Source organism: Ruegeria sp. CL7 (assembly GCF_056536445.1).
Window position 1 is genome coordinate 112,317 of record NZ_JBQFPQ010000005.1, and the last position, 110,978, is coordinate 223,294.

At 58.7% G+C, this 110,978-nt stretch carries 115 protein-coding genes (2 of these 115 cut by a window edge); 55 read left to right on the top strand and 60 right to left on the bottom strand.

Annotated elements, in window-relative coordinates; translation table 11 throughout:
* Together ACR0LI_RS13900 and ACR0LI_RS13905 are read left to right on the top strand one after the other, a co-directional pair.
* A protein-coding gene (locus ACR0LI_RS13900) for a molybdenum cofactor synthesis domain-containing protein (RefSeq protein ID WP_480718745.1) crosses the window boundary here: on the top strand, positions 1 to 944 show its end. 1,102 nt of this gene lie to the left of the window's left edge; only the last 944 of its 2,046 coding nucleotides appear in the window; the start codon falls outside the window, past its left edge; its stop codon occupies positions 942 to 944.
* A complete protein-coding gene (locus tag ACR0LI_RS13905) occupies positions 941 to 1,534 on the top strand; it encodes a GNAT family N-acetyltransferase (protein ID WP_480718701.1) in 594 nt (197 codons plus the stop codon). Before ACR0LI_RS13900 ends, ACR0LI_RS13905 begins: the two co-directional genes overlap by 4 nt.
* Here ACR0LI_RS13905 and ACR0LI_RS13910 read toward each other — a convergent pair.
* From ACR0LI_RS13910 to ACR0LI_RS13920, 3 genes are all read right to left on the bottom strand, one after another.
* Complete coding sequence (locus ACR0LI_RS13910) at positions 1,531 to 2,526, bottom strand: hypothetical protein (protein ID WP_171634986.1); 996 nt, start codon at positions 2,524 to 2,526, stop codon at positions 1,531 to 1,533. The two genes, ACR0LI_RS13905 and ACR0LI_RS13910, sit on opposite strands and share 4 nt — an antisense overlap.
* A 14-nt stretch (positions 2,527 to 2,540) precedes the next feature.
* On the bottom strand, positions 2,541 to 3,011 hold the full coding sequence (gene greA, locus ACR0LI_RS13915) for a transcription elongation factor GreA (RefSeq protein WP_170346321.1): 471 nt from the start codon (positions 3,009 to 3,011) through the stop codon (positions 2,541 to 2,543).
* Positions 3,012 to 3,242: 231 nt separating this feature from the next.
* On the bottom strand, positions 3,243 to 3,623 hold the full coding sequence (locus ACR0LI_RS13920; RefSeq protein WP_171206067.1) for a VOC family protein: 381 nt from the start codon (positions 3,621 to 3,623) through the stop codon (positions 3,243 to 3,245).
* Positions 3,624 to 3,709: 86 nt separating this feature from the next.
* Between ACR0LI_RS13920 and soxR the strand changes: the two genes are divergently transcribed.
* The 4 genes from soxR (at position 3,710) to ACR0LI_RS13940 (ending at position 8,575) form a co-directional block, all read left to right on the top strand.
* Positions 3,710 to 4,165, top strand: coding sequence for a redox-sensitive transcriptional activator SoxR (soxR, locus tag ACR0LI_RS13925; RefSeq protein WP_480718702.1), 456 nt, complete (start codon positions 3,710 to 3,712; stop codon positions 4,163 to 4,165).
* 136 nt (positions 4,166 to 4,301) lie between these two features.
* Entirely contained in the window at positions 4,302 to 5,948 is a 1,647-nt protein-coding gene (locus tag ACR0LI_RS13930) for an electron transfer flavoprotein-ubiquinone oxidoreductase (protein ID WP_480718703.1), read from the top strand.
* Positions 5,949 to 6,093: 145 nt separating this feature from the next.
* Entirely contained in the window at positions 6,094 to 7,764 is a 1,671-nt protein-coding gene (locus tag ACR0LI_RS13935) for a tetratricopeptide repeat protein (RefSeq protein WP_171724352.1), read from the top strand.
* The gene (locus tag ACR0LI_RS13940; protein ID WP_171634980.1) at positions 7,754 to 8,575 is read left to right on the top strand and encodes a 4-(cytidine 5'-diphospho)-2-C-methyl-D-erythritol kinase; all 822 of its coding nucleotides are present in this window, start codon (positions 7,754 to 7,756) and stop codon (positions 8,573 to 8,575) included. The genes ACR0LI_RS13935 and ACR0LI_RS13940 overlap by 11 nt, the downstream gene beginning before the upstream one ends.
* Here the strand turns inward: ACR0LI_RS13940 and ACR0LI_RS13945 are convergent.
* Positions 8,568 to 9,566: a polyprenyl synthetase family protein gene (locus tag ACR0LI_RS13945; RefSeq protein ID WP_480621367.1), complete on the bottom strand. Its 999-nt coding sequence runs from the start codon at positions 9,564 to 9,566 to the stop codon at positions 8,568 to 8,570. The genes ACR0LI_RS13940 and ACR0LI_RS13945 overlap by 8 nt on opposite strands.
* Before the next feature lie 56 nt (positions 9,567 to 9,622).
* Here ACR0LI_RS13945 and ACR0LI_RS13950 point away from each other — a divergent pair, with 56 nt between their 5' ends.
* The 3 genes from ACR0LI_RS13950 (at position 9,623) to ACR0LI_RS13960 (ending at position 10,894) form a co-directional block, all read left to right on the top strand.
* Positions 9,623 to 9,838 carry a putative signal transducing protein gene (locus ACR0LI_RS13950; RefSeq protein ID WP_152456800.1) on the top strand — a complete coding sequence of 72 codons (216 nt, stop codon included), beginning with the start codon at positions 9,623 to 9,625 and terminating at the stop codon, positions 9,836 to 9,838.
* Entirely contained in the window at positions 9,835 to 10,614 is a 780-nt protein-coding gene (locus tag ACR0LI_RS13955; RefSeq protein WP_171634976.1) for a tRNA1(Val) (adenine(37)-N6)-methyltransferase, read from the top strand. Before ACR0LI_RS13950 ends, ACR0LI_RS13955 begins: the two co-directional genes overlap by 4 nt.
* A gap of 115 nt (positions 10,615 to 10,729) precedes the next feature.
* Positions 10,730 to 10,894: a YdcH family protein gene (locus tag ACR0LI_RS13960; protein WP_083445267.1), complete on the top strand. Its 165-nt coding sequence runs from the start codon at positions 10,730 to 10,732 to the stop codon at positions 10,892 to 10,894.
* On the opposite strand, the gene yddG is transcribed toward ACR0LI_RS13960, so the two are convergent.
* The 10 genes from yddG to ACR0LI_RS14010 form a co-directional block, all read right to left on the bottom strand.
* Positions 10,891 to 11,757, bottom strand: coding sequence for an aromatic amino acid exporter YddG (yddG, locus tag ACR0LI_RS13965; RefSeq protein WP_480718704.1), 867 nt, complete (start codon positions 11,755 to 11,757; stop codon positions 10,891 to 10,893). The genes ACR0LI_RS13960 and yddG overlap by 4 nt on opposite strands.
* On the bottom strand, positions 11,754 to 12,701 hold the full coding sequence (locus ACR0LI_RS13970; RefSeq protein ID WP_480718705.1) for a transcriptional regulator GcvA: 948 nt from the start codon (positions 12,699 to 12,701) through the stop codon (positions 11,754 to 11,756). The genes yddG and ACR0LI_RS13970 overlap by 4 nt, the downstream gene beginning before the upstream one ends.
* A gap of 298 nt (positions 12,702 to 12,999) precedes the next feature.
* Positions 13,000 to 13,722 (bottom strand): acetoacetyl-CoA reductase, encoded by a 723-nt coding sequence (phbB, locus tag ACR0LI_RS13975; RefSeq protein ID WP_171634971.1) that lies wholly within the window; start codon positions 13,720 to 13,722, stop codon positions 13,000 to 13,002.
* A 186-nt stretch (positions 13,723 to 13,908) separates the two neighbouring features.
* Positions 13,909 to 15,084: an acetyl-CoA C-acetyltransferase gene (locus tag ACR0LI_RS13980; protein ID WP_170346332.1), complete on the bottom strand. Its 1,176-nt coding sequence runs from the start codon at positions 15,082 to 15,084 to the stop codon at positions 13,909 to 13,911.
* A gap of 190 nt (positions 15,085 to 15,274) precedes the next feature.
* Positions 15,275 to 16,108, bottom strand: coding sequence for an EAL domain-containing protein (locus tag ACR0LI_RS13985; RefSeq protein ID WP_480621363.1), 834 nt, complete (start codon positions 16,106 to 16,108; stop codon positions 15,275 to 15,277).
* A 103-nt stretch (positions 16,109 to 16,211) separates the two neighbouring features.
* The gene (locus tag ACR0LI_RS13990; RefSeq protein ID WP_480718706.1) at positions 16,212 to 16,400 is read right to left on the bottom strand and encodes a hypothetical protein; all 189 of its coding nucleotides are present in this window, start codon (positions 16,398 to 16,400) and stop codon (positions 16,212 to 16,214) included.
* A gap of 93 nt (positions 16,401 to 16,493) precedes the next feature.
* Positions 16,494 to 17,465: a sterol desaturase family protein gene (locus ACR0LI_RS13995; protein ID WP_170346335.1), complete on the bottom strand. Its 972-nt coding sequence runs from the start codon at positions 17,463 to 17,465 to the stop codon at positions 16,494 to 16,496.
* Entirely contained in the window at positions 17,462 to 17,848 is a 387-nt protein-coding gene (locus ACR0LI_RS14000; protein WP_171724278.1) for a hypothetical protein, read from the bottom strand. Before ACR0LI_RS14000 ends, ACR0LI_RS13995 begins: the two co-directional genes overlap by 4 nt.
* A gap of 59 nt (positions 17,849 to 17,907) precedes the next feature.
* Positions 17,908 to 18,237 carry a hypothetical protein gene (locus ACR0LI_RS14005; protein WP_480718707.1) on the bottom strand — a complete coding sequence of 110 codons (330 nt, stop codon included), beginning with the start codon at positions 18,235 to 18,237 and terminating at the stop codon, positions 17,908 to 17,910.
* Between the two features lie 91 nt (positions 18,238 to 18,328).
* Positions 18,329 to 18,895, bottom strand: a complete 567-nt coding sequence (locus tag ACR0LI_RS14010; RefSeq protein WP_171634966.1) for a TlpA disulfide reductase family protein — start codon at positions 18,893 to 18,895, stop codon at positions 18,329 to 18,331.
* Between the two features lie 21 nt (positions 18,896 to 18,916).
* Here ACR0LI_RS14010 and argH point away from each other — a divergent pair, with 21 nt between their 5' ends.
* The 5 genes from argH (at position 18,917) to ACR0LI_RS14035 (ending at position 24,654) form a co-directional block, all read left to right on the top strand.
* Entirely contained in the window at positions 18,917 to 20,305 is a 1,389-nt protein-coding gene (gene argH, locus ACR0LI_RS14015; protein ID WP_209834677.1) for an argininosuccinate lyase, read from the top strand.
* A complete protein-coding gene (locus tag ACR0LI_RS14020) occupies positions 20,287 to 20,502 on the top strand; it encodes a hypothetical protein (protein WP_224854660.1) in 216 nt (71 codons plus the stop codon). Before argH ends, ACR0LI_RS14020 begins: the two co-directional genes overlap by 19 nt.
* A gap of 87 nt (positions 20,503 to 20,589) precedes the next feature.
* On the top strand, positions 20,590 to 20,745 hold the full coding sequence (locus tag ACR0LI_RS14025; RefSeq protein WP_171229797.1) for a hypothetical protein: 156 nt from the start codon (positions 20,590 to 20,592) through the stop codon (positions 20,743 to 20,745).
* A 62-nt stretch (positions 20,746 to 20,807) separates the two neighbouring features.
* On the top strand, positions 20,808 to 22,073 hold the full coding sequence (lysA, locus tag ACR0LI_RS14030; RefSeq protein ID WP_480491877.1) for a diaminopimelate decarboxylase: 1,266 nt from the start codon (positions 20,808 to 20,810) through the stop codon (positions 22,071 to 22,073).
* Positions 22,074 to 22,110: 37 nt separating this feature from the next.
* Complete coding sequence (locus ACR0LI_RS14035; protein WP_480718708.1) at positions 22,111 to 24,654, top strand: TIGR02302 family protein; 2,544 nt, start codon at positions 22,111 to 22,113, stop codon at positions 24,652 to 24,654.
* 2 nt (positions 24,655 to 24,656) lie between these two features.
* On the opposite strand, the gene ACR0LI_RS14040 is transcribed toward ACR0LI_RS14035, so the two are convergent.
* Positions 24,657 to 25,397, bottom strand: a complete 741-nt coding sequence (locus tag ACR0LI_RS14040) for a zinc-ribbon domain-containing protein (RefSeq protein WP_480621355.1) — start codon at positions 25,395 to 25,397, stop codon at positions 24,657 to 24,659.
* Between the two features lie 182 nt (positions 25,398 to 25,579).
* On the opposite strand from ACR0LI_RS14040, the gene ACR0LI_RS14045 reads away from it, so the two are divergent.
* From ACR0LI_RS14045 to ACR0LI_RS14060, 4 genes are read left to right on the top strand one after another with little or no spacing between them, the layout of a single operon-like run.
* Positions 25,580 to 26,257: a cell division ATP-binding protein FtsE gene (locus ACR0LI_RS14045; protein WP_152456816.1), complete on the top strand. Its 678-nt coding sequence runs from the start codon at positions 25,580 to 25,582 to the stop codon at positions 26,255 to 26,257.
* Entirely contained in the window at positions 26,254 to 27,153 is a 900-nt protein-coding gene (locus tag ACR0LI_RS14050; protein WP_171634956.1) for a cell division protein FtsX, read from the top strand. Before ACR0LI_RS14045 ends, ACR0LI_RS14050 begins: the two co-directional genes overlap by 4 nt.
* Positions 27,153 to 27,896, top strand: coding sequence for a lysophospholipid acyltransferase family protein (locus ACR0LI_RS14055; protein ID WP_480718709.1), 744 nt, complete (start codon positions 27,153 to 27,155; stop codon positions 27,894 to 27,896). Before ACR0LI_RS14050 ends, ACR0LI_RS14055 begins: the two co-directional genes overlap by 1 nt.
* Positions 27,880 to 28,485 (top strand): pyridoxamine 5'-phosphate oxidase family protein, encoded by a 606-nt coding sequence (locus ACR0LI_RS14060; protein WP_480718710.1) that lies wholly within the window; start codon positions 27,880 to 27,882, stop codon positions 28,483 to 28,485. The genes ACR0LI_RS14055 and ACR0LI_RS14060 overlap by 17 nt, the downstream gene beginning before the upstream one ends.
* Before the next feature lie 20 nt (positions 28,486 to 28,505).
* Here the strand turns inward: ACR0LI_RS14060 and ACR0LI_RS14065 are convergent, their stop codons facing one another.
* Entirely contained in the window at positions 28,506 to 29,099 is a 594-nt protein-coding gene (locus ACR0LI_RS14065) for an NAD(P)H-dependent oxidoreductase (protein ID WP_170346349.1), read from the bottom strand.
* Positions 29,100 to 29,201: 102 nt separating this feature from the next.
* Between ACR0LI_RS14065 and ACR0LI_RS14070 the strand changes: the two genes are divergently transcribed.
* Positions 29,202 to 29,780 carry a TetR/AcrR family transcriptional regulator gene (locus tag ACR0LI_RS14070; RefSeq protein ID WP_480718711.1) on the top strand — a complete coding sequence of 193 codons (579 nt, stop codon included), beginning with the start codon at positions 29,202 to 29,204 and terminating at the stop codon, positions 29,778 to 29,780.
* A gap of 21 nt (positions 29,781 to 29,801) precedes the next feature.
* Here ACR0LI_RS14070 and lpdA read toward each other — a convergent pair whose 3' ends face one another.
* From lpdA to mdh, 10 genes are all read right to left on the bottom strand, one after another.
* Positions 29,802 to 31,190 carry a dihydrolipoyl dehydrogenase gene (lpdA, locus tag ACR0LI_RS14075; RefSeq protein WP_210093336.1) on the bottom strand — a complete coding sequence of 463 codons (1,389 nt, stop codon included), beginning with the start codon at positions 31,188 to 31,190 and terminating at the stop codon, positions 29,802 to 29,804.
* Between the two features lie 71 nt (positions 31,191 to 31,261).
* Positions 31,262 to 31,531, bottom strand: a complete 270-nt coding sequence (locus tag ACR0LI_RS14080) for a hypothetical protein (protein WP_152456823.1) — start codon at positions 31,529 to 31,531, stop codon at positions 31,262 to 31,264.
* 2 nt (positions 31,532 to 31,533) lie between these two features.
* Positions 31,534 to 33,048 (bottom strand): 2-oxoglutarate dehydrogenase complex dihydrolipoyllysine-residue succinyltransferase, encoded by a 1,515-nt coding sequence (gene odhB, locus ACR0LI_RS14085; protein WP_480491888.1) that lies wholly within the window; start codon positions 33,046 to 33,048, stop codon positions 31,534 to 31,536.
* A 3-nt stretch (positions 33,049 to 33,051) separates the two neighbouring features.
* Positions 33,052 to 36,009: a 2-oxoglutarate dehydrogenase E1 component gene (locus tag ACR0LI_RS14090; RefSeq protein ID WP_480485788.1), complete on the bottom strand. Its 2,958-nt coding sequence runs from the start codon at positions 36,007 to 36,009 to the stop codon at positions 33,052 to 33,054.
* Positions 36,006 to 36,548, bottom strand: a complete 543-nt coding sequence (locus ACR0LI_RS14095; RefSeq protein WP_171724272.1) for a DUF805 domain-containing protein — start codon at positions 36,546 to 36,548, stop codon at positions 36,006 to 36,008. Before ACR0LI_RS14095 ends, ACR0LI_RS14090 begins: the two co-directional genes overlap by 4 nt.
* Positions 36,545 to 37,057, bottom strand: coding sequence for a DUF805 domain-containing protein (locus ACR0LI_RS14100; RefSeq protein WP_480491892.1), 513 nt, complete (start codon positions 37,055 to 37,057; stop codon positions 36,545 to 36,547). The genes ACR0LI_RS14095 and ACR0LI_RS14100 overlap by 4 nt, the downstream gene beginning before the upstream one ends.
* 122 nt (positions 37,058 to 37,179) lie before the next feature.
* On the bottom strand, positions 37,180 to 38,061 hold the full coding sequence (sucD, locus tag ACR0LI_RS14105; RefSeq protein WP_152456828.1) for a succinate--CoA ligase subunit alpha: 882 nt from the start codon (positions 38,059 to 38,061) through the stop codon (positions 37,180 to 37,182).
* A 13-nt stretch (positions 38,062 to 38,074) separates the two neighbouring features.
* Complete coding sequence (locus tag ACR0LI_RS14110) at positions 38,075 to 38,902, bottom strand: glycosyltransferase family 25 protein (protein WP_171724270.1); 828 nt, start codon at positions 38,900 to 38,902, stop codon at positions 38,075 to 38,077.
* Positions 38,903 to 39,611: 709 nt separating this feature from the next.
* Positions 39,612 to 40,805 (bottom strand): ADP-forming succinate--CoA ligase subunit beta, encoded by a 1,194-nt coding sequence (sucC, locus tag ACR0LI_RS14115; RefSeq protein WP_257599952.1) that lies wholly within the window; start codon positions 40,803 to 40,805, stop codon positions 39,612 to 39,614.
* Positions 40,806 to 41,114: 309 nt separating this feature from the next.
* Positions 41,115 to 42,077 carry a malate dehydrogenase gene (gene mdh / locus ACR0LI_RS14120; RefSeq protein WP_117870353.1) on the bottom strand — a complete coding sequence of 321 codons (963 nt, stop codon included), beginning with the start codon at positions 42,075 to 42,077 and terminating at the stop codon, positions 41,115 to 41,117.
* A 167-nt stretch (positions 42,078 to 42,244) separates the two neighbouring features.
* Here mdh and ACR0LI_RS14125 point away from each other — a divergent pair, with 167 nt between their 5' ends.
* Positions 42,245 to 43,000 carry a sulfite exporter TauE/SafE family protein gene (locus ACR0LI_RS14125; protein WP_209834667.1) on the top strand — a complete coding sequence of 252 codons (756 nt, stop codon included), beginning with the start codon at positions 42,245 to 42,247 and terminating at the stop codon, positions 42,998 to 43,000.
* Here the strand turns inward: ACR0LI_RS14125 and ACR0LI_RS14130 are convergent, their stop codons facing one another.
* Entirely contained in the window at positions 43,001 to 43,306 is a 306-nt protein-coding gene (locus tag ACR0LI_RS14130; RefSeq protein WP_480718712.1) for a hypothetical protein, read from the bottom strand.
* Positions 43,307 to 43,476: 170 nt separating this feature from the next.
* On the opposite strand from ACR0LI_RS14130, the gene ACR0LI_RS14135 reads away from it, so the two are divergent.
* From ACR0LI_RS14135 to ACR0LI_RS14200, 14 genes are all read left to right on the top strand, one after another.
* Positions 43,477 to 44,334 (top strand): HpcH/HpaI aldolase/citrate lyase family protein, encoded by an 858-nt coding sequence (locus ACR0LI_RS14135; RefSeq protein WP_480718713.1) that lies wholly within the window; start codon positions 43,477 to 43,479, stop codon positions 44,332 to 44,334.
* Between the two features lie 6 nt (positions 44,335 to 44,340).
* Positions 44,341 to 44,895, top strand: a complete 555-nt coding sequence (locus ACR0LI_RS14140) for an NnrU family protein (RefSeq protein ID WP_171634936.1) — start codon at positions 44,341 to 44,343, stop codon at positions 44,893 to 44,895.
* A gap of 12 nt (positions 44,896 to 44,907) precedes the next feature.
* A complete protein-coding gene (locus ACR0LI_RS14145; protein ID WP_171634933.1) occupies positions 44,908 to 45,114 on the top strand; it encodes a DUF1737 domain-containing protein in 207 nt (68 codons plus the stop codon).
* Entirely contained in the window at positions 45,114 to 46,142 is a 1,029-nt protein-coding gene (locus tag ACR0LI_RS14150; protein ID WP_171634931.1) for a MaoC family dehydratase, read from the top strand. The genes ACR0LI_RS14145 and ACR0LI_RS14150 overlap by 1 nt, the downstream gene beginning before the upstream one ends.
* A gap of 54 nt (positions 46,143 to 46,196) precedes the next feature.
* Positions 46,197 to 46,859: a DUF1194 domain-containing protein gene (locus ACR0LI_RS14155; protein ID WP_480718714.1), complete on the top strand. Its 663-nt coding sequence runs from the start codon at positions 46,197 to 46,199 to the stop codon at positions 46,857 to 46,859.
* A gap of 214 nt (positions 46,860 to 47,073) precedes the next feature.
* Positions 47,074 to 47,460 (top strand): succinate dehydrogenase, cytochrome b556 subunit, encoded by a 387-nt coding sequence (gene sdhC, locus ACR0LI_RS14160; RefSeq protein WP_152456838.1) that lies wholly within the window; start codon positions 47,074 to 47,076, stop codon positions 47,458 to 47,460.
* 13 nt (positions 47,461 to 47,473) lie between these two features.
* The gene (gene sdhD, locus ACR0LI_RS14165; RefSeq protein ID WP_117870336.1) at positions 47,474 to 47,845 is read left to right on the top strand and encodes a succinate dehydrogenase, hydrophobic membrane anchor protein; all 372 of its coding nucleotides are present in this window, start codon (positions 47,474 to 47,476) and stop codon (positions 47,843 to 47,845) included.
* A gap of 18 nt (positions 47,846 to 47,863) precedes the next feature.
* Positions 47,864 to 49,669, top strand: a complete 1,806-nt coding sequence (gene sdhA / locus ACR0LI_RS14170; protein WP_480718715.1) for a succinate dehydrogenase flavoprotein subunit — start codon at positions 47,864 to 47,866, stop codon at positions 49,667 to 49,669.
* A 24-nt stretch (positions 49,670 to 49,693) separates the two neighbouring features.
* Entirely contained in the window at positions 49,694 to 50,293 is a 600-nt protein-coding gene (locus ACR0LI_RS14175; RefSeq protein ID WP_171634926.1) for a class I SAM-dependent methyltransferase, read from the top strand.
* A 147-nt stretch (positions 50,294 to 50,440) separates the two neighbouring features.
* The gene (locus ACR0LI_RS14180) at positions 50,441 to 51,067 is read left to right on the top strand and encodes a sulfotransferase (RefSeq protein ID WP_171634924.1); all 627 of its coding nucleotides are present in this window, start codon (positions 50,441 to 50,443) and stop codon (positions 51,065 to 51,067) included.
* Between the two features lie 31 nt (positions 51,068 to 51,098).
* A complete protein-coding gene (locus ACR0LI_RS14185) occupies positions 51,099 to 51,878 on the top strand; it encodes a succinate dehydrogenase iron-sulfur subunit (protein ID WP_152456842.1) in 780 nt (259 codons plus the stop codon).
* A 121-nt stretch (positions 51,879 to 51,999) separates the two neighbouring features.
* Entirely contained in the window at positions 52,000 to 52,140 is a 141-nt protein-coding gene (locus ACR0LI_RS14190; protein ID WP_210093330.1) for a hypothetical protein, read from the top strand.
* Positions 52,141 to 52,189: 49 nt separating this feature from the next.
* A complete protein-coding gene (locus ACR0LI_RS14195; RefSeq protein WP_171641649.1) occupies positions 52,190 to 52,384 on the top strand; it encodes a hypothetical protein in 195 nt (64 codons plus the stop codon).
* Between the two features lie 46 nt (positions 52,385 to 52,430).
* On the top strand, positions 52,431 to 53,294 hold the full coding sequence (locus ACR0LI_RS14200) for an urea carboxylase-associated family protein (RefSeq protein WP_171634920.1): 864 nt from the start codon (positions 52,431 to 52,433) through the stop codon (positions 53,292 to 53,294).
* 37 nt (positions 53,295 to 53,331) lie between these two features.
* Here the strand turns inward: ACR0LI_RS14200 and deoD are convergent, their stop codons facing one another.
* From deoD to ACR0LI_RS14215, 3 genes are all read right to left on the bottom strand, one after another.
* On the bottom strand, positions 53,332 to 54,042 hold the full coding sequence (gene deoD / locus ACR0LI_RS14205) for a purine-nucleoside phosphorylase (RefSeq protein ID WP_171119690.1): 711 nt from the start codon (positions 54,040 to 54,042) through the stop codon (positions 53,332 to 53,334).
* A gap of 17 nt (positions 54,043 to 54,059) precedes the next feature.
* A complete protein-coding gene (locus tag ACR0LI_RS14210; protein ID WP_171724264.1) occupies positions 54,060 to 54,377 on the bottom strand; it encodes an H-NS histone family protein in 318 nt (105 codons plus the stop codon).
* A gap of 124 nt (positions 54,378 to 54,501) precedes the next feature.
* On the bottom strand, positions 54,502 to 56,691 hold the full coding sequence (locus ACR0LI_RS14215) for a methylmalonyl-CoA mutase family protein (protein ID WP_480718716.1): 2,190 nt from the start codon (positions 56,689 to 56,691) through the stop codon (positions 54,502 to 54,504).
* Between ACR0LI_RS14215 and ACR0LI_RS14220 the strand changes: the two genes are divergently transcribed.
* From ACR0LI_RS14220 to ACR0LI_RS14245, 6 genes are all read left to right on the top strand, one after another.
* Positions 56,614 to 57,978, top strand: a complete 1,365-nt coding sequence (locus tag ACR0LI_RS14220) for a 1-acyl-sn-glycerol-3-phosphate acyltransferase (protein WP_480718717.1) — start codon at positions 56,614 to 56,616, stop codon at positions 57,976 to 57,978. The genes ACR0LI_RS14215 and ACR0LI_RS14220 overlap by 78 nt on opposite strands.
* A gap of 136 nt (positions 57,979 to 58,114) precedes the next feature.
* Entirely contained in the window at positions 58,115 to 59,398 is a 1,284-nt protein-coding gene (gene ccrA / locus ACR0LI_RS14225) for a crotonyl-CoA carboxylase/reductase (RefSeq protein WP_171634911.1), read from the top strand.
* Between the two features lie 368 nt (positions 59,399 to 59,766).
* The gene (locus ACR0LI_RS14230; RefSeq protein ID WP_480718718.1) at positions 59,767 to 60,486 is read left to right on the top strand and encodes a helix-turn-helix transcriptional regulator; all 720 of its coding nucleotides are present in this window, start codon (positions 59,767 to 59,769) and stop codon (positions 60,484 to 60,486) included.
* Between the two features lie 83 nt (positions 60,487 to 60,569).
* Positions 60,570 to 61,208: an acyl-homoserine-lactone synthase gene (locus ACR0LI_RS14235; protein WP_171171131.1), complete on the top strand. Its 639-nt coding sequence runs from the start codon at positions 60,570 to 60,572 to the stop codon at positions 61,206 to 61,208.
* Positions 61,209 to 61,268: 60 nt separating this feature from the next.
* Positions 61,269 to 62,801: an ATP-dependent DNA helicase gene (locus ACR0LI_RS14240; protein WP_480485759.1), complete on the top strand. Its 1,533-nt coding sequence runs from the start codon at positions 61,269 to 61,271 to the stop codon at positions 62,799 to 62,801.
* Positions 62,798 to 63,526, top strand: coding sequence for an SDR family oxidoreductase (locus ACR0LI_RS14245; RefSeq protein WP_210093324.1), 729 nt, complete (start codon positions 62,798 to 62,800; stop codon positions 63,524 to 63,526). The genes ACR0LI_RS14240 and ACR0LI_RS14245 overlap by 4 nt, the downstream gene beginning before the upstream one ends.
* 3 nt (positions 63,527 to 63,529) lie before the next feature.
* On the opposite strand, the gene ACR0LI_RS14250 is transcribed toward ACR0LI_RS14245, so the two are convergent.
* The 14 genes from ACR0LI_RS14250 to trpS all read right to left on the bottom strand — a co-directional run bounded on the left by ACR0LI_RS14250 (position 63,530) and on the right by trpS (position 75,884).
* Positions 63,530 to 64,297, bottom strand: a complete 768-nt coding sequence (locus tag ACR0LI_RS14250) for a TIGR02186 family protein (protein WP_171634903.1) — start codon at positions 64,295 to 64,297, stop codon at positions 63,530 to 63,532.
* A gap of 2 nt (positions 64,298 to 64,299) precedes the next feature.
* Positions 64,300 to 65,220 (bottom strand): sulfite exporter TauE/SafE family protein, encoded by a 921-nt coding sequence (locus ACR0LI_RS14255; RefSeq protein WP_171634900.1) that lies wholly within the window; start codon positions 65,218 to 65,220, stop codon positions 64,300 to 64,302.
* Positions 65,221 to 65,311: 91 nt separating this feature from the next.
* Entirely contained in the window at positions 65,312 to 66,235 is a 924-nt protein-coding gene (locus tag ACR0LI_RS14260; protein WP_171724258.1) for a sulfite exporter TauE/SafE family protein, read from the bottom strand.
* 90 nt (positions 66,236 to 66,325) lie between these two features.
* Positions 66,326 to 67,294 carry an ABC transporter permease gene (locus ACR0LI_RS14265; protein WP_171634895.1) on the bottom strand — a complete coding sequence of 323 codons (969 nt, stop codon included), beginning with the start codon at positions 67,292 to 67,294 and terminating at the stop codon, positions 66,326 to 66,328.
* A complete protein-coding gene (locus ACR0LI_RS14270; protein WP_171634892.1) occupies positions 67,294 to 68,388 on the bottom strand; it encodes an ABC transporter permease in 1,095 nt (364 codons plus the stop codon). Before ACR0LI_RS14270 ends, ACR0LI_RS14265 begins: the two co-directional genes overlap by 1 nt.
* A gap of 1 nt (position 68,389) precedes the next feature.
* Entirely contained in the window at positions 68,390 to 69,919 is a 1,530-nt protein-coding gene (locus tag ACR0LI_RS14275; RefSeq protein ID WP_171634889.1) for an ABC transporter ATP-binding protein, read from the bottom strand.
* Between the two features lie 95 nt (positions 69,920 to 70,014).
* Positions 70,015 to 71,013: a BMP family lipoprotein gene (locus ACR0LI_RS14280; RefSeq protein WP_171634886.1), complete on the bottom strand. Its 999-nt coding sequence runs from the start codon at positions 71,011 to 71,013 to the stop codon at positions 70,015 to 70,017.
* Positions 71,014 to 71,152: 139 nt separating this feature from the next.
* Positions 71,153 to 71,587, bottom strand: coding sequence for a GNAT family N-acetyltransferase (locus ACR0LI_RS14285; RefSeq protein WP_209834646.1), 435 nt, complete (start codon positions 71,585 to 71,587; stop codon positions 71,153 to 71,155).
* Positions 71,584 to 72,174: a tRNA (adenosine(37)-N6)-threonylcarbamoyltransferase complex dimerization subunit type 1 TsaB gene (gene tsaB / locus ACR0LI_RS14290; RefSeq protein WP_480718719.1), complete on the bottom strand. Its 591-nt coding sequence runs from the start codon at positions 72,172 to 72,174 to the stop codon at positions 71,584 to 71,586. The genes ACR0LI_RS14285 and tsaB overlap by 4 nt, the downstream gene beginning before the upstream one ends.
* Positions 72,164 to 72,727, bottom strand: coding sequence for a NifU family protein (locus ACR0LI_RS14295; protein ID WP_152456863.1), 564 nt, complete (start codon positions 72,725 to 72,727; stop codon positions 72,164 to 72,166). The genes tsaB and ACR0LI_RS14295 overlap by 11 nt, the downstream gene beginning before the upstream one ends.
* A 69-nt stretch (positions 72,728 to 72,796) precedes the next feature.
* Entirely contained in the window at positions 72,797 to 73,390 is a 594-nt protein-coding gene (locus ACR0LI_RS14300) for a DsbA family protein (protein WP_480621325.1), read from the bottom strand.
* A 9-nt stretch (positions 73,391 to 73,399) separates the two neighbouring features.
* On the bottom strand, positions 73,400 to 73,855 hold the full coding sequence (locus ACR0LI_RS14305; protein WP_171634880.1) for a universal stress protein: 456 nt from the start codon (positions 73,853 to 73,855) through the stop codon (positions 73,400 to 73,402).
* Between the two features lie 77 nt (positions 73,856 to 73,932).
* Entirely contained in the window at positions 73,933 to 74,796 is an 864-nt protein-coding gene (locus ACR0LI_RS14310; protein ID WP_480718720.1) for a branched-chain amino acid aminotransferase, read from the bottom strand.
* 59 nt (positions 74,797 to 74,855) lie between these two features.
* The gene (gene trpS / locus ACR0LI_RS14315) at positions 74,856 to 75,884 is read right to left on the bottom strand and encodes a tryptophan--tRNA ligase (protein WP_171641678.1); all 1,029 of its coding nucleotides are present in this window, start codon (positions 75,882 to 75,884) and stop codon (positions 74,856 to 74,858) included.
* Positions 75,885 to 75,970: 86 nt separating this feature from the next.
* Between trpS and ACR0LI_RS14320 the strand changes: the two genes are divergently transcribed.
* The gene (locus ACR0LI_RS14320) at positions 75,971 to 76,657 is read left to right on the top strand and encodes a rhomboid family intramembrane serine protease (protein ID WP_171171106.1); all 687 of its coding nucleotides are present in this window, start codon (positions 75,971 to 75,973) and stop codon (positions 76,655 to 76,657) included.
* Here the strand turns inward: ACR0LI_RS14320 and murJ are convergent, their stop codons facing one another.
* Genes murJ through ACR0LI_RS14335 form a run of 3 tightly spaced genes read right to left on the bottom strand, consistent with a single transcriptional unit; the run spans position 76,658 to position 82,135 of the window.
* On the bottom strand, positions 76,658 to 78,199 hold the full coding sequence (gene murJ / locus ACR0LI_RS14325; protein WP_480718721.1) for a murein biosynthesis integral membrane protein MurJ: 1,542 nt from the start codon (positions 78,197 to 78,199) through the stop codon (positions 76,658 to 76,660).
* Positions 78,196 to 81,015 (bottom strand): [protein-PII] uridylyltransferase, encoded by a 2,820-nt coding sequence (locus ACR0LI_RS14330; protein WP_480718722.1) that lies wholly within the window; start codon positions 81,013 to 81,015, stop codon positions 78,196 to 78,198. Before ACR0LI_RS14330 ends, murJ begins: the two co-directional genes overlap by 4 nt.
* Complete coding sequence (locus ACR0LI_RS14335; protein ID WP_480491923.1) at positions 80,975 to 82,135, bottom strand: penicillin-binding protein activator; 1,161 nt, start codon at positions 82,133 to 82,135, stop codon at positions 80,975 to 80,977. Before ACR0LI_RS14335 ends, ACR0LI_RS14330 begins: the two co-directional genes overlap by 41 nt.
* 88 nt (positions 82,136 to 82,223) lie before the next feature.
* Here ACR0LI_RS14335 and rsmI point away from each other — a divergent pair, with 88 nt between their 5' ends.
* The 3 genes from rsmI to gshB all read left to right on the top strand — a co-directional run bounded on the left by rsmI (position 82,224) and on the right by gshB (position 84,448).
* Positions 82,224 to 83,081, top strand: coding sequence for a 16S rRNA (cytidine(1402)-2'-O)-methyltransferase (gene rsmI, locus ACR0LI_RS14340; RefSeq protein WP_171724252.1), 858 nt, complete (start codon positions 82,224 to 82,226; stop codon positions 83,079 to 83,081).
* 1 nt (position 83,082) lies between these two features.
* Complete coding sequence (locus tag ACR0LI_RS14345; RefSeq protein ID WP_152456873.1) at positions 83,083 to 83,454, top strand: YraN family protein; 372 nt, start codon at positions 83,083 to 83,085, stop codon at positions 83,452 to 83,454.
* Positions 83,455 to 83,515: 61 nt separating this feature from the next.
* Positions 83,516 to 84,448: a glutathione synthase gene (gshB, locus tag ACR0LI_RS14350; RefSeq protein WP_480485737.1), complete on the top strand. Its 933-nt coding sequence runs from the start codon at positions 83,516 to 83,518 to the stop codon at positions 84,446 to 84,448.
* Here gshB and ACR0LI_RS14355 read toward each other — a convergent pair.
* From ACR0LI_RS14355 to cobU, 4 genes are read right to left on the bottom strand one after another with little or no spacing between them, the layout of a single operon-like run.
* Positions 84,445 to 85,959, bottom strand: a complete 1,515-nt coding sequence (locus ACR0LI_RS14355) for a YifB family Mg chelatase-like AAA ATPase (RefSeq protein ID WP_480718723.1) — start codon at positions 85,957 to 85,959, stop codon at positions 84,445 to 84,447. The genes gshB and ACR0LI_RS14355 overlap by 4 nt on opposite strands.
* A 47-nt stretch (positions 85,960 to 86,006) precedes the next feature.
* The gene (locus ACR0LI_RS14360; RefSeq protein WP_480718724.1) at positions 86,007 to 86,888 is read right to left on the bottom strand and encodes a glutathione S-transferase; all 882 of its coding nucleotides are present in this window, start codon (positions 86,886 to 86,888) and stop codon (positions 86,007 to 86,009) included.
* Positions 86,889 to 86,946: 58 nt separating this feature from the next.
* Complete coding sequence (locus ACR0LI_RS14365) at positions 86,947 to 87,525, bottom strand: histidine phosphatase family protein (RefSeq protein WP_480718725.1); 579 nt, start codon at positions 87,523 to 87,525, stop codon at positions 86,947 to 86,949.
* On the bottom strand, positions 87,522 to 88,043 hold the full coding sequence (gene cobU / locus ACR0LI_RS14370; protein WP_209834628.1) for a bifunctional adenosylcobinamide kinase/adenosylcobinamide-phosphate guanylyltransferase: 522 nt from the start codon (positions 88,041 to 88,043) through the stop codon (positions 87,522 to 87,524). The genes ACR0LI_RS14365 and cobU overlap by 4 nt, the downstream gene beginning before the upstream one ends.
* A gap of 99 nt (positions 88,044 to 88,142) precedes the next feature.
* On the opposite strand from cobU, the gene ACR0LI_RS14375 reads away from it, so the two are divergent.
* From ACR0LI_RS14375 to ACR0LI_RS14400, 6 genes are all read left to right on the top strand, one after another.
* Positions 88,143 to 89,021 (top strand): RNA polymerase factor sigma-32, encoded by an 879-nt coding sequence (locus ACR0LI_RS14375; RefSeq protein ID WP_480718726.1) that lies wholly within the window; start codon positions 88,143 to 88,145, stop codon positions 89,019 to 89,021.
* Positions 89,018 to 89,842, top strand: a complete 825-nt coding sequence (locus tag ACR0LI_RS14380) for a ChaN family lipoprotein (RefSeq protein ID WP_171634850.1) — start codon at positions 89,018 to 89,020, stop codon at positions 89,840 to 89,842. The genes ACR0LI_RS14375 and ACR0LI_RS14380 overlap by 4 nt, the downstream gene beginning before the upstream one ends.
* Before the next feature lie 63 nt (positions 89,843 to 89,905).
* The gene (gene coaBC / locus ACR0LI_RS14385) at positions 89,906 to 91,102 is read left to right on the top strand and encodes a bifunctional phosphopantothenoylcysteine decarboxylase/phosphopantothenate--cysteine ligase CoaBC (protein ID WP_171634848.1); all 1,197 of its coding nucleotides are present in this window, start codon (positions 89,906 to 89,908) and stop codon (positions 91,100 to 91,102) included.
* Positions 91,103 to 91,117: 15 nt separating this feature from the next.
* Positions 91,118 to 91,573 carry a dUTP diphosphatase gene (gene dut / locus ACR0LI_RS14390; protein WP_171634845.1) on the top strand — a complete coding sequence of 152 codons (456 nt, stop codon included), beginning with the start codon at positions 91,118 to 91,120 and terminating at the stop codon, positions 91,571 to 91,573.
* Positions 91,573 to 92,622, top strand: coding sequence for a HesA/MoeB/ThiF family protein (locus ACR0LI_RS14395; RefSeq protein ID WP_480718727.1), 1,050 nt, complete (start codon positions 91,573 to 91,575; stop codon positions 92,620 to 92,622). Before dut ends, ACR0LI_RS14395 begins: the two co-directional genes overlap by 1 nt.
* 75 nt (positions 92,623 to 92,697) lie before the next feature.
* Positions 92,698 to 94,713 (top strand): M3 family metallopeptidase, encoded by a 2,016-nt coding sequence (locus ACR0LI_RS14400; protein WP_171724245.1) that lies wholly within the window; start codon positions 92,698 to 92,700, stop codon positions 94,711 to 94,713.
* Positions 94,714 to 94,715: 2 nt separating this feature from the next.
* Here ACR0LI_RS14400 and ACR0LI_RS14405 read toward each other — a convergent pair whose 3' ends face one another.
* Genes ACR0LI_RS14405 through ACR0LI_RS14430 form a run of 6 tightly spaced genes read right to left on the bottom strand, consistent with a single transcriptional unit; the run spans position 94,716 to position 101,282 of the window.
* Entirely contained in the window at positions 94,716 to 95,648 is a 933-nt protein-coding gene (locus ACR0LI_RS14405) for a 2-hydroxyacid dehydrogenase (protein ID WP_480718728.1), read from the bottom strand.
* A 15-nt stretch (positions 95,649 to 95,663) separates the two neighbouring features.
* Positions 95,664 to 96,803 carry a rod shape-determining protein RodA gene (gene rodA, locus ACR0LI_RS14410; protein ID WP_171634836.1) on the bottom strand — a complete coding sequence of 380 codons (1,140 nt, stop codon included), beginning with the start codon at positions 96,801 to 96,803 and terminating at the stop codon, positions 95,664 to 95,666.
* Complete coding sequence (gene mrdA, locus ACR0LI_RS14415; RefSeq protein ID WP_171331337.1) at positions 96,800 to 98,749, bottom strand: penicillin-binding protein 2; 1,950 nt, start codon at positions 98,747 to 98,749, stop codon at positions 96,800 to 96,802. The genes rodA and mrdA overlap by 4 nt, the downstream gene beginning before the upstream one ends.
* Positions 98,746 to 99,282, bottom strand: a complete 537-nt coding sequence (locus ACR0LI_RS14420) for a rod shape-determining protein MreD (RefSeq protein WP_171634834.1) — start codon at positions 99,280 to 99,282, stop codon at positions 98,746 to 98,748. The genes mrdA and ACR0LI_RS14420 overlap by 4 nt, the downstream gene beginning before the upstream one ends.
* Positions 99,275 to 100,177, bottom strand: a complete 903-nt coding sequence (mreC, locus tag ACR0LI_RS14425; RefSeq protein WP_170346418.1) for a rod shape-determining protein MreC — start codon at positions 100,175 to 100,177, stop codon at positions 99,275 to 99,277. The genes ACR0LI_RS14420 and mreC overlap by 8 nt, the downstream gene beginning before the upstream one ends.
* A 58-nt stretch (positions 100,178 to 100,235) precedes the next feature.
* Positions 100,236 to 101,282 (bottom strand): rod shape-determining protein, encoded by a 1,047-nt coding sequence (locus ACR0LI_RS14430; RefSeq protein WP_039523195.1) that lies wholly within the window; start codon positions 101,280 to 101,282, stop codon positions 100,236 to 100,238.
* A 155-nt stretch (positions 101,283 to 101,437) separates the two neighbouring features.
* Between ACR0LI_RS14430 and ACR0LI_RS14435 the strand changes: the two genes are divergently transcribed.
* Positions 101,438 to 102,223, top strand: coding sequence for a 23S rRNA (adenine(2030)-N(6))-methyltransferase RlmJ (locus ACR0LI_RS14435; RefSeq protein WP_209834617.1), 786 nt, complete (start codon positions 101,438 to 101,440; stop codon positions 102,221 to 102,223).
* 177 nt (positions 102,224 to 102,400) lie between these two features.
* On the opposite strand, the gene ACR0LI_RS14440 is transcribed toward ACR0LI_RS14435, so the two are convergent.
* Positions 102,401 to 103,969 carry a 2-isopropylmalate synthase gene (locus ACR0LI_RS14440; RefSeq protein WP_171634829.1) on the bottom strand — a complete coding sequence of 523 codons (1,569 nt, stop codon included), beginning with the start codon at positions 103,967 to 103,969 and terminating at the stop codon, positions 102,401 to 102,403.
* A 288-nt stretch (positions 103,970 to 104,257) separates the two neighbouring features.
* On the opposite strand from ACR0LI_RS14440, the gene ACR0LI_RS14445 reads away from it, so the two are divergent.
* Positions 104,258 to 104,923: an SDR family NAD(P)-dependent oxidoreductase gene (locus ACR0LI_RS14445; RefSeq protein ID WP_171634821.1), complete on the top strand. Its 666-nt coding sequence runs from the start codon at positions 104,258 to 104,260 to the stop codon at positions 104,921 to 104,923.
* A 4-nt stretch (positions 104,924 to 104,927) separates the two neighbouring features.
* On the opposite strand, the gene ACR0LI_RS14450 is transcribed toward ACR0LI_RS14445, so the two are convergent.
* On the bottom strand, positions 104,928 to 106,409 hold the full coding sequence (locus ACR0LI_RS14450) for an MORN repeat-containing protein (protein WP_480718729.1): 1,482 nt from the start codon (positions 106,407 to 106,409) through the stop codon (positions 104,928 to 104,930).
* 153 nt (positions 106,410 to 106,562) lie between these two features.
* On the opposite strand from ACR0LI_RS14450, the gene ACR0LI_RS14455 reads away from it, so the two are divergent.
* The 3 genes from ACR0LI_RS14455 (at position 106,563) to ACR0LI_RS14465 (ending at position 110,226) form a co-directional block, all read left to right on the top strand.
* Positions 106,563 to 108,221: an NAD+ synthase gene (locus ACR0LI_RS14455; RefSeq protein WP_480621705.1), complete on the top strand. Its 1,659-nt coding sequence runs from the start codon at positions 106,563 to 106,565 to the stop codon at positions 108,219 to 108,221.
* Positions 108,222 to 108,532: 311 nt separating this feature from the next.
* Positions 108,533 to 108,757: a hypothetical protein gene (locus tag ACR0LI_RS14460; RefSeq protein ID WP_480718730.1), complete on the top strand. Its 225-nt coding sequence runs from the start codon at positions 108,533 to 108,535 to the stop codon at positions 108,755 to 108,757.
* A 137-nt stretch (positions 108,758 to 108,894) separates the two neighbouring features.
* Positions 108,895 to 110,226, top strand: a complete 1,332-nt coding sequence (locus tag ACR0LI_RS14465; protein WP_480718731.1) for an NAD(P)/FAD-dependent oxidoreductase — start codon at positions 108,895 to 108,897, stop codon at positions 110,224 to 110,226.
* Between the two features lie 4 nt (positions 110,227 to 110,230).
* Here the strand turns inward: ACR0LI_RS14465 and ACR0LI_RS14470 are convergent, their stop codons facing one another.
* Positions 110,231 to 110,978: the 3' portion of an MBL fold metallo-hydrolase gene (locus tag ACR0LI_RS14470; RefSeq protein WP_171724236.1), read on the bottom strand. It continues 185 nt past the right edge of the window; the window shows 748 of its 933 coding nt (coding positions 186-933); its start codon lies off the right edge, out of view — the gene reads right to left on this strand; it ends in the stop codon at positions 110,231 to 110,233.

Genomic DNA, 110,978 nt, shown 5'->3' on the forward strand with positions numbered 1-110,978 from the left:
TGCCTGAAGGCCGGGCCTTGCGCGTGCTGACGGGGGCGGCGCTGCCCGCCGGTGTCGACACGGTCATTCTGGAAGAGGATGTCACGGTCAAGGACGGCCACATAGCCTTCCACGGCCCGCTGAAAAAAGGCGCCAACACACGGCGCGCGGGAGAAGATGTGGCCGCAGGCGATATCGCCCTTCCTGCCGGGCGCAGGCTGACCCCTGCCGATCTTGCGCTGCTGTCTGCCGTGGGGATTGCCGAAGTCAACGTGCGCAAACCGCTTCGCGTGGCCGTGGTCTCTACGGGCGATGAATTGGTCGAAGCCGGAGAGAACGCTGGTCCGGGTCAGATTTTCGACGCCAATCGCCCGATGCTGCTGTCCTTGATCGATCATATGGGGTTCGTACCCGTGGATATGGGGCGTGTTTCGGATGATCGGGACGCCTTGCGGGATCGATTGGATCAGGCCGCAGAGCAGGCGGATGTGATTTTGACCAGTGGCGGCGCGTCAGCGGGTGACGAAGACCATGTTTCGGCCCTTTTGCGCCAGGCCGGAGCGATGCAGCACTGGCGCATTGCGTTGAAACCCGGGCGGCCGCTGGCTTTGGGTTTGTGGTCTGGCGTGCCGGTGTTTGGCCTGCCCGGAAATCCGGTTGCCGCCATGGTCTGTACGTTGATCTTCGCGCGTCCGGCCTTGGGGCTGATGTCCGGCGAAGGCTGGGCTGAACCGCAAGGTTTCGAAGTGCCTGCCGCCTTTGAAAAGCGCAAGAAGCCCGGTCGCCGGGAATATCTGCGCGCCCGAATGCGGGACGGGCGGGCCGAGGTCTTCCACTCGGAAGGATCAGGCCGGATCAGTGGCCTCAGCTGGGCTGAAGGGTTGGTTGAAATCGAGGACGGTGCGCGCCATGTCAAACCGGGCGATATGGTCCGGTTCCTTCCTTATGGAAGTTTCGGGTTGTGACGGTCACGATTTCCAGAGGGTTCGCCGATCAGGAACGCGCGCAAGCGGCGGTACTGTTCTGGCAGGCATTTGCGGCAAAGCTGGGCAAAGTCATGGGGCCGGACGAAAAAGGACTGGCTTTCTTTGAAATCGCATTGAACCCGGATTTCGCGCTGGTTGCACGGGATGAAGCGGGCCGGATGCTGGGGCTGGCAGGTTTCAAGACACGCGACGGCTCTTTTGCGGGGGGCAATATGTCTGATCTGGCTCGGGTCTATGGCTGGTTCGGGGCGACCTGGCGCGCCTTGGTTCTGAGCGTGCTGGAGCGCGAACTGAAACCGGGCGTGTTCCAGATGGATGGTATTTTTGTCGCTGCCGAGGCGCGCGGCAAAGGAGTGGGCACGGCATTGCTGAATGCCATCAAGTCCGAGGCCCGCAACCGAGACATCTCAGAGGTTCAGCTTGATGTCATCGACACGAACCCCCGCGCCCGCAGCCTTTACGAGCGCGAGGGATTCCAGCCCCGGGGTCAAGAAAAAACCGGACCGCTAAAGTATCTGTTCAATTTCAGCAGCGCGACCAAAATGTCGTGGATTGTCGGGGCGGATTAATCAAACGTGCCCGCCACGCGACCCAGCAACATGAATGCGCGGGCCGTTCGGGTTTCACCCAGTTCACTCAGTTCCGCATCGCTTGCCGTGGGTTCGAACTCGGCCATCATCTTGTCAAACCGGCGCAGGAAATGGTGCGCGGCGTCGCGGAAAATCGGATCCTGTTTCATCCGGGCTGCCGTCAGCGCAAGTGAGGATCTGTCGCGTACCCCCCCCAGCGCCGCCACGGCGCGCCCGCGTGTGCCCTGGGCGAACTGGCGCCAGATTTCTGGTCGGGCCTTGTCGGGCCGCAGGTCATCCATGTAGATGCCTTCCTGGCTGAGCAGCGTCAGAACATCCTGCGAAGCTTGCACAAGCTGTGCCGTCTTGCGGTCCTTCAATGCAACACGCAGCGCATTGAACCCCTCGGTGTCATCCTGCGTTTCGGGGAAGTTCAGGGCGCGGATGAAAACCTCGGTACTCAGCGGCGGTGTGATCTCTTCCGCAGGTGTGCCCAGCTCCAACGAGGTCTGGTCGCCCTGAGCGGAACTCTGCGCGGCCGTTGCAGAGCGCGCTGTGCGTTTGGTCGAGAACGTTGCCAAGGCGTCTTCGGTTTTCCGTGTGGCCGCAGCGATTTCATCCAGCTTTTTTGTCACCGCAGGTTCATAGGTGCTGGAGGCGCGCTGCTGCTGCGCCACATAGGCCTGCCGGATCGCGTCGATTGCCGTTTGCAACCGCGCACTTTCCTCTCGCATCACACGGCTGGCGCGCATCGCGGTGGCCGCAACCCAGATCATCGCCACGGGCATGAACACGGCCAGAAAGGCGACGACAAAGCCGCCGTTCTGCCCCTGACCGGGCAGCACGAGAAAGACGACCGACACCACCAGCCAGATCAGGCTGAGTACCAGTGCGGCAATCTCGATTTCGGTGACAGCCGGAGTCTTCGGGCGATCATAGATGCCCAGCGACGTCGGCTTTTCGGTTTCCGGGTCAGGTTTTGGCCCCGACATTACATGCGCTCCGGTCAGGCGTACTCGATACTCAGGATTTCGTAAGAGCGCACGCCTCCGGGGGTGCGCACTTCGACACTGTCCCCTTCATCTTTGCCGATCAGGGCGCGGGCGATGGGGGATTTGATGTTCAGCAGGCCGTTTTCGATATTGGCCTCGTATTCACCAACGATCTGCCAGGTCTTTTCTTCATCAGTATCTTCGTCGACCAATGTGACTTTTGCGCCAAACTTGACCGCACCCGACAATTTTGCCGGATCGATGACATCGGCCAGCGACAGAATACCTTCCAGTTCCTTGATGCGACCTTCGATGAAGCCCTGTTTTTCGCGGGCTGAATGATATTCGGCGTTTTCCTTCAGGTCCCCCAGCTCGCGCGCCGAGGCGATGGCTTCGATGATCGCCGGGCGTTCAACGGATTTGAGGTTCTTCAGCTCAGCCTCGAGCGCGGCATTGCCCGCAGGCGTCATCGGGATCTTTTCCATACTCTCTACGTCCACGCATAAATTGAGTCGCCCCGCCGCACAGGAGCGTCGGGGCGAATGTTAGATTGGCAGTTACCTGACCCAAATGCCACGTGAATTGCAAGAGGTGACAGCGTCAGCAGCGGTCAATTCGCGACTTCGCGCCGTTTTGATTTGGGGTGGGGCCTGTGCCGATGATCCGGATGCCGCGACCTGCGCCAACGCTGCGATGGGGTGCAAAGCCAAATCATCTCAATCATATTGCACCACTTCGAACTCGATCCCGTTGTCATCGCGAAAATAGAACCGGCGCCCTGGTTCGTAATCGGCATGGTTGTGGGGCTCGAATCCTGCCTTGCGAACCTTATCTTCGGTGGCATCGATGTCTTCGACCAGAACACCCACGTGGTTCAGCCCGCCGATCACATCATAGCTGCTTTCATCCGACTGTTTCGGGTCATCAGGTTTGTAAAGCGCCAGATACGTATGGGCCGAGCCGACATGCACGGTGTATCCGCCGGCAATTGCGGGGCCTTCCCAACGGGTCTTCCAGCCAAAGACCTTTTGCATCCAATCGGCCGAGGCTTTCGGGTCGCGGACAGTGAAGTTGGTGTGTTCAAGCGTCGCCATCATGGGATCTCCTGTGTTTTTTGGCTTGTCCCGACTCAGCTTAATTTCTAAACCTAACTTTAGGTCAAGGAATTTTTCATGAGGGTTTGATGGCGGTATCAGAGGGGCTGGCGATTGGCGCATTGGCCCGGCGCACAGGTCTGGCCGTGTCGGCCATCCGGTATTACGAAGCGCAGGGTCTGATTTCGCCCTGGCGCAACGCGGGCGGACAGCGACGCTATCAGCGGGCCGATATTCGGCGACTGAGCTTTGTCATGATTGCGCAGCAGTTCGGCCTGACCCTGCCTGAAATCCGTCAGGTGCTGTCGGACCTGCCAGGAAACCGCACGCCGACGCCCCAGGACTGGAAGGCAATCAGCGTACAGCTGAGGGTCCATCTGGATCAGCGAATCGACACCCTGATGCGGTTGCGCGACAATCTGGATGGCTGCATCGGATGCGGGTGTCTGAGCCTGCCGAAATGTGCGCTCTACAACCCCGATGACCGGGCAAAATCGCATGGTAGCGGTCCCAGGTACCTGATGGGTGATGCACCAGAGGGGTGATGTGTCGAATAGCGCCCTTGTTACGCCGTGTTTCGATTGACCAATGTCTTTCCGACCATGTAATCAGCCGTGAAACAAAATTGCGCAGATCATGCGGTGACAGCGCCAATTCGGAAAGTTAGCTAGGGAGCCCGCGATGGCCGAGATTGAACGCGAAGCGATGGAATACGATGTGGTGATCGTGGGTGCAGGACCTGCGGGCCTGTCGGCGGCCATCCGTCTGAAACAGCTGGATGCCGACCTGAACGTTGTCGTTCTGGAAAAGGGTTCCGAGGTTGGCGCGCATATCCTGTCGGGCGCGGTTCTTGATCCCTGTGGTCTGGACGCGCTGATCCCGGATTGGAAGGAAAAAGGCGCGCCGCTGAATGTGCCCGTGAAGGACGACAAGTTCTACATGCTGGGTGAAGCAGGCCAGGTCCGCATCCCGAACTTCCCGATGCCGCCGCTGATGCACAACCACGGCAACTACATCGTTTCGATGGGCAATGTGTGCCGCTGGATGGCGGAACAGGCCGAAGAACTGGGTGTCGAGATCTTTCCGGGCATGGCGTGCTCGGAAATGGTCTATGGCGACAATGGCGAAGTCAAAGGCGTGGTAGCAGGCGTTTTTGGTCTGGAGGCAGACGGTTCCTACGGCCCCAACACCGAACCGGGGATGGAGCTGCACGGCAAATATGTCTTTCTGTCAGAAGGTGTGCGCGGGTCGCTGTCCAAGGAAGTGATCGCCAAATACGACCTGTCTGCGGGCAAAGAGCCGCAGAAATACGGTGTCGGCATGAAAGAGATCTGGGAGATCGACCCTGCCAAGCACAAGGAAGGCAGCGTGACGCACACGATGGGCTGGCCTTTGGGCAGCAACGCAGGCGGCGGATCCTTCATCTATCATCTTGAAAATAATCAGGTCTATGTCGGCTTCGTGGTGCACCTGAATTATAAGAACCCGCATCTGTACCCCTATATGGAGTTCCAGCATTTCAAGCACCATCCGATGGTGGCCGATCTGCTGAAAGGCGGCAAGCGGGTCGCTTACGGCGCCCGTGCGATTACGGAAGGCGGCTATCAGTCGATGCCGAAACTGGTCGCGCCGGGCGTGGCGCTGTTGGGCTGTTCGGCGGGCATGGTCAACGTGCCGCGCATCAAAGGCAACCACAACGCTATGCTGTCGGGCAAAGCTGCGGCCGAGGCTGCTTTCGAAGCGATCAAGGCCGAGCGTTCGGGCGATGAGCTGACGGCTTACGAGACCGAAGTTCGCAATGGTGCGATTGGTTCCGACCTGAAAAAGGTTCGCAATGTCAAGCCGATGTGGTCGAAATGGGGTCTGACCGCCAGCCTGATGTTGGGTGGTCTGGACATGTGGACCAACACGTTTGGCTTTTCGCTGTTCGGCACGTTGGGCCATGGCAAGAACGACGCGGAATCGACCGAGGATGCCAGCAAGCACCAGCCAATCGAATATCCAAAGCCGGATGGAACGCTGTCCTTCGATCGTCTGACGAATGTCTCGTTCGCAGCGACAAACCACGAGGAAAGCCAGCCCTGCCACCTGCGTCTGGCCGATCCCGAGATCCCCGTGAAGGTCAACCTGCCTAAATACGATGAGCCGGCACAGCGGTATTGCCCGGCAGGTGTGTATGAAGTGGTCGAGGATGAGAACGGCCCGCGATTCGTCATCAACTTCCAGAACTGCGTTCACTGCAAAACCTGCGACATCAAGGATCCCAGCCAGAACATCACCTGGACCACACCGCAGGGCGGCGACGGTCCAAACTATCCGAACATGTAAGCAAAAAACGGGCAATGGCTGCGCTGTGAAGGCTCTGCCATTGCCTCTTGCCTGCCGAAGCCCTAGCTTACGCCTCAGTCAACGATAGCAAGGCAGGATTTCGGTGTTTTCCCTGGTTCGTCGCGCGGCTTTGTCCGTGCTGTTCATGTCGTCGGTCGCAGTTCCGGCCTATTCGGAAACGGGCGCCGGGTCTTATCTGGCCGGGCGGCAGGCGATTTACGAAAACGACTATTCTGCCGCTGAAAGATACTACGCTCAGGCTCTCAGGTTTGATCCCCAAAATGCGCTGTTGCAGGAAAGCGTTGTCGTTGCACGCATCGCCTTGGGGGAAGTGGCGCGCGCGCTGCCGATCGCCCAGCAGATCGAGGAAGCAAACCTGCCCAGCCAGGCTGCGCGTATGGTAATTTCGGCCAATCTGATCACCGATGGGAAATTTGACGACCTGCTGGCCCGTGACCCTGAAACACAGGGTGTTGGTCCCCTTGTTGACGGCCTGATGATCGCCTGGGCCCATCTGGGGCAGGGTGAGATGACCAAGGCGATGGAACAGTTCGATTCTGTCGCGACACAGGATGGTCTCAGGGAGTTCGCGCTTTACCACAAGGCGATGGCATTGGCGTCTATCGGTGATTTCGAAGGCGCCGAGGCGATACTTGCCGACAATGATGGAACGGTTGCCCGGTTCTCTCGTCGTGCTGCTTTGGCCCGCACCGAGATTCTTTCGCAGCTGGATCGCAACGAAGACGCCGTTCAGTTTCTGGACGATGTGTTTGTGGCGGGCAGTGACCCGACCATCGAGTCGTATTTGAGCCAGTTGGCGGCGGGTGAAACATTGCCGTTCACCCATGTCCGATCCGCTCAGGACGGCATGGCCGAGATTTTTTTCACCGTCGGTGCCGCATTGAACAGCGAAGCATCAGCCGATTACGTTCTGCTGTACGCACGCCTGGCCAGTTTCCTGCGCCCCGATCATGTGGATGCCATTTTGCTGAGCGCGGATCTGCTGGACAACTTGCAGCAATATGATCTGGCGGTTGAGGCATACCGCCAAGTCCCGGCGGACAGCAACGATCACCATGCGGCCGAATTGGGCCGCGCCGAAGTTCTGGACCGTTCGGGAAAAACCGATGCGGCCGTCGAGGTGTTGCAGAACCTGGCTGCGCAGGATCCTGATTTTCCGGGTGTGCATGTCGCTTTGGCAGATTTGCAGCGCCGACAGGAAAACTATGCCGCTGCCGTGGCCTCTTATGACACTGCGATCGCGCTGACGGATAGCGCGGCGGGTGGGAATTGGTTCCTGCATTACGCACGTGGCATCAGTCATGAAAGGCTGAAGCACTGGGATCAGGCCGAAGCTGATTTCCGCCGGGCGCTGGAACTAAACCCGGATCAACCTCAGGTTCTGAATTACCTTGGGTATTCTCTGGTTGAGCGCAAAGAAAAGCTGGATGAAGCATTGGATATGATCGAGCGCGCAGTAGCTGCGCGTCCGGACAGTGGCTATATTGTGGACAGTCTGGGCTGGGTACTGTTCCGTCTGGGGCGTTACGACGAGGCCGTCGAACACATGGAACGTGCGGTTGAGCTGATGCCGGTGGATCCGGTGGTCAACGATCATCTGGGTGACGTCTATTGGGCTGTCGGGCGCGCGCGCGAGGCCGAGTTCCAGTGGAGCCGCGCCTTGTCCTTCATCGACCCGGAAGACACCGACGGCGAAGCCGATCCGGATCGAATCCGGCGCAAGATCGAAGTCGGGCTGGATGCCGTTCTGGCCGAAGAAGGTTCGGAGCCATTGAAAGTCGCAAATGGAAATTAAGGCGTTTGCGCCCGCCAAGATCAACCTGACCCTTCATGTGACTGGCCGTCGAGACGACGGCTATCACCTGTTGGATTCGCTGGTTGTATTCGCCGATCTGGGTGATCGGCTGACATTCACCCCCGGCCCCGAATTGTCCATGGACGTGCGCGGCGAGTTTGCCGGCGGAGTCCCCACGGACAGCCGAAATCTGGTCTGGAAGGCGGCAGAAGCTGTCGGTTGGACCGGTCATATTCAACTGACCAAGTCCTTGCCCCATGGGGCGGGCATTGGCGGAGGGTCGTCTGATGCCGCGGCCACGCTTGGGGCCCTGGCAGATCAGGGCCACGACCTTCCGCGGGGCCTGCCGTTGTCATTGGGGGCGGATGTCCCCGTCTGCCTGGAAGGTCGGGCGATCAGAATGCAGGGCATTGGCGATCGTTTGACGGCGGTGAACCTTCCGCACCTGCCCGCCCTTTTAGTCAACCCAAATGTCCAGGTGCCCACCGGTGCCGTTTTCAACGCGCTGGCGTCCAGAGACAACCCGCTAATGCCTGAAAGCATGCCTGAGTTTGACAATGCTGATGAGTGCGCCCAGTGGCTGCGCAATCAACGCAACGATCTGCAGGTGCCCGCCATGAACATCGCACCTGAGATCGAGCAGGTGTTGGACGAGTTGCAGATGACCAATCGCGCGCTCATGGTGCGCATGTCAGGGTCAGGATCAACCTGTTTTGCGTTGTATCCGACGATGAAAGACGCGCATTTTGCGGCCTATGAGATCGGCGCAGCCCATCCTGATTGGTGGTGCCGCGCCACGCAGCTCAGTTGAGACGTGAAACCACGTAATCGGCCAATTCGCGCAGCAGACTGCGAATATCGTGGTCAGGCAATACATCCAAAGCGGCTTTGGCCTTGTTTGCCCAACCCAAAGCGTCTTGCCGGGTTTCTTCCAGCGTGGCGTATTTGTTCATCAGACCCAGCGCCTGATCCAGATCCCCGTCCTGTTGGCGGCCCTTTTCGATCGTACGTTCCCAGAAGGCGCGTTCTTCCGGCGTGGATTGCGCCACGGCTTTGATGACGGGCAGGGTCAGTTTCCGTTCACGGAAGTCATCGCCAACATTCTTCCCGGTTGCCTTGCTGTCGCCCTGATAATCCAGCAGGTCATCGGCAATCTGGAACGCGATGCCCAGTGAATCGCCATAGTCGAAAAGCGCTTTGACCTGCGCTTCCGAGGCACCTGCGATCACGCCGCCCACTTCGGTCGCGGCTGAAAACAATGCCGCCGTCTTGCCGCGCACGACCTGAAGGTAAACGCTTTCATCCGTACGCAGATCGGTTGCAGCCGTCATTTGCAGCACTTCGCCTTCGGCAATGGTTGCAGAGGCATTGGCCAGAATATCCAGAACGCGCAGCGAGCCCGTTTCCACCATCAGCTGGAAACTGCGTGAAAACAGGTAATCGCCAACCAGAACACTGGATTTGTTGTCCCAAAGCAGATTGGCGGTCGGGCGGCCCCGTCGCTGTGCGCTTTCATCCACGACGTCGTCATGCAGCAGGGTGGCGGTGTGAATGAACTCGACCGTCGCGGCAAGGCGCACGTGATGGTCGCCGGAATAGCCAAACAGGCGTGCTGCGGCCAGTGTCAGCATCGGGCGCAGGCGTTTTCCACCTGCTTCGACCAGATGCCGCGTCACTTCCGGGATGCGTGGCGCATGGTCCGATGCCATCCGCGTGCGGATCAGCCCGTTCACGGCCTCCATCTCGCCCGCCAGAATTTCAGCGAGACGCTCATGCGGTTTTGAGATCATGTCGACGGTCATCACACTCCTGATACAAGGCTCGACTTTCGCCTCGCCTTGCCCTTACATCCATCCCCATGAAAGAACTGTTGCGCAGTACCGATCCGACAATCCTGGCCTTTGCATCCGCTCTCCTTGAGGGCGAGGATATAGACTGCTTTCAGATGGACGTAAATATGAGCATCCTCGAAGGTGGTATCGGGATTTTCCCTCGTCGGCTGATGGTTCGGTCCGAAGACCTGACCCGGGCCGAGCGTGTGATGCGCGACAACGAGATCCCGCTGGGCCGATGATGCGCTTCGACGACAATGAATTGACGTGCAACGATTTCCTTGGTGGCCGGGTGCGATTGCTGCAACCTGCGTCAGGTTACCGCGCCGGGGTAGACCCTGTTCTGCTTGCCGCATCGGTCCCTGCAAAGGCCGGGCAATCCGTGCTTGAACTGGGATGTGGCGCGGGGGCTGCCATTTTATGCCTGTCCGCGCGGGTGGCGGGGCTGCAAATGGTTGGGATTGAATTGCAACCGGCCTATGCGGATTTGGCCCGCCGCAATTCGGAAATCAACGGCTGTGATCTGGACGTGATCGAGGCTGACCTGAACGCTTTGCCTGATGACCTCCGACAGCGGCACTTTGATCACGTAATCGCGAACCCGCCCTATTACCGTTCTGGGGCGCATAGCCCCGCCAGCGACACAGGGCGAAGCATTGCACTGGGCGAAAATACGCCTCTGATCGACTGGATCACCGTTGCGGCCAAACGCCTTGCCCCTCGGGGGTTCCTGCACGTGATCCAGAAAGCCGACCGTCTTCCCGATATGCTGACGGCTTGTGAGGGGAAACTGGGTTCAATCGAGGTGCTGCCGCTCAGCGCGCGGGTGGGCCGCGAGACCGAACTGGTCATCCTGAGCGCCCGCAAAGGGGGACGCGCGGCATTTCGCCTCCATGCGCCGTTGATTCTGCACGCCGGTGAGCGCCACGAAAAAGACGGTGAAAGCTATACCGAGGCGGTCTCAGCCGTGCTTCGACAGGCCGCTCCGTTGCCTCGGAACTTGTGCCATCGGCAATGACCAGCCGAATTTGTCGGATTTGTTACAGATTCTGTGCGTCTGCAGCGTGACAGGGTGGAAACGATGTGGTCAAATTCTTACGTGACATACAGACACATAAACAAGGAGGATCGCAATGAGCGTGAGCGCACATCTGACGGAACTGAAGAAAAAGCACGAATCTCTCGGTCTAGAAGTGGAACAAGCCCAACGCTCGCCAGGTATCGATGATCTCCATATTGCTCAGTTGAAAAAGCAGAAGCTCAAGCTGAAAGAAGAGATCGAACGCCTGTCCGCTTAAGTTTTCAGGCTGGCGCGGGCCGCTATCAAGGCCCCGCCGGTGATCAGAAAAGCCGCGATCGCAAGCCCCCAGGACGGGGTCGCGATCCCGGCCACCACCAAAGCAAGGGTCGACAGTAACGGGGCCGCATAGGATGAGGTTCCGAGAATTTGGATGTCGCCTTGCTTGACGCCAATGTCCCAGACGTAGAACGCCAGCCCGACGGGCCCAAGGCCGAGTGCCAGCACCGACGCCCAGCCCAGTGCCGTATCGGGCAGTACAGTGTCTTCCACAGCCAGATGCAGCAGACCCGAAGCCAGTGCAGCCGCAAGGCAGAATATTGAGACGGAACTGGTCGGCGTGCCCTCCAGTTTGCGTGATAGAACGGAATAGCCCGACCATGTCAGTGCGCACAGCAAGGCCAATGCGTATCCGGGCAGGTATTGGGCCTGAAAGCCCGCGCCGCCACCCCCGGCAATGATTACAGCGGCCCCTGCGAATCCAAGGCATGCCCCGATCAGGTGGCCGATACGCAGATGCTCACCCGGAAGCAGGCCCGACAGAAGCACAATGAGCAGAGGCCAGAGATAAGCGATCAGCCCGGCCTCGGCAGCCGGCGCCATGCGCAGGGCCGAAAAATACAGCGCGTGATAGCCGAACAGGCCCAATGCGCCAAACAGGTAGGTCGTCCAGGGAACTTGCTTTAGATCGCTCAAACCACCTGTCGCCGTTGCCCAGACAAGCCCAAGCGCACCACCAATCGAAAAGCAGATCGTGTTCAGCAGCAGGGGCGGCGTGGGCGCCGACCCGACAGTGAACAACGCCAGCAAGGCCCATAGCAAGACAGCCACGAAGCCGATGGCCGTTGCGCGCATTTTGGTCATGGGCGGGAAACCTCTTCAATCGGTACAATTTTGAACTCATCCGATATATGCGCGGTTTTTTCAATCTCGGTCAGGAACCAATCGCGAAACGCCGCGATCTGAGGTTTCTTTTCAGCCCCCGGCAGGCACAGAAACCGGAACCGGCCTTGTGTTTCCAGGGCCACCTTGAACGGTGCAACCAGTCGGCCTTCGGTCAGGTCCTTGAGAATCATGGCGCGTCGCCCCAGTGCCACGCCGACACCGGCAACAGCGGCATCAATCGCGTGATCGGCATTGGAAAAATGCGCGCCATGGGTCGGAGTAAAATCCACCCCCACGGCACGGAACCAAGCGGGCCAATCGCAAGGCGGGGTCAGAAAGCTGATCGAATCGTCATGGATCAGCGGGGCGTCGCGCAGGCTGTCTGGCGTGGTGAATTGTTCTGCAAGTTCCGGTGTCATGACCGGGGTCAGCCATTCCTTTCTGACGGGAACGGAATACAGCCCGTCATCGGCCGAATTCCCGAACCGGATGGCGACGTCCACGTCGTCCCGCTCCAGATCCATGTTGCGCAGCGTGGCCGAGAATTTCAGATCGATCTCGGGATACGCCCGAGCAAATTCGTAAAGCCGCGGCGCTAACCACTTGGCGGTCAAAGCTGGGCCCGCGGTGACGGTCAGGCTTGTGTCATCTTCCTGTCTGCGCACCGCACGCCATGCGGCTTGCAAGGTGGCAAACCCTTCTGCCGCACCAGGCGCAAGGGCACGGCCCGCCTCGGTCAGTTCTACGGCGCGGTTCAGACGACGAAACAGCGGCCGCCCAAGGTGTTCTTCAAGCGACTTGATCTGAAAGGACAGGGCGGCTGGCGTCACATGCAGCTCTTCCGCCGCCTTCGAAAAAGACATGTGCCGGGCTGCGGCGTCAAAAGCACGCAACGCGGTCAGCGGAGGCAGATAGTCACTCATAGTGAAGGAAAACTTAACTGAAGTCTCAAGAAAGCTCGTTTGTCGTGTTTGTTTTTAGCCTCCATATTCACATCAGGTCAAATAAAACTGATTTGAAAAGGAGGCTGTCATGATCGAGATGACAACAAATCCCGCCGCCCAGATGGCGATCCTGCGTGCCCACCAAGAGCGCAGCAGGGTGATCTGGCAGTTTTGGGGATGGATATTCGGTTCCCGCTGATCGCAGCGCGCGCGTTCTTACGGGATCAGAAAGGGCCGGCCCAAAGGGACCGGCCCGTTTTTAGTTCACAACTCTGGATCAGACGAAGAACTGCGCACCGTTGGCCGAGATCGTCGAACCGTTGATGAACTGCGAATCGTCCGATGCCAGGAAGACCACGCAGCGCGCGATTTCCTCTGGCTCACCCAGGCGGCCGGCCGGGATTTGGCCAATGATGGACTCGCGCACCTTCTCGGGCACAGCCATGACCATTTCGGTTGCGATATAGCCGGGGCAGATCGCGTTGGCAGTGATCCCCGCCCGCGCGCCTTCCTGCGCCAAGGATTTTACGATGCCCAGGTCACCTGCCTTGGTCGCTGCATAGTTCACCTGAGCGAACTGGCCTTTCTGACCGTTGATCGAGCTGATGACGATGACACGACCGAACTTGCGCTCTCGCATGCCGGGCCAGACAGGGTGCACCGTGTTGAACACGCCGGTCAGGTTGGTGTCGATCACGTCTTTCCACTGATCAGGTGTCATTTTGTGGAATGGTGCATCGCGGGTGATGCCGGCGTTGGCGACGACCACATCGATGGGGCCAACCTCGGCCTCAACCTTTTCAATACCTGCTTTGGATTCGTCATAATCGGCGACGTTCCACTTGTAGGTCTTGATCCCGGTTTCTTCAGTGAAATTTGCGGCGGCTTCGTCATTTCCCGCATAGGTGGCCGCAACGTTGTATCCTTCGGCTTTGAGCGCCTTGGAAATTGCTGCGCCAATGCCGCGGGAACCGCCGGTAACGAGTGCTGTTCGTGCCATTTATGACTCCTTCAATTTTAGTCGTCTTAGTAATGCTGTTACTCTGAGAGATGGTTGTGCGCAATATTGTTTCGTCTTGAATCTTGGTTTCCGGGCGGCAATATCGTCGCATCCAACGGTTGGAACCTCAATGTAACAAAAAAAGGCGCCCACCGGGCGCCTAATTCTATTTGATTGCCAACGCGCTTAGTCGCGCTCCACACAAAGGGCAACGCCCATGCCGCCGCCGATGCACAAGGTCGCCAGACCCTTTTTCGCATCGCGACGCTTCATTTCGAATAGCAGGGTGTTCAAAACACGGCACCCCGAAGCGCCGATCGGGTGGCCGATGGCAATGGCGCCGCCGTTTACGTTCACGATCGACGGATCCCAGCCCATATCCTTGTTCACCGCGCAAGCCTGCGCGGCAAAGGCTTCGTTGGCCTCGACCAGGTCCAGATCGTCTACCGACCAGCCTGCTTTTTCCAGTGCTTTGCGCGATGCATAGATCGGGCCGACGCCCATGATTGACGGGTCCAGACCGGCGGTCGCATAGGACGCGATGCGCGCCAGAGGTTCGATTCCCCGCTTTTCGGCGTTTTCGGCTGACATCAACAGTGTCGCGGCCGCGCCGTCGTTCAATCCCGAGGCGTTGGCAGCGGTGACCGAACCGTCCTTGGTGAAGGCCGGACGCAGTTTGGCCATGGCTTCCATGGTTGCGCCATGACGGATGTATTCGTCCTTGTCCATCACGATGTCGCCCTTGCGGGTCTTGATGGTGAAGGGCACGATTTCGTCTGCGAACTTGCCGGCCTTTTGTGCTGCTTCGGCCTTGTTCTGCGAAGCAACGGCGAATTCATCCTGCATCTCGCGGCTGATCTGCCATTTCTCTGCAACATTCTCGGCAGTCTGACCCATGTGATAGCCGTTGAAAGCATCCCACAAGCCATCGCGGATCATTGTGTCGATATACTTCATGTCGCCCATCTTGTGACCGGCGCGCAGCGCGGCGGCGTGGGGCGACAGCGTCATGTTTTCCTGACCACCAGCAGCGACGATTTCCGCGTCTCCCAGCTGAATATGCTGGGCGCCCAAAGCAACGGCGCGCAGGCCCGAGCCACAAACCTGGTTGATTCCCCAGGCCGCGCTTTCCTGCGGCAGACCGGCGTTGATGTGGGCCTGACGTGCGGGGTTCTGCCCCTGGGCGGCTGTCAGAACCTGCCCCATGATGGTTTCGCTGACTTCGCCTTTTTCCACTCCGGCGCGCTCGACAACTGCTTCCAGAACGGCAGCGCCCAGATCATGGGCAGGTGTGTTCGCAAACGAACCACTGAAGCTGCCAACACCTGTTCGTGCGGCGGATGCGATTACTACGTTGGTCATATGATCAGTCCTTTACCGTCATGGGACAGCGGAATTTCTGACGGCGCAGGTCGAAAGATGTCCTCTCGAAACAAGAGCGCCCCGTGATCCCCCGCTCAAGTACTCTTGCAATAGCGTAACGCTGCACATGCAGCAACGGGCAGCTTGTCTCAGTGTCGGAAATGGTAGGAAAATGTCGATGAACAGGCAATCAACTGCCTGTTTTTGATCTGTTCTCCTGCTTCCAGGGTTCCGCAACACTGGGTGCGCCATACAAGAATCCTTGCAGGCAATCCACGCCAGTTGCCACCAAGAAAGCGGCATCCTCCTGCGTTTCAACCGATTCGGCCGTGACCAGAATTTCGAATTCACGGGCCACCGCGATCAGGGCCCGCACCAAAGTCTGGTTGTCGGGATCGTTGCTGATGCCCCGCACGAACTGGCCATCGATTTTGGCTGCGTCGAACAGAAACTCGCGAAAATGGCGAAAGCTGAAATTGCTGGCGCCAAAGTCATCCAGCGCAAAAGCGATGCCGCGATCCTGCAAGCGGTCCATGAAGTCGACAACCAGCTCAGGCACTTGCATGGCCGAGCTTTCGGAGATTTCGAGGATCAAGCGTTCGCCCAATCCGGCATCTCGTTTCAGGAATCTGTCCAGTATTCTGGACCAGTTGGAATAACCGATCGAGCGCGCAGACATGTTGATCGACAGGCGTATTTCCGGGTTCCTCGCCAATGTGCGCAACCCAAGCTCCAACGCGACGCAGTCCAGATCGCGGCCGATAGGAGTGTTTTCGACCTGAGGCATGAATTCTCGCGCCGGGATGACGCGGCCGGTTTCGTCCAGAACCCGAATGAACCCTTCGTAAAACGCGACTCGGTACGGGGCGTGCGCCTGTATCACCGGCTGAAAAGCCAGTTTGCACTGCTTATGCTTCACTGCATCGGTTGCCATCTGCACAACCGAACGATCCCGCGTCGAAACGGCCGTATTCAACGGACTTTCCGACCCCTCAGGCAGATGTGCCAGTTTTTTATTTCCCATAAGCGCGGATTCCCATGTGTCCGGGACAGGTGTCCGGTCACAGTCTCGGGGCAAAGAGATGAATCTGCGGTTAAGGGTTCGGAAAAATTTCCGTCTCGCGGGCTCAGCGGGTGGATTGCCACGCGCGTGTCAAAGAAGCTGCCGCGCCAAGTATCGCGCCCATCGCACCTAGGGCCATCATTGCAAAACCCAACGCGATCAGGGCTGCAACGGCGCCCCCAAGGGCTGCGAGCATGGCTATCATCAGGCCGAACAGGCCGAAAAAGGTTGAAATGGTTGCCAAACGATTCATACCGACCCTCGCTCACTCACACACGGCGCCTGTCGTCTGATATGGCGCTCAATGGCCGAGATTCAAGGCACAATCAGGGTGCAGCCGGCTGTTTCAAGCCTGTTCTGCTTGTCCGCTGGGCAGCTTTTTGTCCAGATGCTCAAAACCGGGCGTTCCGCGGTCTTCCGGGTGGCGCGCCAGATGCTTGGCCTTGATCTGTTCCGAACTGTCCCGGCTGCCGTCATGGCTGTACCCAGGTGGGGCAAAGCAGTAGGCCAGCCGCTGTTTCAGGGTCAAACCCGGCTGGGTCGCGTCGCGCCAGATGGCCACCCATTCGTGAAAGGCCACCCGCAGGGGATTGAAAGTGCCGATATTGTGCACCAGGCCATAGTCCACCCGGTCGTCCTCCTGCTCGGGGACGAAGGTGCCGAACAGCTTGTCCCAGATGATGAACACCCCGGCATAGTTGCAATCCAGATAGCGTGCGTTGCGGCCGTGATGGGCGCGGTGGTGACTGGGGGTGTTCATTACCGCCTCGAACCAGCGGGGCATCTTGCCGATGGCCTCGGTGTGAATCCAGAACTGATAGATAAGATTGAGGCCACCGACGAACAAAACCATCGCAGGATGGAACCCAAGCAGGATCAGTGGGGCGCGTACGACCATCATGAAAGTAAACGTATAAGTCCAGGTCTGCCGCAGCGCGGTCGTCAGGTTGTAGTGCTGCGAGCTGTGATGGTTTACGTGGCTGGCCCAGACCCAGCGGATGCGATGGCCAAAGCGGTGGACCCAGTAGTAACGCAGATCGTCCAGGACAAAGCACAGGATGATAACCGGAATTGACGTACCCAGGTTCATCGGCGTGATCTGCCAAAGCCACATGAAAAACGCATAGGCGATAAAGCCCAGCAAAAAGCCCGATGCGATGTTTCCGGCCCCCATGATCAAAGAAGTCACCGCGTCGCGTGTTTCATAACGCCCGCCTTTGCCTTTGACTGCGATCCACAGAAACTCGGCCAGAATTGCTGCGATGAAAAAGGGAACGGCCCATTGCACCGCATCGGGAAAACTAATTTGGTCTGTCATGCGGGCTCCATCAGGTCACGCCAGTGATGGCGTTCGAATTCGTCCAGTCGGATGAGTGTTTTGGGCACCGAGAATTCGTGAAACAGAATCTCAAATCCTTCCGGATGATCCAGAAGATCATAGTCCAGCAGATGCCGGGCCACGGTGTCGGCCCCGAAGGACCAAAGCAACCCATTGCCTGAACTGGTGCGCACCATCGCGGCGTGGCCATCATGGGAAACCGTGACGTCGACCACATCATCGTCCGGAAAGTGACGTGCCCATTGTGATCGTGCAATGTCGGGCGTCAGCATCACTTGCTGCGATTTGCCGGTGAGATGCAATAACAGGGTGACACCAGCTATGCCGCCGACGACCAGCGTCAGTAGAATTTCAAGTGGCATTCCATCCTCCTGAGCGCAGAGTGCAAAGGAGTTGAAACTCTGTCAAAGGTGGCGTTGCGTCAGCTGTTTTCCAGCCGTTCCAGTATCTCGTGTTGCACCACACGTTCGACGAAGGGCACCAGCCCCTCGGGGCCGGATGTACGATCCTTCAGATGGATGCAGGTATCCGGGCGCCGGGCGGCAATTATGCCCACCATTTCACCACGGATCGTGTCGTCAAGCCCCGCGCCCAAGATGGCGCAGGCAATTCGGGGCTCGGCATCCAGCTGTTTCCGGACCTCGTCCGTGTCATGTGCGCCCAGCCACTGAATCGGCAGATGATCCAGTTGCCGTGCCACATCACCGATCACATTTGGCAACCGTCCGATCAAAAGAACCACCGGCTTCATCGTCGCCTCCTTCCTATAAGGTCACAAACGAAAACCGGCCCAATTGGGCCGGTTCGAGTGTATCACAAACAGGCGGACGCTGCGCCATTCGTCAGCTATTGGATTCCACAAGCGTCGAGATAATCGCCTTCGCACTGTCCGAGTTCCACTCGGCGTCGCCGATCAGCCGGGCGATTTCCTGCCCTTCGGGGTTCAGGATGACCGTGATCGGCAAGGCGATGACGCCGAACTCACGGGCAGCGGCTGAACTGGGGTCCTGGTGACGGGGCAGGTTGGCGATGCCGTTCTCTTCAAAGAACTTTTTGATGCCGGCAGGCGAGTTGCGGCCCGTGGCCAGTGTCAGAACCTGAAACTTGTCGCCGCCGAACTCTTCCTGAAGTTCAGCGATCTGAGGCATCTCTTTGCGGCAGGGCGCACACCAGGTGGCCCAGAAATTCAGCAGCACATACTTGCCCTCATAATCGGCAAGCGTGCCGACACCGCCGTCATCTTCCAGCTGGAATTCGATTGATTTGGCGGGTTTCGGTTCCTTGTGCAGGATCAGACGTTTCAGGCTCTCTTCCCGCAGAGGGGCCAGCGTCTCGGCATCGGTCGCCAAGGCGGCATTTGCACCCAGCGCAAGGGCCATATAAAGGGGGATCAGACGAAATAGGCGCATATCAACTCCGGGTTTTCTTACATGACCGATCAATCCTCGAACCAGATGTGGGGCGGCCGCTTTGCCGCCGGTCCAGACGCGATCATGGAGGCAATCAACGCCTCGATCGGGTTCGATCAGCGGATGGCAGCCCAGGACATCGCAGGCTCGCGCGCCCATGCGGCCATGCTGGCAGCCACAGGCGTCATAAGTGATAGTGACGCCGAAGCCATTCGGGAAGGGCTGCTCACCGTTTTGTCAGAAATCCAGAACGGAGAGTTCCAGTTCTCGACCGCGCTGGAAGACATTCACATGAATGTCGAGGCACGTCTGAAAGAGATCATCGGAGAGCCCGCAGGCCGTTTGCACACAGGCCGGTCACGCAATGACCAGGTCGCAACCGATTTCAAGCTCTGGGTTCGTGATCAGCTGGACGCTGCTGAGAGCGGCTTGCTGGCCCTGATCCGCGCGCTTTTGGCGCAGGCCGAGGCTGGCGCCGATTGGGTCATGCCGGGCTTTACCCACCTGCAAACGGCGCAGCCGGTGACGTGGGGCCATCACATGATGGCCTATGTCGAGATGTTTGGCCGTGATCTGTCCCGCGTTCGTGACGCCCGTGCCCGGATGAACGAATCGCCACTGGGTGCTGCGGCGCTGGCCGGAACGTCCTTTCCCATCGACCGCCATATGACGGCCGAGGCGCTGGGCTTTGACCGGCCTGCCGCCAACTCGCTGGACGCCGTCAGCGATCGTGACTTCGCGCTGGAGTTCCTGTCCGTGGCCTCGATCTGCGCCGTGCATCTGTCGCGGTTTGCCGAGGAACTGGTGATCTGGTCTTCGGCGCAGTTCCGTTTCGTTACCCTGTCGGATCGGTTCTCAACCGGATCGTCGATCATGCCGCAGAAGAAAAACCCCGATGCGGCAGAGCTGATCCGCGCCAAGGTGGGTCGGATCTTTGGCGCCAACACGGCGCTGATGATGGTGATGAAGGGCCTGCCACTGGCCTATTCCAAAGACATGCAGGAAGACAAGGAACAGGTCTTTGACGCCGCCGACAACTGGATGCTGGCGCTGGCCGCGATGGAAGGCATGGTCAAGGACATGACCGCCAACCGCGATAGCCTGGCCGCCGCCGCCGGCTCGGGCTTTTCAACCGCGACCGATCTGGCCGACTGGCTGGTTCGGGTGCTGGGCCTGCCCTTCCGCGACGCGCATCATGTTACCGGATCGCTGGTGGCCATGGCCGAGAAGAAGGGCTGCGACCTGCCCGATCTGACGCTGGACGACATGCAGTCGGTCCATGCCGAGATCACAAATGACGTCTACTCTGTCCTTGGAGTCGAAAATTCTGTAAACTCACGCCAGTCCTATGGTGGCACAGCTCCTGATCAGGTGCGTGCTCAGGTTGAACGATGGAAGGCAATGGTGTGATGACCGTGCTGCGCGCGATTCTGATTGCAGGGTCCGGCCTGATGCTGGCCGGATGCGGAGCCGATGGTGAGCCCGTTCAGCCAGCGCCCGCTCAGCCAACTGTCAGTGCAACCGTCGGTGTCGGCTCTGGCGGAGCGTATGTAGGCGGTGGCGTAGGTCTGAGCCGTGGCCCGCTGGGGATCTACCTGGGATTCTAAGCCACTTTCATATTGCGCATCGGTTTTATATCCACCAACGTGAGGTGGCATGTCGGTGCGCATGTCATCCAAAGAAAAGATACTGAAATGAGAACACTAGGACTGTTTCTGGTATTTGCGGCTTTGACGGCTTGCGAACCTACATCGGCAAGACGCCCGGAACCTGCGGCAGAGCCCAAACAATCGGGCACCGGAGTTTCGATCTCGGGCTATGGCCGGGTTGGAGTTTCGACCCGAAATTAAACTTGGTCGATGGGTTCGGAATCCATTGATCCGAAGCTATCTTCTGGTCTAAGCGCGCAGACATGGATCATTTTCTCTACCGCGACGGCGCGCTATTCGCCGAGGATGTCCCTGTCTCCGAAATCGCTGCCGCGGTCGGAACGCCGTTCTATGTCTACTCCACAGCAACCTTGCTGCGGCATTTTCAGCTGTTTGACGATGCGCTTGACGGCACGGACCACCTTGTCTGCTATGCGATGAAAGCGGCCAGCAATCAGGCGATCCTGAAAACTCTGGCAAAGGCGGGCGCAGGGATGGACGTGGTTTCGGGCGGGGAATACCTGCGCGCCAAGGCGGCGGGCGTTCCGGGCGACAAAATCGTGTTCTCTGGCGTGGGTAAAACGGCGGATGAGATTCGTACCGCACTGACCGGCGGCATCCGTCAGTTCAACGTCGAATCCGAGCCCGAGATGGAAGTGATCAACGCCGTTGCACTGGAATTGGGTGTGCTTGCGCCGATTACTGTAAGGGTGAACCCGGATGTCGATGCCAAGACCCATGCCAAGATTGCCACGGGCAAGTCCGAGAACAAGTTTGGCATTCCGATTGCCCGTGCCTCGGAAGTTTACGCCCACGCTGCCAGCTTGCCGGGGTTGGAGGTGATCGGCATCGACGTCCATATCGGCTCGCAACTGACCGAACTTGAACCGTATGAGCTGGCCTACACAAAAGTAGCCGAGCTGACCGAACGCCTCCGTTCTGAAGGTCACAACATTCGGCGTCTCGATCTGGGTGGCGGTCTGGGCATTCCTTACACCCGGTCGAACAACGCACCCCCCTTGCCGATTGAATATGGTGCGCTGGTCAAGAAAACATTGGGGCATCTTGGCTGTGAGATCGAGATCGAGCCGGGCCGCCTGATCGCGGGCAACGCCGGGATCATGGTTAGCAAGGTCATCTACGTGAAATCAGGCGAAGGTCGCGATTTTTTGATCCTTGATGGGGCGATGAATGACCTGATCCGCCCGGCAATGTACGAAGCTTACCACGATATCGTCGCGGTGCAGGAACCTGTCGCCGGTGTGGAACAGCGCCCTTATGACATCGTGGGCCCGGTCTGCGAATCCGGTGACACTTTTGCCAAACAACGCAACATGCCGCCGCTCAAATCGGGTGACCTGATCGCCTTCCGCAGCGCGGGTGCCTATGGCGCGGTGATGGCCAGCGAGTACAATACCCGCCCGCTGATCCCCGAGGTTCTGGTCAATGGTGATCAATTTGCAGTCATTCGTGAACGACCAAGCTTTGACGAAATCATAAACCGCGATACCATACCTTCATGGCTTTGACGCGATGACCGCGCGGGCCTAACCCCGGAGGCCCGTCTTGTCCGACCGTTCAAACCTGCCCATTCCGCGCCTGTCCGTGTGGCTGACTCATGTCGGCATGGTGGCAGAACAGGTGTTGCGCGCGTTCTGGCCGGCGTTCTCGATTGTTCTTGTTCTGCTTGCGGCATTGATGCTGGGGCTTCAAGATGTTGTTTCCGTGGAAATTGTCTGGGCGGTCGGCGCGCTGTCCTTGGGGTCGTTTTTGACGGCTGCGGTGCTTGGCCTGAGGGGTCTCAAGTTGCCTTCGCGCGCCGAGGTTTTGATGCGGCTGGATGAGACCTTGCCGGGACGCCCAATTCAGGCCTTAATGGATGATCAGGCTATCGGTGCGGCCGATCGGGATTCCGTGGCGCTGTGGCAAGCCCACAAAGCCCGGATGGCGCAACGGGTCGCGACGGCCGAGGCCGTGAAACCAGACCTTCGGCTGGCATCGCGAGATCCTTATGCACTGCGCTACGCGGCATTGCTGGCTTTTGTCGTAGCGCTGGTTTTCGGCTCTTTGTGGCGCGTGGGGTCTGTGGCGGACATGGCCCCGGGCACTGCCGCCGCCGGGCAAGGGCCGACTTGGGAAGGATGGGTCGAACCCCCGCGCTATACGGGCCTTCCAACGCTGTATCTTGCGGACCAAACGGATGCAGAGCTTGCCGTTCCCAAGGGCAGCCGCGTTACCTTGCGGCTTTATGGTGAGGTTGGCGCACATAGCCTGACGGAAAACAGCTCGGCCCTGGGGGCCGAGGCGGCGACCGACCCCGAGCAGGAGTTCGTGGCAGAACGCTCTGGCCAATTGCGCATCGACGGGCCAGCGGGGCGGGAATGGGCCGTTGAGATCATTGACGACACGGCACCACAGATAGCCGTGGCTGGATCGGCTGAGGCCGAGGCGGGCGGGCAGATGAAGCTGCCATTCGTCGCAGGAGATGACTATGGTGTGGTTGCAGGCTCTGCCCTGATCGAACTGGATCTGGCTGCCGTTGATCGCCGCTATGGTCTGGCGGCAGAGCCCGAACCACGCGAAGCGATCGCAGTTGAACTGCCTATGCCGATCACCGGCGACCGGGTGGATTTTGCAGAAGATCTGATCGAGGATTTCTCGCAACACCCATGGGCGCATTTGCCGGTTCGGATCACCTTGATGGCCACGGACGCGGCGGATCAGCAATCGTCTTCCGAACCTTATGTGACCGATCTTCCGGCCCGTCGGTTCTTTGATCCGCTGGCCGCTGCGGTGATCGAACAACGGCGCGATCTGCTGTGGTCGCGGTCCAATGCGCCTCGGATCGCGCAACTGCTGCGGGCTGTATCTCATCTGCCAGAGGACTTGTTTCGCTCGGAAACTGCCTATTTGCGTCTGAGGGTCGTGCTGCGGCGGCTTGAGACCTTTGATCAATACGGGCTGAAACCCGAACAGCAGGCAGAGATCGCCCAGGCGCTCTGGGATCTTGCCGTGTTGATTGAGGACGGCACGCTTGCGGATGCGCTGGAACGGATGCGGCGCGCGCAGGAACGTCTGACCGAAGCAATGAAGAACGGCGCCAGCGACGAGGAAATCGCGGAACTGATGCAGGAATTGCGCGAAGCGACGCAGGATTACCTCCAACAACTGCAACGGTTGGCCCAGCCGAACGGCGAAGATGGCGAGCGTCAGCAGGGCCAGAACGGCGAGTCCCTGCAAATGACGCAGGATGATCTGCAACGCATGATGGACCGCATTCAGGAGCTCATGGAACAGGGCCGGATGGCCGAAGCCCAGCAGGCACTGGAAGAGTTCCAGCAGATGATGGAAAACATGCGTGTGACTCAGGGCCAGGGCGGAGGGCAGCAGTCCGAAGGTCAGCAGGCCATGGAAGGTCTTGCGGAAACCCTGCGCGAGCAACAAGGTCTGAGCGATCAGGCCTTCCGTGATTTGCAGGAACAGTTTAATCCAGGTGCTCAATCCGGTGAAAGCCAGGGCAATGAGGGACGCAATGGCGGGCAAGGCCGGGGGCAAAGCCACGAAGGTCAGGGCGGTCAGGGGGAAGGCTCGGATCAGGCTGGCGAAGGCCAGCAGGGTCAAGGCTCACTTGCGGATCGGCAGCAAGCGCTAAGAGATGAGCTGAGCCGCCAGCAACAGGGTTTGCCCGGCGCCGGCACGCCCGAAGGTGACGCCGCGCGCGAGGCGCTGGACCGGGCCAGGCGCGCCATGGACGAGGCGGAACAGGCCCTGCGTGGGGATGATCTGGCCGAAGCCATCGACCGGCAATCCGAGGCGATGGAAGCCCTGCGCGAAGGGATGCGTTCGTTGGGTGAGGCGATGGCGCAGAACCAGCAGAATCAGCCGGGTCAGGGAACGCAGGATGGCGACATGCAAGCCAACAATCGCGATCCGCTGGGCCGAAATCCGGGTGCCGCCGGTTCGATTTCAACAGATGAGAATTTGCTGCAAGGCGAAGACGTGTATCGCCGGGCGCGGGAACTGCTGGATGAAATCCGGCGCAGAACCGGGGAATCGGACCGCCCCCAGATCGAACTGGAATACCTGAAACGTTTGTTGGAGAGGTTCTGACCTCAGTTCTGGGCACCGGATCCAGCCTGTGCTTCAAGCCAGATACGCGCCTGATCCACAAGCGACACGTATGAGCTGAGCAACGGGTCGGCCTGAGGGACCGCTTCGCTGATCTGTTGGGCATTTCCATAGATCAGATACAGAACCACGCCGATGATCAGCATCAACGCGAAGCCGCGCAGGAATCCGCCCGATTTGCGGGGTGGCTGCGGGACCTCTTCCGACTCGTCAGATCGCATTGTCGAATTGATGGCTTCAACATCCGGCAGCGCGTCTTTCTGCCCTGCATCGACAGCGGTTTCCGAAGCCGAAGGCCGCTTGGGGCGCACCTTGGGTTCTGGTGGCGTATCCAGCCCCAGATCGGGCTGGCTCTCAAGGCTGCTGCCTTCCTGCGCCCGCAATTCCGCTTCGCGGGCAGCTTCCTCTTTCAGAATGCTGGCAACGGACGGATCGACATTCCCTGTAGGCGCAGCGGGTTTTTCAACTTCTGGCTTGCCTTCGGATACCGCTTCTTCAACAGGGCCCGGTTCGGCGTCCTGCGGAGCGTCGACCACGTCAAGCGATGTGTCATCCTGTTCGGGGGTTTCCGCTTTTTCGTCCGGTGCGCCTGCGGCTTCGGCAGGGTGCTTCGCTTGAAACCAGGTCTGATCACAGTTGGAACACTGTACGTCGCGGCCTTCCTCGGGGATGACCTCGTCAGGAACCTCGTACTGCGCGCTGCAATTCGGACATGTAAGACGCATGCTGCCTCCTCGGCCGGGCGAAGGGCCGATAATAGTTTTTCCAGGAATGATATTCGGTTAAGACCCAACAGCAAAGAGCGTTTTCGGTTTCGCGGGTCAAGTGTCACCAATTGGACCCGGTAGAGCCATTGAAACCATCACCATGCTCGGGCAAGAAGAGCGGCAAAATAACGGGGGCACGTGTGATCGAGCTGGAAAATGTCAGCTACACCTACGGTGGCGGCGAGTTGCTGAGTGATGTCTCGGTACAATTGCAGCCGGGTTCGTTTCACTTTTTGACCGGGCCTTCCGGGGCGGGCAAGACCACGTTGCTCAAGCTGTGCTATGGTGCCCTGCTGCCGAGCTCGGGGCGGTTGAGTGTGTTTGACCAGGATATTTCAACCCTTGATCGCGACCAGCTGGCCGTATTGCGTCGCCGCGTTGGTGTCGTGCATCAGGATTGCCAGTTCCTTGACCACATGACGCTTGCCGAAAACGTCGCGTTGCCGCTGATGGTGTCCGGGCGTTCGGAAACATCCGAGCAGGAAAACCTGACCGAGCTGCTCAGCTGGGTGGGTCTTGGCGCCAGGCTCGAAGCGCTCCCGCCTGAACTGTCCGGCGGCGAGCGGCAAAGGGCCGCTCTGGCGCGTGCCGTCATATTGTCGCCTGACGTGGTTTTGGCGGATGAGCCGACGGGCAATGTTGACTGGGAAATGTCGCAACGGCTGCTGCGTCTTCTGATCGAACTGAACCGGATGGGCAAAACCGTCCTGATCGCCACCCATGATCTGAGCCTGATCCGCGCGGCCAAAAGCCAGGTACAGGCCCGTGTCCTGCGTATTTCGCAGCGCAAGCTGCAACTGGCGGGGGCGGATCTATGATCAGTCCTGATCTCAAAAATCTGTTGCGCGGTGACAAACGGGCAGACCGGGTTGTTCCCCCAACGGGATATACGGCACACCTGACTCTGTTTGTCGCGGGTGCGATGGCGTTTCTTGCAGTATTCGCACTGGCCCTGTCTCTGGCTTCGGGGCGCATTGCGGATCGCTGGGCCTCGGAACTGGCCGGAGCGGCAACCCTGCGCATCAACGCGCCAGCGGAACAGCGTGCGGCCCAGACCGAGGCCGCGCTGACCGTTCTGAGCCAGACGCCTGGTGTGGCCTCGGCCCGTGCTTTGACGCAGGAAGAGCAGGCGGCGTTGCTTGCCCCTTGGTTCGGGCCGGATCTGCCGCTGGATACGCTGCCCGTGCCGCAGCTTATCGAGATCATTGAAACCGAACCGGGCATCGACGTGGCTGGGTTGCGTTTGCGACTGGGGGCCGAGGTGCCGGGCGCCGTGCTGGATGATCATACGCGGTGGCGGGAGCCTTTGGTTGATGCGGCGATGTCCCTGCGTCGTCTGGGGTGGATTTCGATCCTGCTGATCGGTGGTGCGACCGCTGCCATGATTACCCTTGCCGCCAACGCGTCGCTTGCCGCAAATGCCCAGATCATCGAAGTGCTGCGCCTGGTCGGTGCACGCGACGGGTTCATAGCGGGCGCATTCGTAAGGCGGTTTACATATCGCGCATTCTTTGGGGCATCAGTCGGTACATTGCTGGGCATGACCGGTGTTCTGATGCTGCCCGAAGCCTCGGAATCGGGTGGTTTTCTGGCTGGCGTCGGCTTTCAGGGCAAAGACTGGGCGTTGCCGGTTCTTATCCCGATCCTTGGTGCCATGGTCGCGTTTTTTGCCACCTGGGCTGCGGCCCGACGCAAATTGAAGGAGCTTTCCTGATGTTGATGGCTGTTCAATGGGTTCGGTCATTGATCTTCATGATCATGATCTACGCCTGGATGCTGATCCTTGGCATTGTCTTTCTGCCCTATGCACTGTTTTCCAAGGCTGGTGCCCTGAGGGCGTGCAAGACCTACGCGCGCAGCACCATGTGGCTGGCTCGTTGGATGGTTGGCATTCGGTGTGAAGTGCGGGGTACGGTTCCAACGAATGAAGTGGTCATAGCCGCAAAACACCAGTCGTTTCTTGATATCATCATAATTTTTGATGCCATTCCGCACGGCAAGTTCATTATGAAGCGCGAGCTTTTGTTTACACCCGTCATTGGAATGTATGCGCGGCGACTTGGCTGTATTCCGGTCAATCGCGGCAAGCGCGGTGCTGCCGTGACCAAGATGGTCAAGGATGTATCGAAAGAGTTTTCGGAACCCGGGCAGCTTGTGATTTACCCGCAAGGGACACGTGTGGCGCCCGGTGCGAAGAAACCTTACAAGGTTGGAACAGCCGTTCTTTACGAAGGGCTCGGCTTTCCCTGCGTTCCGGTCGCCACGAATGCAGGCGTCTTCTGGCCCCGAACGGGTGTCATGCGCAAACCGGGCCTTGCGATCGTGGAATTCCTCGACCCGATCGAGCCGGGTGTTGGCCGGGACGACTTCCTTGCCCGGCTGGAAGATGTGATAGAAACACGTTCCAACGAGTTGATGCGGGAAGTGGGGTTTGATCCGGATGGAGCACATTCGTGACATTGAAACGCTTGAAGCGTTGTATGGTCGGCCCGGCGCGCCGTCCTTGCGAAAGGTCGTTCATCAGCTGACGCCTCTCTATCGCAAGTGGATCCTCGCATCGCGCCTCTGTGTGCTCAGCACGGTTGGCCCAGAAGGTGTGGATGGCAGCCCGCGGGGCGATGATGGCCCGGTCGTGAAAGAGCTGGATGCGAATACGCTGGCTCTGCCGGACTGGCGCGGCAACAACCGTCTGGACAGTCTGCGCAATATCGAGCGCGACCCACGTGTTTCGCTGATGTTCTTCGTCCCGGGGTCCAATAACGTCGTTCGGGTGAACGGGTTGGCGCGGGTAACGGCGGATGAGACCCTGCGGCATCAATTCGAGAAGGCCGGCAAACGCCCGGCGACTGTTATCGTGATTGAAATTGCTGAGATATACAGCCAATGCGCTCGTGCTCTGATCCGGGCGCGTATCTGGTCCAGCGGTGATGGAAGCGGCAATCTTCCCACGATAGGACAGCTTCTGTCCGAGGCATCAGACGGTGCGGAAGGCGGCGCGCAATATGACGAGGAATGGCCTGCACGCGCCGCAAAAACGATGTGGTAGATGTAGGTGCCAGTTGTGGTTCAAACCGCAGCGGCTCCGATCCTTGATACTTTTTCCAACCAGCGATCGACGCTGCCGGGCTTGGGATAGCTTGCACCGGAAAAATAGGTGAACCGCGTTGGCTTGAAGCCGACGAACCCAAGGATCTGGTCCCGTACCTGACGGATAAGCGCCTGCCTGTATATCAGGCGCATGAACCATCCCGGCGTGTCTGACGTCAGGATGACGCGTGCAGTACGCCCAGTCAGCATGGGCGCCGGAAATCCGATCTTGGTGGTGTTCCGTGTGTCAAACGTTCGCCCCGGAATGAACATTCGGTCGATCAGTCCTTTGAGTTTTGCTGGAAGGCCGCCCCACCACATCGGGGTGGTCAGGACCAGGTGGTCGCTCCACTCAAAGTCTTGCAACACTTGCTCCAGAACCGGCTCAAGCGGTTTGAAGTCGTGATAATTGCCCTGACCGAAATCAAAATCGAATTGCAGATCGCTCAGATGAACCAACCGTACATCGTGCCCGTTTTTGCGGGCCGCGTCTCTGTATGTTTCGGCAAATGTGCGTGACAGGCTGCTTTCTGCGGGGTGTCCGTCAAGAATGAGAATCTTTTTCGGTTGCATCGGGTATCTCCTGAAAAATGACCGTGGTCAGTTTATAGAATCAAAAAATGACCACGGTCAATAAAAATTTGACCACGGTTAGAAATTGTGCGATTGAGCCATATGCAAAAGACGATTCAGAAACGCACGATCAAGACCCGCGCCAAGCTTCTTGCGGCCGCTGAAGAGGTCGTCCGCAATGGCGGATATGAAGCGTTACGGGTGGAAGAGGTCGTGAAGGCCGCAGGGGTCGCGAAGGGCACCTTTTTTGCGCATTTCCACGACAAGGATGCGCTGATGGAAATTCTGATCGCGGACAAGCTGAATGCGTGTCTGGATCAGGCCGAGGCCGGAGCACCACCCAATACTGTTGCAGAAATCGTCGCGTCGCTGGACCCGGTTCACAGTTTCATGACGTCCGAGCGATATGTATTCGATCTGTTGATCAGGTATTCCGGTGCGACGGCTGTCGCCGAAATAGGACCGGTGGCCTATTGTTTTGAGCGATACTTCCGCGTCGTGATGCTGTGGCTCGAAGATGCAGAGGTGCGCAAGGACGTGCCACCCGAGTTGTTGGCCGAAGGTGTGCAGGCCTTTGCCATACAGGCCATGTCATTAAGATTCTGCGCGTTGCATTCAGCGACGACATTTACCGACAGGTTGGAGACCTATCTGAATGCCTGGTTGACCCCGACAGGCTGATCGCTGCCGGGGGCAAGGTTGTCAGCTGTGGATCGGACCGTCGCCGCAGGCCAGTGCGGCCTCGCGCACGGCCTCGGAATAGGTCGGGTGCGCGTGGCAGGTCAGGGCCAGATCTTCGGCGGATGCGCCGAATTCCATCGCCACGCAGACCTCATGGATCAGGTCGCCTGCGCCGGGGCCGATGATGTGGCAGCCCAGGATACGGTCGGTTTCCTTGTCGGCCAGGATCTTGACGAACCCGTCAGAGGCAAAGTTGGCTTTGGCGCGGCCGTTGCCCATGAACATGAACTTGCCGACCTTGTAGGCACGGCCTTGTTCTTTGAGCGTCGCCTCGGTTTCACCAACATTGGCGACCTCGGGCCACGTATAGATCACACCCGGAATGACACCATAGTTCACATGCCCATGCTTGCCCGCAACCTGTTCCGCCGCGGCCATACCTTCATCTTCGGCCTTGTGCGCCAGCATCGGGCCTTCGATCACGTCGCCGATGGCGTAGATGCCCGGTACGTTGGTCTGCCAGTCCGCACCCACCTTGATCTGGCCGCGCGGGGTCATCTCGACGCCCAGAGCGTCCAGCCCCAGACCATCGGAATAAGGCTTGCGCCCGGTGGCCACTAGCACGGTATCGGCGTCGATCACATGCTCGCTGTCGTCCTTGAGCAGCTTGTATGTCACTTTGGCCTTGGTCTTGGTTGCTTCGGTTTTCTGCACCGCTGCACCCATGATGAAGTTCAACCCCTGTTTCTTGAGGATACGCTGGAATGTCTTCTGCACCTCAGGGTCCATGCCCGGCGTAATTTCCTTGAGGAATTCGATCACCGTTACATCTGCGCCCAGGCGGCTGTACACCGAACCCAGTTCGAGCCCGATCACACCCGCGCCGATCACCACCATTTTCTTCGGGATCTTGCCCAGAGACAGCGCTCCGGTTGAGGTCACAACCACCTTCTCATCGACTTCGACACCGGGCAGCGAGGACGGTTCGGAGCCTGACGCAATGATAATGTTCTTGGTTTCATGGATTTCATCGCCAACCTGAACCTTGCCGGCCGCAGGGATCGAGCCCCAGCCTTTCAGCCAGTCGATCTTGTTCTTCTTGAACAGAAACTCGATGCCCTTGGTGTTGCCCTCGATCACCTCATCCTTGTAGGCCTGCATCTGTTTCCAATCGACCGAAGGCGATTTGCCCTTCAGGCCCATCTTGGCAAAGTTGTGTTCGGCTTCATGAAGCTGATGGCTGGCATGCAGCAGAGCTTTTGACGGGATGCAGCCCACGTTCAGACAAGTGCCACCCAGCGTTTCGCGCCCCTCGACCACAGCGGTTTTCAAGCCCAGTTGAGCGCAGCGGATCGCGCAGACATAGCCGCCGGGTCCGGCGCCGATTACGATGACGTCATAGTTTGCCATTACATTCTCCTAAACCGACCGGACGATCCGGCGCTTTCCCGACCCGATCTGGCGGGTCGGGAATATCTTTGTCAAACGGGTTCCAGCAGCTTGATCGAGATATGCGCAATGCCGCCTCGTTCATGGTGCATTGCCAATTCTTCGGATCCGAAAAATGCCTTGGCCTTGTCCAGGTTGATCACCTCGAACATCGCGATCGCATGGTCCTTCTGATCGGGGTCGCGCCAGACATGCAGGTCGCGGATACCCGCGGCCTTGCGCATCGGCTTGTCCTCGCGGAACACTTTCAGCCAGGCGTCGAAATCGGCCACATCGGCCTGCCAGAGTACATGTGTCGCCATGGTTACAGATCCATCAGCAGGCGGCGCGGATCTTCAAGCGCCTCTTTCACGCGAACCAGGAAGGTTACCGCGCCCTTGCCGTCAACAATGCGGTGGTCATAGGACAGGGCCAGATACATCATCGGACGGATCTTGATCTCGCCATTGATGACCATCGGTCGTTCCTGAATCTTGTGCATGCCCAGAATGCCCGACTGCGGGGGGTTCAGGATCGGCGAGGACATCAGCGAGCCGTAGACGCCACCGTTCGAGATTGTGAAGGTACCGCCCTGCATCTCGGCCATCGAAAGCTTGCCATCGCGGGCGCGCTTGCCCTTTTCGGCGATGGCTTTTTCAATGGCTGCAAAGGACATGCTGTCCGCGTCGCGAATGACCGGAACCACCAGACCCTGCGGCGTGCCGGCCGCAACGCCCATGTGAACGAAGTTCTTGTAGACGATGTCGGTGCCATCGATCTCGGCATTGACCTCGGGCACTTCTTTCAGGGCATGGCAGCAGGCCTTGGTGAAGAAGGACATGAAGCCCAGGCGCACACCGTGCTTCTTCTCGAACTGGTCTTTGTACTGATTGCGCAGGGCCATGACTTCGGTCATGTCCACCTCGTTATAGGTGGTCAGGATCGCGGCGGTGTTCTGCGCATCCTTCAGGCGCTTGGCGATGGTCTGACGCAGACGGGTCATCCGTACACGCTCTTCGCGAGCCTCATCTTCGGCAGCAACCGGTGCGCGCGGAACCTGAGCAACGGGCGCCGGCGCAGCCGCCGCAGGTGCGGGGGCCGAAGCAGCCGCGACTGCCTTGGCGACATCTTCCTTCATGATGCGACCATCGCGACCGGTGCCGATGACCTGATCGGCTGACAACCCGGCTTCGGCCATCGCCTTTTCGGCAGACGGCGCATTTGCAACATCCTTGCCGGTGCTTGCCGCAGCAGGAGCCGCAGCAGCAGCTGCCGGTGCAGGGGCTGCGCCTGCGGCCGCGCCCGAGATAACTGCCAGCTTGGCGGTTGCATCAACGGTTGCACCTTCCGGCGCGACGATTTCCGCCAGAACACCCGCAGCCGGGGCGGGTACCTCGACCGAGACTTTGTCGGTTTCCAACTCACACAGCATCTCGTCCTGCGCGACGCTGTCGCCGACTTGCTTGAACCAGGTCGAAACAGTCGCCTCAGTCACAGATTCGCCAAGCGTGGGCACCATCACGTCAACCGACCCGCCCGATGCAGAGGGTGCGGCCTCGGGGGGTGCTGCAGCTGTTGCCGGGGCAGGCGCGGCTGCACCTTCACCGGCAGCAATCGTCGCCAGCAAAGCATCGACACCAACCGTGTCGCCTTCGGCGGCCACAATCTCACCCATCACGCCAGCTGAGGGAGAGGGCACTTCGACCGTCACCTTGTCAGTCTCCAGCTCACACAGCATCTCATCCATGGCGACCGCATCACCGGGCTTTTTGAACCATGTTGCAACAGTGGCTTCGGTGACCGACTCGCCAAGCGTGGGAACACGAACTTCAATCGTCATCGCTTATTTTCCTTCGAGGCTCAGCGCTTCGTTAACCAGCGCTTCTTGTTGGGCTTTGTGTTGGCTGGCCAGGCCCGTCGCGGGCGAGGCCGAGGTTGCGCGACCGACATAAGCCGGACGGGTATGTTTCGCGCCGATCCGGGACAGAACCCATTCGATATTGGGTTCGATAAAGGTCCACGCACCTTGGTTTTTGGGCTCTTCCTGACACCAGACCATTTCGGCATTCTTGAACCGTTCAAGCTCGTTGATCAGAGAATGCGCCGGGAAAGGATAGAACTGTTCGATCCGCATCAGATAAATGTCGTCGATGCCGCGAGCATCGCGTTCCTCCAGCAGGTCGAAATAGACTTTTCCGGAACACATCACCACACGTTTGATCTTGTCATCCGCCACCAGTTTGGTGTCGGAATTGCCCTTCTGTGCATCATCCCACAGTACCCGGTGGAAGCTGGATCCGGTGGTGAAATCATCGGCGGTGCTGACGGCCAGTTTGTGACGCAGCAGTGATTTCGGTGTCACCAGGATCAACGGCTTGCGGAATGTCCGGTGCAGTTGGCGGCGCAGGATGTGGAAATAGTTTGCAGGCGTCGTGCAGTTCGCCACAATCCAGTTGTCCTGACCGCACATTTGCAGGAACCGCTCCAGCCTTGCCGACGAGTGTTCGGGGCCTTGCCCCTCGAACCCGTGCGGCAGCAGACAGACCAGGCCGGACATCCGCAGCCATTTCGATTCACCCGAACTGATGAATTGGTCGAACATGATCTGCGCGCCGTTGGCGAAGTCCCCGAACTGGGCTTCCCACAGGACCAGCGCATTTGGTTCGGCCAACGAGTATCCGTATTCGAAGCCGAGCACTGCATATTCGGACAGCATCGAGTCGATCACTTCGTAATGCGACTGACCTGCGCGAATGTTGTTCAGCGGATAATACCGTTCTTCGGTTTCCTGATGAACGAATCCGGAATGGCGTTGGCTGAAGGTGCCGCGCGTGGCGTCCTGCCCTGCAAGGCGTACCGGGTAGCCCTCGGTCAGCAAGGATCCGAAAGCCAACGCCTCACCAGTGGCCCAGTCAAAGCCTTTACCGGTTTCAAACATCTGTTTCTTGTGCTCAAGCAGACGACCAACCGTCTTGTGCATGGCAAATCCGCTTGGTGCGCGGGTAAGGGCATCCCCGATTTCGGCCATGGTTTCCGGCGTGATCGCCGTCTCGCCGCGCATGTATTCGTCTTTGTTCTTGTCAAGATGCGACCAGCGCCCATCCAGCCAATCGGCCTTGTTGGGTTTATAGTCCTTACCGGCCTCGAATTCGTCGTTCAGATGAGCCTGGAAGGCCGCTTTCATATCTTCGATCTCACCCTCGGGGATCAGGCCATCCTTGACGAGGCGCTCAGTGTACAAAGACAGCGTGGTCTTATGCGTCTTGATCTTCTTGTACATGATCGGGTTGGTGAACATGGGCTCGTCGCCCTCGTTGTGACCAAACCGGCGATAACAGAAGATATCCAGAACCACGTCCTTGTGGAATTTCTGGCGGAATTCGGTCGCCACCTTGGCTGCATGAACAACTGCCTCGGGGTCATCCCCGTTCACGTGGAAGATCGGCGCCTCGACCATCAGCGCGATATCCGTCGGATATGGGCTGGAGCGTGAAAAATGCGGCGCGGTGGTAAAGCCGATCTGGTTGTTCACCACGATATGCATTGTCCCGCCGGTGCGATGCCCGCGCAGACCGCTCAGGCCAAAGCCTTCGGCCACGACGCCCTGACCGGCAAAGGCTGCATCGCCGTGCAGCAGAATGGCCATGACCTTGGTGCGGTCCGTGTCGCCCAACTGATCCTGCTTGGCGCGGACCTTGCCCAGAACCACAGGGTTCACCGCCTCAAGGTGCGACGGGTTCGCCGTCAGCGACAGGTGCACGCTGTTGCCGTCGAACTCGCGATCGCTTGAAGCACCGAGGTGGTATTTCACGTCGCCCGAACCATCCACGTCTTCGGGTTTGAAACTGCCGCCCTGGAATTCGTTGAAAATGGCGCGGTACGGTTTGCCCATCACATTGGCCAGAATGTTCAAACGGCCCCGGTGCGGCATCCCGATCACGATATCACTGAGCCCGAGCGCGCCACCACGTTTGATGATCTGCTCCATCGCCGGAATAAGCGCCTCACCGCCATCGAGACCAAAGCGCTTGGTGCCCATGTACTTGACGTGCAGGAATTTCTCAAAGCCTTCGGCCTCGACCATCTTGTTCAGGATAGCTTTGCGGCCTTCCTTGGTGAACTGGATTTCCTTGCCATAGCCCTCAATGCGCTCTTTCAGCCAGGCGGCCTCTTCCGGGTTCGAGATATGCATGTATTGCAGCGCAAAAGTACCGCAATAGGTCCGTTTCACGATCTCGACGATCTGCCGCATCGAGGCGACCTGAAGTCCCAGAACGTTGTCGATAAAGATCGGGCGATCCATATCGGCATCGGTGAAGCCGTAGGTTTTGGGATCCAGTTCCGGATGATTGCTGGCCGCGCGCATGCCAAGTGGGTCAAGGTTGGCAGCCAGATGACCCCGGATCCGGTAGGCCCGGATCAGCATCAGCGCCCGCAGACTGTCCAGCACCGCGCGCTTGATCTGGTCATCGCTGACTTCGACACCTTTGTCGGCGGCCTTTTCCTTGATCTTCTTGCCTGCGGCCTTGGCGTCAATCTCGGCCCACTCGCCGGTCAACGCACCGGTCAGATCATCCGCTGGCATGGGCGGCCAGTCGGTTCGCGCCCACGAAGGCCCTTCGGCCTCGCGCTGCACATCAGGCGCGGCGTCGCCCATGGCCTTGAAGAACTCGACCCAGGCAGCGTCTACCGCACCGGGGTTCTTGGTGTACTGCGCATAAAGCTGTTCCAGATATTCGGCATTATGCCCCTGCATGAAGCTGGAGGCGTGAAAGGCAGTATTGGGCGAGTGTTCGGTCATTGGGCTACCTCATGTGGGTTGGGACCGTATTGATTGGTGCCTGGCTGGCTGGGGCGGGTCAGCCACCACAGCACCAGGAGGGGCGACACCACCAGAACGATAAGTGTCGGGATGACGATCAGCAATGTTGCGCGGGTAAACAAAATGTCGAGCGTTCCGCCATGCTGGAAACTCGAGGCGATCCCGATACCAAAGATCAGGACGACAAAGGCCCCAAGGATCAGCAGGATCGGCAGCAGAGCATACAGCCCACTGCGCCCGGTGTCGTGCATCCGCCGCCACGCAACGGCCAGATGCGGGAAGAAGACGATCAGGCCGACGATGCTCTGCACCGGAGCCGAGGACGTTGCGGTGACGGATTTCACCTCATCGCTTTCGGTGATCGCGACCTGAGTGAAGAACTGCCAGTCGATGATGCCGGCAATGATGTTCCAGATCACGATGAACAGAAAAAAGAACCAGTACTCGGGCCGCGAGGCACGACCTGAGAAGGTGAAGACATTGGCAAAACAGGTGCGGATGGCGTCGGAGAAGGTCATGGTGTCACTCCTCCCTCGGGCGCTCCGAAGCGATTGCTTTGCGGATCTGATGCTACAAGCATCATGCCAAGAACGTTGGCTGCAACCAGTGCGCTTGTGATAAATCCAATAAGGAGCGCTGCGGCGATAAGCACGATGACGAACAACCCGAGAAAGAGGATGCCGAAACCGCTACCGGCTAGCAGGACTAACCCAAGCCAGTATGTCACCTGATAACCTAACCAGAGAATAATTAAAGGCATGAATGGATAGAATGCCTGACGACCCTCCTCACCAGTATCTTGCAACCGGCGGCTCATGGCCGATAGCAGAGGGACACAGGCTACCATAACGACAAACAGTTGCCAGATGCCCCAAATCTCGGCTTTCTGCCATTTAAGCTGTGTTGCTGTTACGATCGGCAAGACAAGCGCGACCGGTGCAAACCACCAGAATTCTGAGCGTGTGGCTCTGCCGGAGCAAACAAAGGTTTTCCGAAATCCGGTCGATATGGCCTGCATTGGTACCATCAATACCCACCTGCCCGGCGACACCGCCGGGCAGCGCCCGACCGCCCCCATGGGCGGGCGCTTTGCACCCACCCGCGGTCGGGCGCTGCCCTCAGCACATATGCGCTATGGGCAATCACAGCTTACCCAATCGCTTCCAGCACAGCCTCGCCCAGCTGAGCCGGGCTTTCGGCCACGACGATCCCAGCACTGCGCATGGCTTCGATCTTGTCCTCGGCACCGCCCTTGCCGCCAGCGACAATCGCGCCCGCGTGTCCCATGCGGCGGCCCGGAGGGGCTGTGCGGCCCGCGATGAAACCGGCGGTCGGCTTCTTGCGGCCCTTCTTGGCCTCATCCGCCAGGAACTGCGCGGCTTCTTCCTCGGCCGAACCACCGATCTCACCGATCATGATGATCGACTCGGTCTCGTCATCGGCCAGGAACCATTCCAGCACGTCGATATGCTCAGTCCCTTTGATCGGGTCGCCGCCGATGCCCACACAGGTGGACTGGCCCAGACCCACATCGGTGGTTTGCTTGACGGCCTCATAGGTCAGGGTGCCGGAACGCGACACAACACCGACCGAGCCGCGCTTGTGGATATGGCCGGGCATGATGCCGATCTTGCAGGCGTCGGGCGTGATGACACCGGGGCAGTTCGGGCCGATCAGGCGGGATTTGCTGCCTTCCAGCGCGCGCTTCACCTTCATCATGTCCAGCACCGGGATGCCTTCGGTGATGCAGACGATCACCTCCATCTCGGCATCAATCGCTTCGAGGATCGAATCCGCAGCAAACGGCGGCGGCACATAGATCACGCTGGCATTGGCTTCGGTCACGTGCTTGGCCTCGTGGACCGAGTTGAACACGGGCAGGCCCAGATGCTCCATCCCGCCTTTGCCGGGGGTGACGCCGCCGACCATCTTGGTGCCATAGGCAATGGCCTGTTCGCTGTGGAATGTACCCTGCGAGCCGGTAAAGCCCTGACAGATCACTTTGGTGTTTTCGTCAATGAGGACTGCCATTTTGTCCCTTTCTCTAGGCGGTGTTGGATTGATTGGGTTCGGTCGCCGGCAGAACCTGCGGCGCATAGGTAATTTTCTCGAGCGTGGCGCGTCCCAGCGCCAGATTGGCCGTCGTGCGCAGGCCGCTGCTGATTTCAGCGATGCCGCGCCTGACTTTTTGCCGGATCAGGGGCCAGCCTGTTGGCCGCGCGCGCGGTGCACCCATATTGTATTCGCCGGGCGCTTCGTTGCCCTGTTCGACCATGGCCGGGATCACCTGATAGATGTTGATCTGACGCGCCGCCGGCGAGGCGGACGGGTTGAACAACAAACCATCCAGCGTGATGTCAAAGGGTTTCTGCGCCAGAAAGTGCCGGGCCGCTTCGCGTGTCAGCGCATAAGCTGCACCACCGGGATGGCGCGAGCGCATCAGGCGCAATTCCCGCCCCAGATGGGGCAGCCGCTTGCGCCCAAGGGCCACGTAAAGCTTCGTGCTGCGCCAGCGTTCGAACCGCACGATGTCGGCATCCTCTGGCCACCATGATGCATCATTCAACCAGTCTGCCAATTCCGGTGTCAGAAACACATCATCCTCAAGGATCAAGGCCTGTTCCGCCCCCGAGGCGATCAGCGCCTCCCACGCTTTGGCATGGCTGAGGGTGCAGGCCATGTCCTTGGTGTGGAAATAGCCCCAAGGTCCTTCCGCCCGGCAGTCGCGCAGGAAATCCTCACGGGTGGCGGCATCGCAATCAACAGCGTTGACGCGCGTCGCTGACAGGCCTGCTTTGTGCAGCTCCTGCTCCATCAAACGCGCACGCCCTGTGGCGCGTTCTAGGCCTATGAGGAAGATGGGGATGGTCATGGGTTACGTTCAGTTTCCAGAAAGATCAGACAGTCCACACCGAGTGCAATCCGTTATGCGAGCCGGTAAAACCCTGACAGATCACTTTAGTGTTTTCGTCGATGAGGACTGCCATTTGGCGTTCTCCTTTATTGGATTTCTGTGGGCAGCGCCTATCCGTCGAAAATCAGCGACGGGACTCTTCCCTGTGGAACTGGTTGAGAAATCAGAAACACGTTGCTTGTCGTGCTTCCCATGTCTTTTGCGTCGTGTGTAAGAAGGCTGCCGTTTGGAAGCTGGATAGCGTATTCGAACCTTTCGGATGGAAACTCTTTTTCAGTTCCAGAACCTACCGATGAACGAGCTGCATTCAGAATAGCATCTCCAACGACTGACGAGGGCTCAGAACTAACTGCTCTAACACCGCAGACTTCAACGTCAGATGCACCTGGTAGATTCTGAAGCCCGACAAATACCTTGCTGTTCGGCACTACGTATACAGTATGAATATTGCCTAGGTTCTCTGATGTTTTCAGTGATGCGGCGCGAGCGTTAGTCTGAAAGCGATCGAAGCCGGGCAAACTCTCAAGGCATGTGCTTGAGAATGCTTTGGCGGCTTGTTGCGCAACGCTTCCTCCAGAAGAAAGCCTTGAAGGGCTTTCAACACATGCAGAAAGCAAAGCGCTCGCGGCCAATAATCCCGGCAATAGGCTTATACGACGGGCTGTGTTCACCCCTTAACCGCCTTCACGATCTTCTCGGCACCGTCTTTCAGGTTGTCCGCAGCGATCACGTCCAGGCCAGAGGTGTTGATGATCTCTTTGCCCTTTTCGACATTGGTGCCTTCCAGACGCACGACCAGCGGAACTTGCAGGCCGACCTCTTTCACCGCGGCCACAACGCCCTCGGCAATCACATCACAGCGCATGATGCCGCCGAAGATGTTGACCAGAATGCCTTTGACCTGCGGGTCCGAGGTGATGATCTTGAACGCCTCGGTCACTTTCTCTTTGGTGGCACCGCCGCCCACGTCGAGGAAGTTGGCAGGCTCAGCCCCATAAAGCTTGATGATATCCATCGTCGCCATCGCCAGACCGGCACCGTTGACCATGCAGCCGATCTCACCATCCAGTGCGATGTAGTTCAGGTCGTACTTGGAGGCTTCCAGTTCCTTGGGGTCTTCCTCGGTCGTGTCGCGCAGTTCGGCAATATCCGGGTGGCGGTAGACCGCGTTGCCGTCAAAGCCGACCTTGGCGTCCAGCACCTTGAGGTCGCCGCTGTCCGAGACGATCAGCGGGTTGATCTCCAGCATCTCCATGTCCTTCTCGACGAAGGCTTGATAGAGCTGACCCATCAGTTTGACGCATTGCTTGACCTGCGCGCCTTCCAGACCCAGCGAGAAGGCGATGCGGCGGCCGTGATAGGGCATGTAACCGGTGGCCGGGTCGACCGAGAAGGACAGGATTTTCTCGGGCGTCGCGGCGGCCACTTCTTCGATGTCCATGCCGCCCTCGGTCGAACAGACGAAGGAAATGCGGCTGGTCTGGCGATCCACCAGCAGGGCCAGGTACAGTTCACGCTCGATGCCGGACCCGGCTTCGATATAGATGCGGTTGACCTGCTTGCCGGCCGGGCCGGTCTGATGCGTGACCAGTGTACGACCCAGCATCTTTTTGGCTTCTTCGGCCGCTTCTTCAACCGATTTGGTCAGACGAACGCCGCCTTTTTCGCCGGCATCGGCCTCTTTGAACGAACCCTTGCCGCGACCACCCGCGTGGATCTGTGCTTTGACAACCCAAAGCGGGCCGTCCAGCTCACCTGCTGCGGTTTTGGCTTCTTCGGCGCGCAACACGGCGCGACCATCGGACACCGGTGCGCCATAGCTGCGAAGGAGGGCTTTGGCCTGATATTCGTGAATGTTCATCGAAACTGTCCCGTCTGACTGCGTTTAATCGTTATAGGGGCGTCTAGCGGGCAAGTTTAAAGGGTTTTTTGATGCTCGATGGGTTTTTAGCGAAGATTTTCGCTATTTGTGATCACAGTATTTTAGGGTGTGATCACAAACTTTCCGATGTGGCAAAACGATTCGAAAAAACGGCGCAGCATAAGAAAATCACATTCGAAAAAAGGGATTTGCGGCGTTTGCGCCAACATTTGCGACCGGGACAAGCGCGGACCAAAAGAAAACCGGCCCTGAAACGGGCCGGTCTGTTATTCGGACTTCAGAGCTGTTTTACGCCAGCGAGCTGTCGATGCCCTTGCACGCGTCGATCAGACCCTTCACGGCGTTCACCGAGTTGTCGAACCCTGCCTGCTCGTCTTCGTTCAGCTTGATGTCAACGATACGCTCGACGCCGCCTGCGCCGATCACGGTCGGAACACCGACATAGAGCCCGTCTACACCCAGTTCACCGTTGCAGTAGGCCGCGCATGGCAGAACGCGCTTCTGGTCTTTCAGATAGGCTTCGGCCATTTCGATCGCCGACGTTGCAGGCGCGTAGTAGGCCGAACCGGTTTTCAGCAGGCCAACGATTTCGGCGCCGCCGTCACGGGTGCGCTGCACGATGGCGTCCAGTTTCTCTTGCGTGGTCCAGCCCATCTCGACCAGATCAGGCAGCGGAATACCGGCAACGGTCGAGTAACGGACCGACGGCACCATGGTATCGCCGTGGCCGCCCAAAACGAAGGCGGTGACGTCGCGCATCGAGACGTTGAACTCTTCCGACAGGAAATGTGCAAAGCGTGCCGAGTCAAGCACCCCTGCCATGCCACAGACCTTGTTGTGCGGCAGGCCCGAGAATTCGCGCAAAGCCCAGACCATCGCGTCCAGCGGGTTGGTGATGCAGATCACGAACGCATCGGGTGCGTGGGCTGCGATGCCTTCACCGACCGACTTCATGACTTTCAGGTTGATGCCCAGCAGATCATCGCGGCTCATGCCCGGTTTGCGGGCCACGCCTGCGGTCACGATGCACACATCCGCGCCAGCGATATCGGCATAGTCGCTGGTGCCTTTCATCGAGGCGTCGAACCCTTCCGAAGGGCCGGATTCAGCGATGTCGAGCGCCTTGCCCTGAGGCAGCCCGTCTGCGATGTCAAACAGGACAACGTCACCCAGTTCTTTGACAGCTGCGAGATGTGCGAGCGTGCCACCGATGTTCCCCGCGCCGATCAGCGCAATCTTGGGTCTGGCCATTTGGAATTTCTCCATATCCGGTCGGTATTGAAATCGCGGTCGTGCTAGTCGTTAAAACGTCAATAGGCAAGAGTTCTGCGACGTGGCATACAACCGCATACTGTTTGCAGGCCTTGCTTTGATTGCGCTAAACGGCCTTTGAGACAAGCCAAAACCGGGACTGTCACATGTTCGAATTGAACTTGATGTTTTTTGCCGTGGCGATCCCTGCCGTGATCTTTGCCGGTATTTCAAAGGGCGGTTTCGGTTCCGGCGTGGCATTTGCCTCGTCGTCGATTCTGGCCTTGATCCTGACGCCCGGGCAGGCTTTGGCCTTGATGCTGCCAATCTTGATGGTGATCGACGTGGCCACGTTGGGTCCCTATTGGAGGCGGTGGAGCTGGCCGGATTCCCGTCTGCTGATCCTTGGCGCGCTGCCCGGTGTGGCGGTGGGTGCGTGGCTTTACCGTGCAACGGATGATGATCTGTTGCGTCTGCTGATCGGTGGCATCTCGGTCGGGTTCGTAATCTGGCACATCGCGCAGTCGAAAGGGTGGGTGCGCGGGTTTGCCAGGCGATTGCCGCCGTCTTCCGGTTTGTTTGCCGGGCTGGTCGCGGGTTTCACAAGTTTCGTCAGCCATGCCGGCGGTCCTCCGGCAGCGGTCTATCTTTTGTCGCAACGCCTGACGAAAACCGAATTTCAAGCCAGTACGGTACTGGTTTTCTGGGTGATCAATATCGCGAAATTCATACCCTATGCGTATCTGGGTATGTTCACATGGCAGACGTTATGGGCGGATTTGCTGCTGACACCCTTTGCGATCCTGGGGGCATGGCTGGGCGTCCGGGCACACTTCATGTTGTCCGAACGCCTGTTCTTCGGGCTTGCCTATGTGCTGTTGACGCTCACCGGCAGCAAGCTGATCTGGGACGCGCTTACCTGATCAGGCATTGGGTGGCAGCGCCTCGACCACCTCTTCAAAAGCCTGACCCGAAGCCACAAGGCAGGTGATCCCGTTTGGCAAAGTCACCGTGATCGTCCAACTGCCGGTTTCGTCCGAGGCAAAAAGCTCCATGACGGCGCCTTTTCGGGCCAGTCCCAAACCCCTGTGCGTTTCACCATAGGCCTCGTGCAACCGTTCCAGCACAGCCTCTCTGGGCGCACAGTTTTGACCCTGAGCGTGCACATGTTGCGCGGCCAGGACCATGATCCCAAGCCCCATCGTCATCTTGAACACCGTCTTTTGCATGCCGCACCCTTTTTGATTCCAACTGCCGATCAGGGTGCGTGGCAAGGGACGAAATCCGGTTAAGGGAACGCACGTTGCGTCGGGTTTGCTGCGGTGCGGCGATTTTGTGCTTGAACTTTCCTGCAAAAAATGGCCCATTCCGCGCAACTTTATTTCAATGGGAGTGGTCCATGGATCCTCGTCTGCGCCCCTATCGTTCGGTTCTCTACATTCCTGGTTCGAGGGACCGGGCCCTGGACAAGGCCCGATCTTTGCCTGTGGATGCGATCATCTTCGACCTGGAAGATGCAGTTGCAGCGGACGAAAAAGAAAACGCTCGCGAAACGCTGAAAGGGGCCTTGGCCGCTGGGGGCTATGGTGCGCGAGTCAAGATCGTCCGGATCAATGGGCTGGACACCGAATGGGGGCGTGCCGATGCCGAGGCGGTGCGCGACATGGATGCCGATGTAGTCCTGTTGCCCAAGGTGAATTCGGCGGCTGACGTGGATGCTCTGGCGGCGATCACCGGAGAATTGCCGATTTGGGCCATGATGGAAACGCCGCGCGGAATGCTGAACGCTGCCGAGATCGCCGCGCATCCGCTGATTGCCGGATTCGTGATGGGCACAAACGATCTGGCCAAAGAGCTGCAAACCCGCTTTCGCCCCGATCGCCTGCCGATGATGACTTCGCTGGGTCTGTGCCTGTTGGCCGCCAAGGCCGAAGGGCTGATCATCATTGATGGCGTTTACAACGCTTTCAAGGATGCCGAGGGTCTGGCCGCCGAGTGTGCGCAGGGCTGCGACATGGGCTTTGATGGCAAAACACTGATCCATCCGGCCCAGGTCGATGTGGCCAACACGGCCTTCGCACCATCGGATGACGAGATCGATCTGGCCCGCCGCCAAATTTCGGCATTCGAAGAGACCGAAGCGCAAGGGCAGGGTGTTGCCGTCGTGGATGGCAAGATCGTTGAAAACCTGCACGTTGCAACGGCCCGTGAAATTCTGGCAAAAGCAGAGGCGATTTCAGCTTTGCAAGCGGGGTAAGCCAGCATGGGCTTTGTTCTTCTGATCTTGGGCGTGGCACTGTGGTGGGCCGCGCATCTGTTCAAACGTGTGGCGCCTGAACGCCGTGCCGCGATGGGCGACGGGGGCAAGGGTGCAGTAGCCCTGGCGCTGGTAGCGTCGATCCTGCTGATGGTGTTCGGCTATCGCATGACCGACTTCATTTATGTCTGGGCGCCGCCGACCTTCCTGATTCACGTCAATAATCTGTTGGTTCTGATCGCGATCTTCATGATGAGCCCCGCGGGCACCAAAGGCCGGGTGCTGAACAAGTTTCGCCATCCGATGCTGGGTGGTTTCAAGCTGTGGGCCTTTGCGCATTTGCTGGTGAACGGAGATCTGGCCTCGATCATCCTGTTCGGCGGTCTTCTGGCATGGGCCGTGGTCGAAGTTGTTGTGATCAACAAGACCGAACCCGACTGGACGCCCAGTGAGCCGGGAACCTATGGCAAGGATGCCATGTTCTTTGTGGCGTCGATCGTGCTGCTGGGGATTATCGGATATATCCACGGCCTGGTCGGTCCGTCTCCGTTTGGCTCATGAGGACCTGACCCCATGGCGAAACTCTATCGTTTGTTGACCGAAGAAGACACGTCAGCCTTCTGCCACAAAGTGTCAGATGCGCTGGCGAAGGGATGGGAGCTGTACGGCGACCCGTCCTATGCCTTTGACTCAGCCAACAATGTAATGCGGTGTGCGCAGGCTGTGACCAAAGAGGTCGACGCCGACTATTCCCCCGACATGAAACTGGGACAGCAGTAATGGTAAAAACAAATCCGGGCCGTTTCTTCGAGGATTATTCTGTAGGGCAGGTGTTGCATCACGCCGTGCCGCGCACAGTGACCGAGGGCGAACGCGGTTTGTATCACGCGCTTTATCCCGCGCGTCACGCGCTGTATTCTTCGGACGAATTTGCCCGGGATTGCGGTTTGCCGGAAAGTCCGCTTGATGATCTGGCGGCGTTTCATCTGGTGTTCGGCAAAACGGTTCCGGATGTCTCGTTGAACGCGGTTGCCAATCTTGGCTATGGTGAAGGCCGCTGGCTGAAACCCGTCTATGCCGGTGATACCCTGCGATCTGTGTCCGAGGTGATTGGCGTCAAACAGAATTCCAACGGGAAAACAGGTGTCGTCTGGGTCCGCACCCGTGGATTGAACCAATTGGACGAAGTCGTCATCGAATATGTCCGTTGGGTGATGGTGCGCAAGGCAGACGTGAATGCGCCAGCGCCCGAAACGGTTGTTCCCGAATTGAAGAAGGCCTTGACGCCCCAGGATCTGATCGTGCCCGAAGGTCTGGATTTCTCGAATTACGATTTCGCTTTGGCCGGTGAAGCGCATCGATGGGGCGACTATGAAATCGGAGAGAAAATCGACCACGTGGACGGCGTCACCGTGGAAGAGGCCGAACACATGCTGGCCACGCGATTGTGGCAGAACACCGCCAAGGTGCATTTCGACCTGACGTTCCGCCCGGAAGGCAGGTTGATCTATGGCGGGCACGTGATCTCGATGGCGCGGACATTGTCGTTCAATGGGCTTGCGAACGCGCAGATGATTGTCGGCCTGAATGGCGGCGCGCATGCCAACCCATGCTTCGCGGGCGACACGATCAAGGCCTGGTCCGAAGTTCTGGATAAGGCGGAAACCGGTGTTCCCGGCGTGGGTGCGATCCGCCTGCGTCTGGTGGCGACAAAGGGTGGTGATCCGTTCGTGTTGAAGAATGACGAGGGCCGGTATTTGCCGGATGTTCTTCTGGACCTCGATTATTGGGCGCTCATGCCGCAATAGGCCTGCTGACGGTAATGTGAGCCTTTTGCGTGCAAGCCGTGTTAGGCTTGCACCATGCATATTCTGCGCGCGATATTGACCAGCGTTTGTCTGGCGCCGGCGGCTCAGGCCTGCGATCTGGCGCTGGCCTTGGCGGTTGATGTTTCCGGCTCGGTCGACGCCAGCGAGTTTCGTATCCAGATGGACGGGTTGGCCGCTGGTCTGCGCGACCCGATCGTGTCCGAGGTATTGGTTCGTGGTCAGGCTCAGTTGATGCTGGTGCAATGGACCGGGTCGTCGCGCCAGCAGGTCACGATCCCCTGGACTCGAGTCGACAGTTTCGCGGCGCTGGATCGTTTTGCCGATCAGGTTGCCGAAGATCCACGCATCTGGCGGAACTTCTCGACTGCGATTGGCGAGGCGCTGCACACGACGCTGGACGCGTTTGAGTCCGTATCCGATTGCAAACGGAGACTGATCGATCTGTCGGGGGACGGCGTATCCAATGAAGGCGTCGAACCGACGCAAGTTCACGCGGCTTTGCGGGACCGAGGCATTGTCGTCAATGCGTTGGCCATCGAAGAAAGTGAACCGGACCTGACGGCCTATTTCTTCGAAAATGTCATCGTGGGCGAGGGCGCTTTTGTCGTTTCGGCCTCGGGCTTCGCGGACTACCCGGAACGAATTCGCAAGAAACTGCTGCGCGAAGTGACGCAGCAAACGGCGGGCCTGAAATGACAGTCAGGAGATTCGTGATCACATGCCTTTGATCTTGAAATCGCTAACATTGATGAAGGGGAATGTTAAATGTGATCACGACAATATTTTGTGTGATCACATACCGGAATAATCCGTCAAATTGCGCTGAATTTAGTGGTTTTTGCACCCGCAGCACGTGACAGTGTCGCAAAAAACAGTAAAACGTTCGGTAGCCAACCGAAAAGGAGCCGCCATGGCCGATGTAAATCGGGGCAACCGCCCACTTTCGCCGCACCTGTCGATCTATCGTCCACAGCTGACGTCGGTCACATCCATCCTGACACGCATCACCGGAAACGCGCTACTGCTGGCGGCGCTGCTGATCGTCTGGTGGTTTCTGGCCGCAGCAACGTCGCCCGAGGCCTTCGCCGTTGCGAACGGAGTGATTACTTCGGTGCTTGGCGATCTGGTGATGGCTCTGTCCGTATGGGGTCTTTGGTATCACACGCTGGCCGGTGTACGGCACCTGATCTGGGACAATGCGATTGGGCTGGACCTTCCCACAGCGACAAAGCTGGGCTGGGCCGTTGTCATCGGATCGGTCGTGCTGACCCTTCTGACCCTTGTCATCGTCGCGTGATTGGAGGCCTGACATGCGTTATCTGACCGACCGCAAACGCGCCGCTGGCCTTGGCTCGGCGAAATCCGGCACCGCCCATTTCTGGGCGATGAAAGTCAGCTCGGTGGCTCTGCTGATCCTTGTGCCTTTGTTTGTTTTCACCTTCGGCCCGGTTCTGGGTCAGCCGTTTGACGTGGTACTTGAATACTATTCGCGGCCCTTCCCTGCCATCGTGGCAGCACTGACGCTGGCAGTTGGCTTCAAACACTTCGCAGACGGTGCGCAGGTGATGCTTGAGGACTATGTTCACGGCACGCTTGAAAAGGTCCTGATCATTCTGGTGACCTGCCTGTCCTACGGTGCGGCTGCGGCCGGTATCTTCGCCATCGCGCGCATTGCCCTCTAATTCCCGGAGCTGAAAGAAATGGCTGCATACGAATACGAAACGCATGAATATGACGTGGTCGTTGTTGGCGCCGGTGGGGCCGGTCTGCGGGCGACATTGGGCATGGCGGAACAAGGCCTGCGTACGGCCTGCGTGACCAAGGTTTTCCCAACCCGTTCTCATACCGTGGCCGCGCAGGGTGGCATTGCCGCGTCGTTGTCGAATATGGGCCCCGACCATTGGCAATGGCACATGTACGATACCGTCAAGGGCTCGGACTGGTTGGGCGATACCGATGCGATGGAGTACCTTGCCCGCGAGGCGCCAAAGGCGGTCTACGAGCTGGAGCACTATGGCGTTCCGTTCAGCCGTACGGAAGAGGGCAAGATCTATCAGCGCCCCTTCGGTGGACACACCACTGAATTCGGAGAAGGTCCTGCGGTACAGCGCACCTGTGCAGCTGCCGACCGGACCGGCCACGCGATTCTGCATACACTGTATGGGCAGTCGTTGAAGAACAACGCCGAGTTCTACATCGAATATTTCGCCATTGACCTGGTCATGTCCGAAGACGGTCAATGTCAGGGTGTCGTCTGCTGGAAGCTGGACGATGGCACCATGCATGTCTTCAACGCCAAGATGGTGGTATTGGCGACCGGCGGCTATGGCCGTGCCTATTTCAGCGCCACCTCGGCCCATACCTGCACCGGCGATGGCGGCGGCATGGTGGCCCGTGCCGGGCTGGCCTTGCAGGATATGGAATTCGTTCAGTTCCACCCTACCGGCATCTACGGTTCGGGCTGTCTGATCACCGAAGGCGCGCGCGGCGAGGGCGGGTACCTGACAAACTCGGAAGGTGAACGGTTCATGGAGCGCTATGCGCCCCAGTACAAGGACCTCGCACCACGCGATTACGTTTCGCGCTCGATGACCATGGAAATCCGCGAGGGACGTGGCGTAGGGGCCGAAGGGGATCACATTCACCTGAACCTCAGCCACTTGCCTGCCGAAGCTCTGGCGGAGCGCCTGCCCGGTATCTCGGAAAGCGCCAAGATTTTTGCGGGTGTGGATGTCACGAAGGAACCGATCCCGGTTCTGCCCACCGTGCATTACAACATGGGCGGTATCCCCACGAACTATTGGGGTGAGGTTCTGAACCCAACTGCCGAGGATCCGACTGCGGTCGTTCCCGGTTTGATGGCCGTTGGCGAAGCCGGTTGTGCCTCGGTCCACGGTGCGAACCGACTGGGGTCGAACTCGCTGATTGACCTTGTGGTCTTTGGCCGGGCGGCGGCGATCCGGGCTGGTAAGGTTGTCGACGCCGAATCCCCCAACCCGGTTCTGAACCAGGCGTCGGTCGACAAGGCGTTTGACCGTTTTAATGCGGTGCGTAACGCCAGCGGTTCAATCCCAACCGCCGATCTTCGGCTTGAGATGCAAAAGACCATGCAGGCGGATGCGGCCGTGTTCCGAACCGCCAAGACCATGGCCGAAGGCGTCGAGAAGATGACGGCGATTGCCGCAAAGATGGACGACCTGAAGGTCACAGACCGTTCGTTGGTCTGGAACAGCGATCTGATGGAAACCCTTGAACTGACCAACCTGATGCCAAACGCGCTTGCCACCATCGTCGGCGCCGAGGCCCGCAAGGAATCCCGAGGGGCCCACGCGCATGAAGACTTCAGCGAGCGTGATGACGAAAACTGGCGTGTTCACACGGTCAGCCGGGTCGAGGGCAACAAGGTTGAGCTAAGCTATCGTCCGGTCATCGTTGATCCGCTGACGACCGAGGACCAAGGCGGTATCAGCTTGCAGAAAATCGCGCCCAAAGCGCGGACGTTCTAAGGGCTGGTCAGGAACAGGGGCGAGATGGCAGAGTTTTCTTCGACCGATTATTGGCAACGCCGATATGAGCGCGGCAAGACCTCGGGAGCGGGGTCTTACGGGCGTCTTGCTGTCTACAAAGCGAATTTCATCAACACGATGGTCGAGATGGAAGGCGTGGACTCGGTTGTAGAATTGGGATCGGGCGACGGAAATCAGGCGCAATTGTTTGATATCCCGAATTATACCGGTCTAGATGTCTCGGACCTCTGCGTTCGGCGCTGCAACGAAGTTTTTCGATCCCGCCCCAATTGGGTGTTCAAAAACGCCGATTCCGAGGTTGAGCCGCATGACGTTTCTCTTTCGCTGGATGTCATTTATCATCTGACCGAAGACAGCGTTTTCGAAAACTACATGCGGCGGTTGTTCGGACTGGCAAAGCGTTTTGTCGTTATCTATTCGTCTGATTTTGACCAGAACCCTTCCAACCAGCATGTGCGCCATCGCCCGTATTCCCTGTGGGTTGAAGAATTCATGCCCGGCTGGCAGCTCTATTGTGAAGAAGAGAACCCGTTTGCCGTCAAAGGGCATGCGCATGCCTCAAAGAACAGCTTTGCCGCGTTCAAAGTGTTCGAGCGGAGTTGAACGTGTGACTGGCGCAAGCACCATATCAACCCGGGAAGCCAAACAAGCCGCTTTTGATCATGTCACATGCCGGAGGGGCGTTCAAAAAAGCGCAAGTCATGGTGAAATCCCAGGCGTGCCAAGGCGTATGCTTTGCTGGTGCCCGCAATGACGGTCGAGAAACTCAAATCCGGGCAAAGCGATCCCAAGATCATCCTGATCGGCTTGAACCGCTGTGCGACGACCTCGTTTCACAAGCTGTTTCAGAACAGCGGGATTCCTTCGGTGCATTGGGAAGATGAACAGGGTCTAAACCTTGCACATCGGATGGTAACCAATATTGCCATGGGGCGCAGACCGCTGGATGGGTTTGGTGCCGTCCGGGCCTTCACCGATATCGCCTTTGTCAATTCGCGCTTCATGCTGGACGGCGCGCGGTTCTTTCGAGAGCTGCACGCGGCTTACCCCGACGCCTTTTTCTTGCTGAACACGCGCAATCGCGATGACTGGATCGCATCACGTGCCAACCATTCCGGCGGTAGGTACCTAGAGCGATGCTGCAAGGCCAATGGACAGACGGCCGACGAGGTAAAACGGGGCTGGGCGCATATGTATGACGTGCACCATTCCGAGGTCGAAGCTTTCTTTGACGACAACCCGCGCTTTCTGCGCTTTGATATCGACCGGGACGATCCGCAAAGCCTTGCGGATTGGCTTTCGCCGGATTTCGACGTGAACATCGCCCATTGGGGGCATTATAACCGAGGGGCGTCTGAATGCGCCCGGACAGGCTGAAAGGCGGCCTTGTGCTGAATGGAGAATTGACATGGTTCAACTGACCCTGCCCAAGAATTCCCGGATTACCACCGGCAAGACCTGGCCAAAGCCGGACGGCGCCACGAACGTGCGCAAGTTCCAAATCTATCGTTGGAACCCCGATGACGGGCAGAACCCGCGTGTCGACACCTATTTCGTTGATATGGATACGTGCGGTCCGATGGTACTGGACGCGCTGATCAAGATCAAAAACGAGATCGATCCGACGTTGACGTTCCGCCGGTCTTGCCGCGAAGGCATCTGTGGATCTTGCGCGATGAACATCGACGGGATCAACACGCTGGCCTGTATCTATGGCATGGATGAGATCAAGGGCGATGTGAAAATCTATCCGCTGCCGCATATGCCGGTGGTCAAGGACCTGATCCCTGATCTGACTCATTTCTATGCCCAGCATGCGTCCATCATGCCGTGGCTGGAAACCAAGACCAATCGCCCTGCGAAGGAATGGAAACAATCCATCGAAGATCGCAAGAAGCTGGATGGTCTTTATGAATGCGTGATGTGCGCCAGCTGCTCGACCTCATGCCCCAGCTACTGGTGGAATGGTGATCGCTATCTTGGCCCCGCGGCCTTGCTGCATGCCTATCGCTGGATCATCGACAGCCGGGATGAAGCCACTGGTGAGCGTCTGGATGAACTGGAAGATCCGTTCAAGCTCTACCGCTGTCACACCATCATGAACTGCGCCAAGACCTGTCCGAAAGGTCTGAACCCGGCCAAGGCGATTGCCGAGATCAAGAAGATGATGGTCGAGCGCGCGGTCTAAACACAGGCCCGATTTGCGTTTTTCGCATGTCCATCTTGCAAAAATAGGCGATGCAGCCCCGGCTGCATTGCCTTATTTTTTTGGCAGGGAGGAGTGATGAGCTTTAGTCAGGATCACTCCAATGAGCAAAGACACATCCAAACGGAAAAGCGACGCCCAAGACGCGCTGGAACTGCTTGAACAGGCATGGGCCTATTACACGCCCGAACCTGCGAAGGCTGACAAGGAACCAGAGCTTTTCGAATACGCAAACGCAGCCTGATACAGGCTGCAAGGCTTGCAAACTGACGGTTTATCGGCAAAGCAGAGGGATGCCTGTTCTTCTGCTTCTTCTGGCGGCCGGCGTGTTTGCCTATTTCCTCTGGCGCTCGCGCCATTCCGGGCTGACACGTGATTGCAGGTGGCGGCAGGACAAGAGCCACGGCATCTGGCGGTGCAGCTTCTGCGGTGCCGAAATCACTGCACTGGACCAACCTTTGCAGTGTTTGAAGGCGCGTGACCCCTGAAAGATAGGGCTTTCCGAGGGTTGAATAATGCGCCACTCTGCCCGGCATGACCGTTTCAGAAAACACTCTCCACCCGCCTGAAGATGCCGAAGCCCGTCGCGCGGTTTCCCCTGTCATCTGTTACCCGAACGAGGCATTGCCGCGACCGGATGTGACTTGGATGAAGTCCCTTCGCGAACGCGCAAGCAAAACGGGCGAAGTGCTGGTGCCGCCACGTGATGCACGTTGTTTTGAAGTGCCTGCCGGCCATTTCTTTCGCATCACTTCCGTCGAGGGGCCGCAGGTTGGCGATCTGAACCTCTGGAACCGAAACGACCTGTCGGAACGCTTCTATTCCGGAAAAACCCGGGCGCTGCATGGCACGCATCTGACCACCGGAGAGCGGATGTGGTCCAGTTTTCCTCATCTGCGCCCGATGGCCACGATTATTGCGGATACGCTGGAGTGGTACGGGATCGATTCCTATGGGGGGTCGGTTCATGACGTCATCGGCACGCGATGCGATCCGTATACGGGCAACCTTTTGTCCGGTACGCAATACCATCATTGTTGCCACTCCAACCTGACCCGCGCGCTTGCGGATCACCTCAATATTCCGCTGACCGAAGCCGAACCAGCGGTGCACGACGTACTGAACGTCTTCATGTGTACCGGTTTCACCCGCGACACGGGTCAGTACTTCATGAAAGCCTCACCCGTGCGGCCGGGGGATTTTCTGGAATTTTTTGCCGAGATTGATTTGCTGGGCAACCTCAGCGCCTGCCCGGGCGGGGATTGTTCCTCGGAACATTCCTCGGACACGGCTGCATGCCACCCCTTGCTGGTCGAGGTATTCGCTCCTGCCAGTGGTGATTTGAAGGGGTGGGACAGCCCTGCGAGCAATGGTTATGATCGCTCGCACGGGCGTTAGCAAAGGCAGGCACCCGTTTCCTCGTGCCTGCCCACCATCAGCTGTTGGGGAACGCAGCCTGAAGCGCGATTTCCACCATTTCACCAAAGCTGCTTTCACGTTCTGACGATGGCAGGGCCTCTCCGGTCAACAGGTGGTCGGAAACAGTGAGAACGGCCAAGGCTCGGCATTTGTGGCGCGCCGCCAGGATATAGAGTTCGGCCGCTTCCATCTCGACCCCCAGAATGCCGTGACGCACCATCTGTTCATTGAGATCTGGACGTTCGTCATAAAAGACATCTGACGAGTAAATTCCACCAACATGGGTCGGCGTTCCCTTGGCGGCAGCCGCTGTGGCGGCAGCTTGCAGAAGCCCCCAATCGGCGCAGGGCGCAAAGTTGAGCTCTTTCATGATGCCGCGCGACGGCGTGCTCAGCGTGGTTGATGTCATGGCCAGAATAACGTCACGAATTTTGACGCTGTCCTGCATCCCCCCGCAGGATCCGATGCGGATCAGGGTTTTCGCATCGTAATCGCGGATCAACTCGTTTACATAAATGGAAAGGGACGGCATTCCCATGCCGCTTCCCTGAATTGTTACGGGGTTTCCCTTCCAGTTTCCGGTAAAGCCAAGCATTCCCCGAACGTTATTGACCTGTTTGACATCATCCAAAAACGTCTCGGCCGCCCATTTCGCCCGGTAGGGATCACCGGGCAATAGAACGGTTTCAGCTATTTCGCCTTTTTCGGCGCCAATATGAATTGTCATTTCCCAAATCGCTCAGATTAGATTTCCAGATCAGAAATATCCGCGCCTGCCGTCAGCGCGTCATGCACCCATTGAGGTTTGCGGCCGCGACCGGTCCAGGTTTGATCGGGGTTCTCCGGATTACGGTATTTAGCCTTTGTTTTTGTGGGCTTAACGCCGCGCGACGTTTCTTCGGACAGTTCAGACAAAGAGAAGCCGAATTCTGCCGCAGCCTTTTCTGCAGCTTTCAAAGCCTCCTGTCGTTCGCGTTTTTCTGCCCTGACCAAAGCTTTTTCAATGTCATTGCGCAAAGCCAAAAGGTCTTTGCGTGACATATTCTCAAGATTGATCCCCATCATTCTTCTCCATCAGATAATAATTACGGTGCACATGAGCGCGCACCGTAATTCTAATTATCAGCGTATTCCATCCCGAATTTTTCAGAGACGGAAACAGGAGAAAAAGTGCCTTGCAGCTAATTTACTCTGCGGCGAGGTTCCGAGGATCCGCCAGAGTAACAATATCGCCCATTATCGAATTGAGTTCGAAGTTTTTCGGGGTGTAGACCTTGGCCACACCCATGGTTTTCAGTTTTTCGGCATCTTCGTCCGGAATAATGCCGCCCACCACTACTGGGATATGAGATAACCCTGCCTGCCGCAGACGTTCCATGACGTCTTTGACCAGTGGAAGGTGGCTGCCGGACAGGATCGACAGTCCAATGACATGCGCGTCATCTTCGCGGGCGGCCGCAACGATTTCTTCGGGTGTCAGGCGAATGCCCTCATAGCTGATGTCCATACCGCAATCGCGGGCACGGAAGGCGATCTGTTCGGCACCGTTGGAATGGCCGTCCAGCCCGGGTTTGCCTACAAGGAACTTCAGACGCCGGCCCAGCTTGTCGCTGACGGCATCAACGGCGGCACGCAGGTCGTCCAGCCCTTCGGTCTTGTTCGAAACAGACCCCGAAACACCAGTTGGGCCGCGATAGGTTCCATAGACTTTGCGCATTTCTTCGGCCCATTCGCCCGTTGTCGCGCCGGCCTTTGCGGCGGCAATGGACGGTTCCATGATGTTTGCCCCGGTCTGTGCCGCTTCACGCAGCGCGGCCAGGGCAGCGGTTACGGCCGCTTCGTCCCGTTCTGCGCGCCACGTGTTCAGGCGGTCGATCTGTTCTTGTTCCACGGCAGGATCAACAACCATGATGCCACCGTCTTCGGTTTGCAGGGGTGATGCCTCGCCTTCGATCCATTTGTTCACACCAATAACAACGGTTTCGTTGCGTTCGATCCGGTTCAGGCGTTCAGCGTTGGAATCCACCAGTCGGGACTTCATGTATTCGATCGAAGCGACCGCGCCGCCCATCGAATCCAGGTTGGCCAGTTCGGCCCGCGCGCCTTCTTTCAACTCTTTCACCTTGGCATCGACAGCGGGGTTGCCATCGAATAGGTCATCGTATTCCAGGAGATCGGTTTCGTAGGCCAGGATCTGCTGCATCCGCATCGACCACTGCTGGTCCCACGGGCGCGGCAGACCCAGCGCCTCGTTCCAGGCGGGCAACTGCACCGCTCGGGCGCGGGCATTCTTCGACAGGGTAACGGCCAGCATCTCGATCAGGATGCGATAGACGTTGTTTTCGGGCTGCTGCTCGGTCAGGCCCAGAGAGTTCACCTGCACGCCATAGCGGAATCGACGGAATTTCGGATTTTCAACGCCATAGCGTTGTTGCAGGATCTCATCCCAAAGATCCACGAAGGCACGCATTTTGCACATTTCGGTGACAAAGCGGATGCCAGCATTCACAAAAAAGGAAATCCGGCCGCAGAGCGCCGGGAAATCCTCGGCAGGTACACGTGGGCGCAATTCGTCCAGCACGGCGATGGCAGTGGCTAGGGCATAGGCCAGTTCCTGCTCTGGAGTCGCGCCCGCCTCTTGCAGGTGATACGAGCACACGTTCATCGGGTTCCATTTCGGAACATTGGTATAGCAATACTCGGCCACGTCCGCGATCATCTTGAGCGACGGCTTGGGCGGGCAAACATAAGTGCCGCGGCTCAGGTATTCCTTGATCAGGTCGTTTTGAACCGTGCCCTGTAGTTTGGATACATCCGCGCCTTGCTCTTCCGCGACGGCGATATAAAGCGCCAAAAGCCACGGCGCAGTGGCGTTGATCGTCATCGATGTGTTCATCTGCTCAAGCGGAATCTGGTCGAACAGAACCCGCATGTCGCCCAGATGACAGACCGGCACACCGACCTTGCCGACTTCACCGCGGGCCAAGGTGTGGTCGCTGTCATAGCCTGTTTGCGTGGGCAGATCGAAGGCCACGGACAGGCCGGTTTGGCCTTTCGCAAGATTCCCCCGATAAAGCGCGTTCGAGGCTTTGGCCGTGGAATGACCGGCATAGGTTCGGATGAGCCAGGGGCGATCTTTCTGCGTCTGCGTCATAGCGGGGCCTCGCGTTTCAGTGGGCAATAAAATTACGTCTTGAGGTTCTAAAGCGCAATTTTCGGGACATGTCAATTCGCTGCGTTGCGGCATGTCGCAATTGTTCAGATTGTGGGCGGCTGTGATTGGTGGCAATCTGCCGCCATGACGCAAACCGTGGAACTTCCGCTTTGGCTTTTCGTGCTGATCGTGGTCTTTGCCATGGTCACTTTCGCATCGCATTTCCTGTTTCCGTCCGTCCGCTGGTTTTTCCGTCGCAGATTGGAACGCGCGGTGGCGCGCCTGAACCAGCGCCTTCAACGCCCGATCCAGCCCTTCAAGCTGGCGCGTCGGCACGACATGATCCAGCGCTTGATTTATGATCCGCAGGTCGGCCAGGCGGTTCAGCAACATGCCCGTGAAACCGGCATGCCCGAGGCCGTCGCCTCGGAGCAGGCACGTCGTTATGCCCGAGAGATCGTTCCGTCCTTTTCGGCCTTCGCCTATTTCAGCTTTGCGATCCGGTTGGCCCGCTTGCTGAGCAACACATTCTACGAGGTGCGGCTTAGCTATCAGGACGAAGAATCCGTCAGGAGCATTGACCCCGAAGCTACGGTTGTCTTTGTCATGAACCACCGGAGCAACATGGATTACGTTTTGGTCACGTATCTTGCAGCCCGACATTCTGCACTGTCTTATGCTGTCGGAGAGTGGGCCCGGGTCTGGCCGCTCAGCCGATTGATCCGGGCGATGGGGGCGTATTTTATCCGGCGCAAGTCCGGCAGCGAACTCTATCGTCAGGTTCTGTCCACCTATGTGCGCCACGCAACCGAAGCCGGCGTAACTCAAGCCATGTTTCCAGAAGGCGGGCTGAGCCTGACCGGGGCTATTGCGCGCCCCAAGCTTGGACTGCTCAAATATATTATGGATGGAACGTCGGCACAGGGGCGCGATGTGGTGTTTGTCCCGGTTGCCCTGAATTACGACCGTGTGTTGGAAGACACCATCCTGACCCGCGCAGCACTTGGGACAGAGCGACGGTTTCGCGCACGGATCGGCGTCATCACGCGCTGGATAGTGAAACAGATCTGGCGTCGTTTGATCGGCCGATACAAGCGGTTCGGTCTGGCGTCCGTCCGGTACGGCAGGCCGATCTCTCTCAGGGAATTCCGGGCTGAAGGCAGTGACGACATGATGACGGATTTGGCCCGGGCGCTGATGCAGCGTATCCAGCATGCTATTCCGCTGGTGCCGGCACCAGCGGCCTGTTTGCTGGTGCGTGACAACGGCCCGATGTCCGAAGAAGACGTGCTGTCACAAATCCGACAGATGATGGAGCGCGATGATCCGCAGACCAAGGACAATTCGCAGGCCATATCAAATGCTCTGGATCAACTGGTTGAACGCCGGGTTCTGAACCGACAGGGGAATATGCTGTCCGTATCAGGTCAGCGCGGCGATCTTCTGGACTATTACGCCGCATCCGTCCCAACGGATTCAAGTTACCAGGTTTCTGCAGCCGCAAAATAGCTTTCTGCAACCGCTGGGTCATAAAATTACAATATTGCACCAAAAACGGTTGCAATATTACTCATCGACCAATATTCCAGTCTGTGAAGCGCGCGATTCTGCGTCGCGGCAAAGGCACTGAACAGAGGAGGCCGGCATGGCTTTGGACACCGAAAGTGGTATCGCGTCGTACGAGGCACCTGAAAAAGATCTGTATGAAATGGGTGAAATCCCACCCATGGGATATGTCCCAAAGCAAATGTACGCTTGGGCCATTCGCAAAGAACGTCATGGTGAGCCGAACACCGCCATGCGGCAGGAAGTTGTAGATGTTCCAACCTTGGACAGCAACGAAGTGTTGGTTCTGGTTATGGCCGCAGGGGTCAACTATAACGGCGTCTGGGCCGCTCTGGGGCAGCCGATCAGCCCGTTTGACGGTCACAAAGCACCCTACCATATCGCGGGTTCGGATGCGTCGGGCATCGTTTGGGCCGTTGGCGACAAGGTGAAGCGCTGGAAAGTTGGCGATGAGGTTGTGATCCACTGCAACCAGGACGACGGCGATGACGAGGAATGCAACGGCGGTGATCCGATGTATTCGCCCAGCCAGCGGATCTGGGGCTATGAAACGCCGGATGGCTCGTTCAGCCAGTTCACCCGCGTGCAGGCACAGCAGCTTATGCCGCGCCCCAAGCATCTGACATGGGAAGAAGCGGCGTGCTACACCCTGACGCTGGCAACCGCATACCGGATGCTGTTTGGCCACGAGCCACACGATCTGAAACCGGGTCAGAATGTCCTGGTCTGGGGCGCATCCGGGGGTCTGGGGTCCTACGCAATCCAATTGATCAATACCGCAGGCGCAAATGCAATCGGTGTGATTTCAGACGAAAGCAAGCGTGATTTCGTTATGGGTCTGGGCGCCAAAGGTGTTCTGAACCGTCGTGACTTCAACTGCTGGGGTCAATTGCCCACGGTCAACACACCGGAATATGCCGAATGGTTCAAAGAGGCCCGCAAATTCGGCAAGGCGATCTGGGACATAACCGGCAAAGGCAACAATGTTGACATGGTGTTCGAACACCCGGGTGAAAGCACTTTCCCGGTATCGACCTTCGTTGTGAAAAAAGGCGGTATGGTCGTGATTTGCGCCGGAACATCGGGTTTCAACTGTACATTCGATGTGCGCTACATGTGGATGCACCAAAAGCGTTTGCAGGGCTCGCACTTTGCTCATCTGAAGCAGGCGGCAGCCGCGAACAAGCTGATGGTCGAGCGCCGCCTTGACCCCTGCATGTCCGAGGTGTTCACCTGGAATGACTTGCCCGAGGCCCACATGAAAATGTTGCGGAACGAGCACAAGCCGGGCAATATGTCCGTTCTTGTTCAGGCGCCGCGTACTGGTCTGCGTACCCTCGAGGAAGTCCTGGACGCAGGTTGATAACGCGCCAGGGTTGTAGACAAAAAACGCCCGCGAATCACTTTGCTGGTTCGCGGGTCTTTTGTGTTTTTCAGGCCTCTGACAATCTTTCAAATGCTTGCAATTTTGCCCATCGCTATTTTTGGGGAGTAGAAACCGGTGAATAGGCCAAAAAAGATCATACATGTTATGGTTGTGTTAACCCTTCGTTAACTGTTTCAGAGAGACCCTGATGGCGCAAAATGAGTGGATATTGGACGTATTGTCGGACCTCAATGCTTTCGCCGTTGCGAATGGTTTGAGCGCGCTTGCAGAGCAGCTTGATGACACAAGACTGATCGCGGCTGCCGAGATTGCGTCCTTGAAGAACGAGGCACGAGCGCCCGCGAATGGCAACGAAGGTCGATTTGGGTCAAATCCTTCAGGATTTGGAAAACACCAACACGCTTGAAGAACTCAGCGCCGTAGCTGAGCGTTTGCGGGACGCGTTGAAGGTCGAGCACCTGACGTATCACTGGGTTGACGGTGCCGGAGATCAATACGGCTACACCACCTATTCAGACGCCTGGGATGAGCGCTACAGGGAAAAAAACTATCACCGTATCGACCCTGTGATCTTGGGGTGTTTCCAGCGGTTTCATCCGGTTGACTGGAAGTCGTTGGATTGGTCCGGCAAGGTGGCAAAGGCTTTCCTTCTGGATGCGCAAAACCATGGCGTTGGAAATCAGGGGTATTCCATCCCAATTCGGGGTCCAAATGGTCAGTTCGCCCTGTTCACGGTCAACCACAGTTGTGATGATCAAACCTGGAAGAACTTTATCTCGACTTACGGGCGAGATTTGATTCTTGTTGCGCATTACATAAATCGCAAGGCGCTGGAGTTTGAAAAAGACAGGCAGCCGGACTGCCCGCGCAGCTTGTCGCCAAGGGAAATCGACGCGATCACACTTTTGGCGTTGGGTTACAGCCGCGCCCAAGTGGCCCATTCCCTGACGATTTCTGAGCATACGTTGCGTGTTTACATTGAAAGCGCGCGCTCAAAGCTGGGCGCACATAACACAATCCACGCAATCGCCACGGCACTCAGCCGGGGATTAATAGTGGTTTAAGAGGTGAACGGCCTCCACACGCAAAATTAACCACGACTCTGTACTCCCTTCGTTCCTGCACAGGACGACAAGGGGAACAAGTCATGCTGCGTTATCTATATGCCGATGAGTTACACAGATTTCCGACTCTGGCAGAGGGGATGTTCAAAGATCGTGCGGATCAGTTCAAGACCCGGTTGGGGTGGGATGTCCACGTCAACGAGAAGGGCGAAGAACGGGACGAATACGATGATCTCAATCCGCTTTATGTCATCTGGGAAGAGCCGGATGGCAGCCACGGAGGGTCGATGCGTGTATTGCCTACGACCGGTCGGGTGATGATCAATGAGGTTTTTGGTCATCTGAATGGCGGCAAGCCGATTTGCAGCCCCCTGATCTGGGAGGTCACCCGGTTCTGCCTGTCCCGAACAGCCAGCCCGCATACTGCCGGCGCCATCATGTTGAGCGGCGGTGAAATGATGGAAGGTTTCGGCCTGACGCATATTGCCGGTGTATTCGATGCCCGGATGATCAGAATCTATCGCCTGATCGGGTCATCGCCCGAGGTTCTGGGAACCCAGGGCAGCGGGCGCGATCAGATTTCAGTCGGATTGTGGCCCTATTCCGCGGATGACTGCAACCGTGTGGCAGAGCGTGCGGGCATCCCGCGCGACCTGTCTCGGATGTGGTTCAAGGCCGCATTCGGGCCGAAGAGACAGCACCGGTTCGCCCTGTCCGCTTAAGTGTCGGAAAACGCCAATCCACATCTGGTGATGGCTGGCGCGGCCCTGTAGGGTCGCGCCATGTCCTTGCCGAATGTAACGTTCTCAGATGATCAGGCCGCCGCGTATGACAGCATCGCCGAGATGCTGCGGGCAGCAGGTGTTGATCTGGAAGATGATGCCCTTCTGAAACTGCCGGGCGCAGGAAAATCCGGTGTGATGGCCGTGATCGGCAAAGCCGGCTCGGGCAAAACACTGCTGTTGGCCGAGCTGTACAAGGCACTGGCAGAGACGGGTGTTCAGATCGTGTCCGGCGATTATGAAAGCCGCAAATCGAAAGACAAGCGCAGCCTTGCCATCCTGGCCCCGACGAACAAGGCTGCAAGCGTTCTGCGATTGCGCGGCGTGCCTGCGACCACGATTCACCGAATATTGTACACGCCGGTTTATGATCCGGAATACGAGCGTATTGCGGAATGGCTGGCCGGCAATGACGAACGCCCCGATATCGAAGGTTTGACGGATGAAGCCTTGGATCGCGCGGCTGCTTTCTATCAAAATAACAAATCGATCCCCGGGGCCTTGGCCGCTGCCGGTTTGCGAGGGTCGGATTTCATCACAGGGTGGAAGCGCCGTGACGAACCACTGGATATCGGGTTTGTCGATGAAGCGTCGATGCTGGATGACCGTCAGTTCGATGATCTCAAAGAGATTTTCCCGACCCTTCTGTTGTTCGGCGACCCGGCTCAGCTGGCACCGGTAAACCAGTCCGGCAGCATGGTTTTCGAGGCATTGCCCGAACCCAGGAAGCTGACACTCCAGCGGGTGCACCGCCAGGATGCGGACAATCCAATTCTGGATCTTGCGCATGCGCTGGCTGACCCGGCAATGGGCTTTGAGGATTTCGAGCGACTGATCGAAGAAACAGCCCGTAGGGATGACCGAGTTGTCTGGGGCCAGCGGGTTGAGGTCGATCTGATGGCCCGAAGCCCGGTTCTCGTCTGGCGCAACGCCACGCGCATTCGTTTGATACAGGCCTTCCGGCAAGTTCACGGCGCACCGGATACAGAATTGCTGGCAGGTGAACCGCTCATTTGTGATGGGATCGAATTGCCCCTGAAACATCGCAAGAAACGGCTGGACCTTGAGGCGCGTGGGCTGATCAAAGGAGCTCAGGTGGTATATCTGGGGCCGGGACGAAAGCCGGGGTTCTCGCGTCTTCACGTGATGGGGGCCGAAGACCCTCAGGTCAGTGCCGCCTCGATCGTTCAGATCGAAAAACCGGACGAGGAAGAGCCTTTTATTCCCTACGCTGCCCGCATGGGGGCGACCTTTTTGCACGGAGCGGCCGTGACGATCCACAAGGCGCAGGGGTCACAATGGGATACGGTTCAGGTGTTCGCTCCGGACCTCTATGCCGCCGCTCGTATGGGCCGGACCGAGGCCGGACAGCCATTGTGGAAGCGTCTGGCATATGTCGCGATCACGCGCGCGCAAGAGCGGTTGATCTGGGTGGTGCGAAATCGCCTGTCAAAGCCCACGCACCCCCTGCGTGTGGATGACTTGAGGGCGATTCCGGCGGCGTCGCTGACATTGGAGGCGGAAGAGACATGAAATCCATCATCGTAACGGGTGCCAGTTCAGGTATTGGCCGGGCAACGGCCCTGCTGTTCTTGTCTCAAGGGTGGACGGTCGGGCTGTTGGCGCGCAGCAAAGACAAACTGGATGCTCTGGCAAAAGAGCATCAGGCAGCCATCGTCCTGCCTGCGGATGTGACCGACCCGAATGCGGTTGGACGGGCTTTTCGGTCTTTTACAGACCGCACCGGGCGGCTGGATGTTCTGTTCAACAACGCCGGGATCTTTGCGCCGGGCGGCACGATCGACGAGATCGCTCTGGACGATTGGTACCAAAGCGTCAACGTGAACCTGAACGGCATGTTCCTCTCCGCGCGTGAAGCTTTCAAAATCATGCGTCACCAAAATCCACAGGGCGGCCGGATCATAAACAACGGCTCGATAGCGGCACATGTTCCGCGCCCGAATTCGGTACACTATTCGGCCACAAAGCACGCCATTACAGGGCTGACGCGCAGCCTTTCGTTGGATGGGCGTCGCTTTGGAATCGCCTGCGGGCAGATTGATATCGGAAACGCGCGTACACAGATGGTTCAGGGCCTTGTTAACGCGGCGCAAGCCGCTGGCGAGACACCGGACCCGACGATGGCCGTGGAAGACGCCGCGCGTTCGGTTCTGCATATGGCAAGCCTGCCGCCTGAGGCCAACGTGCAGTTCATGACCGTCATGGCCACAACCATGCCCTATATCGGCCGAGGATGACGGTTACTTTTCTCGCAACAGCCGGAAGGCTGTCGAGGCGCCCCAGCCTGCCGCGATCGCTATAACCAGCGACATCAGACCGTACCAGACGGGTTGCTGGCGGGACATATTGTACAAAAAACGCTCTAGGCCAACTTTCCGAACATCAATGATCGTTTCATATTGCGAGACGACCTCTCCGCCACGGGTCAGGAAAATCCGGGCGGTATAATCGCCTTCGGTCAGGTCGGCGGGCATATCGATCGAGGTGCGGAACAGGGTCTGTTCATCCACTGCCACGGTATTTTCGCGGATCGAATACAGGTGTTCGTGTTCTCGAATTCTTATTACGGCGTCTGCAAAATCCTGTGCGCCCCGGATATGCATCGCGGCACCGACCGAGCGGATCGCGCGTTCGATCGAAATCCGGTAGCGCAGGTCTTCGGTGTCGGACAGGATGTCGTCAAAGGGTCCGCTGGTTGCGACGGCGTAAAAGCTGGGTGCAAGATCGACAAGAACACTGTCGGTGTTCACCCAGATCCCAAGCTTGCGTTCCTTGCGTCGCACGGTGACAGGCTCGGACGGACCAGCAACCGCGACGATGACTTCGACCGGAGGGCCTGAAGGGATTGGGGTTTCCCGCTTGATTGCCCCAAATATCAGAAGTTCCGATCCGTCGAATGTCGCGGTGATGGCAACCCGGTCCTGGCTGAGACCAAGGACAACCTGCTCTTCCGCCGCCAAAGCGGGCATGCAGAACAAGCACAGGGCGGCAATAAACGAACGCAACATCCTCAGTGCCCTCCACCGCTGCCAAGCGAGTAGAGCTCGGCAGGTTCAATAAGCAGATCAAGTGCCAGCTTGCCACATACGGCCAGTACCAGAGCGGCAAGCAGCACGCGCAATTGTTCCGCCGGCATCCGGGCTCCGATCACGGTTCCGATCTGGGCGCCAATGACGCCGCCCACCAGCAACAAGACCGCCAGAACAACATCAACCGTATAGTTGGTGGTGGCGTGCAGCATCGTGGTGAAGGCTGTCACAAAGATGATCTGGAACAGCGACGTGCCGACAACGACCTTGGTCGGCATACCCAGCAAATAGATCATGGCAGGAACCATGATGAAGCCGCCGCCAACGCCCATGATCGCGGACAAAACCCCAACGCACAGACCGACCAAAGCTGGCGGGATGACCGAGATATACAGGCCCGAGGTGCGGAAACGCATTTTGAAGGGCATGGCATGGACCCAGCCCCGCTGCCGACGCTTGGCAGGGGCCGCGCCGCCTTTCTTGGCTTTACGCAGGGCCCTCAGGCTTTCGACAAACATCAGGCTGCCGATGACGCCAAGAAAAACAACGTAACAGAGTGTCACCAGCAGATCGACCTGACCCAGGCTTTTGAGATAGTTGAAGACAACCACGCCCAGAGCGGCCCCAACAAGCCCGCCAACCAGCAATACCGTTCCCATCTTGAGGTCCACGGTCTTTCGTCGGAAATGTGCCAGAACTCCGGAAAAGGATGATGCGACGATCTGATTGGCTTCGGTAGCAACAGCCACCGCCGGCGGAATACCGATGAAGAACAGCAGCGGGGTCATCAAAAAGCCGCCACCGACACCGAACATGCCGGACAGGATGCCGACCATACCGCCCAACCCCAACAAGAGGAAAGCGTTTACTGAGACTTCGGCGATGGGCAGGTAAATGTGCATGGTACCGTTACTTTGCGTATGGCCGTGGCTTGCCTGTTATGGGTTGAGATTTCAAGGGTGGTAATTGTCGTGTGCCGTGGGTCAAACAACATCAAACTCCCCCGGGTTCCGCCAAAGAAAAGATCTCTTCTGGCGGTAGAAAAAGGTCAAACCCGATTTTACCGGCGACGCCCATGACAAGAAGCGCCAAAAGGATACGCAATTGTTCGGCTTTCAGACGTGCACCAATCTGCGTTCCCAATTGCGCACCCAAAACACCGCCCAGCAACAGGAACAGGGCGAGGACAACATCGACACTGTAGTTGGTCGACGCATGTATCATCGTTGTGAACCCGGCAACGAAAATGATCTGGAACAGGGATGTCCCGATAACCACCTTTGTCGGGATGCCAAGGACATAGATCATTGCGGGAACCATGATGAACCCACCGCCGACTCCCATGATCGCCGACAGAACACCAACGCCGAAACCGACCAGCGCCGGAGGTATGACAGAGATGTAAAGTCCAGACGCCGGGAACCGCTTCTTGAACGGCAGGGCGTGAACCCAGGTTCGCTGACGTCGCTTGGGGGCAGGACCATTGCCTGACTGGCTGGCCTTTCGGATGGCCGCAAGGCTTTCGATAAACATCAGGGTTCCGATGGCGCCCAAAAACACGACATAGCAAAGCTGTACCGCCAGATCGACCTGCCCGAGATGCTTCAGGAAATTGAAAACCACCATTCCAAGGGCCGCACCAAACAGCCCTCCGGCCAGCAGAACGCTTCCCATTTTCAGGTCCACGGTCTTGCGTCTGAGATGGGCCAGCAAGCCCGAAATAGACGAGGCAACAACCTGATTTGCTGATGTGGCCACAGCAATCGCCGGGGGTATGCCGATAATGAACAGCAACGGGGTGATCAAAAACCCGCCTCCAACCCCGAACATGCCGGACAGAATGCCGACAGCCCCACCGATCCCCAAAAGCAGGAATGGGCTGACAGAAACTTCTGCTATGGGAAGGTATACGTGCATACCCTCTTAGAACGGTTGCGGCATGCAAAATCAACTCTGCATGCCGCTCCGCAGCGAACAGGACTGAAACTCAGTTCGGAACTGGCCTTATCAGCGCTCTTTGACGTAGGGTTCTCCGCCCGCCCGAGGTGGGATGGCTTTGCCGACGAACCCGGCGAGAATCACCACCGTCAGGATATAGGGCAGGGCGTCCATCACCTGCACGGGAATCACGACGCCACCCAGGTCGATATTTTGGAACCGCAGCGCGATCGCTTGCAGCAGACCGAACAGCAAGCAGGCCCACATGGCATGCCACGGGCGCCACTTGGCAAAGATCAGAGCGGCCAAGGCGATAAAGCCACGACCAGCGGTCATTTCCTTGACAAATCCTGCCTGCAAGGCCGTAGCCAGATAGGCGCCTGCAATACCGCACAGCACACCACAGATGGCGACGGCGGCGAACCGCAGGCCAACCACCGAGACACCGGCGGTGTCCACTGCGGCAGGGTTCTCACCCACCGCCCGCAGGCGCAGACCGAACCGAGTGCGATACAGAATCCACCAGGTGGCCGGAACCATCAGGAACGCGACATAAACCAGGATCGAGTGGCCCGAGAGCAATTCGGAATAGATGGGACCAATAATCGGCACACCGCTGAGGGACTCGGCGAATGGGAAGTTGATCGGTTCGAACCGGCCCCCGCCAAACAGGGAGGGTGTCCGCCCACCTTGCTGAAACCAGCTTTGCGCGACCAGGACAGTCAGGCCCGAGGCCAGAAAGTTGATGGCCACGCCCGATATCAATTGGTTGCCCCGAAATGTGATCGACGCCAGCCCGTGCAGGCCCGACAGCAACAATGAGGATGCGATACCGGCCAGCAGGCCCAGCCACACGGACCCTGTGACAGCTGCGATTGCAGCCGAAAAGAACGCTGACATCAACATTTTGCCTTCGAGACCGATGTCGAAAATCCCGGCCCGTTCCGAAAACAGACCGGCCAGACAGGCAAGCAGCAGTGGCGTGGACAGGCGAATGGTCGAATCCAGAACCTGAATGAGGGTTACGAAAAATTCCATCACTCAGCCCTCTTCCGCATACCCAGGAACAGCTTTTCAAGCGGCATGCGCACCATATTGTCCAATGCGCCGGTGAACAGGATGACCAATGCCTGAATGACCACGATCAGTTCCCGCGGAATCGAAGCCCACAGCGCCAGCTCGGCGCCGCCCTGATACAGAAATCCGAACAAGAGCGCGGCCAGAAACACGCCGAACGGATGTGAACGCCCCATCAGAGCCACGGCGATGCCAATGAAGCCCGCGCCCTCGGTCGAGTTCATAACAAGTCGCTCGGCTTCGCCCATGACGTTATTGATGGCCATCAGCCCCGCCAGTCCGCCGGAAATCAGCATCGCGACAATCGTGATGCGCACAGGTGAAATACCGGCATAGACAGCGCCAGTCTCGGAATGGCCGTAAGCCCGGATTTCATAACCCAGACGCGTGCGCCAGATCAGTGCCCAGACAACGACGCAGGCAAGCAATGCGATGAAAAAGGTGATGTTCGCCGGGGCGCCGCGGAAAACAACGTTCTCCGCGGTCGAGAACATTTCCTGGAAAGAGGGCAGATGCACGCTTTCAGAGAACCGCGCGGTGGCCGGGTCCTGCGACCCTTGGGGGCGCATGACATTGACCAGCATGTAATTCAGGAAAGCAGCGGCGATGAAGTTGAACATGATCGTGGTGATCACGATATGGCTGCCGCGCTTTGCCTGAAGATAGGCCGGAATGGCTGCCCAGAGCGCGCCGAACAGCATCGATGCCGCACAGGCGGCAAGCAAGGCAATGCTCCAATGCGGCCAGTCGACATAAAGACAGACCATGGCCACGCCCAGCCCGCCCAGCATCGCCTGACCTTCGCCCCCGATGTTGAACATACGGGCATGGAAGGCGACGGCCACCGCAAGACCGGTAAACATGAAGTTTGTCGCGTAATAGAGCGTATAGCCCCAACCATAGGTCGACCCCAGCGCACCAGTGACCATCAGTTTGACGGCTTCGACAGGGTTTTCGCCAATGGCGAGGATGACCAGCGCCGAAAGGATTGCGGCCAGTATCAGACTGATCAGCGGGATCAGAACGACATCGGCCCATTTAGGCATTTTTTCCATGTTACGCGGCCTCTCCCGCAACACCGGCCATCAGAAGGCCCAGTTCTTTTTCATCTGTCTCATGGGGCAGGCGTTCTCCCATGATATGTCCGTCAAACATCACCGCGATCCGGTCCGAGAGCGAGAAGATTTCTTCCAGTTCGACCGATACCAGCAGGATTGCCTTGCCCTGATCACGCAGCGCGACAATCTGTTTGTGAATGAACTCGATGGCGCCGATGTCCACGCCCCGCGTGGGTTGCCCGACCAGCAACAGGTCGGGGTTGCGTTCGATCTCGCGGGCGACAACGATTTTCTGCTGGTTGCCGCCCGAGAAACTCTTGGCTGCCAACCAGGGATTGGGCGGGCGGACGTCGAATTTCTCGATCTTGGCTTCGGTATCGGCGCGCAACGCCGCGTTGTCCATGAATATACCGCGTTTATAGGCCGGGTCGCGGTGATACCCGAAGGCCACGTTTTCCCAGGCGTGGAAGTCCATGATCAGGCCTTCGCGCTGCCGGTCTTCGGGCACGTGGGCAATGTGTTGCGCGCGGCGGGCCTGACCATCTGATCCGGCCCCACTCAGTGCCAGCGGTTCGCCGTTCAGCTTGATCGTACCCTGTCCGGGGCGCATTCCACCAAGAACTTCCAGCAGTTCGGATTGACCATTGCCCGCCACGCCGGCGATGCCGACGATCTCACCTGCGCGCACGGTCAGGTCGATGTTTTTGACCCGTTCAACGCCCGCCGAATCAAAAACGCTGAGATTTTCGATCTCGAGAATGGGTTTGCCGGGCGTCGCGGGCACTTTGTCGACTTGCAGCAGAACCTTGCGGCCGACCATCAGTTCGGCCAACTCCTCGGGGCTGGTCTCGGATGTTTTGACCGTGGCCGTCATTTGCCCGCGCCGCATAACCGACACCGTGTCGGTGTTTTCCATGATCTCGCGCAGTTTGTGCGTGATCACGATGACTGTTTTGCCCTCGGACCGCAGTCGGTCGAGAATGCGGAACAGCTGATCGGCTTCGGCTGGGGTCAACACGCCGGTCGGCTCGTCCAGAATCAGAATTTCGGCCTTGCGGTACAGTGCCTTCAGGATCTCGACCCGCTGCTGCATCCCCACGCCGATCTCGTCGATGCGCTTGTCGGGATCGACGAACAGTTCGTATTCTTCCTCGAGCTCTTTCAGCTCTTTGCGGGCTTTTGCCAGTGATGGCGCCAGCAACCCGCCATCCTCGGCGCCCAGTACGATGTTTTCCAGAACTGTGAAATTTTCCACCAGCTTGAAATGCTGGAACACCATCCCGATGCCCGAGGCGATGGCCGCCTGGCTGTCCGGGATGTCGGTCTTTGTCCCATTGATCCAGATCTCACCTTTGTCGGCTTTATAAAAGCCGAAGAGAATGCTCATCAACGTGGATTTGCCCGCGCCGTTTTCACCGATGATCCCATGGATCGTACCGGGTGCAACGCTGATCGAGATGTCTTTGTTGGCCTGAACTGGCCCAAAGGCCTTGGATATCCCTTTGAGCTCAATGGCTGGGACGGTCATGTCTTGCCCTCAACTGCCGAGAAACCCATCCAGCTGTCCGCTCGGATGGCGAAGTGGGTGGCGAGGCGGAAGGCACTCTCCCGCCCCGCGCGTAATCAGAACTGCAGTGCCGGGCAGCTGTCGTTCTCGTAATAGCTTACAACATTGATGTCGCCGTTGATGATCGCCTTGCGGGCTTCGTCGACGGCGTCGCTCATGCGAACCGAAACAAGCTCTTTGTTGTTTTCATCCATGGCAACGCCAACCCCATCTTCGGCCAGACCCATGGTGAAAACGCCGGTTTCGACGTTTTCGCCTGCTTTCATCGCTTCATAAACAGCGACGTCCACACGCTTCAGCATCGAAGTCAGCACTTTGCCTGGGTGCAGGTGATTCTGGTTGCTGTCCACACCAATCGACAGGATGTCTTCGTCAGCTGCAGTTTGCAGAACGCCTACGCCGGTTCCGCCGGCAGCAGCGTAAATCACATCAGCGCCCTGGCTGATCTGTGCTTTTGTAAGCTCCGAACCTTTTACCGGATCGTTCCAGGCAGCAGGCGTTGTTCCTGTCATGTTGGCAACAACATTGATGTCTGGGTTCACGGCCTTCGCGCCCTGGGCATAGCCGCATCCGAAATGGCGAATCAACGGGATGTCCATGCCTCCGATGAAACCAACGGTGCCGGATTTCGACGCCATGGCGGCCATCATGCCGACGAGGTAGGACCCTTCGTGCTCGGCAAAGCCAATCTGGCGGATGTTTGGAGCGTCCAGCCAAGTCACGTCAACAGCGACGAATTTGGTGTCGGGGTAGTCACTTGCAACAGCGGCCAGGGCGTCAGCGATTCCGAACCCCATGGTGATGATCGGATTTGCACCGGATTCCGCAAAACGGCGCAGGGCCTGTTCGCGCTGCGGTTCTGCCTGAATTTCGATTTCCAGATACTTGCCGCCGGTTTCATTCGCCCAGCGCTGCGCGCCGTTATAGGCGGCCTCGTTGAAGGACTTGTCGAACTTGCCGCCCAAGTCAAAGATCACGGCCGGCTCGGCCAGAACCGCTCCGGCTGACATTGCGACCGCAGCGGCAGCACCCATCAAGGATTTCATCAGGGTCATTTCAGTCTCCCAATATTATTTTGTTGGCACAGGGTCAGATTAGCCCCGTTCACCCACTTTTAGCGAGCATAACTGTTGTGATGGCGGGTATTAAGGGGGTTTGCAACCACCATGGTCAAATGAATTCTGACCAAATGGTCTAAAAAACGGGCGATTGCCGTTGGGGCAGGCGGCATTCCATTACAAGTGCATCAATTTTTTGGCCCGTTTCGCGTGCATAGTACGCCTTGCGCAGCCCGCACTGCCGATATCCGCATCGATTGTACAGGGAGATGGCCGCAATGTTGTCGGCCGCGACATCCAGAAAGGCACGGGTTGCCAGCAAATCGATCGCCTGATCATGCCATTCCTGCATGAGTCGAAGTGCCAGGCCCTGCCTTTGAAACGAAGGGTGGGTCGCAATTGTCAGCAACTCGGCTTCGCCCGCAATCACCTGAAACAGTGCAAAGCACCGGGAATCTCCGACGGCATAAGTAAAGCGGTTTTTAAGAAGGGCGGCGAATTCGTCTTCTGTCCAGCCGCGCGATTGCGAAAACGCTGCGGCATGGGTCGATGCCATCTCGTGCGGTGTCATTCGTTCAGCAGGACAGGGGGTGTATCGCGGGACGGAGCCGCATCGGCGGGCCTTACGTACAAAGGTGCAGGCGGCAAGCAGGTGCGATCCCAGCGCCGCGCGGCCAGCCGGGCGATGGCTTGTGCCAGCAAGGCAGGGTCAGAGCAGGAATACAACTGCCCGCCAAGTTCCGCTTCGGCCCGAGGCAAGAGACACGGATCGGCACCGGGCATTTTCACATAAACATGGTCGCGCGGGGCAGGGATCGCCGGTATCTGCCCGTCTTCCGCCAGCTCACCCAAGGCATCGAAGCCGGAAACTCCGACCGCAGGGATTTCAAGCCCAAGTGCAAGACCGCGCGCGGCCGAGACCGAAATACGGATGCCGGTGAAGTTACCGGGCCCTATCCCAACGCCGATCGCGTCCAAACCGGCCCAATCACATCCGGTTTCCGCCAGCACGTCTTCCAACAGCGGAAACAATCGTTCGGCCTGTCCGCGTGACATTGCTTCGGCAAGAGACGTCACGATTTCGCCATCACGCAACAAAGCGGCCGCGCAATGCGCGGCCGATGTGTCAAACGCCAGAATCGTCGGGTTAGACGGCAACAGGGCGAACCTCGGTCACTTCCGGAATGTAATGGCGCAGAAGGTTTTCGATACCCATCTTCAGGGTCAATGTCGAAGACGGGCAACCCGCGCAGGCCCCCTGCATGTGCAGATAGACCACGCCGCGATCAAACCCGTGGAACGTGATATCACCCCCATCCTGAGCCACGGCAGGACGCACACGGCTGTCCAGCAAGTCCTTGATCTGGTTGACGATATCAGCGTCCTCACCAGAGTGCTCGGCATGGCCCGAGGCCCCGGCGGAATCTGCGCCCATAACAGGCTGGCCGGATTGATAATGCTCCATCACCGCGCCAAGAATGGCCGGTTTGATGTGGTCCCACTGTACGTCGTCCGATTTGGTAACGGTGACAAAATCGTTGCCAAAAAACACGCCAGTCACACCGTTGACCGCAAATATGCGTTTGGCCAGAGGCGATTTTTCGCCCGCTTCCGCAGTTGGGAAATCCGCTGTTCCAGCTTCCAGCACCGTTTGGCCGGGCAGGAATTTCAACGTGGCCGGATTGGGGGTGGATTCGGTCTGGATGAACATGAGGGCGCTCCGTCTGATGTGTTTCTGATATGCGCGCAGGCGCACGGGAAGTCAAGATTTGGAACGATTCTAAATTGTGGAAGAGTATTCTAATGCGTCATCCAGACGGTCATCGCCCCAGAACAACTCTTCCCCGGCCAGAAAACTTGGTGCACCAAACAGACCAAGCGCCTTGGCGCGGGCAGATTGTTCAAACAGGGCCTGTTTTATGTCCGTGTCTCCTGCGCGGTTCATCACGCTGCTGTGCACCCCTGCTTCGTCGAGGCAGGAGGCCAGAACGCTGTCCTCGGAGATATTCTGCCCGGCGCCGAATTCGGCGCTGAAGACGGCCCGAACAAACGCCGCCCGTTCCCGATGATCCTCGATGGCCAGAACCAGACGCGCTGCCCTGAGCGAATTCTGCGGAAAAGGATCGGGCTTTGCAAAAGGAAGCCCGCGCGCCTTGCACAGACGTTCCATATCGCGCCACATGTACCGGCCTTTGGCCGGATACAGGTTGAAAGGTGAGGTGCGCCATCCCTGTTCCGCGAAAATCGGACCCAACAGGAACGAGTGCCATTCAATGGCGACGCCTTTGTCTTGCGCGGCCGCTTCGATCCGCATCGCGCTGAGGTAGGAATAGGTCGAGGCGAATTCGAACCAGAACTGTATCGTCTTCGCCATCGCCGCTCCTCAGGTTATTTCTTCCAGTTTCTCTTTGCTCAGATTACCTGGAACGATCGTGATCGGAATCGGCAGGCTACCCGAGTTCTTTGTCAGTTGAGTCACCAACGGACCGGGACCTTTCTTGTCGGTCCCCGCCCCAAGAACAAGAACACCAATCTCGGGATCGGACTGAACATGTTCGATGATCTCTGGCACGGGATCGCCTTCGCGAATGGCCAGTTCAGGTTCCACGTTCTGTTTGTCCCGCATCCATTTGGCAAACACTTCGAAATGCGCGTGGATACGTTCGCGGGCTTCTTCACGCATGGTTTCGGCCACACCGATCCAGTGATTGAACTCGTCAGGCGGGATGACGGAAAGGACCGTCACACCACCTCCGGTATGGGCAGCCCGCATTGCGGCAAACCGCATCGCGTTCAGGCATTCGCGGCTGTCATCCAGAACGACTAGGAACTTACGCATGGGTATCCTCTTTAGGTTTCCGGGATCATGCCCGACCGATCGCGCGCTGGCAACTCGGGCAAGCCTGGGGCATTGCGCTAGCGTTCGCTTGCAGCCCAATCCCAATAGAGCGCGCGGGCAAGGCGAGCAATAGGACCCACCTGAAATTGCGTATCCTCCAGCGCAGTTACCGGTGTGACCTTGCTCATGTTTCCGGACATGAAGACCTCGTCGGCCTCGTGGAAATCCTCGAAGCTCAGAACCGTTTCGTGGACCTTCACACCATCCGCGCGCAGGTTTTTGATATGCCGGGCCCGGGTAATGCCGGCCAGGAAAGTTCCGTTCGGGATCGGTGTAAAGACTTCGCCATCCTTCACCATAAAGATGTTGGCCGTCGCCGTTTCCGCTACATGCCCCATCGCATCGGCCACCAAAGCGTTGGAAAAGCCTTTCGAGCGTGCCTCTTGCAGCATGCGGGCGTTGTTGGGGTAAAGGCACCCCGCTTTGGCGTTTACGACCGCGCTTTCCAGAACCGGGCGGCGGAAGCGCGTGGTCGACAGAGTGACCGACGCGGTTTCGGGGGCCATTGGGATTTCTTCCAGGCAGATGGCAAAACCGGTGCTGTTTTCCTGCGGGACTATTGCCGTGCTGTCACCGTCGATTCCCCAGTACATCGGACGAATGTAAACGGCTGTGTCCGGGCTGTAGGCCTGCAACCCTTCGCGTACCAACTCGACCATCTGTTCGGTCGTCATGGTCGGCGTCAGCATCAAGGCTTCGGCTGACCGGTTCACCCGTGCGCAATGGGCCTCCAGATCCGGGGCCACCCCGTCAAAATACCGCGCGCCATCAAAGACCGAAGATCCCAGCCAGGCGCCATGATCCGCCGCGCGCATGATGGGTGCGTCCCCCTCATGCCATTGGCCTTGAAAATAGGTCCGGATGTTCGTGCCGGTTGCCATGACGCCCTCCTTTGATTCAGGCAAACCCTAGGAGGGCGTCAGGCGAAGGTCCAGTGCAATCAGCGTGATGCGGCGCCGACCATGCCAACGATTTCGTAGGTCTTTTGCAGGATCGGAGCAGCGATTTCACGTGCGCGCTCGGCACCGCGGGCGAGAATCCGGTCAATCTCGGCCTGATCCCCCATCAGACGTGACATTTCGGTCGAGATCGGAGCCAGTTTCGCCACTGCCAGATCGGCCAGCATCGGTTTGAACTCACCGAACTGCTTGCCGCCTACTTCGGACAGAACCTGTTCGATGGTTTGATCGTTCAGGGCCGCGTAAATATTGACCAGGTTACGCGCCTCGGGGCGGTCCTCGAGCCCTTCGGCTTCTGACGGCAGAGCATCGGGGTCGGTCTTGGCTTTGCGGATTTTCTTGGCAATCGCTTCGGCGTCATCCGTCAGGTTGATCCGGCTCATGTCAGAAGGGTCGGATTTCGACATCTTCTTGGATCCGTCCCTCAGGCTCATGACACGTGTGGCCGCACCTTCGATCACTGGCTCGGTGACGGGGAAGAAATCGACGCCGAAATCGTTGTTGAACTTGATGGCGATGTCGCGGGTCAGCTCAAGATGCTGTTTCTGGTCTTCGCCGACCGGTACGTGGGTTGCGTGGTAGATTAGAATGTCCGCAGCCATCAGAGCAGGATAGGCAAACAAGCCAAGCGAAGCGTTCTGCTGGTTCTTGCCGGCCTTGTCCTTCCATTGGGTCATGCGCTGCATCCAACCCATACGAGCAACACAGTTAAATATCCAAGCCAGTTGCGCGTGTTCCGGCACTTGGCTTTGATTAAACAAAATCGATTTTTCGGGGTTTAGTCCAGAAGCGATGTAACCGGCACAAAGCTCCCGCGTTGCATGCTGTAACTCGATTGGATCTTGCCAGACCGTGATTGCATGAAGATCGACCATGCAATAGATGGTTTCAAATTCCTCGCTTTGCATTCTCACCCAGTTCCGAAGCGCACCGAGATAATTGCCGAGGTGCAGGTTACCCGAAGGCTGTGCGCCGGAAAACACGCGGGGCGTGAACTGGGTCTCGGTCATCAAAGGGAACTCCTGTCTGGAAAAATCAGCCTCCGTCGCTTACCCATGAGGCAAAGGGACGTCAACAGCCGCGAAAGGCCATCCCAATGAGCAGTGAGCATTACACACCCGCCGTTAACCCGTTGCCGCCCGTTGTGGTGGCGCTGGTTCTGTTCATCATCGGCGTCGAACTGGCCTTCACGCTGGGATCGCGCGGTTTGATCGGAGGACCGGCGGCCGTGGGTTGGCGTCTGGACGCGATACAGCACTATGCCTTCTCGGCGGATATTTTCGATTGGATGGTGCTGAACGGGCGTTGGCCGTTCGAACATCTGGTCCGGTTCGTGACCTATCCCTTTGTATCCGCCAACTTTACGCAGGCGATTTTTGTCTGTGTCTTCGTTCTGGCGATGGGAAAAATGGTTGGTGAGGTTTTCGGTGGTGTCCCCATGCTGCTGATCTTCGTCGTCTCGGGGATTGGCGGCGCGTTGAGTTATGCCGTTTTGCTGGACCCGCGCTATCCCCTGATCGGAGGGTTTCCACCTGTTTATGGCCTGATCGGAGCATTCACGTGGTTGTTGTGGCGCAAACTGTCGCTTGTGGGGGCAAATCAGGCGAGGGCGTTTCAGCTGATCGCCGTTCTGATGGGCATTCAGTTCCTGTTTGGTCTGATCTTCGGCGGAAACGCGGAATGGGTCGCCGATCTGGGCGGGTTTGCCACCGGCTTTGGCATGTCATTTCTGGTGGCGCCGGGGGCCTGGGCCCGGATCGTCGGGCGCATCCGCCGCGATTGATCAGGCCCGGCGCAAGGCGCGTTTGAACTCTGACAATTTGAACGCTCCCAGGACATGACCAAGACAGAAATACGAGACGGCGGCGACCACGATCAGGACCAAAAGCGCAAGATAGCGCCAGCCGGGAATGTCCAGCGTCCAACCCAAGAAGTGGATCAACGCAAACAAGACCGCGCCCATGCCGACCGAGGCCAGAACGATCCGTCCCGCACGTGCCCTGAAACGGTCATCGAAACGCGCTTCTTCGCCCATGCGACGTGCCCCGATCGCCAGAAGAACAACCATGGCCCAGCCGGCAGTTGACGCGGCAATCGCAGGGGCGATCCAACCCACCAGCGGAAATAGGCCAAACGCCAAGGCCGCGTTCACGACCATTGCGACCACCGCATAACGGAACGGGGAACGCGTATCCTCGCGCGCGAAGAAAAGGGGTTGCAGCAATTTTTGCAGCATGAATGCAGGCAGACCGATGCCATAAATCGCGACCGCCAGCGCTGTCGCAGCGGTATCCTCGGGACTGAACTGTCCCCGTTCGAACAGCACCGAAACCAGCGGGTTCGGGATGATCAGGAACGCCACGGTCGACGGCAGCGTCAACAGCAGCATAAATTCCCCGGCGCGGGAAAACGCGTTGCGGGCTCCTTCCTTGTCGTCGACGCGCAGGCGGCGGGACAGGTCTGGCAGCAGGACAATGCCAATGGCGATTCCGACGACGCCCAAAGGCAGTTGGTACAGGCGATCCGCGGCAAACAGCCAACTCACGGCCTTTTCAGTCTTTGATGCCACCAGTTGTCCGACCACCAGATTGACCTGCGTAACCCCCATGGCCAAGGCGGCGGGAACCGCGATGCGGACCATCCGACGCATCTCGGGCGTCAGGTGGGGCAGGCCGGGGCGGATGCGGATACCGGCACGCTCGGTCGCCACCCAGACCAGCACCAGTTGTGCGACGCCGGCGACCGGAATGACCGAGATCAGCCATCGTATCACCTCACCGCCAGAGATGGCCCCGGCGATCAGCGCGGTGCAGGCAAAGATGTTCAGCAAAACAGGTGCCGCTGCGGCCGCTGCGAACCTGCCGGTGGCGTTCAATACCCCCGAAAATAACGCCGCCAAGGACATGAAAAGGATATACGGGAACACGACATAGCCATAGTCCACGGCCAGGCCGAAACGTTCATCCCCATGGAACCCTTCGGCTGTCAGCCACACCAGACCCGGCATGAAAACCATGGCCAGCCCGACCAGCGCCAGAACGGCCACGGCCAACAAGTTGAACGCATCCTGCGCGAACCCCTGGGGGTTCTCGTCTGCCTCCAGCCGTTTCGAGAACATGGGCACAAAAGCCGCGTTAAACGCGCCTTCGGCGAAAAAGCGGCGGAACATGTTCGGCAGGCGAAAGGCCGCGACGAAAGCATCCATCACCGGCCCGGGGCCGATGAAGGCGGTCAGCAGAATTTCCCGCAGAAACCCCAGTATTCGACTGGCCAGCGTCCAGAAGCCGACCGTAAACAGACCTGAAAACAAACGGATTTGCTTCATGAGGCCGCACGCTCGGCGCCTTCGGTGATCGCCTTGCGCAGCTTGGCCTCAAGCCCACGTTGCTTGTTTTCCGAATGATATTTCAAGCCGAACATATCCTTGACGTAAAACGTATCGACCACCTGTTCGCCATAGGTCGCGATCACGGCATTGGCGATGTAAACATTCGCTGCGGCGAGGGTCCGGGTCAGATCAAACAGCAGACCCGGACGGTCGCGGGTGTCCACTTCGATGATCGTGTATATTTCAGAGCCATCATTGTCGAAGGTGATATGCGTTGGAACGTTGAAGGCACGCTCGCGTTTCTTGATCTTGTCGCGTGATTTCAACGCCTCCTTCGCAACCACTTCGCCGCGCAGCGTCTTGTGGATCATCTGCGTAAGACGTGGCAGGCGTGAGGCTTCAAACGGGTGCCCTTCGGAGTCCTGAATCCAGAATGCATCGGTGACATAGCCGTCTTTGGTCGTATAGCTGCGCGCATCCACGACATTCGCGCCGACCAGGGCCAGCGCGCCGGCAATGCGGGCAAAGATACCGGGGTGGTCGCCCATTGCAAAACAGGCTCGGGTTGCGTCGCGATCCTCGTCCGGTTGCAGGCGGATCTCCATCGCGCCGGGGTCGCCGCTTTGTTCCAGCGCACGCAGCATGTTCGCAAACTCGACATGTGTGGCCAGATTGAGACCCTGCCAATACGGGTCATAGTGGCGCCCCGTCTCGGATTTGAGATCGGCCTTGGACCAGGCCGCCAGTTCGGTGCGCAGGGCCTTTTTTGCCTCGGCGCCGCGATTGGCGCGGTTGAGGTCCTCCATCCCGGTCTCCAGCGCGCGCTTGGTTTCGGCGTGAAGGGCACGCAAAAGCGTGGCTTTCCAGTTGTTCCAGGTGTTCGGCCCCACGCCGCGAATGTCGCAGACGGTCAGAACGGTCAATAGATCCAGCCGTTTGACGGTTTGAACTGCCTTGGCGAAATCGCGCACTGTGCGGGGGTCTGAAATGTCACGTTTCTGTGCCATGTCGGACATGAGCAGGTGATAACGCACCAGCCATTCGACCGTTTCCGAATCTGCTTTGTTCAGGCCCAGTCTTGGTGCCACCTTGCGCGCGATCTGTGCTCCAAGAATCGAGTGATCCTCGGGTCGCCCCTTCGCGATATCATGCAGCAACAGGGCGACATACAGCACCTTGCGGTTGACCCCACCTTTCAGAATCGAAGAGGCAAGAGGCAGCGATTCAATCAACTCTCCGCGTTCGATCTGGGCCAGGTTCACGATGCACTGGATGGTATGCTCGTCCACCGTATAGCTGTGGTACATGTTAAACTGCATCATTGCCACGATGGGCTCGAACTCGGGCAGGAAGGCTGACAGCACACCCAGTTCGTTCATCCGCCGCAAGGCTCGCTCTGGGTTGCCGTGTTTCAGCATCAGGTCCAGAAAGATGCGCCGCGCCTCTTTGTCATTGCGCATTTCGTCGTCGATCAGATGCAGATTTGCCGCCACCAGACGCATGGCATCCGGATGGATCAGCATTCCTGTTCGCAAGCCTTCTTCGAACAGGCGCAGAAGGTTTACCTTGTCGGACAGAAATTTGTCAGGGTCCGCTACGTCCAGACGACCGTGAACAACCCGGTATCCCGCTTTGATCCGCCGGCGTCTGCGGAAAATGCGCTCCAGCAATGGTGCGCCTTTCACGTGCAGCGCCTCAAGCTTCGTCAGAAAAATCCGCGTCAACTCGCCGACACGCGTGGCCTCGCGGAAATAGCGTTGCATGAACACCTCGACCGCCCGGCGACCGGCGTGATCTTCATAGCCCATGCGCGCTGCAACCTCGACCTGCATGTCAAAGGTCAGTTGCTCGGTGGCGCGACCCGTCACCAGATGCAGATGCGAACGAACGGCCCAAAGAAATTCTTCGGCCTGAACGAAGGTCTTGAACTCTTCCGGGGTGAACAGACCCAAAGGCACAAGTTCGGCCACGTCCTGAACGCCATAGATGTACTTTGCGATCCAGTAGAGGGATTGGAGGTCGCGCAACCCCCCTTTGCCCTCTTTCACGTTGGGCTCGACCTTGTAGCGTTCTCCCTGTTTCAGGTGCCGCTCATCTCGTTCGTTCAGTTTGGCTTCGATGAACTCCCGCTCGGTTCCTTTGAACAGCTCGGTTTTCAGGCGCCGTTCAAGCTCGTCGGCCAGCGCCTTGTCACCCGCCAGATAACGTTGTTCAAGCATTGCTGTGCGGATCGTGAAATCCTCGGTGCCCAGCCGAAGGCAGTCTTTGATCGTGCGCGAGGAATGCCCGACCTTAAGCCTGAGATCCCAAAGGATATAAAGCATCGATTCGATGACGCTTTCGGCCCAGGCCGTGATTTTATAGGGGGTCAGAAACAGCAGATCGACATCCGAAGAGGGCGCCATTTCACCGCGCCCGTATCCGCCAACGGCCAGTACGGCGATCTTTTCACCTTGTGTTGGCGTCGCAAGCGGATGCAGGCGCGTGCTGGAGACCAGCATCGCGGTTCCGACCAGCTGGTCCGTCAGGTAAGTATAGGAGCGGGTCAGCGCGCGCGCGTCGAACGGACGCTCGCTGAAGGCATCGGCGATGGCTTTGCGACCCGCTTTCTGAGCGTCGCGCAGAATGCGCACTGTTTCAGAGCGCATTTTGCTGTTGTCAGAGCTGGTCTCGAACACCTCGGCCAGCGCATCATTGACGCTGACGCTGTCAAAGATGTTTTCGGCAGGGCAAATTAGCGCGCCATCCGGCGCCATGGTCTCGCCTGATCGCTCAGAAACCGGCACCAGAGAAGCTTTGCGGGGCAGGGTCAATCACAACCACCTGTTTATTCTGAATCGTCGCTACGGCAAGGCCGCGTTCATTGGTGCCGTTCGGGCGGAGGCGGAAGATACCGCCAACACCCTGGAAACCGGCATTTTGGGTCAGGGCAGCACCGGTCAGCGCATCGGATTTGCCCTGGCTGACCAAAGCACCAATCGCCGCAATGCCGTCATAGGCCAGACCGCTGATCGGATGAGGCGCTTCTCCATATGTCGCGTTATACCGTTGACGATAGGCTTGGGCCTTTGACGGGTCGGGCAGGGCGAACCATCCCCCTTGCACGCCTGGCAGCTCCAGCGTTTGCGGGGGGATATCCCAACGGGTCAGACCGATGAATTGTGTCGTCGCCGGAGAAACGCCGGCCTCAGGCAGCAATTGCGAGAAAAGTGGCAAGGCACCCGCTGTCGTTGCCGTCATGAAAATCGAGTCCGCCCCTGTCGAATCGACGGTGGCCTTGATGGTGGGAACCGAGTTGATAACACCCTGTTGCGACCGGTCGTATCCGACCGTTCCCGCATTGTTGACCCGGCTGTTTGCCAGTGCATTGGCGATGGCAGCTTGCCCCACTTGCCCCGCGGCATCATTGCTGTGCACGATAACCGTGTTCGTTTTGCCTTGCCTGCCCGCATAATTTACCAGCCGGTTGGCGGTGTTTTCAAAGGTCGGTCCAAGTACAAATACATTGCCACCCGCAATGCTGGTGTTGTTCGAGAACGACAGGACATTCACGTTATTGTTCAGTACGGCCAGCCCGGCAGCGTTTGCCGCCTGGGCGTAAACAGGGCCGACAATGATCTTGGCGCCTTCGGCAACGGCCTGCTGGGCCACCGCTGTCGCCGTGGTCGGATTTCCTGCCGTATCGTAAACACGCAGGTCGATTTTGACGTTAGGCAGATCGGACATTGCCATACGGGCCGCATTCTCAAGGCTCTGCGCCAGCGCGGCGTCGCCCGAGCGGGGAACCAGCAAAGCAACCGGAACAGGATTCGACGTGTCAATCGAAGGGCCACCCCCAACGCCGCCGGGCTCACAAGCGGCCAGAAACGCTGCGGTCGTCAGGGCAATGGCGGCTGTCGCCAGCTTGCTTACGGGCTTGCAAACGGTAAACATCTAAATGAAAACTCCCTGATCCGGCGGCTGTGAATGCTTCTGTTCTGTTGAGCCGCGATAATAAACGTCACGCTGTGAGGGTCCAGCTTTGAATTTCCAAAAGATCAGATTGGCTGCGGGCCTGTATTTTGTTGCCACTCCGATCGGAACCGCGCGCGATATTACGCTCAGGGCGCTGGATGTTCTGGCCTCGGCCGATGTGATAGCGGCGGAGGACACCCGGAGCCTGCGGCGGTTGATGGAAATCCATGGCATCCCGCTGGAGGGTCGGCATATCCAGGCCTACCATGATCACAGCGGCGCCGGGGCGCGTGGCAGACTTATGGATGCCCTGGCGCAGGGGCAATCTGTCGCCTATGCATCCGAGGCGGGTATGCCACTGATCGCTGATCCGGGATATGATCTGGGCAAGCAGGCGGCCGAAGCCGGGCATATGGTGACCTGTGCGCCCGGGGCATCCGCCGCAATAACAGCGCTGACCCTGGCGGGCCTGCCAACGGATTCATTCTTCTTCGCAGGTTTCTTGCCCAATGCATCGGGCGCACGCCGGACCCGGATTGAGGCTTTGAAAAACATACCAGGCACCTTGGTGTTCTACGAATCCCCCAAACGCGTCTCGGCCAGCCTTGCAGATCTTGCGGATTGCCTGGGGGCAGACCGTCAGGCGGCCTTGTGCCGTGAACTGACGAAAAAGTTCGAAGAAATCCGCCGTGGAAGACTGGCCGATCTGGCGGCAGAAATTCAGGAAAAACCGGTCAAGGGTGAGATCGTTCTGCTGGTGGACCGTAGTCATTCGCAAAGTGTCAACGAATCCGACGTAGAAGAGGCTTTGAAGCGAGCTTTGGAAACCCACTCGGTTCGGGACGCAGCGGATCTTGTGTCAGAAATGTATGATCTGCCGCGCCGTCCGATTTACCAGAAAGCTCTGAAACTGGGAAAGGGATGACATGGGGCGGCGTGCAATTCAGGGCTCGGTTTCCTATCAGGCGGGGCAGTCGGCCGAGCTTCGGGTCGCCTCGGACTATGAGCGCCGGGGTTTTGCAATTGCGCATCGCCGGTGGCGGGGTGCCGGTGGTGAAATCGATCTGATTGTGCGGGATGGCGACGGGCTCGTGTTCATCGAGGTCAAGAAAAGCTCCAGTTTCGAAAAAGCTGCAGCCCGGATCAGTCAAAGACAAATTGACCGAATCTGTGCCTCGGCCGCGCAATACCTGGAAAACGAACCGGGTGGGCAATTGACCAATGTCCGATTTGACGCGGCACTGGTAGATGGCACTGGCGCGGTTCAAATCATCGAAAACGCCTTCGGTCACGCCTAAGCCCCATTGAACCCTCAGGCCTGCTGGGCCATGTATCTTGCGTGAAACTGAGGGACACGACATGAAAATCGCCTTTCAAATGGACCCGATCGGGGCCGTGGACATCAACGCCGACAGCTCATTCCGTCTGGCGGAGGAGGCGCAGGCGCGCGGTCATTCGTTGTTTTTCTATGGGCCGGATCAGCTGGCCTATCAGGAAGGTCGTATCACGGCGCGCGGCCATGACATGACCGTGCAGCGGGTCGCCGGCGATCCGGCGATTCTGAGCCCCGAACGTGAAGTTGACCTGGCCGATTTCGACATGGTCTGGCTGCGTCAGGATCCACCCTTTGACATGCATTACATCACGTCCACCCATCTGCTGGACCGCCTGAAAGGGCAAACGCTGGTGGTCAACGACCCGTTCTGGGTGCGGAACTATCCTGAAAAACTGCTGGTTTTGGATTTCCCTGACCTGACGCCGCCGACAACGATTGCCCGTGACATAAAAACGATCAAGGCGTTCAAGGAAAAGCACGGCGATATCATCCTAAAGCCGCTTTATGGCAATGGCGGTGCGGGCGTGTTCCGACTGGATGCCAATGACCGCAACCTGACCTCTCTGCACGAGCTGTTCACGGGGTTCTCGCGCGAGCCTCTGATCGTGCAAAAGTTCCTGCCGGATGTCAGCAATGGCGACAAGCGGGTGATCCTCGTGGACGGTGAACCGGTTGGCGCAATCAACCGGGTGCCAGCCGCGGGCGAAACGCGGTCAAACATGCATGTGGGCGGACGCCCGGAAAAGGTCGGGTTGTCAGAGCGTGATCTGGAGATCTGCGCAGCCATCGGACCGCTACTGAAAGAAAAAGGTCAGATTTTTGTCGGGATCGACATCATTGGCGACTATCTCACCGAAATCAACGTGACCTCGCCCACCGGCATTCAAGAGCTGGAACGGTTCGACGGCGTGAACATCGCCGAGAAGATCTGGCAGGCGATTGAAGCCAAGATCTAAGCCATGACCCGGGCGCTGATGCGAAAGCTCAGCGCCTCTGCAACATGTGGCCTGCGGATGTCGGCTGAACCGTCCAGATCGGCGATCGTCCGCGCCACCCTCAGGATCCGATGAAAGGCACGCGCCGATAGGCCGAACCGATCTGCGGCCTTCAGCAAAACGGCTTTTCCTTCTGCATCGGGTGTTGCGATCTGTTCCAGAACTTTGCCTTCGGCGTCGGAATTCTGACGCAGGTCCGGCATTCCCCGAAACCGCTCTGCCTGTATGGCGCGGGCGTTTTCAACCCGCGCGGCAACTGTCGCCGAGCTGTCGCCGGATGGGGGCAGATCAAGATCGGTGAAGCCCACAGGCGGAACTTCGATCCGCAGGTCGAACCTGTCCATCAGGGGCCCCGAGATACGGTTCAGATAATCCTCGCCGCAGCCGGGTGCGCGAGAGCAGGCGCGCGATGGATCCGTCAGGTAGCCGCATTTGCACGGGTTCGCGGCGGCCACCAGCATGAAACGGCAGGGGTATTTCACGTGGGCATTGGCACGCGCCACCATGACTTCTCCGGATTCTATTGGCTGGCGCAGGGTCTCCAGAACCGTACGGGGAAATTCGGGGAACTCATCCATGAACAGCACGCCGTTATGCGCCAATGCGATCTCACCGGGCTTGGCACCTTTGCCCCCGCCGACAATGGCTGCCATCGAGGCCGTATGATGCGGTTCCCGAAATGGACGCGTGCGGTTGATGCCGCCTTCATCCAGCAACCCGCACAGGGACTGGATCATCGAAGTTTCCAACGCTTCGACTGCGGTCAGCGGTGGCAAGATGCCCGGAAGCCGTGCGGCCAGCATGGATTTGCCCGACCCCGGCGTGCCGATCATGATCAGATGGTGACGCCCGGCTGCCGCGATTTCCAAGGCGCGCTTGGCGCGTTCCTGCCCCTTTACATCGCGCAGATCCCGCACGCTGGGCGCCAGATTCACCTCGCCGGGTTGTGCCGCCGGCAAAGGGCACTGTCCCGAGAAATGGCGGACAACATCGCCCAGGGAACCCGCGCCGATAACCTGAGTGGCGTCGACCCATGCAGCCTCGGCGCTGGAGGCTTTGGGACACAGCAACATGCGATCCTCTGACGCGGCCGTCATGGCCGCGGGCAGGGCGCCGACGACAGGCACCAGAGATCCATCAAGCGACAACTCTCCCAGTGCAACTGTTCCTTCGGCGGCATCGGCTGGGATGACCTCGAGTGCCGATAACAGCGCGACTGCGATGGGCAGGTCGAAATGGCTGCCTTCCTTGGGCAGATCCGCAGGAGACAGGTTGATCGTAATTCGTTTCGACGGCAGAGCGATGGCCATCGCACTCAGCGCGCTGCGGACACGGTCGCGGGCTTCGGACACGGCTTTGTCGGGAAGGCCAACGATGGAAAAGGCTGGCAAGCCGGGCGATACGGCACATTGCACCTCGACCGGGCGGGCTTCGACGCCGTGAAAGGCAACAGTGTGGGCGCGGGCGACCATGGCAGTCCTGTTCTTGATTAACAGGGTGTTGCTGCCATGATTGTGGTTTAAGAGTCGTTAACGGTTGCGCGCAATGCAGCGAATTTTGGCCACGCGTCGGGATCGGCAATTGTTTTGTCGCGGCAGAATGGATTGCAGAAGCCCCAGCATTTTCCATCCAACTCCAGAAATTCCGCAACGGGTTTGCCGGAATACGGGCAAGCTTGGTTGATTGACGGGCCGGAGACCGGCTTGGCGGTTGAAACCCCTCCGATCGGCCAGGGCTTGGACGGCAAATCCTGACGATAGGGAAAAGGGTCGTATCTGACAGTCAGGCCCATTGCGCGCCATTGTCTGACGGCGGGGTCTGACAACAGGTCCAGGCAATAGGTCCGGTTCGCCTTGGAAACTGGCAGCCCATATCCGATGATCCGCGCTGCGACAGGTGTGTAAAACACGTCCGCCAGCGAATACGCGCCGAACAACGGGCCTTGTCCCGCACCGGACACTTTGCGTGCATGGTCCCAGAGTATTGCGATGCGTGCCAGATCTGCCAGTGTTTCATCTGAGGGGGCGAAACCCTGCCAGACGTGCAGCAATTGCATCGGGCATTCATCCCGCAAGGCACCAAACCCTGCCACCATCTCGGCGCATAGCCAGCGGGCGGTTGCCCGGGCGGCGGGATCTGATGGCCACAAGCCGGCATCAGGGTGGCGCTCGGCCAGGGTTTCAGCCATGGCCAGGCTTTCGCCCACCACAGTTCCTTCCGGCAGGCGCAGGGCAGGCACAAGTCGCGCTGGGGCCAAGGGCTCCATATCCTGTGCCATGGTGCCCGAATACAGGCCAATCATGTGGCTTCTGTAGGGAAGGTTGAATTTCTCAAGCATCAACCAGCCACGCATTGACCAGCTGGAGAAGAGGCGGTCGCCGATATACAAATCATATGTCATACGCAGACGATGCCGCAGGTTCGCAACCCGGTAAAACAGTGATTTGTGTGGGGTCTGTTCACGGAAGGTGATTGATCGTACCGACGGACCACCTGCCTGCGTCGATCAGGATATCCGTTACCGACAGGTTGTCGATTCGGTGTGAAAAGGTCTGTTGTCCGTCCAGATCAAGGGCGCGCTGCAATTGCGTGAGGATAACGCCGAAATGCGCGACGATGATTAGATCGCGGCCTGAATGTGCTGAAACAAGCGTGTCGATCGCCGCATCAACCCGATTGCGGACGTCGTTCCAGCTTTCACCTTTCGGAGCGCGGACATCGCCGGGGTTGTCCCAATATGAAAAGGCCAGTTCCGGGTCTTCGGCTTCGATTTCGGCAAATCCGCGCAACTCCCAGTCGCCAAAATGGATTTCCCGCAAGCCCGGTTTATGGGGAAGGCGTTGACGTTGACCTTGTATGGCCGTGGCGGTGTCAACCGCCCGTGACAGATCGGACGAGATCACAAGCGCCTTGGGCGGCAAATGGTCGTGCAGACGTTTCAGTGCGGCTGTATCGCTAAGGTCAGCGGGCAGGTCGGACCAGCCGACCATGGTTTTCGCATGTGTCGGCCCGTGTCGAACAAGGTGAAGGCGCATCACGGCATTTGCCCTTTCAGAACCAAGGGCAACCCGACAGTGATCTGCACCACCAGATCGGCCTGCGCTGCAAGCGCGATGTTCAGCCGCCCCTGTGCTTCGCGAAACCGGCGGGCCAGGGCGTTGTCCGGGACAATGCCGTGGCCAACTTCGTTCGAGACGATCACGATTTGCGCAGGGCATGCACGAAGGGCGTCAAGCAGGGCGGTTTGTGCCGCTTCCAGATCGGTTTCGGCCAGCAGGTGGTTGCTCAGCCACATGGTGGCGCAGTCAATCAGGCAAATCTGATCGGGCGACAACGTGGCCAGAACCGGCCCCGGGTCGAAGGGTTCTTCAACCGTGGTCCAACCGTCGCCGCGCTGTTCAAGATGGCGCTCAATCTTCTGGCGCATCTCGTCATCAAACACTTGTGATGTCGCAAGGTAAACTCGGCTTTTCCCCTGAGAAACAACCAGTTCTTCGGCGAAAACCGACTTGCCCGACGCGGCCCCGCCCAGAACCAAGGTTAAATCCGGCGACACAGTACTTACCTATAGTTGATCCGTTTGGTGCTGTTTTGCGTAATGGTCATAGGTCGGCAAAGCAAGTCTGACCAGTACCTGCAAACAGGGGAGAGGTTTATGGCACTGGATAATGCGACGGACTTTTCGATGTCCCGGCAAGCAATGAAGGCCGAGCTGCTGGATGCGGAAACCGAACTGAAACTGGCTTATGCATGGCGTGATGAGCGTGATGAACAGGCGTTGCACCGTCTGATCACCGCCTATATGCGTCTGGCGATTTCGATGGCGGCCAAGTTCAAGCGCTATGGCGCGCCGATGAATGATCTCATTCAGGAAGCAGGCCTTGGCCTGATGAAGGCCGCAGACAAGTTCGACCCAGATCGCGGCGTGCGGTTTTCGACCTATGCCGTATGGTGGATCAAGGCAAGCATTCAGGACTATGTGATGCGGAACTGGTCCATGGTTCGGACCGGGTCAACCTCATCTCAAAAATCGCTGTTTTTCAACATGCGTCGCGTTCAGGCCCGGCTGGAACGGGAAGCCGCCACCGAAGGGCAGGAATTGGACCGTCATCAGTTACACCAGATGATCGCCACGGAAATCGGTGTGCCGCTGCGCGACGTCGAGATGATGGAAGGTCGTCTGTCCGGCTCTGATTTTTCGCTGAATGCGGTGCAATCCGCTGATGAGGATGGGCGCGAGTGGATCGATGCCCTGGAAGATGACCGCGAGCAGGCAGCCGAAGCAGTTGAACACAGCCATGATACCGAACAGTTGCGCAATTGGCTGTTGACGGCGATGAATGCCTTGAATGATCGCGAGCGTTTCATTGTGCGCGAGCGCAAGCTGCGAGACCCTGCGCGAACCCTGGAAAGCCTGGGAACCGAGCTGGGTCTGTCAAAAGAACGTGTACGACAGCTTGAGGCCGCAGCCTTTGCGAAAATGCGCAAGAACCTTGAAGCCCAGTCGCGCGAGGTGCAACACTTCATCGCATGAAACAGTTTGCGATTCTTGCGTTTGTTCTGGGTCTTACGGTTGCGGCAGCGCGACCGGGGCTGGCAGATAGACTTGTTCCCGCTGATGCCATGTCCGCGATGCGGGACGCCGATGTCTTGATATTGGGGGAAGTTCACGACAACCCGACGCATCATTTGGTGCAGGCCGAGGCGCTTGAAGCTGTTTCACCTTCGGCCGTCGTCTGGGAAATGGTCACGGAAGAGGGCGCGCAGAGACTCGCTCAGAAAGCTGTGTCAAACCCGGAAGAACTGAGCCGCATTCTGAAATGGGCTGAAAGTGGCTGGCCGCCGCTCAGCATGTATTATCCAGTGTTCGAGGCGTCAGGCGCGCCGGTTTACGGGGCTATGGTTCCGCGAGCTGCCGCGCGTGCCGCTATGGAACGCGGTGCCGCCACGGCGTTGGGGGCAGACGCGGCGCGTTATGGCCTGACGGTGCCTCTATCGCCCGAAGAACAGGCCGCGCGCGAAGCCGACCAGTTGGCGGCGCATTGCGATGCGCTTCCGGCTGAAATGTTGCCCCAGATGGTAGCGATCCAACGATTGCGCGATGCTGTGCTGGCCCGTGCCGTGGTCCGTGCGATGGACGAAACCGGGGGTCCGGTTGCCGTGATTACTGGAAATGGTCACGCGCGAAAGGACCGGGGCATACCGACCTATCTAGCGCGCCTCAGACCAGGTTGGAAAGTCGTGGCCGTCGGACAATCCGAGGATGGAGCGATCGACGGAGAATTCGATATCGTGATTGATAGCCCCACGGCCGAGCGCGAAGACCCCTGTGCGGCATTTCAGGTTCAGAATTAATCGCTGGAACTACCTGCGGGCCTTGCCTAATGTCGGGGCCGACCGGGACGGGAAGGGCTGAACATGCTGTCATCCAAACGCATTCTGCTGATTATCGGTGGCGGAATCGCGGCCTACAAATCGCTGGACCTGATCCGCAGGTTGCGCGAGCGTGGCGCGGACGTAACCCCTGTATTGTCGCGCGCTGCGGAAGAGTTTGTGACGCCGCTGTCCGTATCGGCTCTGGCAGGTGAAAAAGGCTATCGCGATCTGTTTGATCTCACCGATGAGGCCGAGATGGGGCATATTCAACTGTCCCGCTCTGCGGATCTGATCGTCGTGGCCCCCGCAACGGCGGATCTGATGGGCAAGATGGCCGCAGGGTTGGCCAACGATCTGGCCTCGACCCTTCTGATGGCCACGGACACACCCGTTCTGTGTGCGCCCGCGATGAATGTGCGGATGTGGACCCACCCGGCAACACAGCGAAACCTGAAGCAGCTGCAAGCGGATGGCGTGCGCTTTGTGGGCCCGAACGAAGGCGACATGGCCTGTGGCGAATACGGCCCGGGGCGCATGTCCGAGCCGCTGGAAATTGTCGCGGCGATTGAGGCTCGGTTGTCTGCGGGGCCTTTGACGGGCAAGCGGGTGCTGGTGACGTCCGGCCCGACGCATGAGCCGATAGATCCGGTCCGGTATATAGCCAACCGCTCGTCCGGGGCCCAAGGTGCCGCCGTAGCCCGGGCGCTGGCGGAATTGGGGGCCGAAGTAACCTTTGTGACTGGCCCGGCAGACGTGCCGCCCCCGGCGGGTGTGCGGGTCGTACCTGTCGAAACCGCGCAACAGATGTCTGATGCGGTTGATGCAGCTCTGCCCGTCGATGCCGGAATATTCGCGGCTGCGGTCGCGGACTGGCGTGTCGCCAGCGCGTCGGACAAGAAGCTGAAGAAAAGCCGCGATGGCCTGCCGGTACTGGAATTCACCGAAAACCCGGACATTCTGAAACGTGTTTCCGGGATGGGCGCGAACCGTCCGCCATTGGTTGTCGGCTTTGCGGCCGAGACGGACAATGTGATTGAACACGCCACGGCCAAGCGTCTGCGCAAAGGCTGTGACTGGATCGTCGCCAACGATGTCAGCCCTGCAACAGGCATTATGGGCGGGTCAGAGAATGCGGTCATCCTGATTTCGGACAACGGGGCCGAGGAATGGCCCCGTATGGGCAAAGACGAAGTTGCCCGGCGTCTGGCGGCGAAAATCGCGGACGCGTTGGCAGGCTGAAGGAAAGGCAAGGGCATGGTTGCAATCCGGGTGATCCGCGAAGACGGGGCAGACCCCGCCGTGGCGCTTCCCTCTTACGAAACCTCGGGGGCGGCCGGCGCGGACGTGCGTGCCAATCTGCCCGACCGCGCGCCGATTACGCTGGACCCCGGTCAGCGGGCGTTGGTGCCGACCGGCCTGCGCATTGAAATCCCGCAAGGGTATGAAGTTCAGGTTCGGCCCCGCTCGGGCCTTGCGTTGAAACATGGGATTACACTGCCCAACACGCCGGGCACCATTGACAGCGACTATCGTGGGCCCTTGGGCGTGATCGTGATGAATGCGGGCCAGGAACGATTCGAGATCGCCCACGGAGATCGTATCGCGCAGCTTGTGGTCGCGCCGGTGGTGCAGGCCAGGTTTGAACTGGCTCAGGCGCTGGGCGAAACAGATCGTGGGGCTGGCGGTTTCGGCTCGACCGGGCGCGGCTGATGCTGTTGGTTTTCATCCTGGCTGCGGGGCTTTGGGGCGTCGGTTATATCGCCGGCACGTCGAAAAAAGCGCGCATGGTTTCCGTGAGTGTGTTGTTGGCCGGCGTCATACTGTCCCATCTGATCTTGCCGGATGGGCACCCTCTTCGCGAAGCAACGGGTGGGTCTGCGGCGCTTTGGCTGATCCTCGTGGGTTTCGCGGCGCTGGCTTTGCTGTATGGCAGAATACTCAAAGCCTTACGCAACCGCGCAGTTTCAACTTCGGAACCGGAGCCCGACATGCCCTCGGACCGATTTACCGAGGCCGAGCTGGACCGCTATGCCCGCCATATCGTTTTGCGCGAACTGGGTGGGCCCGGTCAGAAAAAACTTAAGAAAGCCCGCGTACTGGTGATCGGCGCAGGTGGTCTGGGCGCACCTGCGCTGCAATATCTGGCGGCTGCGGGTGTCGGCACGATCGGGATCATTGACGATGACGTCGTCGAGAATGCCAACCTGCAACGACAGGTTATTCACCGGGACGCGGATATTGGAATGCCCAAGGTCTTTTCGGCCCAGCGGGCAATGGAGGCGCAAAACCCGAACGTCGTTGTTCTGCCCTATCACCGCCGCTTGAGCGAGGAAATCGCCACCGACCTGTTTGCAGACTTCGATCTGATTCTTGACGGAACCGACAATTTTGAGACCCGGTATCTGGCAAACCGAACCGCTGTCGCGCTGGGCAAACCGCTGATTTCGGGGGCTTTGTCGCAGTGGGAAGGTCAACTGAGTGTGTTTGACCCCACCAATGGCAGCCCCTGCTATCAGTGCATCTTCCCAGAGGCCCCGGCCCCCGGTTTGGCCCCGTCCTGTTCCGAGGCCGGAGTGATCGGCCCGCTGCCGGGCGTCGTCGGATCAATGATGGCGGTCGAGGCGATCAAGGTGATAACGGGCGCCGGTGTGGCGCTGCGCGGCGAGATGCTGATCTATGACGCGCTGTACGGCGAAAGCCGCAAGATTGTTCTGACCCGCCGGGGCGATTGCCCTGTTTGTGGCATGAGAAACGATTAACCTTTCTTCACATGGGTTGGGTGTTCTGGAACACCCGGCCGTGGCGACATAGCTATGGGATCAAAGGAGATCCGCATGACCAACCCAATCCTGTCCAACTGGACCACACCGTTTGAAATCGCCCCTTTTTCCGATATCTCGGATGATGATTTCTCGCCGGCACTGGAGCAGGCGATGAAAGAGCATAACGCCGAGATTGACGCGATAGCGGCAAATCCGGATACCCCCACATTCGCCAACACGATCGAGGCGCTCGAGGCTGCGGGCGGGCAACTGGACAAGGTTCTGTCGGTCTTCTTCACGATTGCGGGCGCGGACAGCAACCCCAAGCGGGAAGAACTGCAACGTGCGTTTTCCCCCAAGCTTTCGACGCATTTTTCGGGCATTTCTTCCAACAAGTCGCTGTTCAAGCGTGTGGCCGACCTATGGGCACGGCGCGATGATCTTGACCTGACCGAGGAACAGGCGCGTGTGCTGATGCTGACCCACCGGGGCTTTGTGCGTGCCGGTGCGGCTTTGGTAGGGGACGAAGACACCCGTATGCAAGAGATCAAGTCGCGCCTTGCGTCGCTGGGCACCTCGTTTACCCAGAACCTGCTGGCGGATGAGCGGGACTGGTACATGGATCTGACCGAAGGGGATCTGAACGGCCTGCCGGATTTCGTCGTGGACGCGGCGCGTGCCGCGGGGCAGGAGAAGAAAGCCAAGGGGCCGGTGGTCACCTTGTCACGGTCGCTGATCGTGCCGTTTCTGCAATTCTCGCCCCGCCGGGACCTGCGTGAAAAAGCCTATCGCGCCTGGGCCGCACGCGGCGCCAATGGGGGCGAGACCGACAACCGAGACATCGCGGCCGAGATCCTGGCCTTACGCCAAGAACGTGCCAAGCTTCTGGGCTATGACACGTTCGCCGACTACAAGCTGGAAACCGAGATGGCGCGCACGCCGGATCGGGTGCGCGAACTGTTGATGCAGGTTTGGGAACCGGCCAAGTCCCGCGCAGACGCCGACGCGGATGTTCTGACGCAGATGATGCAGGAAGACGGCATCAACGGCCCGCTGGAAGCTTGGGATTGGCGGTACTATGCTGAAAAGCGGCGCAAGGCGGAACATGATCTGGATGAGGCTGCGTTGAAACCCTATCTGCAACTGGATCGTATGATCGAGGCTTCGTTTGCCTGCGCCAACCGGCTTTTCGGGCTGGATTTCAAACCGTTGGACGTACCCCTCTATCACCCGGATTGCCGGGCTTGGGACGTTACCCGCGACGGGCAGCATATTGCCGTATTTATCGGAGACTACTTTGCACGAGGGTCCAAGCGGTCAGGCGCCTGGTGCAGCGCGATGAGGGCGCAGGCCAAATTCCCGAAGAAGCAGACACCGGTTGTCATCAATGTCTGCAACTTTGCCAAAGGGGATCCCGCCTTGCTGTCCTATGATGACGCGCGGACCCTGTTTCATGAATTCGGCCATGCCCTGCACCAGATGCTGTCCAACGTGACATATGAAAGCATCTCGGGCACGTCCGTGGCGCGCGATTTCGTAGAATTGCCCAGCCAGCTTTACGAACACTGGTTGGAAGTGCCCGAGGTTCTTGCCGAGTTTGCGACCCATGCGGAAACGGGCGAGCCGATGCCGCAGGAAATGCTGCAAAAGGTGCTGAAGGCGGCCAATTTCGATCAGGGATTCCAGACGGTGGAATATGTCGCCTCGGCCCTTGTTGATCTGGCCTTCCACGATGGCGAGGCACCGGCAGATCCGATGGCGAAACAGTCAGAAGTTTTGGCCAGGTTGGGGATGCCGAAAGCCATTGGAATGCGCCACGCTACTCCGCATTTCGCGCATGTCTTTGCAGGCGATGGCTACAGCTCGGGGTACTACAGCTATATGTGGTCCGAAGTGATGGATGCCGACGCCTTTGCCGCCTTTGAAGAGGCGGGAGGTGCCTTTGACCCCGAACGCGCCAAAGCGTTGGAGGACAACATCCTGTCCACTGGCGGTTCGCGCGAGGCAGAAGACCTGTATCTGGCGTTCCGGGGAAGATTGCCGGGGGTTGACGCCCTGTTGAAAGGCCGCGGTCTGATCGCGGCCTGAAATCAGTAGCCCAAAGCGCGATCCACCAGGTGCACGAAGGGCTCTCCGGCTTCGCCACGCCGGATGTTTTCGCAAATGACCTGCGCGGCTGTGACCGGGCGGGTCTCGGACGCGATATGAGGGGTCACCGTCACGTTCGGATGTGCCCAATACGGATGATCGGGGGGCAGGGGCTCGACCCGGAACACATCCAGCGTCGCGTGACCGACCTGACCCGCGTTCAAGGCATCCAGCAGCGCATCGTCATCGATCAGGGGTCCGCGACCCGGGTTGATGATCCGCGCGCCCTTGGGCAGCAGGGCCAGCGTTTCAGCATTCAACGCGTTTTCGGTGGCAGCGGTGTCAGGCAGCAGCAGAACCAGTATCTCGGCCCGGGAAAGCGCGTCACGCAGACCGTCAGGACCATGCAGGCAGGTTACGCCGGGGATGTCCTTGGCGGTGCGGCTCCAGCCTGTGACCGTGAAATTCAGCGAGGCCAGGGTGCGGGCCGCGGCTTCGCCCAACGCGCCGAGGCCCAGAATGCACATTTTGCGCTCTTGCGCCAAAGGTGGGGCATCCGGGGCCCAGACGCCATCCTGGATGGTGATGTGGCGATCCATTCCCAGATGATAGCGCAGCACATGGCCCACCACCCATTCGGTCATACCTTGCGTCAGCCCGTGATCCACCATTCGCGCCAAGGGGACGGTCAGCGTGTCATTGTCCGCAATCTTTTCAACCCCGGCCCAGAGGCTCAGAACCGCCTTCAGGCGTGTAAAGGGCGAAAAATCCAGTAACCCGCCATTCGGAGCGTAGACAACGTAATCGACCTGATCCGGGTCAAATTCCGTACTGAGCCGCGCCTCAACGCCGGCCTCCGCAAGGTATCGAGTGAGCAGCGGTTCATACACGGGCCACAGGGCAGGGCGCGCGGAAAACAGTACGTTTACGGGCATCGGGGACCTTTCGGATCAGCGGGGACGATGGATATGAGCGCTTTGGACGATGCCGAACGCGGCCATCAGCACCAGCATGGCCGATCCGCCATAGCTGACCATTGGCAGTGGGACGCCCACAACCGGTGCCATGCCCATCACCATCGACATGTTGACGGCAAAGAACAAGAAGAAGTTCAGCGCGATGCCCAGAGTAACCAGTGACGAGAACCGATCCTTGGTGGCCAGTGCGGTCGCCATGCAGAACACAAGGATCAGGGCATAGAGAATCAAGAGCGTGATGCCACCGACGAATCCGAATTCCTCTGCGAGGGTGGTGAAGATGAAATCGGTGTGTTTCTCGGGCAGGAAGTTCAGCCGGGATTGCGTACCCTGCATGAAACCGCGCCCGTTCCAGCCCCCGGAACCAAGGGCGATCTTGGATTGCGTGATGTGATACCCGGCACCCAAAGGATCGGTAGAGGGGTCAAGAAACGTGTCGATCCGGCGGAACTGATAATCCTTGAGCAACTGCCATTCGGTCCCGCGACTGTTGAACACGGCGGCGATCAGGCCCACGACGGCGGCAATGACGGCTGCAAAGTAGGCCCAGTGGACACCCGCAAGAAACATCAGCCCGCCACCGGCAGCCAACAGCAGGATCGACGTGCCGAGATCCGGCTGTTTCAGAACCAGCAGGGTTGGCAGGACAATCAGGGCCACGGGAACAAAGACCCACAGAGGGCGGGAGGTCTTGTGCGATGGCAGCCAGTCGTAATACGCCGCCAGAACCATGACCAGGGCCACCTTCATGACTTCTGAGGGTTGCAGGCGCATGAACCCAAGGTCGATCCAACGCTGCGCGCCCATGCCGATGGTGCCGAACAACTCCACGAATACCAGCAACGCGACCGACCCGAGATAGGCCAGCACGGACATGTTGCGCCAGAACCAGATCGGAACCAAAGCAATGATGAACATCGCGATCAGGCCAAGCCCGAACCGCTCCATCTGTGGTTCCGCCCAGGGTGTCCACGACCCGCCTGCAACCGAATACAGCATCAGGAACCCTGCGCTGGCCGTGCTGATCAGCAACAGGGTCAGCGGCCAATTCATGTACAGGAATTTCCGAAACCCCGACGGCGTGGATTTCACGGCATATTCAAGATAGCTCATGCGCGGTCCTTTCCGTCGGGACGCGCTTTGGGGCGACGGTCGCCCTCGAGCCGTTTTTGCTGTTCCTTGATCCGCTCGCGGTCGGCAACCGGATATGCCTCAAGCGGCGGGGTACCGTTGTAGAGCGCCTGAAGCATGATATCGCGGGCGACCGGTGCCGCCGCCTTGGACCCGCCGCCGCCATGTTCAACGACCACGGCAACCGCGTATTTCGGATTGTCATAGGGCGCGAAGCAGACGAACAAGGCGTGGTCGCGACGCTCCCATGGCAGGTCTTCGTTGCGGATCACGCCGGCGGCACGTTCGGCCTTGGTGATGTTGCGGACCTGGCTGGTGCCGGTTTTGCCGGCCATGCGGAACTCGTCTGCGATGATGCGGCTGCGATAGGCCGTCCCACGCCGATCGTTCGAGACCGAGTACATGGCCTTGCGCACCTGTTCCAGATTGTAGGCGTTGATGTCCAGCGGTTCCCCTGCGCCCGAAGGCTGTTCGACACCGTCGATCGAACGTACAAGGCGCGGTGTCACCGATCGGCCGGTGGCGATACGAGCCGTCATGACGGCCAGTTGAAGCGGTGATGCCAGCATGAACCCTTGCCCGATGGACGCGTTGGCCGTGTCGCCCACCAGCCAATCCTGACCGTGTGTCCGCTGCTTCCATTCCTGATTGGGGGCAAGTCCAGCGGCGACCGCCGACATCGGAATATCGTGTTTGACGCCTAGGCCCAAAGTACGAGCCATTTCGGATATCTTGTCGATCCCGACCCGCAAAGCCACGTCGTAGTAATAGACGTCGCAGCTGCGTTTCAGCGACAGGTTCAGATCGACCGTGCCATGCCCGCCGCGCTTCCAGCAGTGGAACCTGCGGCTGCCGACCTTTAGATGCCCGGGGCAATACACTGTGTTTCCAGGGCCTATCACGCCGGCCTCCAGCGCGGCCAATGCGGTGACCATCTTGAAGGTCGACCCCGGAGGATAAGTGCCTTGCACGGACTTGTTGGCCAGAGGGCGGTACTTGTCCCCCGTCAATGCCCGATAATCCGCGACCGAGATACCGCGCACAAACAGATTTGGATCAAAACTGGGTGTAGAGCTGACAGCGCGCAGGTCCCCGGTTTCGCAATCCAGAACAATTGCCGCCGCGCTTTCTCCTGCCAGCCGCGCTTGCGCATATTGTTGCAGGTCGGCATCGATCGCCAATTGCAAGTCCGCACCCGGCTGACCTTCCTGCCGGTCCAGCTCGCGCATGACCCGCCCTGTGGCATTGACTTCGACACGCTTTGCACCGGCTTTGCCACGCAGGGCTGTTTCCTGCTTGGCTTCCAACCCGACCTTGCCAATCTGAAACCTGGGAATTCGCAAAACCGGCTCGGGGTCTTCGAGCTTGCTGAGATCGTAGTCGCTGACCGGGCCGACATAGCCGACGATATGGGCGAAATCCTCATAGCGTGGGTATTGCCGTGTCAGGCCCACTTCGGGCGTCACACCCGGAAGGGCCGGGGCATTGACTGCGACTTTCGAGATGTCTTCCCAAGTGACCTGATCCGCCAGAGTGACCGGTAGGAACGGGGCTGATCGGCGCATTTCGGTCCGGGCGCGTTCGATCTCATCATCGTTCAGCGGGATGAGTTCCGACAATTTGGCAATCACCTTGTCGACGTCACCTGCGTCTTCACGCACGATGACGATGCGATAGGATGGTGAGTTCTGACCGATGATCTGCCCGTTGCGGTCATAGATACGTCCACGGGTTGGCGGGATGAGTCGAATGTTGATGCGGTTTTCTTCGGCCAGCAGGCGGTATTCGTCGGCCTGATCCACCTGCATGAAACGCATCCGTGCGGCCAGCCCGCCGATAAAAGCCGCCTGCAAACCGCCCAGCAGCAGCGCCCGGCGTGGCAGGCGTTTATAGGCAAGGCCCTGCGACTTGGGTTTGCGTTGTTTCATGCTCCGCCCCCTACGGCTCCGGCATCCGCAGCAGACAGGCGGTGGACGCCAAATACGCTTTGGCTCAACAGCACGATGAACGGGTAGAAGGCGATTGTCAGCACAAGTTGCATAACGACTGGCCACAAAGCGGCCTGCTGCACAGACAAGATCGACAAAACGACTCTGTTCGTCAAAAAGACCATGGCAATCACCACACCGACAGACATCCATTCTCCGACAAACCCAGTGTCCTTCATACCCGGAGCGGCAGAGCGCAGATAGGCTGTGCCAAACACCACCAGCGCAGCCAGAAGGCCGGGCGGGCGTTGCAGCAACAGATCCGCCATCAGCATGACAAACGCGACCAGCAGCGTGGGCACATAATCGGGGCGCCGCAATACCCAGGCAAAGGTCAGCGCAATCAATACATCAGGAAAAGGCCAGCGATCCGGTTGCGCATCAAGCGGCAGCAAATGCAGAAACAGAACGACAAAGGCCAGCGCAACGTAAAGGCCGCGCATGGCCCAGTTGTATGAGGCGGGCCTATCCATCGCTGACCTCATCCGGCACAAGCGCAGTTTCGGGCCGAGTTGGCCCGACGATCCCACCCGGATCCTGAATCGGCGGGGGCGAATGGAAGCGCAGAACACGAAGAAACTCGAGCCGTTCAAAATCTGCTGAAAGGCGAACGCGCAGGCGGCCGCCCGGATCTGCGGCGATCTGGCCGATCAAAAGGCCTGCCGGAAAAACGCCACCGTCGCCGGATGTGATCACCCGATCACCGGGGCGGACCAGCTCTCGGTTTTCCAGAAACTCGACCACAGGGGCCGGAGTATTGTCTCCTTTGATCAACGCGGTCTGGCCAGAAGGCTGAATTGTTGCCGGAATGGCACTGGTGGCATCCGTCACCAGGATCACCCGAGCCGTGTCTGGCCCGACGCCGGAAATTCGGCCAACCAGCCCGATTCCATCCATCGTGGCCCAGCCATCAACGATCCCGTCGCGTTCCCCCACATTCAACAGGACGGACTGCCGAAAGGGTGATCCGCTGTCGGCCATCACAACACCCGTGATGTATGTCAGGCGCGGGTCGAGGCGGACATTGTTCAGATCCAACAGCCGCGCATTTTCCTGCTCCAATTGCAGTGCGGCCTCTTTCCAGGCACGCATCAGGCGCAGTTCGCTGCGCAGCTCGCGGTTCTGCTCGCTCAGACGCTGGTAGCTTTGGAAATCGCGCACAAGGTTCACAGCGGCGGTCACGGGCACCATGGCCCAATCCATCGATGGTACGACCGCGTCCACCACCTGCGCGCGGAACCGCTCGACGCGCGGGCTGTCGATCCGCCAAACCAGAAAGATACCCAGCAAGCACAGGATGACGATCCCCAACAACAAGCGGCGCAGAGGGGTCGTGTAGTCATCGCGCTGTGATCGGTCTTTTGCCACAGGTTACCTTCCCGTGCTGCTCGTGCCGAATTCAGACTGCCCCTAAAAGGTGCGCGCCTCAGCTTTCGTAGTCAATCGCGTGGCGCAGCTGTTTTTCGTATTCTAGCGCCTTGCCGGTGCCCAAAGCCACACAATTCAGGCTTTCGTCCGCGATGGACACGGCCAGGCCGGTCTGTTCGCGCAGGGCCAGATCCAGATCACCCAGCAATGCACCACCGCCTGTCAGCATGACGCCGCGATCCACGATATCGGCGGCCAGATCGGGCGGAGTGGTCTCCAGCGCGGTCATCACCGCTTCGCAGATCTGCTGGACGGGTTCCGACAGCGCCTCGGCGACCTGGGCCTGGCTGATCTCGATTTCCTTGGGTACGCCGTTCAACAGGTCACGACCCCGGATATGCATCGACTGGCCGCGGCCATCATCAGGCATCCGCGCCGTGCCGATCGTCGTCTTGATGCGTTCGGCAGTGGATTCACCGACCAGCAGGTTCTGCTGACGGCGCAGGTACGAAATGATGGCTTCGTCCATGCGGTCGCCACCCACGCGGACCGAGCGGGCATAGACGATGTCGCCCAGCGACAGAACGGCCACTTCGGTCGTACCACCGCCGATGTCGACGACCATGTTGCCGGTCGGGTCGGTGATCGGCATGCCCGCGCCGATGGCGGCGGCGATCGGTTCCGCGATCAGGCCCGCGCGGCGCGCGCCTGCGGACAAAACCGACTGACGGATTGCGCGTTTTTCGACTGGGGTCGCACCGTGAGGTACGCAGACGATGATCTTGGGTTTCGAAAAGGTCGAACGTTTGTGCACCTTGCGAATGAAGTGCTTGATCATTTCCTCGGCGGTGTCGAAGTCGGCGATCACGCCTTCACGCATGGGGCGGATGGCTTCGATCGAACCGGGCGTCCGGCCCAGCATCAGCTTGGCATCTTCGCCGACGGCCAGAACTTTCTTCACGCCGTCCTTGACGTGATAGGCTACGACCGAAGGCTCAGACAGGATGACACCGCGCCCCTTGACGTAAACCAGCGTGTTCGCCGTTCCAAGGTCGATGGCCATGTCCGCTGTGAACAGGCCGCCCAGATTGCCAAAGATCCCCATGTTTCCCCTGATCCTGTATGTCGGTTTTTCTACTGCCCGCGACTCGACGGTTCCGGGACGGATGACTTATAGGGTGCCATCACGCCCGGTAAAAGGGCTGATTCCGCGACAATCAGCACCTTTCCGCCTTATTGAATGGGACTTTAGAAGGCATAATGCTCTCTTATCAACATATTTACCACGCCGGGAATCTGGCTGATGTCCAAAAGCACGCATTGCTGGCCTGGGTGCTGAATTATTTGACGCAGAAGGACAAGCCGCTCAGCTATGTCGAAACGCATTCCGGGCGGGGGCTGTACCAGTTGGACGCGGACGAATCCATGAGGACGGGCGAGGCGGCGGCGGGAATCGAGCGCGCGAAACGAGAAGGGTGGTTCGGCCCCGGACATCCGATGGCGCGGGTTCTGGAAAACATACGGGCCCGGCACGGCGACGCGGCCTATCCGGGGTCGCCGATGATTGCAGCACATCTGTTGAGGGATCAGGACAGTCTGCATTTTGCCGAGCTGCACCCCCAGGAACATGCCGCGCTGTCTTTGGCTATGTCGCCGTTCGGGGCGAAGGTGTATCGGCAGGACGGGTTTGAACTGGTGCAATCCCTGCTGCCTCCGACGCCGCGCCGGGGGCTATTGCTGATTGACCCAAGCTATGAGGTGAAGACCGACTACGATCGACTGCCCGCAGCGATTGCCAAACTGCACCGGAAATGGAATGTCGGGGTGATCGCGCTGTGGTACCCGGTTCTGAAGGACAAACGCCACGCCCGGATGATCGCGACGCTAAAAGCGCAAAACTTCCCCAAGGCCATTTGCCATGAGGTGACGTTCCCACCGGTGCGCGAGGGGCATCGGATGGTGGGGTCAGGGATGTTCATTCTGAACGCACCATTCGGCATCGAGGAAGAGACGACACGCCTGTCGCAGCTATTTGCAGGCCTCTGAGGCCAGCCAAAGAAATGCAACCGATACTCCCGCCCTGTTTGCCTGCATCAGAGATGCCGTCAAACATGTTGGGCCCGGCAGCGCGCCGCAGGCGCGCTGCCGGGCCCAAAGCTGCAAGGGTGCTCGGCGCAGCCGGGCACCCGCAGGTGCGGGAGCCCCTCACCGCGCCAATTTTGATCAGGTCAGGTCTTTGTAGCTGATTTCGCGGGCATCCGCGCCCGGGCCGGTCTTTTCCCGGCGCACGATCAGGCGGTTCAGCGCGTGGATATAGGCTTTGGCCGAAGCCACGACAGTATCCGTGTTCGCCGACTGACCCGTGGCGATCATGCCATCTTCTTCCAGCCTGACCGAAACCGTGGCCTGCGCATCGGTGCCTTCGGTCACCGCATGAACCTGATACAGCTGCAAACGGGCCGTGTTGGGGTAAATCGCACGGATCGCCTTGAAGGTTGCGTCTACCGGCCCGTCACCGTGTTCAGTTGCGATGACGTCCTTGCCGTCGACTTCCAGCTCGACCGTCGATTCCGCCTGGCCGCCGGTGCCGCAGGTGACTTTCATCGACACCAATTGCAGATAGTCGTCCGCCTCGTCCAACGTCATCAGCGCAATGAGATCGTCGTCGAACACTTCTTTCTTGCGATCCGCCAGATCCTTGAACCGCACGAAGATGTCTTTGAGTTGATTGTCGCCAACTTCAAAACCCAGCGTTTCCAGTTTGTCGCGCAGAGCCGCGCGGCCCGAGTGCTTGCCCAGAGGCAGGGACGTGCCCGACAGGCCGATATCCTCGGGGCGCATGATCTCGAAATTGTCGCGGTTCTTGAGCATGCCGTCCTGATGGATACCGCTTTCGTGGGCAAACGCGTTCTTGCCGACGATGGCCTTGTTGAACTGCACGTTGAAGCCCGACACCGTGGCGACCCGGCGAGAGATATGCATGATCTTGGTCGTGTCGATCCCGGTGTGGAAGGGCATGATGTCATTGCGCGTGCGCATTGCCATCACGACCTCTTCCAGGGCGGTGTTGCCGGCGCGTTCGCCCAGGCCGTTGATGGTGCATTCGATCTGGCGTGCGCCACCGATGACGGCCGCCAGCGAGTTCGCTGTCGCCATGCCGAGGTCGTTGTGACAATGGGTGGCAAAGATCACCTCATCTGCGCCCGGAACCGTTTCGATCAGGCGTTTGATCAGGTCAGCGGATTCCAGAGGCGCAGTATATCCCACGGTGTCGGGGATATTGATGGTGGTTGCCCCGGCCTTGATCGCGATTTCGATGACGCGGCACAGGTAATCCCATTCGGTCCGGGTTGCATCCATCGGCGACCACTGCACGTTTTCGCACAGGTTGCGCGCGTGGCTGACCGTTTCGTGGATTTTGTCAGCCATCTCGTCCTGTGTCAGGTTCGGAATGGCGCGGTGCAGTGGAGAGGTGCCGATGAAGGTGTGAATGCGGTTCTGTTCCGCGTGTTTGACCGCCTCCCAGCAGCGATCGATATCGGCGAAATTGGCGCGGGCCAGACCGCAGATGCGGCTGTTTTTGGATCGTTGTGCGATCTCGGTTACCGCTTTGAAGTCACCTTCGGATGCGATCGGAAAACCGGCTTCGATGATGTCGACGCCCATGTCATCCAACAGTTCGGCAATCTCGAGCTTTTCGTCATGGGTCATGGTCGCGCCGGGGCTCTGCTCGCCGTCGCGCAAAGTGGTATCGAAGATCAAGACGCGGTCTTGGTCGGTCACGTTGGTCATGGGAATCTCTTTCTTGTCTGTCCTAAAGCCTGTTGGCGCGCTGGCGTCCTCCTCTGAGCGGGCGCGCCGGATGGCACGCTCAGAGGCGGATTAGGATCAGTAGGCCACGCAGAACCGCGCCGCGAGGGGCGGCTTTGGCAAAAGGGATATCTGCGCAGTTGATCATGGGTCTGAGGTTATACAGACGCCGCCGGGAATGAAAAGAACCAATTTTCGACAAGTTGCGGTGCAGGGGGTTGGAAATTCCCGTCCCTTGATTGATCCGTCCATGCCGCTAGCTGGTCACAGATGGATACTGCTTTGATCATTGGTGCGTCCGGCGGGATTGGTGCGGCCGTACGCGAGCAATTGGAGGCACAGGGCGTTGCGGTGACGTGCCTCTCGCGCTCTGTCGAGGGGTTCGATCTGATGGAGCCAGATCAAGCGAGCCGGATGCTTGATCGCTTATCGGGCCCGTTCGATCTTGTTCTTGTCGCTTCCGGGGCACTGGAAATTTCAGGCAATGCGCCCGAAAAGACCATTCGATCTGTTTCGGCAAGGGCAATGATGGACCAGTTTGCTCTGAATGCCGTAGGTCCGGCGTTGGTGCTAAGCCGGGCCCATCAGTTGTTGCCGCGACAGCGGCGTTCGGTATTTGCTGTATTGTCCGCGCGGGTCGGGTCCATTGGCGACAATCGGATGGGCGGCTGGATCAGCTACCGCGCGGCCAAGGCCGCGGTCAATCAAATCGTCCATACTTCGGCAATTGAATTGGCCCGGACCCATAAACAGGCGATATGTGTTGCGCTGCATCCCGGCACGGTCAAGACAGAGTTTACTCGGAAATATCTGGGACGGCACCCTGCCGTTGAACCCGGTGAAGCCGCGCGCAACCTGATGTCCGTGATCGGCGGGTTGCGCCCGGCGGATACCGGTGGGTTCTTTGACTGGGCCGGAAAACCTGTTCCTTGGTGAGCGATCATTCGCCAGACGGATCTGGTTGTGCCGCCTCTGAATCCGGGTCTGTCTGCTGTGCCGGAGCGTCTGCGCCGCCCTGCTGGTCCGGGGTTTGATTTGGCAAAACACCGTTTTCCCAGATACCAGTTTCTTCTTGTCCGTTGGCATAGCGCATGGTTCCGCTGCCCTGCCTCTTGTTGTCGACAAAGTTGCCCTCATAGACGTCGCCGTTCGAATAGGTCGCTATGCCTTCACCGTTGATTTTGCCTTCGGACCAGTCGCCGACATACTTGAACCCGGCAGGGGTCACGATTTCTCCTTTGCCGTGACGCTTTCCGTTCACGAAGTCCCCGGTGTAGACCGTGCCGTCAGAGTAGGTCGCCTTGCCTTTTCCCTGACGGACCCCGTTGACCCAGTCTCCGTCATAGATCGAACCGTCCGCGCGGGTCATCACACCCTTGCCGTGGCTTTGCGCGTTTTTGAACTGGCCCCTGTAGATCATGCCGGTGGCATAGGTCGCTGTACCCTGACCTTCGATAACGCCAGCGATCCACTCACCCTCGTAAGTGGAGCCGTCGGGATAGGTAATGCGGCCGTTTCCTTCCGCCAGATCGGCCACGAAATCGCCCACGTAAACCGAACCGTCGGGATAGGTCAGCTCACCCAGGCCTTCTATCTGACCCTGGTTCCAGTCGCCGGTGTACACAAATCCATCGGTTCCGGTGAACGTGCCCTTGCCATGGCGGCGATCATCGACAAAGTCGCCCTCATAGACGTCCCCTGACGCGTGAGTTACTTTGCCTTTGCCCTGACGGCGCCCCTGCACAAGCTCGCCTTCATACACATCACCATTGGCATAGGTCAGGCGACCAGTTCCGGTGATCTGGTCCTGCGTCCATTCGCCTTCGTACACCATTCCGTCAGGCATCGTCTGGGTGCCTGTGCCATCGCGCAAGCCGGCGTTGACATCGCCTTCGTAAACGCTGCCATCGGCATAGGTGATCGTGGCCTTACCTTGCCGCTGACCGTCCACCCAGTCGCCATCGTAGACATATCCGTCGGGAAAGGTCAGTTTGCCCTTGCCGTGCCGTTGCGCGTACCTGAACTCACCCTCATAGCGCGAGCCATTGGCAAATTCAGCGATGCCCGTGCCGTTAATGGATCCGTTGGACCATTCACCGTCATAGCTGCTGCCATTGGCGTAAACGATCTTGCCGCGCCCGTCCGGCTGACCTTTGACGAACGCGCCTTCATAAACCGATCCATCCGGGTACTTGGTGATGCCCTGGCCCTGAATTTCGCCTTCCACCCACTGGCCGGTGTATTCGAACCCGTTGGGCAGCCGATACGTACCCGTCCCGTGGCGCAGGCCATTCTCATAAGTGCCCTCGTAGACGCCGCCCACTTCGTCATCCTTGACGATAATCGTGCCGTCCTGCGCAACAGCGGTCGCAGCTGCCAGGCTCATGGCCACAGCCCCAATTAAGTTTCGGATCACGTTCATTTTGGTCCTGCCTGCCGGATCATCGTTGGTTGCATCCCTGGGCGCAAAACTAGGACACCGTCGAGGGCAGGGCAACGGGTTTTGCCGCATTGGCCTTTTACTCGCGCGGTGATCTGCTAAATGGCAGTAGGACTGACGAGGCAAGAGGGCAGCATGGCCGACCGTTTCCGCATCACTCTGGCGCAACTGAACCCGACCGTAGGGGATATCGACGGCAATGCGGCCAAGGTCGTTGCCGCGTGGGAACAGGGCAAAGCGGCGGGCGCCGATCTGGTGGCGTTCCCCGAGATGTTCATCACCGGATACAACACGCAGGATCTGGTGCTGAAGCCGGTGTTTCATCGCGCGGCCATGGATGCGGTCGAGACTCTGGCCGGAAAATGCGCCGATGGACCCGCGATTGCCCTGGGTGGTCCGTGGGTCGATGATGGCAAGTTGTACAATGCCTATCTGATCCTGAAGGGGGGGCGGATCACCAGCAAGGTTCTGAAGCACCACTTGCCGAATGAGACTGTTTTCGACGAAGTGCGCCTGTATGATGCGGGTCCTCTGGGTGGTCCTTATTCGGTTGGCAACTTCCGGATCGGCAGCCCCATCTGCGAGGATGGCTGGCACCCGGATGTGGCGGAAACCCTTGAGGAAACCGGGGCCGAGTTTCTGCTGATCCCCAATGGGTCGCCCTATTTCCGGAACAAATACGATGTACGTCTGAACCATATGGTCGCGCGCGTGGTCGAAACGGGCCTGCCGCTGATCTACCTGAACATGGTTGGCGGGCAGGACGATCAGGTCTTTGACGGTGCCAGCTTCGGTCTCAACCCGGGCGGAGAGCTGGCCTTCCGGATGCCGGTATTCGACGAAGTGGTTGCGCAGGTGGATCTTGAGCGCGGCGACGATGGCTGGCGCATTGTGCCGACAGAAATCGTGCCCCAGCCGGATGTGTGGGAGCAGGATTATCGCGCGATGGTGCAGTCCCTGCGGGACTATATGGGCAAGACCGGTTTCAAAAAAGCAGTTCTGGGACTGTCCGGAGGGATCGATTCCGCGTTGGTGGCGACCATCGCGGTGGATGCCATCGGGGCCGACAATGTTCGCTGCGTGATGTTGCCGTCGGAATATACCAGCCAAGCGTCATTGGACGATGCCGAGGCCGTTGCCAAGGCGCTGGGTGTGCACTATGACCATGTGCCGATTTCGGAAAGCCGGGCTGCCGTCACCAACACGCTCGCTCCGCTATTTGCGGGGTTGGACGAAGGCTTGACCGAGGAGAACATTCAGTCGCGCCTGCGCGGGCTTTTGCTGATGGCAATCTCGAACAAATTCGGCGAAATGCTGTTGACCACCGGCAACAAGTCCGAGGTCGCGGTGGGCTATGCCACGATCTATGGTGATATGAATGGCGGCTACAACCCGATCAAGGATCTGTACAAGACCCGCGTGTTCGAAACCTGCCGCTGGCGCAACGCCAACCATCGAGACTGGATGATGGGGCCTGACGGAGAGGTCATTCGCCCGTCCGTCATCGACAAACCCCCCAGCGCCGAGCTGCGCGAAGATCAGAAAGACAGCGACAGTCTGCCGGACTATCCCGTACTGGACGCGATACTTGACATTCTGGTCGATCAGGATGGCTCCATCGCGGATTGCGTCGCCGCCGGATTTGACGAGGCGGACGCGCGAAAGGTCGAGCACCTGATCTATATCAGCGAGTACAAACGGTTCCAGTCCGCTCCGGGCACGCGCTTAAGCAAGCGGGCATTCTGGCTGGACCGGCGGTACCCGATCGTAAATCGCTGGCGTGATCGTCACTGAAATCGAAGCCAAACCCGTCAGATCGGAAACAGTGGAGTTTTCGCGCTGCGCATTGTCCCCTGATCGAGGAGCAAAGCCCGTGCGCCGGGGCGAAAAAGGCCATCCCTGGCTTGCTTGGGTGACATTTTTCTGACACATTTTTGCTTGGAAGTTGCCCAATGTGGGGCGGATGCGACGCATTGTTGTTGATGGCGAGGGCCTGACGTGGTGATCGCGGCGTATCCGGGGTTGGATGTCTGAGTGAATGGTTTGGTGTTAAAATGTACGAGAATGTTGAAAGATCGCTTCATGCGCCTTTGAAATGGCGCACAATGGAATCTTTGCCGCGAGTTTTCGATGAAGAAAAGCTGGATGCGGCAATTGCCGATCTGTTGAATGAGCAGCGGCAGTCGGAAGATCAGAAAGCAGCCATGTTGCGGCCAGAGTTTCCGCAATTGCTTCCACAGGAAGACGTATCCGCGCAAGCGGCGCTGAAGGAAAACCGGTTGTCCGCGATCTTGCGTCAGAAATGGGCGGAACTGTCCGGCGCAGCGTAACCTTTGGCCCCGCGCTATTAACCTCAGGCGTCTGGGTCACAGAAGCCGAAAATCGTATGTTGCGGTGGCAGTTTGTATTGCCCATGCTTTGTCTTTTGGTCTCCATAGCGGTCCAAGTGACAGAGTAAGGCTTATTGATGACCGCGCCCAAACCGACTCCTGTAGAACCTGATCTTGCCCTGCCCAAAACCGTGGATGTCGTGGTCATCGGCGGCGGAATCATCGGCGTTTCAACCGCATTGGAACTGGCAGAGCGGGGCGCTTTGGTTCTTTTGTGCGAAAAAGGGCAGATTGCAGCCGAACAAAGTTCTCGCAATTGGGGTTGGGTCCGTCTTGGGATGCGGGACCCAAGAGAGATACCCCTGATGCAGGAATCGTCGCGCATCTGGCAGACGCTCGATGACCGGCTGGACCGCAAGACAGGTTACACCCGATCCGGTATCCTTTTTGGCGCATCCGGCAAGCGGGATGCCGGCAACATGGAACGTTGGCTGCACCATGTCGAAGGATTGCAGACCGGCGCGCGGATGGTTTCGGGCGGTGAGTTGGCAGACCTTTTGCACGGCAACCAATCGGGCTTTGAATCCGCTTTGTACATGCCGCAGGACGGTCGTGCCGAACCTCAATGGACAGCCCCCGCCATTGCCGAAGCTGCGCGGGCTCGGGGCGCGGTGATCATGACGAATTGCGCCGTGCGCAGTTTGGACATTCAGGCTGGACGTATCGCCGGTGTTTTCACCGAGCGCGGCAAAGTTGCCAGCGGCCGCGTCGTTCTGGCCGGGGGTGCGTGGTCGCGCCTGTTTGCAGGAAATGCTGGGATCGAGCTGCCGCAGTTGAAGGTTCTGAATACGGTCCTGCGCACATCCCCTATCGCAGAGGGGCCCGAGGCGGCGTTGTGGTCGGATGACTTTGCGATCCGAAAACGGGCAGATGGCGGGTACACTATTGCGTCCGGTCATGAGAATACCGTGGACATCGTGCCGGACAGTTTTCGATTGGCGATTCAGTTCCTGCCGGCTTTTGTGCAGGAGTGGAAATCTCTGCGCTTTCGCCTGTCCAAACGCTGGACGATCGAAGCACAACAGAACCGAAGATGGCTGCCAACCGATGTGACACCATTCGAACAGTGCCGGATCCTGGACCCTGAGCCGTCTCAAAAAACGTTGCGACGCGCCTGGGCCAGTGCATGCAAGGGACACCCCGCTGTGCAAACAGGCGAGATCGTACAAAGCTGGGCAGGTATGATCGATGTGACGCCGGATGCCATTCCCGTCATCTCGGGCGTGGATGATCTGCCGGGAATGTACATTGCCACGGGGTTTTCGGGACATGGTTTCGGAATCGGGCCCGGGGCGGGGCGGCTGATGGCCGATCTGGTTGCCGAAACAACGCCTTGCGTGGACCCGGCCGCCTTTCGCTTGTCGCGGTTCAGTGACGGTTCAAAAGTGCGGCCGGATCCGGGGTACTGAACGCTCAGCCCATCATCTGGTAGCTGACCGGGACAAAGCGAAAGCCTTCTCCACGGGTCTCAACATACCCGGCGCCGGGGAATGGCATGTGATAGCCGACCATAGGTACCTTGTCGGCAGCCAGCATGCCAAGAACATCGCGGCGTGCGGCAGTGGCTGCGGCCTTGTCCATGTCAAACCGGACTTCCCATTCGGGATGGGCGAAAGACCAGACATAGTGGTTGGCCAAATCCGCCGTCAGCACCAGACGTTGCCCGTTACTTTCCAGATGGTAGACCGTGTGGCCCGGTGTGTGGCCATAAGCGGCCACTGCGGTAATGCCCGAGGCAACCTCGCCTCCGTCTTCGACAAAGGTCATTTTCTCGGCCAGCGGTGTGACTTTTTCAGCGACCAGATCGCCCACGCGATTGCCTGCGTCCTGCGCAGCCCAGAAATCATACTCCGGAGACGCCGTCACGTAGCGCGCATTGGCGAAGGTGGGCGCGCCTTCGGTGGTCATGCCACCGATATGGTCAGGGTGCATATGCGTTATCACGACCACATCGATCTGATCCGGGGTCACACCCGCATCTGCCAGCGCGGCCTGTATGCCACCTTGCCCCAGACCGGTATCAAACAGAACCAGCTCTGATCCTGTGTTGACCAGTGAGGGGGTAAAGAAAAACTGTGCGACGTCTGCCGGAATGAAGTTTTCAGCCGAAACCTTGGCAAATTCATCGTCCGTCGCTCCGCCCCCAAAAATCTCTTTGGCT

Coding starts and splice junctions, on each gene's coding strand:
- ACR0LI_RS13910 (WP_171634986.1), bottom strand. CDS start 2,526: ATGTCGGGGCCAAAACCTGACCCGGAAACCGAAAAGCCGACGTCGCTG.
- greA (WP_170346321.1), bottom strand. CDS start 3,011: ATGGAAAAGATCCCGATGACGCCTGCGGGCAATGCCGCGCTCGAGGCT.
- ACR0LI_RS13920 (WP_171206067.1), bottom strand. CDS start 3,623: ATGATGGCGACGCTTGAACACACCAACTTCACTGTCCGCGACCCGAAA.
- soxR (WP_480718702.1), top strand. CDS start 3,710: ATGGCGGTATCAGAGGGGCTGGCGATTGGCGCATTGGCCCGGCGCACA.
- ACR0LI_RS13930 (WP_480718703.1), top strand. CDS start 4,302: ATGGCCGAGATTGAACGCGAAGCGATGGAATACGATGTGGTGATCGTG.
- ACR0LI_RS13935 (WP_171724352.1), top strand. CDS start 6,094: ATGTCGTCGGTCGCAGTTCCGGCCTATTCGGAAACGGGCGCCGGGTCT.
- ACR0LI_RS13940 (WP_171634980.1), top strand. CDS start 7,754: ATGGAAATTAAGGCGTTTGCGCCCGCCAAGATCAACCTGACCCTTCAT.
- ACR0LI_RS13945 (WP_480621367.1), bottom strand. CDS start 9,566: ATGACCGTCGACATGATCTCAAAACCGCATGAGCGTCTCGCTGAAATT.
- ACR0LI_RS13950 (WP_152456800.1), top strand. CDS start 9,623: ATGAAAGAACTGTTGCGCAGTACCGATCCGACAATCCTGGCCTTTGCA.
- ACR0LI_RS13955 (WP_171634976.1), top strand. CDS start 9,835: ATGATGCGCTTCGACGACAATGAATTGACGTGCAACGATTTCCTTGGT.
- ACR0LI_RS13960 (WP_083445267.1), top strand. CDS start 10,730: ATGAGCGTGAGCGCACATCTGACGGAACTGAAGAAAAAGCACGAATCT.
- yddG (WP_480718704.1), bottom strand. CDS start 11,757: ATGACCAAAATGCGCGCAACGGCCATCGGCTTCGTGGCTGTCTTGCTA.
- ACR0LI_RS13970 (WP_480718705.1), bottom strand. CDS start 12,701: ATGAGTGACTATCTGCCTCCGCTGACCGCGTTGCGTGCTTTTGACGCC.
- phbB (WP_171634971.1), bottom strand. CDS start 13,722: ATGGCACGAACAGCACTCGTTACCGGCGGTTCCCGCGGCATTGGCGCA.
- ACR0LI_RS13980 (WP_170346332.1), bottom strand. CDS start 15,084: ATGACCAACGTAGTAATCGCATCCGCCGCACGAACAGGTGTTGGCAGC.
- ACR0LI_RS13985 (WP_480621363.1), bottom strand. CDS start 16,108: ATGGGAAATAAAAAACTGGCACATCTGCCTGAGGGGTCGGAAAGTCCG.
- ACR0LI_RS13990 (WP_480718706.1), bottom strand. CDS start 16,400: ATGAATCGTTTGGCAACCATTTCAACCTTTTTCGGCCTGTTCGGCCTG.
- ACR0LI_RS13995 (WP_170346335.1), bottom strand. CDS start 17,465: ATGACAGACCAAATTAGTTTTCCCGATGCGGTGCAATGGGCCGTTCCC.
- ACR0LI_RS14000 (WP_171724278.1), bottom strand. CDS start 17,848: ATGCCACTTGAAATTCTACTGACGCTGGTCGTCGGCGGCATAGCTGGT.
- ACR0LI_RS14005 (WP_480718707.1), bottom strand. CDS start 18,237: ATGAAGCCGGTGGTTCTTTTGATCGGACGGTTGCCAAATGTGATCGGT.
- ACR0LI_RS14010 (WP_171634966.1), bottom strand. CDS start 18,895: ATGCGCCTATTTCGTCTGATCCCCCTTTATATGGCCCTTGCGCTGGGT.
- argH (WP_209834677.1), top strand. CDS start 18,917: ATGACCGATCAATCCTCGAACCAGATGTGGGGCGGCCGCTTTGCCGCC.
- ACR0LI_RS14020 (WP_224854660.1), top strand. CDS start 20,287: ATGGAAGGCAATGGTGTGATGACCGTGCTGCGCGCGATTCTGATTGCA.
- ACR0LI_RS14025 (WP_171229797.1), top strand. CDS start 20,590: ATGAGAACACTAGGACTGTTTCTGGTATTTGCGGCTTTGACGGCTTGC.
- lysA (WP_480491877.1), top strand. CDS start 20,808: ATGGATCATTTTCTCTACCGCGACGGCGCGCTATTCGCCGAGGATGTC.
- ACR0LI_RS14040 (WP_480621355.1), bottom strand. CDS start 25,397: ATGCGTCTTACATGTCCGAATTGCAGCGCGCAGTACGAGGTTCCTGAC.
- ACR0LI_RS14050 (WP_171634956.1), top strand. CDS start 26,254: ATGATCAGTCCTGATCTCAAAAATCTGTTGCGCGGTGACAAACGGGCA.
- ACR0LI_RS14055 (WP_480718709.1), top strand. CDS start 27,153: ATGTTGATGGCTGTTCAATGGGTTCGGTCATTGATCTTCATGATCATG.
- ACR0LI_RS14060 (WP_480718710.1), top strand. CDS start 27,880: ATGGAGCACATTCGTGACATTGAAACGCTTGAAGCGTTGTATGGTCGG.
- ACR0LI_RS14065 (WP_170346349.1), bottom strand. CDS start 29,099: ATGCAACCGAAAAAGATTCTCATTCTTGACGGACACCCCGCAGAAAGC.
- ACR0LI_RS14070 (WP_480718711.1), top strand. CDS start 29,202: ATGCAAAAGACGATTCAGAAACGCACGATCAAGACCCGCGCCAAGCTT.
- lpdA (WP_210093336.1), bottom strand. CDS start 31,190: ATGGCAAACTATGACGTCATCGTAATCGGCGCCGGACCCGGCGGCTAT.
- ACR0LI_RS14080 (WP_152456823.1), bottom strand. CDS start 31,531: ATGGCGACACATGTACTCTGGCAGGCCGATGTGGCCGATTTCGACGCC.
- odhB (WP_480491888.1), bottom strand. CDS start 33,048: ATGACGATTGAAGTTCGTGTTCCCACGCTTGGCGAGTCGGTCACCGAA.
- ACR0LI_RS14090 (WP_480485788.1), bottom strand. CDS start 36,009: ATGACCGAACACTCGCCCAATACTGCCTTTCACGCCTCCAGCTTCATG.
- ACR0LI_RS14095 (WP_171724272.1), bottom strand. CDS start 36,548: ATGACCTTCTCCGACGCCATCCGCACCTGTTTTGCCAATGTCTTCACC.
- ACR0LI_RS14100 (WP_480491892.1), bottom strand. CDS start 37,057: ATGGTACCAATGCAGGCCATATCGACCGGATTTCGGAAAACCTTTGTT.
- sucD (WP_152456828.1), bottom strand. CDS start 38,061: ATGGCAGTCCTCATTGACGAAAACACCAAAGTGATCTGTCAGGGCTTT.
- ACR0LI_RS14110 (WP_171724270.1), bottom strand. CDS start 38,902: ATGACCATCCCCATCTTCCTCATAGGCCTAGAACGCGCCACAGGGCGT.
- sucC (WP_257599952.1), bottom strand. CDS start 40,805: ATGAACATTCACGAATATCAGGCCAAAGCCCTCCTTCGCAGCTATGGC.
- mdh (WP_117870353.1), bottom strand. CDS start 42,077: ATGGCCAGACCCAAGATTGCGCTGATCGGCGCGGGGAACATCGGTGGC.
- ACR0LI_RS14125 (WP_209834667.1), top strand. CDS start 42,245: ATGTTCGAATTGAACTTGATGTTTTTTGCCGTGGCGATCCCTGCCGTG.
- ACR0LI_RS14130 (WP_480718712.1), bottom strand. CDS start 43,306: ATGCAAAAGACGGTGTTCAAGATGACGATGGGGCTTGGGATCATGGTC.
- ACR0LI_RS14135 (WP_480718713.1), top strand. CDS start 43,477: ATGGATCCTCGTCTGCGCCCCTATCGTTCGGTTCTCTACATTCCTGGT.
- ACR0LI_RS14140 (WP_171634936.1), top strand. CDS start 44,341: ATGGGCTTTGTTCTTCTGATCTTGGGCGTGGCACTGTGGTGGGCCGCG.
- ACR0LI_RS14145 (WP_171634933.1), top strand. CDS start 44,908: ATGGCGAAACTCTATCGTTTGTTGACCGAAGAAGACACGTCAGCCTTC.
- ACR0LI_RS14150 (WP_171634931.1), top strand. CDS start 45,114: ATGGTAAAAACAAATCCGGGCCGTTTCTTCGAGGATTATTCTGTAGGG.
- ACR0LI_RS14155 (WP_480718714.1), top strand. CDS start 46,197: ATGCATATTCTGCGCGCGATATTGACCAGCGTTTGTCTGGCGCCGGCG.
- sdhC (WP_152456838.1), top strand. CDS start 47,074: ATGGCCGATGTAAATCGGGGCAACCGCCCACTTTCGCCGCACCTGTCG.
- sdhD (WP_117870336.1), top strand. CDS start 47,474: ATGCGTTATCTGACCGACCGCAAACGCGCCGCTGGCCTTGGCTCGGCG.
- sdhA (WP_480718715.1), top strand. CDS start 47,864: ATGGCTGCATACGAATACGAAACGCATGAATATGACGTGGTCGTTGTT.
- ACR0LI_RS14175 (WP_171634926.1), top strand. CDS start 49,694: ATGGCAGAGTTTTCTTCGACCGATTATTGGCAACGCCGATATGAGCGC.
- ACR0LI_RS14180 (WP_171634924.1), top strand. CDS start 50,441: ATGACGGTCGAGAAACTCAAATCCGGGCAAAGCGATCCCAAGATCATC.
- ACR0LI_RS14185 (WP_152456842.1), top strand. CDS start 51,099: ATGGTTCAACTGACCCTGCCCAAGAATTCCCGGATTACCACCGGCAAG.
- ACR0LI_RS14190 (WP_210093330.1), top strand. CDS start 52,000: ATGAGCAAAGACACATCCAAACGGAAAAGCGACGCCCAAGACGCGCTG.
- ACR0LI_RS14195 (WP_171641649.1), top strand. CDS start 52,190: ATGCCTGTTCTTCTGCTTCTTCTGGCGGCCGGCGTGTTTGCCTATTTC.
- ACR0LI_RS14200 (WP_171634920.1), top strand. CDS start 52,431: ATGACCGTTTCAGAAAACACTCTCCACCCGCCTGAAGATGCCGAAGCC.
- deoD (WP_171119690.1), bottom strand. CDS start 54,042: ATGACAATTCATATTGGCGCCGAAAAAGGCGAAATAGCTGAAACCGTT.
- ACR0LI_RS14210 (WP_171724264.1), bottom strand. CDS start 54,377: ATGGGGATCAATCTTGAGAATATGTCACGCAAAGACCTTTTGGCTTTG.
- ACR0LI_RS14220 (WP_480718717.1), top strand. CDS start 56,614: ATGACGCAAACCGTGGAACTTCCGCTTTGGCTTTTCGTGCTGATCGTG.
- ACR0LI_RS14215 (WP_480718716.1), bottom strand. CDS start 56,691: ATGCGATGCGAAAGTGACCATGGCAAAGACCACGATCAGCACGAAAAG.
- ccrA (WP_171634911.1), top strand. CDS start 58,115: ATGGCTTTGGACACCGAAAGTGGTATCGCGTCGTACGAGGCACCTGAA.
- ACR0LI_RS14230 (WP_480718718.1), top strand. CDS start 59,767: ATGGCAACGAAGGTCGATTTGGGTCAAATCCTTCAGGATTTGGAAAAC.
- ACR0LI_RS14235 (WP_171171131.1), top strand. CDS start 60,570: ATGCTGCGTTATCTATATGCCGATGAGTTACACAGATTTCCGACTCTG.
- ACR0LI_RS14240 (WP_480485759.1), top strand. CDS start 61,269: ATGTCCTTGCCGAATGTAACGTTCTCAGATGATCAGGCCGCCGCGTAT.
- ACR0LI_RS14245 (WP_210093324.1), top strand. CDS start 62,798: ATGAAATCCATCATCGTAACGGGTGCCAGTTCAGGTATTGGCCGGGCA.
- ACR0LI_RS14250 (WP_171634903.1), bottom strand. CDS start 64,297: ATGTTGCGTTCGTTTATTGCCGCCCTGTGCTTGTTCTGCATGCCCGCT.
- ACR0LI_RS14255 (WP_171634900.1), bottom strand. CDS start 65,220: ATGCACATTTACCTGCCCATCGCCGAAGTCTCAGTAAACGCTTTCCTC.
- ACR0LI_RS14260 (WP_171724258.1), bottom strand. CDS start 66,235: ATGCACGTATACCTTCCCATAGCAGAAGTTTCTGTCAGCCCATTCCTG.
- ACR0LI_RS14265 (WP_171634895.1), bottom strand. CDS start 67,294: ATGGAATTTTTCGTAACCCTCATTCAGGTTCTGGATTCGACCATTCGC.
- ACR0LI_RS14270 (WP_171634892.1), bottom strand. CDS start 68,388: ATGGAAAAAATGCCTAAATGGGCCGATGTCGTTCTGATCCCGCTGATC.
- ACR0LI_RS14275 (WP_171634889.1), bottom strand. CDS start 69,919: ATGACCGTCCCAGCCATTGAGCTCAAAGGGATATCCAAGGCCTTTGGG.
- ACR0LI_RS14280 (WP_171634886.1), bottom strand. CDS start 71,013: ATGACCCTGATGAAATCCTTGATGGGTGCTGCCGCTGCGGTCGCAATG.
- ACR0LI_RS14285 (WP_209834646.1), bottom strand. CDS start 71,587: ATGACACCGCACGAGATGGCATCGACCCATGCCGCAGCGTTTTCGCAA.
- ACR0LI_RS14295 (WP_152456863.1), bottom strand. CDS start 72,727: ATGTTCATCCAGACCGAATCCACCCCCAATCCGGCCACGTTGAAATTC.
- ACR0LI_RS14300 (WP_480621325.1), bottom strand. CDS start 73,390: ATGGCGAAGACGATACAGTTCTGGTTCGAATTCGCCTCGACCTATTCC.
- ACR0LI_RS14305 (WP_171634880.1), bottom strand. CDS start 73,855: ATGCGTAAGTTCCTAGTCGTTCTGGATGACAGCCGCGAATGCCTGAAC.
- ACR0LI_RS14310 (WP_480718720.1), bottom strand. CDS start 74,796: ATGGCAACCGGCACGAACATCCGGACCTATTTTCAAGGCCAATGGCAT.
- trpS (WP_171641678.1), bottom strand. CDS start 75,884: ATGACCGAGACCCAGTTCACGCCCCGCGTGTTTTCCGGCGCACAGCCT.
- ACR0LI_RS14320 (WP_171171106.1), top strand. CDS start 75,971: ATGAGCAGTGAGCATTACACACCCGCCGTTAACCCGTTGCCGCCCGTT.
- murJ (WP_480718721.1), bottom strand. CDS start 78,199: ATGAAGCAAATCCGTTTGTTTTCAGGTCTGTTTACGGTCGGCTTCTGG.
- ACR0LI_RS14335 (WP_480491923.1), bottom strand. CDS start 82,135: ATGTTTACCGTTTGCAAGCCCGTAAGCAAGCTGGCGACAGCCGCCATT.
- ACR0LI_RS14345 (WP_152456873.1), top strand. CDS start 83,083: ATGGGGCGGCGTGCAATTCAGGGCTCGGTTTCCTATCAGGCGGGGCAG.
- gshB (WP_480485737.1), top strand. CDS start 83,516: ATGAAAATCGCCTTTCAAATGGACCCGATCGGGGCCGTGGACATCAAC.
- ACR0LI_RS14355 (WP_480718723.1), bottom strand. CDS start 85,959: ATGGTCGCCCGCGCCCACACTGTTGCCTTTCACGGCGTCGAAGCCCGC.
- ACR0LI_RS14360 (WP_480718724.1), bottom strand. CDS start 86,888: ATGACATATGATTTGTATATCGGCGACCGCCTCTTCTCCAGCTGGTCA.
- ACR0LI_RS14375 (WP_480718726.1), top strand. CDS start 88,143: ATGGCACTGGATAATGCGACGGACTTTTCGATGTCCCGGCAAGCAATG.
- ACR0LI_RS14380 (WP_171634850.1), top strand. CDS start 89,018: ATGAAACAGTTTGCGATTCTTGCGTTTGTTCTGGGTCTTACGGTTGCG.
- coaBC (WP_171634848.1), top strand. CDS start 89,906: ATGCTGTCATCCAAACGCATTCTGCTGATTATCGGTGGCGGAATCGCG.
- dut (WP_171634845.1), top strand. CDS start 91,118: ATGGTTGCAATCCGGGTGATCCGCGAAGACGGGGCAGACCCCGCCGTG.
- ACR0LI_RS14395 (WP_480718727.1), top strand. CDS start 91,573: ATGCTGTTGGTTTTCATCCTGGCTGCGGGGCTTTGGGGCGTCGGTTAT.
- ACR0LI_RS14400 (WP_171724245.1), top strand. CDS start 92,698: ATGACCAACCCAATCCTGTCCAACTGGACCACACCGTTTGAAATCGCC.
- ACR0LI_RS14405 (WP_480718728.1), bottom strand. CDS start 95,648: ATGCCCGTAAACGTACTGTTTTCCGCGCGCCCTGCCCTGTGGCCCGTG.
- rodA (WP_171634836.1), bottom strand. CDS start 96,803: ATGAGCTATCTTGAATATGCCGTGAAATCCACGCCGTCGGGGTTTCGG.
- mrdA (WP_171331337.1), bottom strand. CDS start 98,749: ATGAAACAACGCAAACCCAAGTCGCAGGGCCTTGCCTATAAACGCCTG.
- ACR0LI_RS14420 (WP_171634834.1), bottom strand. CDS start 99,282: ATGGATAGGCCCGCCTCATACAACTGGGCCATGCGCGGCCTTTACGTT.
- ACR0LI_RS14430 (WP_039523195.1), bottom strand. CDS start 101,282: ATGGGGATCTTTGGCAATCTGGGCGGCCTGTTCACAGCGGACATGGCC.
- ACR0LI_RS14435 (WP_209834617.1), top strand. CDS start 101,438: ATGCTCTCTTATCAACATATTTACCACGCCGGGAATCTGGCTGATGTC.
- ACR0LI_RS14440 (WP_171634829.1), bottom strand. CDS start 103,969: ATGACCAACGTGACCGACCAAGACCGCGTCTTGATCTTCGATACCACT.
- ACR0LI_RS14445 (WP_171634821.1), top strand. CDS start 104,258: ATGGATACTGCTTTGATCATTGGTGCGTCCGGCGGGATTGGTGCGGCC.
- ACR0LI_RS14450 (WP_480718729.1), bottom strand. CDS start 106,409: ATGAACGTGATCCGAAACTTAATTGGGGCTGTGGCCATGAGCCTGGCA.
- ACR0LI_RS14455 (WP_480621705.1), top strand. CDS start 106,563: ATGGCCGACCGTTTCCGCATCACTCTGGCGCAACTGAACCCGACCGTA.
- ACR0LI_RS14460 (WP_480718730.1), top strand. CDS start 108,533: ATGGAATCTTTGCCGCGAGTTTTCGATGAAGAAAAGCTGGATGCGGCA.
- ACR0LI_RS14465 (WP_480718731.1), top strand. CDS start 108,895: ATGACCGCGCCCAAACCGACTCCTGTAGAACCTGATCTTGCCCTGCCC.